The organism is Streptomyces sp. NPDC002564 (genome assembly GCF_042889645.1).
GTDB lineage: Bacteria > Actinomycetota > Actinomycetes > Streptomycetales > Streptomycetaceae > Streptomyces.
In genome coordinates this window covers 56,171-138,904 of the sequence record NZ_JBIARE010000008.1, presented here as the reverse complement: position 1 = coordinate 138,904, position 82,734 = coordinate 56,171, and the positions used below count along the sequence as shown (strand labels likewise).

Sequence of the window (82,734 nt, the reverse complement as noted above, 5' to 3'; positions counted from 1 at the left end):
GCGGGGCTGCCGACGCGGGGCTGCCGACGCGGGGCTGCCGACGCGGGGCTGCCGACGCGGGGCTGCCGACGCGGGGCTGCCGACGCGGGGCTGCCGACGCGGGGCTGCCGACGCGGGGCTGCCGATGCGGGGCTGCCGACGAAGCGTACGGGCAGCGGGGCCCGGTGGACGCAGGCCGCGTGAACACCGGGCCCCGGCCCGGCGGGCATGGCAATGCCCGCGCAGCTCCCCAGCTGCGCGGGCATTTTGCCGTCCGCCGCACCCCCGTCCCCACGGGGTTTCATGGCCGGATGTCCCCGCCCGGACCGCTCTTCCGGGCCTGGGGCGCCGCTCAGCGCCCCAGCATCACGCCCACGGACGACGCTTGTGTGACCACTGCGTCCCAGCCGCCGAAGACGACCACGAGCAGGGCTGCCAGGGGGAGGACCATGGCCGTCGCCACCAAGGGATGGCGCGTGCCGGACGGGCGGACGCCGAGCGCGGAGAACCTGCGCCCGTGCGTACGGATCATGGTCCGCGGTGCCGTGTCCGCCATGATTCCTCTCCTGACCGCTTCGATGCGAATGTGCAGCGGCGAGTGTCTGACCTCGGGGGACGAGTGCTGCACCCGCCGCTTGACCTCAAATCTAGGCGCGGCGCGCGTGCCGGGCGTCATGCCTTCGTACCGATTGCCGGGCCTCCCGGAGGATGACCGACCGGCGTGCACGTACTCCCGTGGGTGGAGACGGGGGCCTAGGACTCGGGGTCTTCCCGGAGGCGACGGGCCGCCTCGGAGCTGTCCTCCCTCGGGACGGGCTGCTCGACCAGGGCCAGGACCCGGGTCGCCATGAACCGCGCGGTGCGCACCACGGACCCGCTGCGGGTGACTTCGCTCACTTCCACCACTCCCCTGCGGACCGCTGTCTCCACCCGGCGACCAGCCCGGCTCGCCACCACTTCGTACGTCCGTGTCGTGTCTCCTGCGTCCACGACGATCTCCACGCGATCACCCTTCACGGGATCAATCCCCCTTCAGTGACGGATGGTTGGGAATCGGAGCGGGAGCAACGCCCCCTCGGCCCCCGTCCCCTGACCACTCTTCAAGTTTCCCACCCGGCACTGACAATCGATCGGCCCACGAGGGCGCGGCCTCTGCACGTGCCCGGCCGCGGAAACGTAAGCTGTGGCTCGTCAGACGGACCGGGTAGCGGGGATGGACATGGCGATGATGCGGCTCCGGCGCGAGGACCCGCGTGTCGTCGGCTCGTTCAGGCTGCACAGGCGCCTGGGCGCCGGCGGCATGGGGGTCGTCTATCTGGGGTCGGACCGGCGGGGGCAGCGCGTCGCCCTGAAGGTGATCCGGCCCGACCTGGCGGAGGATCAGGAGTTCCGCTCGCGGTTCGCCCGCGAGGTGTCGGCCGCCCGGCGCATCCGGGGCGGCTGTACCGCGCGGCTGGTCGCCGCCGACCTGGACGCGGACCGGCCGTGGTTCGCCACGCAGTACGTGCCCGGGCCCTCGCTGCACGACAAGGTCGCCGCCGAGGGGCCGCTCACCGCGGCCGAGGTGGCCGTCGTGGGATCGGCGCTGGCCGAGGGGCTCGTGGCCGTGCACGAGGCCGGTGTCGTGCACCGCGACCTCAAGCCGTCGAACATCCTGCTGTCCCCCAAGGGCCCGCGGATCATCGACTTCGGCATCGCCTGGGCGACCGGCGCCTCCACGCTGACGCATGTGGGCACCGCCGTGGGCTCGCCCGGCTTCCTCGCTCCCGAACAGGTGCGCGGTGCCGCGGTCACGCCCGCGACCGACGTCTTCGCGCTCGGCGCCACCCTCGCGTACGCGGGCATGGCGGACTCTCCCTTCGGGCACGGCAGTTCCGAGGTCATGCTCTACCGCGTGGTGCACGAGGAGGCGCAGCTGCACGGCGTGCCCGACGCGCTCGCGCCGCTCATCAGGGCCTGCCTGGCCAAGGACCCCGAGGAGCGGCCCAGCACGCTCCAACTGTCGCTGCGGCTGAAGGAGATCGCCGCCCGCGAGGCCCAGGGCCTCGGCGACGTGCGGCCGCCCGCGCCGCGCCAGGACCACGACCGGCCGACGGGCCGGCTCGCCGAGAGCTACGCCGAGGAGCGCACCCAGCGGCGGCCCGCCCCGGGCGCCACTCCCCCGCCGCGGTCGGGACCGCCGCGCACCGGCTCGTCCCGGCCCAACGCCGCGCGGTCGGGGTCGCGCCCCTCGGGGCCGCGCAACACCACGCGCTCGGGCAGCAGGCCCGCCCCGCGCAGCGGTACCGGACGGCCTGGGCCCCGCACCACGGGCACGGGCCGCCGGGGACCCGCCAATCCGCGGCTGCTGCGCCAGCGGCTCTTCGTGTTCGTGGTCGTGACGCTGCTGGTGGCGCTCGCCATCGCGGCGGCCCAGGGCTGCCAGGGTCCCGCGCGCGGGCTCGGCGGCGACGGGCGCGACCTCAAGCAGCACACGCGGCCCGTGGCCCCGGCGCCGGACGGCGCTCTCCTGGCCGGTCCCGCGCCGACGGTGCGGCGGGACGGCCAGGGCTCGTCGTCCTAGGAGCGTCGTCTGCCCGCGGGGCGGGCTCGGCGTCCGGCCGGGCCGGGGCTCAGTGCCGCGGGCGGCCCGTCGCCACGGCGTAGAACGCGACCGCGGCGGCCGCGCCCACGTTCAGCGAGTCGACGCCGTGGGCCATCGGGATGCGGACCCATTCGTCGGCGGCGACCAGCGCCTGGGTGGAGAGGCCGTCGCCCTCCGCGCCGAGCATCAGCGCGACGCGGTCCATCCGGTGCGGTGCCGCCTCGTCCAGGGACGTGGCCTTCTCGTCCGGGGTCAGCGCGAGCAGGTCGAAGCCCGCCGCGCGCACGCCCTCCAGGCCCTTGGGCCAGGACTCCAGGCGGGCGTACGGGACGGAGAAGACGGCGCCCATCGACACCTTCACCGACCGGCGGTAGAGCGGGTCCGCGCAGTCCGGGGAGAGCAGCACCGCGTCCATGCCGAGGGCGGCGGCGGAGCGGAAGATCGCGCCGATGTTGGTGTGGTCGTTCACCGCCTCCATGACGACCACCCGGCGGGTGGTCGCGAGGAGTTCGTCGGCGGTGGGCAGCGGCTTGCGCTGCATGGAGGCGAGGGCGCCGCGGTGCACGTGGTAGCCGGTGACCCGCTCGGCGAGCTCGGGACTGACCGCGTACACCGGGGCCGGGAGCTCGTCGATGACGTCGCGCATGACGTCGACCCACTTGGCCGAGAGCAGCATCGAGCGCATCTCGTACCCGGCGTCCTTGGCCCGTCTGATGACCTTCTCGCCCTCCGCGATGAACAGCCCCTCGGCCGGTTCGCGCTTGCGGCGCAGCTCGACGTCGGTCAGGCCGGTGTAGTCGCGCAGGCGCGGGTCGTCGGGGTCGTCGACGGTGATGAGATCAGCCACAGGGTGATACTGCCTTGTCCTGGGTGTGGTGCCAACGGCTCCGGACGGGTTCCGTTACCGCTGGTTACGTGCGGGGGCTTCGGGGCGGGTGGTGCGGGTGGGGCGCCGGGGGTCGGTCACGCGGAGTGCGCTCACCGACCGGCCGGTGCCCTCAGGCGGGGTTCGGGAGCCCCACGGTCACCACGTCGCCGACGACGATGACGGCGGGGGGCTTCACCTCGTGGGTGCGCACCGCCTCGCCGACCGTGCCCAGCGTCGCGTCGACGCGGCGCTGCGCGGCCGTCGTGCCCTCCTGGATGAGGGCGAGCGGGGTGTCGGCGGCCTTGCCGTGGGCCATCAGGGTCTGCGCGATCTTGCCTATCTTGTCCACGCCCATCAGGATCACGAGCGTGCCGCGCGACTTGGCCAGGGCCGCCCAGTCGACGAGGGACCGCTCGTCGTCCGGGGCCACGTGGCCGCTGACCACGGTGAACTCATGGGCGACCCCGCGGTGGGTGACCGGGATGCCGGCGGCCGAGGGCACGGAGATCGAGCTGGAGATGCCGGGGACGACCGTGCAGGCGATACCGGCCTCGGCAAGCGCCTGGGCCTCCTCCATGCCGCGCCCGAAGACGTAGGGGTCGCCGCCCTTGAGGCGGACGACGGCCTTGCCCTGTGCCGCGTGCTCGATCAGCGCGTTGTTGATCGCCTCCTGGGCCATGAAGCGGCCGTAGGGGATCTTCGCCGCGTCGATGACCTCGACGTGCGGCGGCAACTCGTCGAGGAGGTCACGGGGGCCGAGGCGGTCGGCGATGACGACGTCGGCGGCGGCGAGCAGGCGCCGGCCGCGGACGGTGATCAGGTCGGGGTCGCCGGGGCCGCCGCCGACGAGGGCGACGCCCGGGGTCCTGGTGCGCAGGTGGGGGGCGACGAGGCTGCCGTCGCGCAGGCCCTCGACGACCGCGTCGCGGATGGCGGCGGTGCGGCGGGGGTCGCGGTCCTGCACGTCGCTGGAGAGGACGGCGACGGTGACGCCCTCGGAGCGGCCGGTGGCCGGGGTCCAGGCGGTGGCGGCCTCCGCGTCGTCGGAGCGCACGCACCAGACGCGGTGCGCCTCGGCCTCCGCCGACGCCCGGGTGTTCGCGTCCGCGTCGCTGGTGGCGATCAGGGCGTACCAGGCGCCGTCCAGGTCGCCCTCCGCGTACCGGCGCCGGGTCCAGATGAGCTCGCCCGCGTCCGCCATGGCCTCGACGGACGGCGTCGCCGACGGGGATACGAGGGTGATGTCCGCGCCCGCCTTGATGAGGGCCGGCAGGCGGCGCTGGGCGACCTGGCCGCCGCCGAGGACGACGACACGGCGGCCGGTCAGGCGGAGGCCTACGGGGTAGGCGGGGTGTTCGGCCATGGCGGATGGCTCCTCGTACGGGGCGTTGCGGCTGCCGCTGCGGCGCTGGAGCGGCCCTTTTGACGTGCGGATCAAGTATGGCTGGGGCGGGGCCGGGGTTCTCCCCCGAGCCCCGCCCGTACCGCGTCCGGGGCCCGGCCCCGGGGCGGCTACTTCTCGGTGACGCCCGCCGAGTCGAACGTGGCGACCTCGTGCATGGCGCGGGCCGCGCTCTGCACGACCGGCAGCGCGAGCAGCGCGCCGGTGCCCTCGCCGAGGCGCAGGTCCAGGTCGACCAGGGGGCGCAGGCCCAGCTTGTTCAGGGCCGCCACATGGCCCGGCTCGGCGCTGCGGTGGCCCGCGATGCAGGCCGCGAGGACCTCGGGGGCGATGGCGCGGGCGACCAGGGCCGCCGCGCCCGCGCTGACGCCGTCCAGGATCACGGGGGTGCGCAGGGAGGCGCCGCCGAGCAGCAGGCCGACCAGTGCCGCGTGCTCCAGGCCGCCGATCGCCGCGAGGACGCCGATCGGGTCCGCCGGGTCGGGCCGGTGCAGGTCCAGGGCGCGCCGGACGACCTCGACCTTGCGGGTGTGCATCTCGTCGTTGATGCCCGTGCCGCGGCCGGTGACCTCGGCCGGGTCGGTGTCGGTGTAGACGGCGATCAGGGCGGCGGACGCGGTGGTGTTCGCGATGCCCATCTCGCCGGTGAGCAGCGCCTTGTTGCCCGCCGCGACCAGGTCGCGGGCCGTCTCGATGCCGACTTCGACGGCCGCCTTGACCTCTTCACGGGTCAGGGCGGGTCCGGTGGTCATGTCGGCGGTGCCGGCCCGCACCTTGCGGGGCAGCAGGCCCGGCGTGGCCGGGAGTTCGCCGGCCACGCCCACGTCGATGACGCAGACCTCGGCGCCCACCTGGTTGGCGAAGGCGTTGCAGACCGCGCCGCCGCCGAGGAAGTTGGCGACCATCTGCGCGGTCACCTCCTGGGGCCAGGCGGTGACGCCCTGGGCGTGCACGCCGTGGTCGCCCGCGAAGATCGCGACGGCCGCGGGCTCCGGGATGGGCGGCGGGCACATCCGGGACAGGCCGGAGAGCTGGGCGGAGATGATCTCCAGCATGCCGAGCGCGCCCGGCGGCTTGGTCATCCGCTTCTGGCGTTCCCACGCCTCGCCGAGCGCCTTGGCGTCCAGCGGGCGGATGTTGGAGACGGTCTCGGCGAGCAGGTCGTGCGGGTCCTCGCCGGGCAGCGCGCGACGGCCGTACGTCTCCTCGTGGACGACCCAGGACAGCGGGCGCCGCTTGGACCAGCCGGCCTGCATCAGCTCGGGCTCGTCCGGGAATTCGTCGACGTAGCCCACGCAGAGGTAGGCGACGACCTCCAGGTGCTCGGGCAGGCCGAGGGCGCGGACCATCTCGCGCTCGTCGAAGAAGCTGACCCAGCCGACGCCGAGGCCCTCGGCGCGGGCGGCGAGCCAGAGGTTCTCGACCGCGAGGGCGGAGGAGTACGGGGCCATCTGCGGCTGGGTGTGCCGGCCCAGGGTGTGGCGGCCGCCGCGGGTGGGGTCGGCGGTGACGACGATGTTCACCGGGGTGTCGAGGATCGCCTCGATCTTCAGTTCCTTGAACTGCTTCGCGCGGCCCTTGGGGAGCGACTTGGCGTACGCGTCGCGCTGCCGCAGCGCCAGTTCGTGCATGGTGCGCCGGGTCTCGGCGGACTTGATGACGACGAAGTCCCAGGGCTGCGAGTGGCCGACCGAGGGGGCGGTGTGCGCGGCCTCCAGGACGCGGAGCAGCACCTCGTGCGGGATGGCGTCGGAGCGGAAGCCGTTGCGGATGTCGCGGCGCTCGCGCATCACGCGCAGGACGGCCTCGCGCTCGGCGTCGGCGTAGCCGGGGGCGGCGGTGCCCGGGGAGACCACGGGCTCGGCCGGCTCGGCCTCCGCCGCGTCCTCGACGAGGAGCCGCGGGACCCCGGCGTCCGCCACGGCATCGGCCGCCAGGAGCTCGGGGGCCTCCCCGGCGTCCGGTGCCGTGCCCGCCTCGGGGGCGTCGGGCGCGGCGGCGGGTGCCGGGGCTTCGGGGGCTTCGGTGCCCCGGACCGTCCCGGCCTCGGGGGCGGGGAGGGGGGCGTCAGGCGCTTCGGCCATCTCGGGTGCTTCGGCCACTTCGGTCACTTCGTTCGCTTCGATCGGTTCGAACGAGATGACGTCGTCGGCCTCGTCCAACCCTTCGGCCGGGTCGGCCGTCTCGGGGGCGGCGGGGAACTCGGTCGGAGCCGCCGCCGAGGAGACAATACGGGGCACACCGGAGACGGGCGGGGCCTGGGGGGTGTCCACGGCCGCGGGCGGCGCCTCGGCCGCCGGGGCCTGCGGGGCGCCCTCGTCGGCGGCGACCGGCCCGGTCGCCCGAACTGCCGCGTCGGGCACGGCATCCGGGTCCGCGGCGGGCTCGGCGCCCTCGCGCGGGGCGGGCACCGCGGCGGCGGGCTGCGCCGGGCTCCGGGGCGTCGCCTCCGCGCGGGGCAGGTCCTCGGGGACGAGGGCGTCGGCGGGCAGGGCCTCCGGCGTCACGGCGTCCGGGGGCCGCACGGCGGCGGGCGCGGCCACGGCCGGGTCGGCGGGCGCGGCCTGCGCCTGCGCCTGCGCCGCCGGGTCGGATGCTTCGGCGCCGGGGGCGGCGGTGTCGTCCTGGCCCGCCACGTCCACCGGGGCGTCCTCGGCGGCCGGGACGTCCTCGGGCACGGTGAGCGGGTTCGGCGGCGTCGGCGCCAGGTGCGGCGTGGTCGGGACCGAGCCCTCCACCGGCACGAACTGGCCGAGCGGCGCGGGTTCCTGGGTACCGCCGAGCTCGTCGGTCCGGGGCGCGCCCGGGGCGGCGGGGTCCTGCGGGCCCTGCTGCTCGGGGTGGTGCGGGCCCGGCGCGGCGTGCCGGGCCTCGGGGGCCCGGCCGCCGTCCTGGGCGTGGTCGCCCCCGGCGTGCGGCGCGCCGACGGGCGCGGCATGCGTGCCCTGTCCGGCGTCGGCGGCGAAGCCGGGCTGTGCGATGCCCTCGGCGTGCGCGGCCTGCGGGCCGTCCCAGGGCTGGGCAGAGGCGACGGCGAACGCGGGCTGTCCGACCGCCGCGGGCACCGCGTCGGCGAACGCGGGCCGCCCGGCCATCGCGAGGTGCGGGTCGGCGGCCGGTACCTGTTGCTCCCCCGCCGCGGCCCATGCCTCCTGCGGCACGTCCTGGCCGGCGTACCGCGCCTGGGCGGGCACCTGGTCCGGCGACGGCGCGTGGGCCGGGGCGGGCGCCTCGGCGGGCAGCTCGTCGGGGGCCTGCGGTGCGGGGTGCGGGGCGTCCGCGGCGGCCCGGGAGTCGGCGGTCTCCGCGGGCTCCTGCCGCTCCGGTGCGGACTGCGGCGCCGGTGTGACGGGCGGGGCCTCCGTGAGGTCCGGGGCGGCCGCGGCCTCGGGGACGACCGTTTCTGCTGGTACGGGGTGGGCGACCTGGTCGGACTGCGCCGGGGCCTGCGGCTCCTGGGCCTGCGGGGCTCCCCAGGGGGTGCCGCCCTGCGGTGGGATCTCGCCGAGCGGCGGGGCGGGCATTCCGGCGGCGTCGCGCGGGATGTCGAGGTACTCGGGGCCGGTCGGCGGTCCCGCGTGGCGCGCCGGGGCGGCGTGCTGCGGCGGTGTCGCGCCGGCCGGGCCGCGGTCGGCGAGCGAGCGCACCGGGCTGCCCGTGCCGTCGGGCACGGCCGGCCCCGACGGGCCGCGGTGCAGCGGCCTGCGGGCGGGGCCCGGGTGGGAGGGGGCGGGCGTGCCGCCGGGCAGCCGGACGCCGTTCAGGTCGACGGAGCCGCTGTCCCGGCCGGAGGTCTCGTGCGGACCCGGCTGGTGGGCGGCCGCCGCACGGGGCTGCTGCGCGGCCGGGGCCTGCTGAGCCGCCTGGCCGTGCCCCTGGGCCTGCCCCTGGACCGGGTGGCCCTGGGCCGCCTGCGCGGCCTGCGCCTCGCTCCACGCGCCCTGGGCGCCCGGCATCAGCAGCAGATCGTCGTCGTCGAGGACGGGCGTCCCCGAGGGGTCGGCGAAGGCGTACGCACCCGGTGCGGGAACGCCCGGCTGCTGCGCCCCCATGCCCTGCACGGGCCCGGAAGGCACACCGTTGCCTGCGCCCTCCGGCAGTCCCTCACCCGGGACCTGGCCGGTGTCGGTCATGCGTAACCCCTCGCCCATCGGTTAGTGCTTCTTCGACCGCCCCTCAGCCTTCGGCCGGGGAGGCCCCATCGCCCGGAGCGGCGCACCAACCGCCCGTCATCCTCAACGAGCGTGCGCGCCCCGCGGCACGAACCGCGCGCCGGACACCAGGCATTGTCCCTGTCCGCCCGCCACCGTGGCAGCGTGATCGGCCACGGCCCGCTGTGGACTGCGCCACGTTGCGCGTCCTCCGGTCATGCCGTACCACACACACCCCCCAAACCGGGTGGGCTTTCCGGACATTGACCAACGAACTGCTGGGCACCCGGGTGCAGTACAACGATCGGCCAGCCTACCGCGCACTGTGCGCCGGGCGGGTCACGGGGAACGATCGGGCAACCGCCCGGAGAGCAGGAACACCACGGTCCGCTTCTCCTCGCGCCACGCCCGTGTGTCGAGCTCGACGGACTGCAGGAGGGCGCACTCGACGGCGTATCCGTGCTCGCTGAGATCCCGCCCGATGAGTTCGGCGGCGTCGCGTGTCGCGGCGTGCGTCACGATGCGCTCCGGACGGCGGTCGGCGACCGCAGAGACCACCGCGGCTCCCCCGCCGCCGACCCGCACGACGTCCGGTTCGGGGAGGTCCTCCAGGATGTGCGGGGCGGTGCCGTGCACGGTCTGCGCCTGGACGCCGAAGCGGCGGACGGCGGCCGTGGTGCGGCCCAGCGCGTCCGGGTCGCGGTCGACGGCGATGACGGCGGCACCGAACCGCGCGGCCTCCGCGGTGAAGGCGCCGCTGCCGCTGCCGATGTCCCAGACGAGGTCGCCCACCCGGGGTCCGATGCGGGCGAGTTGCGCGGCCCGCAGCCGGTCGCCCTCCCCCTCGCCGAGCCAGATGTCGCCGCCGTACTCCGCGGCGGGCAGCGCCCAGCCGCGGGACCCGGTGACCGGCTCGCGCCCGGCGATCCAGCCGGTGTCGCGGGAGGCAGGCACGCCGGAGCCGCCGGAGCCGCCGATGACGATGACCACGTTCGGGTCGCGCCAGGTGTGGTCGGCGGCCTTGTCGGAGGTGACGACGGAGACCTGTTCGCGGTCGGTGCCGAGCTCCTCGCAGATCACGAAGGTGCGGTGGACGCCCTCCATGAGCAGGCCGAGCTCGGCGGGCCCCGCGCCGGGCGAGGTGAGGACGGCGACCTTGGTGTGGGCACGGCAGACGTTCACCGCGCGGCGCAGCGTGCGGCGGTGGGCGACCACGACCTCCGCGTCGTCCCAGGGCATGCCCGCGCGGGCGAAGGCCTGGGCGACGGAGGACACGGCGGGCACCACTTCGACCTCCAGGCCGAATTCCGGGGCGCGCAGGGTGCGGACCACCCCGAAGAAGCCGGGGTCGCCGTCGGCGAGGACGACGGCGGTGCCGCGGTGGGCGGCGATGCGGCGGGCGGCGAGGGCCACGCTGCCGAGGCGGATCCGCTCGGCGCGGGCGGGGAGCTCGTCCAGCGCCAGGTGGTGGGCGGCGCCCGCCACGAGCGTCGCGGCGCTGAGCGCGGAGCGTGCCGCGGCCGTCAGCGGCGTACCGTCCCAGCCGATCACCGTGACCCGGTCGGCCATCGTCGTCTGTCTCCTGGGTTCTCGCGGGTCGTCAGTGCGGGGCCGTGGCTGCGGGGGATCGACCGCGCACGCGGCCAACGGCGAGCGTACCTGCTGGGAGCCGGATGCGACCGGGGCCGGGGGCCGCGTGCCCCGGCGGGCCCGGGGCGGGCCGGGCGGCGCGGGGCCGTGGGGTCAGTTCCAGTCGGAGTAGGCGGAGAACCCGCTGTCGGCGAGACTCTCGGAGACGCCTTCGAGGTCCTCGGGGAGCAGGCTCCACACGATGAGGTCGGTGCGCAGCTCGATCCAGCCGCCGAAGGGGTCGCCGCCGTTCCTCGTGCGCGCTATCCAGGCGCCGCGCAGGACGCCCTCGCTGATGCAGCCGATCTTCTGGGCGACCTGCTGGGCGGCGGTGTTGTCGGCGGCGGTGCGCAGCTCCATGCGCTCGAACTTCTGGTCGTGGAAGAGCCACTCGGCGGTGGCGAGCGCCGCCTCCGAGGCGTAGCCCTCGCCGCGGGCCCAGGGGGCGACGACGTAGTTGAGCTCGGTGGAGCGCACCCGCCAGTCGGTGCCGCGCAGTTGGACGATGCCGACGAGGCGCTGGGTGAGGAACTCGGTGACGGCGAGCACGATGCCGCGGCCCTCGGCGCGCTCGGCGGGGGCGAGGCGGGTGATCCAGTCGCGGGCGTCGGCCTCGGTGTAGGGCTGGGGCACCGAGGTCCAGGCCGTGACCAGTTCGTCGTTCATCATCTCCGCGTACGCGGGGACGTCCGCCTCTTCGAGGGGGCGAAGGACCAGCCGCTCCGTACTGATGGAGATGTCGGGAAACCCCGAAGAGCCCGATGCGCCCGAGGAGGCTGTAGTCATGCGCCGCTCCATAACCTTCATAGACCTGAAGGAGACCTGAAGGACCTTCACCTTTCGGTCCGCTGAAGTGACCAGCATGCAGCATGCACGGGCCCGGACGCACCACGGGGTCCTCTCCCGATGCGGGAGAGGACCCCGTGGACGGACCCCGTACGGGCGGTCGTTCAGCCCGTACGGACGGGCAGGACGGACCCCTTGTACTTGTCCTCGATGAACTTCTTCACCTCGGGCGAGGTCAGCAGCTTGGCCAGCTTGCGGACCTGCGGGTCGTCCTGGTCGCCCTTCTTGACGGCCAGGATGTTGTTGTAGGGGTTGCCCTTCGGGGACTCCAGGACGACGGCGTCCTTCTTGGGGCTGAGTCCGGCGTCGAGCGCGTAGTTGTTGTTGATGACCGCGCCGCCGAGGTCGTCCAGCGAGCGCGGGAGCTGCGCCGGGTCGAGCGGCTTGACCGTGAGGTGCTTCGGGTTGGACGTGATGTCCTCGGGCGTCGCGGTGCCGCCGACGCCCTTCTTGAGCCCGATCAGGCCGTGCGAGGCGAGCAGTTGGAGCGCCCGGCCCTCGTTGGTCGTGTCGTTCGGCACGCCCACGGTCGCGCCCTTGGGCAGGGCGGCGACGTCCTTGACCTTCTTGCTGTACACACCCATCGGGGGCAGGTACACCTCGGTCACCGGCACCAGGTCCGTCTTCTTGGACTTGTTGAACTCCGTGAGGAACGGGGCGTGCTGGTACAGGTTGGCGTCGAGCGAGCCCTCCTGCAGCGCGGTGTTCGGGGTGTTGTAGTCCGTGAACTCGCGGATCTCGAGGTCGAGTCCCGCCTTCTTCGCGAGATGGTCCTTGATGTACGTGAGGACTTCGCCGGCCGGGGTCGGCGTGGCGCCGACGACGAGCTTGTCGCCGTCGGCGGAGTCCGCGCCGCACGCGGTGAGGCCGAGGCTCAGAGCCAGGGCGCCCGCCGCGGCGGCGATGACGGAGCCGCGCATGCTCAGAAGGCCGCGACGACGGCGCCGTCGTACTTCTCGTCGATGAACTTCTTGACCTCGGGCGAGGTGAGGAGCTTGGCGAGCTTCTTCACGCGCGGGTCGTTCTCGTCGCCCTTCTTGACGGCGAGGAAGTTGCCGTAGGGGTTGCCCTTCGCCTTCTCGGCGACGATGGCGTCCTTGGCGGGGCTGAGGGCGGGCTTGGCCTCCAGCGCGTAGTTGCCGTTGATCACCGCGGCCTGGACGTCGCTCAGGGTGCGGGGCACCGCGGGGGCCTCGAGCTCCTTGAACTTGATGTTCTTGGGGTTCTTGGCGATGTCCTTGGGGGTGGCCGTGTAGCCGACGCCCTTCTTCAGCTCGATGAGGCCGTTCTCCTCGAGCAGCTTGAGCGCGCGTGCCTCGTTGGTGGTGTCGTTCGGGATGGCGACGGTGGCGCCGTCCTTCAGGTCGTCGAGCTTCTTGACCTGCTTGGAGTAGACGCCGAGCGGCTCCAGGTGAACGGTGGCTCCCGGGACGGGCACGATGTCCGTGCCGTTCTTCTTGTTGAAGTCGTCCAGGTACGGCTTGTGCTGGAAGTAGTTCGCGAAGACCTCACCCTGCTGAACGGCGTTGTTCGGCGTGATGTAGTCGGTGAACTCCTTCACCTCGAGGTCGAGGCCGGCCTTCTTGGCGAGGTTCTTCTGGACGTAGTCCAGGATCTCGCCCTGCGGGGTCGGGGTGGCGGCGACGACGAGCTTGCCGTCCTTGTCGCCCGCGGCGTCCTTGGAGCCGCAGGCGGAGAGCCCGAGGGTGAGGGCTCCGGCGGCGAGGACAGCGGTGGTGATCTTGGCGGTGTTACGCACGAAAAGTGCCTTTCTCCATGGGTGGTGCCGGTGGTGCAGCCCCGCGTGGGTGGCGGGGAGGTCTGCGGTGGGTCCGGGTCAGCCGGTCTTGGCGGTCGACTCGGCGGCGACGGCGGGCCGTGCGCCGCGCAGCGGCCGGAACAGCAGCAGCGGTCCGGAGGCGCCGCCGCGCTTGTGCAGCCTGCGGGCGGCGTAGTCGCCCGCGAACTGGATGATCGAGATGACCACGGCGAGGATCGCCACGGTGATCCACATCAGCTCGGTCTCGAAGCGCTGGTAGCCGTAGCGCAGGGCGAGGTCGCCCAGGCCGCCGCCACCGACCGTGCCCGCCATCGCGGAGTAGCCGATGAGCGCGACGATCGTGGTGGTGGCGCCGGAGATCAGCGAGGGCAGCGACTCCGGGACGAGGACCTTGCGCACGACGGTCCAGGTGGAGCCGCCCATCGACTGCACGGCCTCGACGAGCCCGCCGTCGACCTCACGGACCGAGGTCTCGACCAGGCGCGCGAAGAAGGGGATGGCGCCGACGGCCAGCGGCACGAGCGCGGCCTCACGGCCGATCGTGGTGCCGGTGACCCAGCGGGTGAAGCCCATCAGGGCGACCATCAGGATGATGAAGGGCATCGAGCGGGCGATGTTCACGACCTGCCCGATCACCTTGTTGAGGACGGCGTTCTGCAGCAGGCCGCCGCGCTCGGTGAGGACGAGCAGGATGCCGAGCGGCAGTCCGGCGACGACGGCTATCAGCGTCGACCAGCCCACCATGTAGAGGGTGTCCCAACACGCCTGCTCCAGCAGGGGCTGCATCTCCGACCAGGTCACTTGGCACCTTCCTTGACCAGCAGCGTCTCGTCCTTCGGGGCGGGCGCGGGGTCGTCGCCCGCGATGTCCACCTGGAGGCCCTGCTCGCGCAGGAAGCCGATCGGGACGACGTTCTCCTCGAAGCGGCCGGGCAGTTCGATGCGCATGCGGCCGACCTGCTTGCCCGCGACGGTGTCCATCGCGGCGCCGAGGATCGAGATGTCGATGTTGTACGTGCGCGACAGCTGGGAGATGACCGGCTGGGTCGCGGCCTCGCCGTGGAAGGTCACGTCGACGACGGTGCGGTTCTCGCCGGTGGCGTCGCCGCTGACCGGGAAGAGCGCGGCGGCGAGCTCGGAGCCGGGCGTCGCGAGCAGCTCGGTGACGGTGCCGGACTCGATGATCTGTCCGCGCTCCATGAGGGCCGCGGAGTCGCAGACGCTCTTGACGACGTCCATCTCGTGCGTGATGAGCAGGACGGTCAGGCCGAGCTGCCGGTTGAGGTCGCGCAGCAGCTGGAGGATGGAGCGGGTGGTCTCGGGGTCGAGGGCGCTGGTCGCCTCGTCGGAGAGGAGCACCTTGGGGTCGCCGGCCAGGGCGCGGGCGATGCCGACGCGCTGCTTCTGGCCGCCGGAGAGCTGGGCCGGGTAGGACTTCGCCTTGTCGGCGAGGCCGACCAGGTCGAGCAGTTCGAGGGCCTTGCGGGAGCGCTGCTGGCCGCTCAGGCCGAGGATCTCCAGGGGCAGCTCGACGTTGTCCTGCACGGTGCGCGAGGACAGCAGGTTGAAGTGCTGGAAGACCATGCCGATGCGGCTGCGGGCCCGGCGCAGTTCCTTGCCCGCGCGCGGGCCGCGTCCCGCCAGGGCGGTGAGGTCCTGGCCGGCGACGGTCACGGTGCCGGAGGTGGGGCGCTCCAGGAGGTTGACGCAGCGGATCAGCGAGGACTTGCCGGCGCCGGACTGGCCGATGACGCCGTACACCTCGCCCTCGCGGACGTGCAGGTCGACTCCGTCGAGAGCGGTTACTTCACGACCGCGTGAGCGGTAGACCTTGGTGAGGCCGGAAGTGGTGATCACAGGGGATTCCGTCACTGTCGAGTGCGCGGCGCGGGTGTGGCCGGGCACGGGGCATTCGTTCGGAACGCGGCACGGTTCTCGCGGTGGTGGTGCGGGGGAACCGGAGGACGTGTGCGCGGGGCAGGCTCGCTTCCTACGTCGACTTGTCGACTCCGTCGAGTACGTCGATCAGGAGCGCGGCACAGCGGCTTCGCTTCGGGGCGCGAGGCTCTTCAGTGGTGCGGGGGCCCTCAGAAGGCGCACATTCGACACATACAACGAGCACCGGGCGTCGTGATCGCCTCGGTCGCAAGGGTGCGGCTGCTCGTCGTGGTCATGGACCAAGTAAAACACGCGTGAGGTGGCCGTCCACCATCGCTGTCCGGTATACGGACAGCGGTGGGACGGGGCCGGACACGCGGGACGGGCGGCTCAGCCGGCGAGGACGATCTCCACGCCACCCGTCGTGGCCTGCGCGGACACGGCGGAGAGGTCCTTGACGACGGCGTCGGCGGAGAGCTCGTCGGCCCGGTGGGTTGTGGTCAACGCCACGGTGGTCATGCCCGCCGCCCGGCCCGACTGGAGCCCGGCCGGCGCGTCCTCGAAGACGACGCAGCGCGCGGGGTCGGCGCCGAGCTTGTCGGCGGCGAGCAGGAAGGGCTCGGGGTCGGGCTTGCCGCGCGTGATGTCGTCGGCGGCGATGACGAGGCCCGGGCGGATGCCGACCTCGGCGAGACGGGCCTCGGCGAGCACGCGGGTCGCGGAGGTCACCACGGCCCAGCGGTCCTGGGGCAGGGAGGACAGGAGCTCCAGGGTGCCGGGCAGCGCCACGACGCCGCCCGCGACGTCGGAGACCTCCAGCTCCTGGATGCGGGCCACCGCCCCGGGCACGGTCTCGGGGGGCAGCAGGTCGGCGGCGATCTCGGCGGCCGGGCGGCCGTGCAGCTCGACCCGGGCGAACTCCTCGGCGGTGATCCCGTACTCCTGCGCCCAGCGGGTCCAGCAGCGGTACACCGACTCCATCGAGGAGATGAGGGTGCCGTCGTTGTCGAACAGGAGCGCGTCAGCATGGATCTTCATGGTGACCGAGCGTACGGGTCGCAGGTCGGGGGCGCGCATCGGGCCGAGGACCGCCGCCGTCCGGGCCGCGGGTCCCGGGCGTCACGGGGCCGCAAGGGCCGCGCGCGGAGGGCCGGAGGACCCGTAATAAAGTCACGGGCATGGTTGATGCCCTGACGATCGCGGTCTCCGTGGCCGCGCTCGCCCTCGCCGCCTGGTGCGGTTTCGCCGCGTACCGCGACCAGCCGACCAAGGACTGGCACTTCATCGGGATGGGTGTGGTGACGCTGCTCGCCGCCGTCCAGCTGATCGTCGGCATCGTCCAGCTCGCGCGCGGCGAGGAGGCCGACCAGGGCACGACGATCTTCGTCTCGTACCTGCTGGGTGCCTTCGCCTGCGTGCCCGCCGCGGGCTTCATGTCCCTCGCCGAGCGCAGCCGCTGGGGTTCCCTGACGGTCGCCGCGGGCGGTGTGGTCCTCGCCGTGCTCGAAGTGCGGCTCTACGACATCTGGGGAGGCTGAGGTGACGGTGACCGGTCCCGGCAGGAACGACGAGGCGGCGCGGGACGACTCCCCCGGACGCCAGAAGCTGATCAAGGGCCCCGGCATCCTGCTGGTGTGGCTGTACGGCGTGATGGTCGTCGGCGCCGTGTCCCGCTCGGCCGTGCAGATCTCCACGGACTTCGGCAAGGCCCCGCTCGCGTACTCGCTCTCCGCGCTCGCGGGCCTCGTCTACGGCTTCATCACGTACTCGCTGGTGCGCGGCGGGAGCACGGCCCGCACGGCGGCGCTGGTGTGCTGCGCCGCCGAGCTGGTCGGCGTGCTCGGGGTGGGGACCTGGACGCTGGTGGAGCCGTCGGCCTTCCCGGACGCCACGGTCTGGTCGGACTTCGGGATGGGCTACCTCTTCATCCCGGTGATCCTGCCGGTGACCGCGATCTTCTGGCTGACCAGGGCGCGCCGGGCCGCCGGCGCCTAGGGCGTGTTTCGAAAGTGGCGTCGTCCGCCCGCAGGGCGGGCTCGGCGGCGTCTGGTGCGTGCGATCGCAAGGCGGAGGGTCGCCCCGATACTGGGTGTATCGGGGTGATCCCGACAACGCGGCGAGCGTGCGTGCCAGGCGTCGCCGAGCAGACGGGACTTTCGAAACACGCCCTAGGCGCTGGCCACGAAGGCGGCGGCGTCGGCCTCCTTGGCCAGGGTGAGCTGGGTGAGCCGTTCGTTGACGCGCCGGCTGGCGACGGCCGCGTAGCCGTGCTTGCGGTAGAGCTGGAGGTTCTGCTCGCTGCGGTGGCCCGTGAAGAGCTGGAAGCACTTCGCGCCGCCCTCCGCGCCGAGCCGCCGCTCGATCGCGTCGAGGAGCCGGCCGCCCAGGCCGTGCCGCTGCATCCGGGGGTGCACGACGAGCTTGCCGATCCGTGCCGTGCCGTCGGCGTCGACCGTGCCGCGCACGGAGGCCACCACCTCGTCGCCGAGGCGGGCCACCAGGACGGTGCCCGCGGCCAGTTCCCCCTTGAGCGAGTCGAGGGTCTGGGTCAGGGGTTCGATCGAGTAGTCGCCGTAGAGCTCGGCCTCGCTCTGGTAGCAGAGGTACTGCAGTTTCAGGATCTGTTCGGCGGCGTCCTGGTCGTCGGCCGCCGCCGCCGAGATGGTCACGCTCATGCCCATGTGTGCATGCCTCCCGCTCACCTGCTCCACCGGTTGTCTAACGCTCCCTTCCCCACGGCGTGGGAGCCGCAACCTCCGCCGCCAGCATTCTGCGCAGGCATCCCAGGCAACGGGAACGTTCCGGCCCCAGGCTGCCCTGTGACATTCCCAACTCCCCTGCGATTTCCCGGTAGGTGAGGTCCTCGGGGGACAGCAGTGCGGCCATGAGGCGGGCGCAGCGCGCGGGCAGCCTGCGCACCGCCGCGTGCAGGGCGCGGTACCGGTCGGCGGTCAGGGCGTGCTGCTCGGGGCCGCGCTCGGCGTCGTCGGCGGGTTCGGTGGCGTACGTCGCCTCCCGGCGGCCGGTGCGGCGGGTCAGGCGCGCCTCGGACCGGACGGCGCCGCGCAGCCAGCGGGCGGGGTCGGCGGGCGGCCCGTCGGACTGCAGGCGTTCCAGCAGGCGCAGCCAGACGGCCTGTTCGAGGTCGCCGGGGTCGGCGCCGGAGCCGGGCGCCTCCGCGGACGCCTCGGCGGCGAGCAGCGGGCGCAGGGCGGGGATCAGTGCGGGGAGGGTGTCGTGGGTCATGCCCGGCGGGACGCGGCCGCCCCGGCAGAAGGTTTCCGGAACGGCCGCCTGTCACCCCAACCGGGTCCGGGCGGACGGGCGTTGACGCACGTCGTCCGGCCGCCCGCGGGCGGGGCTCAGTCCTTGGCGAAGTCCGCGGCGGCGAGGAGCGCGGTGTCGCAGTTGTCGGAGAAGATCCCGTCGATGCCCGTCTCGAAGTACGCCTTGAAGGCGCCGAAGGCGTCGCCGTAGGCGTTCGGGTCGGTGCCCTTCCTGAAGTTCGTGGGCAGGAAGGTGTTCTCGTTGCGCATCGTGTACGGGTGCAGGATCAGGTCCGCCGCGTGCGCGTCCTTGACCAGCGTGGTCGGCGTGCCGAGGCTGCCGTCGGCGTTCTTCGGGACGACCAGGTCGAGGGTCGGGCCGATGCCCTGGGCGAAGCCGGAGATCCACGCCAGGCCCTGGGGCTTGATGAGGTCGGCGACGGTGCGCGGGTCGCCCGCCTCGACGAAGTCCCAGGGGCGGGAGTTCGCCGTGGACAGGAGCACGACGCGCGGCGCGGAGACCAGCTTGGCGAGCCGCTGGATGCTGCCGGGCTCGAAGGACTGCAGGAAGTTGGCCGCGTTCCTGTGGTGCCGGTCGTAGCGGCGCAGGAGCCTGGCGAGCGGCTCCTCCAGGCCGAGGCCCAGCTTGCGGAAGTAGGTGGGGTGCTTGGTCTCGATGTGCAGCCAGACCGGCTTGCCGCGCCGACGGCCCTCCTTCTGCGCCCACCGCAGCACCTCTTCGAGGGTGGGCACGTCCCAGCGGCCGTCGTAGAGGGTGTTGCGCTGGCGGGTGCCGGGGATACGCTCCTTGGCGCGCAGGGTCTTCAGCTCGGCGAGCGTGAAGTCCTCGGTGAACCAGCCGGTGAGCGAGACGCCGTCCACGGACTTGGTGGTCTTGCGGGACGCGAACTCGGGGTGCGCCGACACGTCCGTCGTCGCGGTGATGTCGTTCTCGTGACGGCAGACGAGATGGCCGTCCTTGGTGGGCACGACGTCCTGCTCGATGACGTGCGCGCCCATGTCGAGGGCCAGCTGGTACGAGCCGAGCGTGTGCTCGGGCCGATAGCCGCTGGTCCCCCGGTGCGCGACGACCGTCGGCACCGGCAGGGACCGGTAGCCGCCGTGTCCCCCGTGCCCGCCGCCGTGCCGCTCGTCGGCTCTCGCCACGCCGGGCACCCCGGCCACGGCCGTGCCGGCGCCGAGCACCGCCGCCCCCAGTACCGCGCGTCGCCCCGGGCTCGTCCGCGGCTGCTGCTGACCCGACTCCTGCGTCGCCATTGGCGCTCCTCCCGATGTACTGCTGCCTTGCACCTGACAAAGCGGGACCGATCGTAGGTGGCCGGGAGTGACGTGTGGGAGACCCTGGAGGGAACGGCGGGATGACGTGGCGCGGCGAATGGGCGCACCATGGAGGGGGCGGACCGCCCGCGCGGGCCGCCACGGACAGTGACGTGTACACGTGACAAGGACCACTGGTTCGGGCCACACCGGCCTCATGGGGATACGGTTGCCGCAAAGACGAAGGACCAGGGCAAGTCCCCGCAAAGTCAGGTCAACACTGCGTATCGAGTGCGTGAACCCGATGTGCAATCGGCACCGGCCCGCGAGTATCGTCCTCACCTGCGTTTACTCGTCGTCGACCCGTTGACACCGGAGGGCCTGTTGTCCCGTCTAGCGCTCATCAAGGCAGTGCTCGGACCGATCTTGCGCCTGATGTTCCGCCCACGGGTAGAAGGCGCCGAGAACATCCCGGGGACCGGGCCCGTCATTCTGGCCGGAAACCACCTGACGTTCATCGACTCGATGATCCTGCCGCTGGTGACCAACCGTCCGGTGTTCTTCATCGGCAAGGACGAGTACGTCACCGGCAAGGGGTTCAAGGGCCGCCTCATGGCGTGGTTCTTCACGGGCGTCGGCATGATCCCGGTGGACCGTGACGGTGGGCGCGGCGGGGTCGCGGCGCTGATGACCGGTCGGCGCATTCTCGACGACGGCAAGGTGTTCGGCATCTACCCCGAGGGCACGCGGTCGCCCGACGGGCGGCTGTACCGGGGGCGTACGGGCATCGCCCGGCTGACCCTCATGACGGGGGCGCCCGTCGTGCCCTTCGCGATGATCGGCACGGACAAGCTCCAGCCCGGCGGCAAGGGGCTGCCGCGGCCCGGCAAGGTGACGGTGCGGTTCGGCGAGGCGATGGAGTTCTCCCGTTACGACGGGATGGACCGCGACCGCTATGTGCTGCGGGCGGTGACGGACTCCGTGATGACGGAGGTCATGCTGCTGTCGGGGCAGGAGTACGTGGACATGTATGCGACGAAGGCGAAAGCGGCGTAGCCCTGCGGGGCTTGGGCGGTTCTTGGTGCGCCCGCACCGGTGCGGAGGTCTTTTCCTCGCGGCACCGGGGCGGGCGTTCGTCGTTCCGGCACCGTCGCCCACCTTTTTCGCGCAGTTCCCCGCGCCCCTGATGCCTCGGATCCGGACGTTCTTCGTCCGCGAGTCGCGCGGGGCTGAGTGCGCAGTTCCCCGCGGCCCTGATGCCTCGGATCCGGACGTTCTTCGTCCGCGGGTCGCGGGGGCTGAGTGCGCAGTTCCCCGCGGCCCTGATGCCTCGGATCCGAACGTTCCTCGTCCGCGGGTCGCGGGGGCTGAGTGCGCAGTTCCCCGCGACCCTGATGCCTCGGATCCGAACGTTCCTCGTCCGCGGGTCGCGGGGGCTGAGTGCGCAGTTCCCCGCGACCCTGATGCCTCGGGTCCGAAGATTCTTCGTCTGCGGGGTGGTGGGACGGGCCGGGTCAGTGGTGGGTGCCGTCTTCCAGTTTTTGGTTCTTCAGGAGGAACCACGCCACCGCCGCCGTGGCGAGAAGGACCACCGCTCCGACGCCCGACGCCAGTCGCAGGCCGTCCACGAACGCGTCCTGCGCCGAGGCGAGCAGGACGTCCGCCTCCTTGGCCGGGAGGGCCGACACCGACTCCACCGCGCCGCCCAGCGACTCGTGCGCGGCCGCCGCCACGTCGCCCGGCGTCCCCGGCGGAGCCGTGAAGTCGCGGTAGACGCCGGTGACGATGGAGCCGAGCAGGGCGATACCGAGGGCCGCGCCCAGCTCGTACGCCGTTTCGGACACCGCGGAGGCCGCGCCCGCCTGTTCCTTGGGAACACTGGAAAGGATGACGTCGGCGGTCACCGTGAAGGAGAAGCCCGCCCCGATGCCGACGACCAGCAGCGCCGCGCCCAGCAGCGGATACCCCGTGTTCTGGCTGAGCGCCGTGAGCGCGGCGAGCGAGAGGCCCACCGCGGCGAGGCCGCCCGCGACCACGATCCGCACCGAGAAGCGGCGTGCCACCATGCCCGCGACGAGACCCGCCGCCACCGCGCCGACCGCGGCCGGCAGTTCGGCGAGGCCCGCCTCGAACGGCCGCCTGCCCTGCACCAGTTGCAGGAACTGGGAGAGGAAGAAGACCAGGCCGGACAGGCCGAGGACGGTCAGCAGGTCGGCGAGGACCGCCCCGGAGAAGCCGCGGTTGCGGAACAGCCGCATGTCCAGGAGCGGCGCACTGAGCGTGAGCTGACGGCGGACGAACCAGGTGAGCGCGGCGACGCCCACCACGGCCGACGCGGCGACGTCCCAGCGCAGCCCGTGCGCGGCCGCCTCCTTGATCGCGTACACGACGGCGATCATGCCGATGAGGGACAGCGCGACGCTGATCAGGTCCCAGGGGCCGGGCGCCGGGTTCTTGGACTCGGGCAGGAACTTGATGCCGACGATCACGAGCACGGCCATCACCGGCAGGTTGATCAGGAAGACCGAACCCCACCAGAAGTGTTCGAGCAGGAAGCCGCCCACGACGGGCCCGACGGCCGCGCCCGCGGAGGCCATCGCGCCCCAGATGCCGACGGCGAGGCTGCGCTCGCGCGGGTCGTGGAAGATGTTCCGGATCAGCGCCAGCGTGGACGGCATCAGCGTCGCGCCCGCGACACCGAGCAGCGCGCGGGCCAGGATCATCATTTCGGGGCTGGTGGCGTAGGAGTTGAGGACCGACACCGCGCCGAACGCGACCGCGCCGGTGAGCAGCAGCTTCTTGCGGCCGATGCGGTCGCCGAGGCTGCCCATGGAGACGAGCAGACCGGCGATGACGAAGGAGTAGACGTCGCCGATCCAGAGCAGCTGGGTGCCGGACGGCTTGAGGTCCTCGCTGATGTACGGCGTAGCGAGGCCGAGCACGGTCGCGTCGACGGCGACCAGGAGCACGGCCAGCGCGAGGACGGCGAGGGCGAGCCAGCGGCCGGGGCTGCGCTCGGCCTGGGGCGCCGCCGTCCGCGGGTGGGTGCTGGTCATGAGTCCACTCTCCGCTGTGCGCCGCCGATCAGCAGCTCGGCGATCATGTACGAGAAGTCGTTGGCGGCCACCCGGCCGTCCTGGACGGCCCAGGCGCCGGAGCCGACGAGGCCGTAGAGGGCCTCGGTCAGCCAGGCGGGGGTCAGGTCGATGCGGAACTCGCCGCTCTCCTGGCCGCGCCGGAACAGCGCGGCGAGCCGGTCGTCGATGCGGTACCAGCCCATGTTCTGCGCGTCGCCCTCGAAGAGCTGGTTCTCGGTGTACAGGAAGGCGAGCAGCCCGGCGGCCGGCTCGATCTCCTTGACCAGGCGGCGCAGCGCCTCGCTCGCGCTGCCCGCGTCGAGTGCGGCCCGGTCCAGGGCGCCCTCGCACTCCTGGAGGCCGAGCTCCTCCAGGGCGCGCACGAGCGCGTCGCGGCCGGCGAAGTGGCGGTGGAGGGTCGCTCTGCTGATGCCCGCTGCGCGGGCGACCTCGTCCATCGTGGAGGTGGCTTTGCGGGTGAGCAGGGCCGCGGCGCTGCGCAGGACCTGGTCGCGATCGACTGACATGAGACAAGCCTAAGCCACGTGAGACAAAGATGTCTCACGCTTTACGGCCGATGGAGTGCTGCGGTCAGTTCCAGGGCAGCCGCGCGCGGCCCTCCCAGTACGCCGCGGGGTCCTGCGCCAGGCCCACCAGGCGCTCCACCTGCCCGGCGTCCAGGTCGACGGCGGCGGCGTGCAGGTTGGACACGAGCTGGACCGAGGTGGCGGCGCCGGAGAGGACCACGCCCGCCCACGGCTCGGCGAGCAGGACCGCGAGGGCCACCGCGTCGCAGCCGAGGCCGGTCGCCGCGGCCACCTCGCGCAGCTCGGGCGGCGCGTAGGGCCCGGCGAGCCGTCCGTTGGCCAGGCCCTCCTTGACGAGCACGGTCAGCCCCGCGTCGTGCGCCTCGGCGAGCGCGGGGCCCGCGGAGGTCTCCAGGACGTTGTACGTGGCCTGCACGGTGCGGAAGAGCGGCTCGCCGTCGACGGTCACGGCGAGGGCGGCGCGGATCGCGGCGGCCTGCTCGGGGCCGCTCACGGAGAGGCCGACCGTGACCCCCTCGGCCGCGAGCGCGGCGAGGCGGGCGTGCAGCTCCTTGTCGGTGAGCGCCGGGCTCTCGGGCGTCACCGAGTGCACCTGGTAGAGGTCGAGGCGGTCGCCGAGCAGCGCGTCGCTCTCGGCGCGCTGGCGGTCGTACGCCGCGACGCCGTGGTCCTTGACCTCGTGCGGGCCCTCGACCTCGGTCTGCCAGGCGGCCGTGTACGTGTAGCCCCACTTGCTGCCGACGACGACGTCGCGGATGTCGGGCCTGGCGTGCAGCCAGTCGGCGAGGAACTCCTCGGCCCTGCCGTAGGAGCGCGCCACGTCGAGATACCGGACGCCCGACGCGTAGGCCGCGTCCAGAAGTTCGAAGGTGCGCTCGCGCAACGCCTCGACGCTGCGGGAGGCCGGCAGGTCGCCGTCCCGGCCCAGCGTGATGTAGCCGGGCCTGCCGACGGCGGCGAGACCGAGCCCCAGGTGCGCGGTCGGGGTGGTGGCTGCGGCCAGCCGGGCGAAGGGCATCGCGGGCTCCTCGTCGTAGGGGATCTCCCCGTCAACGTAACCCGCGACGCCCTTTTCTCACCTGCGCGCGTCCGCCCACTCCCGCTGGACCGACAGGTCGGCCCGGACCTCGGCGAGCTGGACGGCCACGGCCGAGGGCGCGGTGCCGCCGCGGCCGTCGCGGGAGGCGAGGGCGCCGGGGACGTTCAGGACGGTGCGCACCTCGGGCGTGAGGTGCTCGGAGATCTTCGCGAACTGCTCGTCGGTGAGGTCGTCGAGCTCCTTGCCCTCGGCCTCGGCGACCTTCACGCACTCGCCCGCGACCTCGTGCGCGACCCGGAACGGCACGCCCTGCTTGACCAGCCACTCGGCGATGTCCGTGGCGAGCGAGAAGCCGGCCGGGGCGAGCTCCGCCATGCGCTCGCGGTGGACGGTGAGCGTCGCCATCATGCCGGTGAAGGCGGGCAGCAGGAGCTCCAGCTGGTCGCAGGAGTCGAAGACCGGCTCCTTGTCCTCCTGGAGGTCGCGATTGTACGCGAGCGGCAGCGCCTTGAGCGTCGCCATCAGGCCGGTCAGATTGCCGATGAGACGCCCCGACTTGCCGCGCGCCAGCTCGGCGATGTCGGGGTTCTTCTTCTGCGGCATGATCGAGGAGCCGGTGGAGAAGGCGTCGTGGAGGGTGACGAAGGAGAACTCCTTCGTGTTCCAGATGATGATCTCCTCGGCGATCCGGGAGAGGTTCACGCCGATCATCGCGGTGATGAAGGTGAACTCGGCGACGAAGTCGCGGGAGGCCGTGCCGTCGATGGAGTTGCCCACGCTGCCGTGCTCGAAGCCGAGGTCCCGCGCGACCGCCTCGGGGTCGAGGCCGAGGGAGGAACCGGCCAGCGCGCCGGAGCCGTACGGCGAGACGGCCGTGCGGGTGTCCCACTGCCGCAGCCGCTCGGCGTCCCGGGAGAGCGACTGGACGTGCGCGAGGACGTGGTGCGCGAAGAGCACCGGCTGGGCGTGCTGCAGGTGCGTGCGGCCCGGCATGGCGACGTCGGGGTGCGCCTCGGCGAGGCCCACCAGCGCGCCCTGGAGCTCGGCGAGCAGGCCGCCGATGATCCGGGCGTGGTCGCGCAGGTACATCCGGAAGAGGGTCGCCACCTGGTCGTTGCGGGACCGGCCGGCGCGCAGCTTGCCGCCGAGGTCGGGGCCGACCCGCTCCAGCAGGCCCCGCTCCAGGGCGGTGTGCACGTCCTCGTCGGCGACGGTGCCGACGAACGAGCCGTCCGCCACGTCGGCCTCCAGGCGGTCGAGCCCGGCGAGCATGCCGGTCAGCTCGTCCGCGGTGAGCAGGCCCGCGGTGTGCAGCACGCGGGCGTGGGCGCGGGAGCCCGCGATGTCGTACGGCGCGAGGCGCCAGTCGAAGTGGACCGAGGCCGACAGCTTCGCCAGGGCCTCTGCGGGCCCGTCGGCGAACCGTCCGCCCCAGAGCCGGACGTCACCGCCGTTGTTGCTGCTCACTGCACGTGCTCCTCAAGGCTGTTGCGGGAAATGCGGGGGCGTGGGGGCCGCGGGTCAGGCCCGCGCCGCACGCCGTGCGGCCATCTTCGACGAAAGACCGAAGATCTCGATGAAGCCCTGCGCCGCGGACTGGTCGAACGTGTCGCCCGAGTCGTAGGTGGCGAGGTGGAAATCGTAGAGGGACTGGCCGGACCGGCGGCCGGTCACGACGGCACGGCCGCCGTGCAGGGTCATCCGGATGTCGCCGGTGACATACCGGCTTGCCTCCTCGACGAAGCCGTCCAGGGCCCGCTTGAGCGGGGAGAACCACAGTCCGTCGTAGACCAGTTCACCCCAGCGCTGCTCGACCTGGCGCTTGTAGCGGGCCAGTTCGCGCTCGACCGTGACGTTCTCCAGCTCCTGGTGCGCGGTGATCAGGGCCAGGGCGCCCGGCGCCTCGTACACCTCGCGGGACTTGATGCCGACGAGGCGGTCCTCGACCAGGTCGATGCGGCCGACGCCCTGGGCGCCCGCGCGGGCGCCCAGCCGCTGGATCGCCTGGAGGACGGTGACCGGCTCGCCGTCGAGGGCGACCGGCACGCCCCGCTCGAAGGAGATGACGACCTCGTCGGCCTCGCGCGGCTCGGCGGGGTTCGCGGTGTACTCGTAGATGTCCTCGATCGGCGCGTTCCAGATGTCTTCCAGGAAGCCCGTCTCGACGGCCCGTCCGAAGACGTTCTGGTCGATGGAGTACGGGGACTTCTTGCTGGTGGCGATCGGGAGCCGCTGCCGCTCGCAGAAGGCGATCGCCTTGTCCCGGGTCATCGCGTAGTCGCGGACGGGGGCGATGCAGGTCAGTTCGGGGGCGAGCGCGACGATGCCGGCCTCGAAGCGCACCTGGTCGTTGCCCTTGCCGGTGCAGCCGTGGGCGACCGTGCCCGCGCCGTGCTTGCGGGCCGCGGCCACCAGGTGCTTGACGATGAGGGGCCGGGAGAGGGCCGAGACCAGCGGATAGCGGTCCATGTAGAGGGCGTTGGCCTTGATCGCCGGGAGGCAGTACTCCTCGGCGAACTCGTCCCTCGCGTCGGCGACCTCGGCCTCCACGGCGCCGCAGGCGAGCGCGCGCTTGCGGATGACCTCCAGGTCCTCGCCGCCCTGGCCGACGTCCACGGCGACGGCGACGACCTCGGCACCCGTCCGCTCCGCGACCCACCCGATGGCGACGGAGGTGTCCAGACCGCCCGAGTAGGCGAGTACGACGCGTTCGGTCACGGTGTCCTCCTTCGGTGTGCGCTGTTCCGTGTCATGCATGAGTATGCACTCCACCGTATGTTTCGTCAATCATCGAGGTCGTTAGGCGAGGTAGTTAGATGAAGTAGTTAGGCGAAGTAGTTAGACAAAGAAAGGACCTGGGCGAATAATCCCTGGCCATGGGAAAGACCTATGCACGCATCGACGGCAGACTCCGCACGTTCATCGAGGAACAGCCGATGTTCTTCACCGCCACGTCACCCCTCGCCGGTGACGGCACGATCAACCTCTCCCCCAAGGGCCTCAAGGGCTCGTTCGCGGTCGTCGACGCACTGACCGTCGCCTACCTCGACTTCGCGGGCAGCAACGCCGAGACCATCGCGCACCTGCGGGAGAACGGCCGCATCACCCTCATGTGGTGCGCCTTCCAGGGGCCGCCCAACATCGTGCGCGTGCACGGCCGCGGCGAGCCCGTCTTCCGTGACGACCCGCGCTTCGCCGAGCTGCTCGCCCACTTCCCCGGCATCGACCCGACCCCGCACGGCCTGCGCGCCATCATCGTGGTCTCGGCCGACCTCGTCCGCGACACCTGCGGGTACGCGGTCCCCTTCCTGACCTACGACGAGGACCGCGACCTGCACGCCAAGCGGTTCGCCCGCGAGGACGACGCCTCGCTCAGCGCGTACTTCACCAAGAAGGACCACATCGCGCACAGCATCGACGGGCTTCCCGGGCTCCCCCTGCCGCTGCCGCCCAGCACCGTCTGACACCGCCCGACACCGTCCGGAACGAGCTTCGTGTAGCGACCACATACCGAGACGGGGTTGCACGCGCACAGGGCCGGGGCGTTGCATCGCGCCGTGCGATCCGAACAGACGATCACCCCCGCGACCGGCGGCGAGGACCCGGCCGATGCCCCTGGCTCCGCCGACCGGGCCGCCCGCCGCGCCGTCACCGTCTTCCCCGTCCTCGTGCTCGCGGCGGGCGCCCTCGGGCTGCTCCTGCCGGACGCCTTCGCGGGCTGGGGCACGAACGTCCCGTACCTGCTGGGCGTGGTGATGTTCTGCATGGGCCTGACCATGACGCCGCTGGACTTCCAGGGCGTGGTCAAGCGGCCGTGGGCCGTCGCGCTCGGCCTGGTCGCGCACTACGTGATCATGCCGGGCCTCGGTTGGGTCATCGCCCACGCGCTCGGCCTGTCACCGCAGCTGGCGGCCGGCGTCATCCTGGTGGGCTGCGCGCCCAGCGGCACGGCGTCCAACGTCGTCACCTACCTGGCGCGCGGCGACGTGGCGCTGTCCGTGTCGGTCGCCACCGTGTCGACCGTCCTCGCGCCGCTGGTGACACCGCCGCTGACGCTGCTGCTCGCGGGCGAGTACCTGCCCGTCGACGCGGGCTCGATGGTCACCGACATCCTCAAGACCGTGCTGCTTCCGGTGCTCGCGGGCCTGGTGGTCCGGCTGCTCCTCGGCCGGTACGTCGACCGGGTGCTCGGCGCGCTGCCGTGGCTGTCGGCACTGACGATCGCCGCGATCGTGGCGATCGTCGTCGCGGGCAGCGCCACGGCGATCAAGTCGGCCGCGGCGCTGGTGTTCCTCGCGGTGTTCCTGCACAACGGCCTCGGCCTCGCGCTCGGTTACGGCGCGGGCAAGCTGGCCCGCCTCGGCAGGCCCGCCTCCCGGGCGATGGCCTTCGAGGTCGGCATGCAGAACTCGGGCCTGGCAGCATCCCTGGCGACGGCCCACTTCAGCCCCCTGGCGGCCCTGCCGTCGGCGGTCTTCTCCGTATGGCACAACGTGTCGGGCGCGTTGGTCGCCGCCTGGATGGCCCGCCGCACCCGAGATCCGGACCCGTCCAGCACGTGAGAACAAGCCCGGCACGGACCTGATCTCAAGCCCGTCCGACGCTCGATGACGAGCCCGGCACGGACCTGATCTCAAGCCCGTCCGGCGCTCGATGACGAGCCCGGCACGGACCTGATTTCAAGCCCGTCCGGCGCTTGAGGACGAACTCGGCGAAGCCGGTGAAGAACCCCGCACGCCCCTGCTTCAAGCCCGTCCGGCGCTTGAGGACAAGCCCGGCGCAGCCGGCGACGCGCTCCGCCCAAGGCCCAGGGGCCAGACTCAGTGGTCGTTGGAAGCCAACCGCAACAAGTGATCCGCCAACGCCTGACCCCCCGCCGGCTCCCTGCTGATCAGCATCAACGTGTCGTCGCCCGCGATCGTGCCGAGGATGTCGTGCAGTTCGGCCTGGTCGATCGCCGACGCGAGGAACTGGGCCGCGCCCGGCGGCGTACGCAGCACGACGAGGTTCGCCGAGGCCTCCGCGGAGATCAGCAGCTCCGCGGAGAGCCGCCGCATCCGCTCCTCCTTGGCGGACTCCCCCAGCGGCGCGCGCGGGGTGCGGAATCCGCCCTCGCTCGGCACCGCGTAGATGAGGTCGCCCTCGGCGTTGCGGATCTTCACCGCGTTCAGCTCGTCCAGGTCCCGGGAGAGCGTCGCCTGAGTGACGGTCAGACCGTCGTCGGCGAGCAGCTTCGCCAACTGGCTCTGGGAGCGGACCGGCTGCCGGTTGAGGATGTCCACGATCCGGCGGTGGCGTGCGGTACGGGTCTGCGGCACGGCGGGACCCGCGTGGTCGACGTGCTCATTGCCTTGCGCCTGGCTCATCGTCGTCTCATTCTCCGGATCGTCCGTCCCCGTGGGCCTCGAGGGCCTTGTCCAGGATCGCGGGCAGGGCCCCGAGGAACGCGTCCACCTCGTCGTCGCGCACGTTCAGCGGCGGCATCAGCCGTACGACATCGGGGGCGGGCGCGTTCACGAGGAAGCCGGCGTCCTGAGCCGCCTGCTGCACGCGCGGCGCGAGCGGCTCGGTGAGCACGATACCCAGCAGCAGGCCCGAGCCCCGGACATGGGCCACGAGCGGGTGTCCCGGTGACTCGATTCCGTCGCGGAGCCGCTCGCCCGCCCGCTTGGTGTTCTCCAGGAGCCCCTCGGCCTCGATGGTCTCGACGACGGCGAGACCCGCGGCGCAGGCGACGGGGTTGCCGCCGAACGTGGTGCCGTGGTGGCCGGGCCGGAACAGCTCGGCCGCGGCGCCGAACGCGACGGTCGCGCCCAGCGGGAGCCCGCCGCCCAGGCCCTTCGCGAGCGTGACGACGTCCGGGGCGACCCCTTCGTGCGCGAGGTACTCGAACCAGTGCCCGGTGCGACCGATTCCGGTCTGCACTTCGTCCAGGACGAGCAGCGTGCCGGTGGCCGCGGTGATCTCGCGGGCCGCCTTGAGGTACCCGGCGGGCGGCACGACGACGCCGTTCTCGCCCTGGATCGGCTCGACGACGACCAGCGCGGTGTCCGTGGTGACGGCCGCGCGCAGCGCCTCGGCGTCGCCGTAGGGGACGTGCGTGACGTCGCCGGGCAGCGGCAGGAACGGCTCCTGCTTGCCGGGCTGGCCGGTGAGCGCGAGCGCGCCCATGGTGCGGCCGTGGAAGCCGCCCACGGTGGCGACCATGTGCGGGCGCCCGGTCAGCCGGCCGAGCTTGAACGCGCCTTCGTTGGCCTCGGCGCCGGAGTTGCAGAAGAACACCCGGCCCTCGCGCCCGAAGAGCTGGAGCAGCTTCTCGGCGAGCGCGACGGGCGGTTCGGCGACGAAGAGGTTCGAGACGTGGCCGAGGGCGCCGATCTGACCGCTGACGGCCTCGACGACCGCCGGGTGGGCGTGGCCGAGCGCGTTGACCGCGATGCCGCCGACGAAGTCGAGGTACTCCTTGCCGTCGGCGTCCCACAGCTTGCTGCCCGCACCGCGCACCAGGGGCAGCCGGGGTGTGCCGTAGTTGTCCATCAGCGCGCCCTGCCAGCGCGCGGTCAGCTCCTGGTTGCTCATGACTCCCCCTCCGTGCCGGTGGTGCTGTCGTCGTGGTCGGGCACGACCATGGTGCCGATGCCCTCGTCGGTGAAGATCTCCAGCAGGATGGAGTGCTGGACGCGGCCGTCGATCACGCGGGCCGTCTCGACGCCGTTGCGCACGGCGTGCAGGCAGCCCTCCATCTTGGGCACCATGCCGCTGGCCAGCTCGGGCAGGAGCTTCTCCAGCTCCGTGGCGGTGAGCTTGCTGATCACCTCGTCGGAGTGCGGCCAGTCCTCGTAGAGGCCCTCGACGTCGGTGAGGACCATCAGCGTCTCGGCACCAAGCGCCGCAGCGAGTGCCGAAGCCGCCGTATCAGCATTGACGTTGTAGACATGGCCGTCGTCCTGGGAGCGGGCGATCGAGGAGACGACCGGGATGCGGCCGTCGGCGAGCAGCGCCTCGATGGCGCCGGTGTCGATCTGGGTGATCTGGCCGACCCGGCCGATGTCGACCAGCTCGCCCTCGATGCGGGGCAGGTGTTTGGTGGCGGTGATGGTGTGCGCGTCCTCGCCGGTGAGGCCGACGGCGAGCGGGCCGTGCTCGTTCAGCAGGCCGACGAGCTCGCGCTGGACCTGTCCGGCGAGCACCATCCGTACGACGTCCATGGCGTCCTCGGTGGTGACCCTGAGGCCCGCCTTGAACTCGCTGACGATGCCGTGCCGGTCGAGGGCCTTGCTGATCTGCGGGCCGCCGCCGTGCACGACGACGGGCCGCAGGCCCGCGTGGTGCAGGAAGACGACGTCCTGGGCGAAGGCGGCCTTGAGCTCCTCGTCGACCATGGCGTTGCCGCCGAACTTGATGACGACGGTCTTGCCGCGGTGCCGGGTCAGCCAGGGCAGCGCCTCGATGAGGGTCTGGGCCTTGGGCAGCGCGGTGTGCTTGCGCGCGGTGGGCTGGTTGCCCGCGTCCTTGGGCGTGTCGGTGCTCATGAGGAGTACGCGCTGTTCTCGTGGACGTAGTCGGCGGTGAGGTCGTTGGTCCAGATGGTCGCGGTCTCGCTGCCGGCCGCCAGGTCGGCGGTGATGACGATCTCCCGGTAGCGCATGTCGACGAGCTCGCGGTCCTCGCCCACGGAGCCGTTCTTGCAGACCCAGACGCCGTTGATGGCGACGTTGAGCTGATCGGGGTCGAAGGCGGCGGAGGTGGTGCCGATGGCGGAGAGCACCCGGCCCCAGTTGGGGTCCTCGCCGTGCAGGGCGCACTTGAGGAGGTTGTTGCGGGCGATGGAGCGGCCCACCTCGACGGCGTCGGCCTCGCTGGCGGCGTTGACGACGTCGACCTTGATGTCCTTGCTCGCGCCCTCGGCGTCGCCGATGAGCTGACGTCCGAGGTCGGCGCAGACCGTGCGGACGGCCTCGGCGAACTCGTCGTGACCGGGGGTGACGCCGGCGGCGCCGGAGGCGAGCAGCAGCACGGTGTCGTTGGTCGACATGCAGCCGTCGGAGTCGACCCGGTCGAAGGTGAGCCGGGTGGCGTCGCGCAGCGCGCGGTCCAGGGCGTCGGCCGGCAGATCGGCGTCGGTGGTGAGCACGACGAGCATCGTGGCGAGGCCGGGGGCGAGCATGCCCGCGCCCTTGGCCATGCCGCCGACGGTCCAGCCGTCCTGGGTGACCACGGACGTCTTGTGCACGCTGTCGGTGGTCTTGATGGCGATGGCGGCCTTCTCGCCGCCGTGCGCGGAGAGTTCGCCCGCGGCCTTGTCGATGCCGGGCAGCAGCTTGTCCATGGGGAGCGTGACGCCGATGAGTCCGGTCGACGCGACGGCGACCTCGCCGGCGTTGACGGAGAGCGTCCCGGCGACCTTCTCGGCGGTGGCGTGCGTGTCCTGGAAGCCCTGGGGTCCCGTACAGGCGTTGGCGCCGCCGGAGTTGAGGACGACGGCGGAGACGGTGCCGCCCTTGAGGACCTGCTCCGACCACAGGACGGGGGCGGCCTTGACGCGGTTGGAGGTGAAGACGCCCGCGGCGGCCGAGCGGGGCCCGGTGTTGACCACGAGGGCCAGGTCCGGGTTGCCGTTCTCCTTGATCCCGGCGGCGATGCCCGCGGCCGTGAATCCCTTAGCTGCCGTCACACTCACGGCGCGACTCCGATCGTAGTGAGCCCGGTGGCCTCGTCGAGGCCGAGGGCGATGTTCATGCTCTGCAGGGCGCCGCCCGCGGTGCCCTTGGTGAGGTTGTCGATGGCGCTGATCACGATGACGCGTCCGGCCGCCGCGTCGTACGCGACCTGGATCTGCACGGCGTTCGAGCCGTACACGGAGGCGGTGGCGGGCCACTGCCCCTCGGGGAGCAGGCGTACGAACGGCTCGTCGGCGAAGGCCTTCGCGTAGGCGGCCCGCACGGATTCGGCGGTGACGCCGTCCTTGGCCCTGGCGCTGCAGGTGGCGAGGATGCCGCGGGGCATCGGGGCCAGGGTGGGCGTGAAGGAGACGCCGACGCGGGTGCCCGCCGCCGCGGAGAGGTTCTGGATCATCTCGGGCGTGTGCCGGTGGCCGCCGCCGACCCCGTACGGGGACATGCTGCCCATGACCTCCGAGCCGAGGAGGTGCGGCTTGGCGGCCTTGCCCGCGCCGGAGGTGCCGGAGGCCGCGACGATCACCGCTTCGGCCTCGACGAGGTCCGCCGCGTACGCCGGGAAGAGCGCGAGCGAGACGGCGGTGGGGTAGCAGCCGGGCACCGCGATGCGCTTGGCCCCTTCGAGGGCGGCGCGGGCGCCGGGCAGTTCGGGCAGGCCGTAGGGCCAGGTGCCGGCGTGCGGGCTGCCGTAGAACGCCTCCCAGTCGGCCGGGTCCTTCAGCCGGAAGTCGGCGCCCATGTCCACGACGAGCACGTCGGGCCCGAGCTGCTCGGCGACGGCGGCGGACTGCCCGTGGGGCAGCGCGAGGAAGACGACGTCGTGCCCGGCGAGCACCTCGGCGGTGGTCGGCTCCAGGACCCGGTCGGCGAGCGGGGCCAGATGCGGCTGCAGCGCGCCCAGGCGCTGGCCCGCGTTCGAGTTCCCGGTGAGGGCGCCGATCTCCACCTCGGGGTGGGCGAGCAGCAGACGCAGCAGTTCGCCGCCCGCGTACCCACTCGCCCCTGCCACTGCTGCGCGTACCCTCATGGAACCCTCCTCTTGGATGGCATGACTATACGTAACGCTGCAGTTTTATGCAACGCCCGGAGGGAGGGCATGCGGGAGGCGTGGGTCTCCATGATGCGGCCGAGCGCTTCAGTGGGCGGGTGAGCGCCGTAGTGGGCGGGTGAGCGCCATTGCGGGCGGGTTCGCGCCGCCTTCGCCTAGCCAGGGACGACGTTCAGGCTGCCTGCCTCGGCGGCGATGGCTCCTTCGCCGGCCGTCAGCGTGTCCTGGACATACGGCAGGTCAGCTCCTCCGCACTGGTTGAGGGGACTGCCCAGGGGCAGCCCCAGCAGGTTGCTGTCACCGGCGCCGGTGCCCGAAGTGGTGACGCCGTCCGCCCGTGTGCCGTGGTGGTTGGCGCAGCTCGTCCCGAAGGCGGGTGAGAGGAAGTCGCCGATCCCGCCCGCGGCGGCCGGGGACGCGGCCAGGAGGCCACCGGCCGCGGCGGCCGACGTCACGGTGAATGCGGTCACTGCCAGGCGAGAAATCATGACCGGCAAACGAATCAGGCATCCGGCGGACACGACCGGTGCCGCCGCGCGGCCGGTCCATCGGTTGCCGCTGAGGAGCGCCACCGGGCGGTCCCGCCCGGCCGCGCTCGTCGGCTGAGCCCCGCCGGTGGGTGGGGCGGATAATCCGTGCGGGGGGCGGGCGGGCGCGGGCAGACTCGGGTCATGGCGGACGTACGGGCGTTTCAGGAAGCGGTGGACCGGTGGGCGGCCGGGGGGTCGGGCGCGGCGGCGGAGGAGCTCGCGCGGCGGCTGGGGCTGCACACGGCGGTGCTGCTCGAAGGGCCGAGCGACCTCGCGGCCGTCGAGGCGCTGGCCGTACGGCGCGGCAGGGACCTGGCGGCCGAGGGGGTGTCCGTCGTCCCGATGGGCGGCGCGATGAGCGTCGGCCGTTACGCGGAGCTGCTCGGTCCCGCCGGCCTGGGGCTGCGCCTGACCGGCCTCTGCGACGAGCGCGAGCGGCCCTTCTACGAACGCGGCCTGGAGCGTGCGGGGGCGTCGCGGCACGACTTCTTCGTGTGCGCGGCGGATCTGGAGGACGAGCTCATCCGCGCGCTGGGCACGGCGCGGGTCGAGGAGGTGGTCCGGGCCGAGGGCGACCTGCGCGCCTGGCAGACGCTGCTGCGCCAGCCCGCGCACCAGGGGCGGCCCCGCGACCAATCGCTGCGGCGCTTCTTCGGCACCAAGAAGGGGCGCAAGATCCGGTACGGCGGGCTGCTGGTGGAGGCGCTCGACGAGGAGCGCGTCCCGGCGCCGCTCGACGACCTCTTCGCGAGCGTCGGGTACCGCGGGGCCAAGCGCTGACCGCGCCACGGACCCGGCACGACCTGCCCCGGACAGCGGAAAGGCAAGGAGTCGCGTCCTCCCTGCCCCTCTCAACGTACAGCGCGTGGGGGGCCTTGCGGCAAGGCCCCCCACGCGCCGCAGAATGCGTCGCCGTGGAGACGGAAACAGACGTGGAAACAAACGTGGAAGCAAACGTGGAAACAGACGTGGAAACAGACGTGGATACCGAAGTGGACACGGAAACAGGGGGCCCGGGGACGGGCGGGACCGACGCCGACGTGATCGTGGTCGGCGGCGGCCCGACCGGTCTGATGCTGGCCGGTGAGCTGCGGCTGCAGGGCGTACGCACCCTCGTGCTGGAGCGGGACGCCGTGCCGCCCGAGGTAATGCGCTCGCTCGGCCTGCACGCGCGCAGCATCGAGGTGATGGCCCAGCGCGGGCTGCTCGAGCGGTTCCTCGCGCACGGCAGCCGGCACCCGCTCGGCGGCTTCTTCGCCGGGATCACCAGGCCCGCGCCCGAAGGGCTCGACACCGCGCACGGCTATGTCCTCGGCATCCCGCAGCCCGTCACCGAGCGGCTGCTGGCCGAGCACGCCACCGGGCTCGGCGCCGGGCTCCGGCGCGGCCACGAGCTGGCCGGGCTGGCCCAGGACGGCGAGGGGGTGACCGCCGAACTGTCCGACGGCACGCGGCTGCGCTCGCGTTTCCTCGTCGGCTGCGACGGCGGCCGCAGCACCGTGCGCGGGCTGGCCGGCATCGGATTCCCCGGCGAACCCTCCCGGGTCGAGACGCTGCTCGGCGAGATGGAGCTGACCGCGTCGCCGGAGACGGTCGCCGCGGTGACGGCCCGCGTCCGCACGACCGAGCGGCGGTTCGGCGTCGGGCCGCTGGGCGGCGGGGCGTTCCGCGTCGTCGTGCCCGCGGCGGGGGTCGCCGAGGACCGCACGGTCCCGCCGGACTTCGAGGAGTTCAAGCAGCGGCTGCGGGCCGTGGCCGGCACCGACTTCGGTGCGCACGCGCCGCGCCGGCTCACCCGCTTCGGCGACGCCACCCGGCTGGCCGAGCGCTACCGGGAGGGCCGCGTCCTGCTGGCCGGTGACGCGGCGCACGTCCACCCGCCGACCGGCGGACAGGGCCTGAACCTCGGCATCCAGGACGCGTTCAACCTCGGCTGGAAACTCGCCGCCGAGATCAACGGCTGGGCGCCCGCGGGCCTCTTGGACAGCTACGAGAGCGAGCGGCGCCCGGTGGCCGCCGACGTCCTGGACAACACCCGCGCCCAGATGGAACTGCTGTCGACCGGGCCGGGCCCGGCGGCGGTGCGCCGGCTCCTCGCGGAGCTGATGGACTTCGACGCGGTGAACCGGCACCTGATCGAGAAGGTCGTCGCGATCGGGATCCGGTACGACGTGGGCGGGGGGAGCCACGCACTGCTCGGCCGGCGACTGCGGGACGTGGCGCTGGGCCGGGGCAGCCTCTACGGACGCACGCACGCGGGACGCGGACTCCTGCTCGACCGGACGGGCCTCCTCTCCGTGACCGGCTGGGCGGACCGCGTCGACCATCTCGTCGACCCCGCCGCGGAACTGGACGCTCCCGCCGCGCTGTTGCGCCCGGACGGCCACGTGGTGTGGGCCGGCGACGACCGGACGGAGCTGTGCGCTGCACTGGCCCGGTGGTTCGGCTCGGCGAGCGCGTGAACGGCCCGTGCGGGGGACGGTGACGGAGCCGCCCGAGTCGCGGACGCCCGCGCCCCGCGTCACCCCGCTTCGAGGTCCGCCAGCATCCTGGCCTGGTGGCGGTGCCCGACCGTCTCGTAGCCGATCACCGTGACGAAGGGCGCCAGCATCACCACGAGCAGGCACACCGCGACCGGGACGCCCGCGAGGGCCAGGAGCACCGCCACGGCGAGGACCGCCAGCGTGAGCGAGATCAGCAGCAGGTGGAAGCGGTCCGCGGCGGACAGCAGCAGGGTGTGCAGGAGGTAGACCATCAGCAGGTAGAGGCCGACCGGCAGGGCCAGGGCCAGCACCACGGCGACCTCGCCGATCTTCGCGTGGTGCTCCAGCTGCAGGCCCGCCACGTGCAGCCCGGCGCCGGCCCCGGCGATGCCGATGAAGAGCAGGATGTGCCCGTAGCCGAAGAGGTAGCCGCGGCGACGGCGGTGCACCAGGATGTCGCCGAACGGCGTGGCGAAGTAGACCCACCACATGCCGAAGGTCAGGCCGACCCCGGCCACGACGACGGCGACGGCGTTCGCCGTCCAGGCCGTCCCGTCCGCGCCGCCGAGCAGCTCGCCGGAGGAGGCGACGGTGCCGACCACGCCCTCGCCGAGCGTGATGATCGCGAAGAGGCCGTAGCGCTCCGCGACGTGGTGCGGGTGCCACGGCGTGCCGCCCGCGTCGCCCTGGGTCAGGACCGGCAGCACCAGTTCGAGCGCGGCGAGGACGACGAAGGCGGCGAGCAGGGCGGCGACCGGCAGCCGCACGAACGCGACCACGATCCAGCCGGCCTGGGCGATGACCGTCCAGCGGATGTTGGCCATCCCCACGCGGTGGAAGGACGGGGACTCCCGGGCCGCGCGCCACCACTGCAGCACCATCGCGATCCGCATCACGACGTACCCGATCACCATGGCGCGCAGTTCGAGGTGGCCGTCCCCGTCAAGGGAGTCGAGGGCGCCGAGGGAGTGGAACATCGCGGGCAGGCCGAGCGCGAAGATGACGACGCCGATCATCTGGACCATGGTCAGCGCCCGGTAGAGCCAGTCGTCGGTGCCGAAGGCGGAGGCGAACCAGCTGAAGCTGATCCAGGCGACACTGATCGCGAACATCGCGAGGACGAACGCGGCGACGGCCCGCGCCGTGTGCCCCTCGGCGACCATCTCGGCGAACTGGGCGGCCGCGGTGCCCACCGCCACCACGAAGGTCAGGTCGAACAGGAGCTCCAGCGGCGTGGAGACGCGGCCGCGCTCCGCCGGGTCCCGGCCGGTCATCGGCGTCAGCCGGTGCGCCAGGCCGCGCCCCTCGGCCGCGCCCCCGCGTGCGGAGTCGCTCATGCACAGCATGATGGCCGAGGACACCGCCGCCCGCAGGTCGGCACGGCCCCCGTGACCAGGCGCTCTCCCCCGCGGCGCGACGCCCTGGCGGGCCGTGCGGCGGGTCGCGGGGCCCCGGCCCCCGCCCCGGAACACGGCATACCATGCGCCCATATGACGACCTCAGGCGACACCAGCATCCGCCCGTACCGCATCGACATACCGCAGGAGGACCTCGACGACCTCCACGCGCGGCTCGACGGCACCCGGTGGCCCGACGAGCTGCCCGGGGTCGGCTGGGCGTACGGCGTGCCCCGTGACTACCTCCGGGAGCTCGCCGACCACTGGCGGCACACCTACGACTGGCGGGCGGCGGAGGCCGCGCTGAACGAGTGGCCGCAGTTCACCACCACGATCGACGGGGCGAACGTGCACTTCGCGCACCTGCGCTCGCCCGAACCGGACGCCACGCCCCTGCTGATGACCCACGGCTGGCCCGGCTCGATCGTCGAGTTCGCCGACGTCGTCGGCCCGCTCACCGACCCGCGCGCCCACGGCGGCGACCCGGCCGACGCCTTCCACCTGGTCCTGGTGAGCATCCCCGGTTTCGGGCTCTCGGGTCCGACGACGGAGACCGGCTGGGAGTTCCGCCGGGTGGCCGCGGCGTCCGCGGAGCTGATGGCGCGGCTCGGCTACGAGCGGTACGGGGTGCAGGGCGGCGACTGGGGCGCGGGCATCTCCCGCGAACACGGCCGGGTGCGCCCGGAGCACGTCATCGGCGTCCACCTGAACCTGCTGCCGAACGCGGCGCCGACGCGGGAGCCGGACGAGGCGGAGCTGGCCGCGCTCGGCCCGGACGAGCGCGCGCGGACCCTCGCCTCCTGGGACCGCATGCGCGCCTGGCTCAAGGACCGCCAGGGGTACGCCGACCTCCAGTCGACCCGGCCGCAGACCCTCGCGTACGCCCTGACCGACTCGCCGGTGGGCCAACTCGCCTGGATCGCCGAGAAGTTCAAGGAGTGGACGGACTCGGAGGACCGCCCCGAGGACGCCGTCGACCGCGACCAGCTGCTCACGAACGTCATGCTGTACTGGCTGACCGGCACGGCCGGTTCGTCCGCCCGCATCTACTACGAGCGCGCGCACGCCGACTACTGGGGCGAGCCGCCCGAGCCCTCCGCCACGCCGACCGCGCTCGCCGACTTCCCCCGGGACAACTTCATCCCGCTGCGCCACATCGCGGACCGCACCAACAACATCGTGCAGTGGACGACGTACGACCGGGGCGGCCACTTCGCGGCGATGGAACAGCCCGAGCTGCTCGTCGCGGACATCCGCACGTTCTTCCGCACGCTGCGAGAGGACGCGGGCCGATGAGCGGCGCACCGCATCCCGCCGTGGCGCCCCGGCGCGGGCTCGTCCGGTCCTGCGCCGCCCTGGCCGCCGTCGCCGCCCTGGGCCTCGGCCCGGCCGCCTGCGGCACCGGGGGCGGGGACGGGGGCCGGAGCGGCGGCGGGCGGTCGGACGGGGACGCCTCGCTCACCGCCGAGCAGCGGCGCCGGGCGGACCAGCTGGTCAGCGTCTTCGAGAACGGCACGACCAGGATCCAGTACGCGTACGCGGAGAACCTGCACGACGGCCGGGGCGTCACCGCGGGCCGGGCGGGCTTCACCACCGACGACGGCGACGCGCTGGAGGTCGTCCGCGCGTACACCGAGCAGGTGCCGGGCAATCCGCTCGCCCGCTTCCTTCCCGCGCTGGAGCGGCACGCGGACGGGGGCGGGAACGGCAACGGGAACGGAGACGCCGCCGAGGGCGAGGAGGAGGAGGAGGAGGCCGGCGGGTCCGGGGATCCGGGAGATTCCGCCGCCGTGCCCGACGACGCCTACATCGCCGCCTGGAAGCGCGCCGCCGCCGATCCCGCGTTCCGCGAGGTGCAGGACGCGCAGGTCGACGCGCGCTACTTCGACCCCGCGCTGCGGGCCGCGCGCAAGGCCGGGCTCAGCAGTCCGCTGGCCCTGGCCGAGCTGTACGACGCCTCGATTCAGCACGGCAACGGCACCGACGGCGATTCCCTGCCCGCTCTCGTGAAGCGGACCACGGCCAGGGTCGGCACGCCCGCCGAGGCCGGCGAGAAGAAGTGGCTCGACGCGTTCTTCGACGTACGCGTCCACGATCTGCGACATCCCGTGAACACCGGCACCGCCAAGGAGTGGCGGGCCTCCGTCGACCGTGTCGAGGCGGTGCGCCGGATCGCCGCGAGCGGCAACGACGACCTCGGCGGGCCGTTCACCGTGACGGCGTTCGGCAGTGCGCACACCATCAAGTGACACGCGCCCCCGGGTGAGGCGCGCCCCGGGAGCGGCCCGGAGCGGCGTCAGTCGCGGGAGTCCTCCGCGCGGGCGGCACGCTTCTCCGCCTGCTCGGCCTGCTTCTCCTTGATGCGGACGGTCTCCTTGCGGACCTCGGCCTGGGTGGCCCGCTCCTGGCGCAGCCAGCCGGGCTGCTCCTCCTTCAGCGCGTCGATCTGCTCCGTGGTGAGCGCCTCGGTCACGCCGCCGCGGGCGAGGCCCGCGATGGAGACGCCGAGCTTGGCCGCGACGACGGGGCGGGGGTGCGGGCCGGTGCGCCGCAGCTCCTGGAGCCACTCGGGCGGGTCGGCCTGCAGCGCGTTGAGCTCGCTGCGCGAGACGACGCCCTCCTGGAACTCGGCGGGCGTGGCCTCGAGGTACACACCCAGCTTCTTCGCCGCGGTCGCGGGCTTCATGGTCTGGGTGGTCTGGTGCGACGTCATGGGTCAAGGGTATCGAGCGTGTGCGCTACTCCCGACCACGGCGGGTAGCCTGGCGAGGTGACAGGCTCGGAAGTATCCCCTTCGTTCCGGCTCGCCTACGTCCCGGGGGTGACGCCCGCCAAATGGGTGCGTATCTGGAACGAGCGGCTGCCCGACGTCCCGCTGACCCTCCTCCCGGTCGCCGCCGCCGAGGCGCCCGGTCTGCTGCGCGCGGGCGGCGCCGACGCGGGGTTCGTGCGGCTGCCCATCGACCGCACCGACCTCAGCGCGATCCCCCTCTACACGGAGACGACCGTCGTCGTGGTCCCCAGGGACCACGTCGTGGCGGCCGTGGACGAGGTGTCGACGGAGGACCTGGCCGACGAGGTCGTGTTCCATCCGCTGGACGAGACCCTGGTGTGGGAGGAGCGTCCCGGCAAGCCCGCCTACGAGCGTCCCGCCACGACCGAGGACGCCGTCGAGCTGGTGGCGGCCGGGGTCGGCGTGCTCGTCGTGCCGCAGTCGCTCGCCCGCCTGCACCACCGCAAGGACCTCACCTACCGCCCGGTGACGGGCGCGCCCGAGTCGCGCGTCGCGCTGTCCTGGCCGGAGGCCGAGACCACGGACCTGGTGGACGACTTCATCGGGATCGTCCGCGGCCGGACGGTCAACAGCTCACGGGGCCGGGCCCAGACCCCCGCGAAGGAACAGGCCAGGGCCGAGGAACAGGCCAAGGCGAAGGCGCAGCGCAAGCCCGGCGGCGGCAGGGGCGGGGGCGCGTCCACCGGGAAGTCGGCCGCGAAGCCGTCCGGCAAGGGCAGGGCGGGTGGCGGCGGCACCGCACGCGCCAAGCCCACCAAGCGCGGCAAGCCGAAGCGCCGCTCCTAGCGGCACGTCCACGCACCGGCCCTCACAGCACGTCCACGCACCGGTGCCGGCCGCACAGCCACGCACCGGTGCCGGCCGCTCGGCCCACGCGCGGCGGGCTCACCCGTCCGGTGCGTGTGGCACCACCAGGCCCGACTCGTAGGCCGCGACCACGGCCTGGGTGCGGTCCCGGAGGCCCAGTTTGGCCAGGACGCGGCTGACGTGGGTCTTCACCGTCTCCTCGCCGACGTGCAGGCGCGCGGCGATCTCCGGGTTGGACAGGCCCTCGGCGATCAGCCGGAGCACCTCGGTCTCGCGGGGCGTCAGCAGGTCCAGGCGGGGCCCTTTCCTGGCCCGGCCCGGCTTGAGCCGCGCGAACTCGGCGATCAGGCGGCGGGTGACCGTCGGCGCGAGCAGGCCCTCCCCCGCGGCGACCACCCGCACCGCCTCGAAGAGGCGCTCCGCGGTGACGTCCTTGAGCAGGAAGCCGGCCGCTCCGGCGCCCAGCGCGTCGTACACGTGCTCGTCGAGGTCGAAGGTGGTCAGGATGAGGACGCGCGTACCGGTCCCCGCGAGCCTGCCGGTCGCCTCGATGCCGTCCATCACCGGCATGCGCACGTCCATGAGGACCACGTCGGGCCGCAGCGCACGGCAGAGGCGGACCGCGGCGGCGCCGTCCGCCGCGGTCCCGGCGACCGTGAAGTCGGGCTGCGTCGCCAGCAGCCCGGCGTATCCGGCCCGCACGACCTCGTGGTCGTCGGCGATGACCAGGCGCAGGGGCGGGGCGGCGGTCATGCGGCCTGCTCCCGGGGCGCGGTCGGGAAGGTCGCCTCGATCAGGAAGCCGCCGTCGCGGGCCGGTCCCGCGCGCAGCGCTCCGCCCGCCGTCGCGGCGCGCTCCCGCATGCCGAGCAGGCCGTGCCCGGCGCCGTGCGCCGCGGGGTGCGGGCCGGGCCCGTTGTCGCGCACGCGCAGCCGCAACTCAGCGTTCCCGTAGCGCAGTTCGACGTCGATGGCCGCACCGGGCGCGTGCCGCCGGGCGTTGGTGAGGGCTTCCTGGACGATGCGGTACGCGGTGAGTCCGACGCCCGGGTCCAGGGGCCGCATCGGCCCCTCGACGATGAGGCGCAGCGCACCGCCGGACGCATCCCGCGCCTCGTCGACGAGGTCGCCGAGCTGTTCGATGCCCGGCTGCGGGCGGCGTTCGGGCGTGGCCGCGGGCCCCGCGTCCTCGCGGAGCACGCCGAGCAGGCGGCGCATCTCGGTGAGCGCGGTGCGGGCGGTGTCGCCGATGGCAAGGAAGCGCTCGGCGCCCGCCGCGGGCAGTCCGGGGGTGGTGAGCCGGGCGGTCTCCGCCTGGACGGCGATGAGCGAGATGTGGTGGGCGACCACGTCGTGCAACTCGCGGGCGATGCGGGCCCGTTCACCACGCGCCGCGTGGGCGAGCAGGGTGTCGGCGACGGCCCGCTCGGTGGCCCGGTGCGCGAGCGCGGTGTCGCGGGCCCGGCGGGCCAGCCCGCTGCCGGCCGCCGCCGCGGCGCCCGCGGCGAGCACGGCGGCGAGGATCCGCGTCCCCGCGCCGCCCGGCGCGGCGATCGCGTACCCCACGAAGGGCAGCGGGAGCAGCGCGGCGAGGGCCCTGGGGGCCCGGCGGCCCGCCCGGTGCAGGGCGAGGAGGAGCGCGGCGGCACCGGCGGCCGTGAGGACGTGGAACGGGGTGAGCGCGAGCAGCGCCGCCGTGCCCGTGGTCAGCGCGGCCGCCGCCACCGTCCGGTGTCCGTCGGCCGGGCGCGGCGGGGCGGCGAGCACCGCGACCGGGGCCGTCGCCCCGAGGGCGAGGGACAGGGCGAGCGGGAGCGGCACGCGGCCGTCCGCGCGCAGCAGGACCTCGCCCGCGGCGGCGAGCGCGAGGAGCGCTGCGGCGACGACCGGGGCCTCGGGAATCTCCCCGACCGGTCTTCGCCGTACGGCGGTTGAGGCCTTCACGGAGTCATTGTCACCGGACCGGGCCCCCGCGGAGTCCCTCGCGTGAGGGATAGGGGGACACTCCGGCGCGTGACGCCCCGGGCGGCCGTCGTCCCTAGCCTCACTCCGTACGGAGATGCCACGGGGAGGGAGCCGGGAGCGTGGAAGCGACCATCGAGGTACGGGAGTTGCGCAAGAGGTTCGGGGCCGTTACGGCGGTGGACGGGCTGTCGTTCCGCGTGGAGCCGGGGCAGGTGACGGGGTTCGTCGGCCCCAACGGCGCGGGGAAGTCGACGACGCTGCGGATCCTGCTCGGCCTGGACCGTGCGGACGGGGGTGCCGCGCTGATCGGGGGGTGCCCCTACGCGGAGCTGCGCACCCCGCTCCTGGCGGTCGGGGCGCTGCTCGACGCGGCGGCCGTGCACCCCGGCAGGCGCGGGCGCGACCATCTGCTGTGGATGGCGCACTCGCACCGGATCCCGGTGCGCCGGGTGGACGAGGTGCTGGACCTGGTGGGTCTCGGTGCGGCGGCGCGGCGCCGGGCCGGCGGCTACTCGCTGGGCATGCGGCAGCGGCTCGGCATCGCGGCCGCGCTGCTCGGCGATCCGCCGGTGCTGCTGTTCGACGAGCCGGTCAACGGGCTCGACCCGGAGGGGGTCCGGTGGATCCGCGGCACCCTGAAGGCGCTCGCGGACGAGGGGCGGGCCGTCCTGGTCTCCAGTCACCTGATGAGCGAGCTGGAGGACACCGCCGACCACTTGGTGGTGATCGGGCGGGGCCGGGTCGTCGCCGACACGAGCGTGCGGGAGCTGCTGGCCGCCGCGTCCGGCGACCGCGTCGAGGTGCGCACCGGCGAGCGCGCCCGGGCGATGACGGTCCTCACGGCGGCGGGCGCGAGCGTCGCCGCCACCGGGCGGGACACGCTGACCGTCGCGCGGCTCGACGCGGAACGGGTGGCGGGCCTGCTCGGCGGGGCGGGCGTGGCCTTCTCGGGGGTCGCCGCGCACCGGGCCACGCTGGAGGAGGCGTACATGGAACTCACCAGGGGTACCGCACGGTTCGCGGCCGACGCGGCGCCCGGCGGCGCACGGGACGGGGAGGGCGGCCCGCGATGACCGCTCCGCTCCCGCGCGGGACGGGTGCCGCGCCACGCGCCCGGGACGGCTTCGCCCGGCTCGTGCACGCCGAATGGACCAAGCTGCGCACGGTGCGCCGCTGGCTGCTCACCCTGGTGGGGGCGGTGCTGGTGACGGTGCTCGTCTCCCTCTTCTCGGCGCTCGGTTCGTCGTCCGAGACGGCCAGGGGCGGCGGCCCGCCCGGCCCCACCGGGGCCGACGGCAGGCCGGTCCTGGACGGCTTCTCCTTCGCGTACCGGACACTGACCGGCGACGGCACGGTCACCGCCCGGGTGTCCGTGCCCGAGGGGGACGGCCGCGGCACGCCCGACTGGGCCAAGGCCGGGCTGCTGGTCAAGGAGAGCACCCGGCCGGGCGCCGACTACGCGGCCCTCATGGTCACCGCGCGCCACGGGGTGCGGCTGCAGAGCGCCTTCACCCGGGACGTGGCGGGCTCCGCCGTGCCGCCGGGCGGCCTGCGCTGGCTGCGGCTGACCCGGGACGGCGCCCGCGTCACCGGGTACGAGTCCGCCGACGGCCGTGCCTGGCACGAGGTCGGCACGGTCGACCTGGACGGCCCGGACAGCAAGGGCCCCGCGCCGCACGCCGTGCCCGCCGGGTTCTTCGTGACCTCGCCCGACATCCAGTCCCGCGAGCGGGAGTTCGGCAGCGCCTCCGTCGACCAGCGGCCCACGGTGTCGACCGCGCGCTTCGACCGAGTGCGGCTGGACGGCCGGGCGCGGCCCGAGCGGTGGCGGCACGTCGGCGTCGGCGGGGACCCGCGGCGCGATGCCGGCGAACTGCGGCCCTCGGGGAGCGGCTTCACGCTCAGCGGCTCCGGCGACATCGCCCCCACGACGCCGCCCAACGACCTGGCCGTGATGGCGCTGGACGGCGTCCAGCTGGGTCTGGTGCTCGTCGCGGCGGTCGGCGTCCTGTTCGTCACCGCCGAGTACCGGCGCGGCATGATCCGCACCACCCTGGCGCTCAGCCCCCGGCGCGGCCGGGTGCTGCTCGCCAAGGCCGTGGTGATCGGCGCGGTGTCGTTCGCGGCGGGGCTCGTCGCGACGTTCACGGCGTACCTGGTCAGCGCGGACCCGCTGCGCGGCGACGACGATCCGCCGCTGTTCGGCGACATCTCCCTGGCCGACGGGCCGATGCTGCGCGCGCTCGTCGGCAGTGCCGCCGTGCTCGCGCTGATCGCGGTGCTCGCCCTGGGGCTCGGCGCGCTGCTGCGCGGCACGGCGGCGGCGATCGCCGTCGTGGTGGTGGTGTTCGTGCTGCCCCTGATCCTGCTCGGGACGCTGCCGCTGGACCTGGCGCACCTGCTGCAACGGTTCACGCCGGTGGCCGGGTTCGCGGTGCAGGGCACCCTGCCGCGCCACGACCAGGTGGCGACCGTCTGCCTGCCGGAGGAGGGCTGCTACCCGCAGGGCCCCTGGACGGGCCTGCTGACGCTCGCCGGGTACGCCGCCGTGGTGCTCGGCGCCGCGCTGTGGCGGCTGCGGAGGCGGGACGCATGACCCCGCCCGACGCGGGCGCGGTCCCGTGGTCCGCGGTCCTGCGCGCCGAGTGGACCAAACTCCGTACGCTGCACGGCACTTGGTGGCTGCTGCTCGGCGTGGTCGTGCTGACCGTCGGCGCGGGTGCGCTCACCACGGGTGCCCTGTCCGCCGGGGACTGCCCGGTGCCCGCCGACTGCCACGAGGACACCGTGCGGCTCAGCCTCACCGGGGTGTGGGTGGGGCAGGGCGCCGTCGTCGTCCTCGCGGTGCTCGCGATGAGCGGTGAGTACGGCACGGGCACCATCCGCACGACGCTGGCGGCGGAGCCGCGCCGGGTGCGGGTGCTTGCCGCCAAGGCGGTGGTGGTGGCCGGCCCGACGACGGCGGCGGGTGCACTCGCCGTCCTCGGATCGCTGCTGGTGGGACGGGAGTTGCTGGCGGCGGACGGGTTCGCGGTGCCGGGTCTTACCGAGGGTCCGACGCTGCGGGCCGGTCTCGGCTCGGTCCTGTATCTGGCGCTGGCCGCCCTGGTCGGCCTCGGCACGGCCGCCGCGCTGCGCGACACGGCGGGAGCGACCACCGCCGCGCTGGCCCTCTTCTACGCCCTGCCGGTGCTCGCCGGGCTGCTCGCCGACCCCGGCCTGCGGGAGCGGGCCGAGGAGCTGACGCCGTCGACGGCCGGTCTCGCCGTCCAGGCGACCGTCGGCCTGGACCGGCTGCCGATCGGGCCGTGGGCGGGCATCGGGGTGCTCGGCGGCTACGCGGCGGCGGCGCTGCTCGCGGGGGGCCTGGTGCTGCGGGCGCGGGACGCGTGAGGGACGGCGGAAGGGGCCTCCCGCCGACGTGGCGGGAGGCCCCTTCCGGTGTGGTCCGGTCCGGTGTGGTCCGGTCCGGCGGGTGCCGGTGCGGATCAGCCCAGGATCGACAGGGCCTGGTTGAGCGTCGCGGACGGACGCATGACCGCGGAGGCCTTGGCCACGTCCGGCTGGAAGTAGCCGCCGATGTCGGCCGGGGAGCCCTGCACCGCGACGAGCTCGTCGACGATGGTCTGCTCCTGCTCGGCCAGCGTCTTGGCCAGGGCCGCGAACGCCTCGGCGAGCTGGGCGTCGTCGGTCTGCTTGGCCAGCTCCTGCGCCCAGTACAGGGCGAGGTAGAAGTGGCTGCCGCGGTTGTCGATGCCACCGAGCTTGCGGCTCGGCGACTTGTTCTCGTTCAGGAACGTGCCGGTGGCGCGGTCCAGGGTGTCGGCGAGCACCTGGGCGCGCGCGTTGCCCGTCTTGGTGGCGAGGTGCTCGAAGCTGACCGCGAGGGCGAGGAACTCGCCCAGGCTGTCCCAGCGCAGGTAGTTCTCCTTGACCAGCTGCTGGACGTGCTTGGGGGCGGAGCCGCCCGCGCCCGTCTCGAAGAGGCCGCCGCCGTTCATCAGCGGGACGACCGACAGCATCTTGGCGCTGGTGCCCAGCTCCAGGATCGGGAACAGGTCGGTGAGGTAGTCGCGCAGGACGTTGCCGGTCACCGAGATGGTGTCCTCGCCGCGGCGGATGCGCTCCAGGGAGAACGCGGTGGCGTCGACCGGCGACATGATGCGGATGTCCAGGCCGTCGGTGTCGTGGTCGGCGAGGTAGCGCTCGACCTTGCCGATCAGCACGGCGTCGTGGGCGCGGGTGTCGTCGAGCCAGAAGACGGCCGGGTTGCCGGTGGCGCGGGCGCGCGTCACGGCGAGCTTGACCCAGTCCTGGATCGGCAGGTCCTTGGTCTGGCACATGCGGAAGATGTCACCGGCGGCGACGGTCTGCTCCAGGACCGCGTCGCCCGCGGCGTCGACCACGCGGACGGTGCCGGTGGTGGGGACCTCGAAGGTCTTGTCGTGGCTGCCGTACTCCTCGGCCTTCTGCGCCATCAGACCGACGTTCGGGACCGAGCCCATCGTCGACGGGTCGTACGCGCCGTGGGCCCGGCAGTCGTCGATGACGACCTGGTAGATGCCCGCGTAGCTGCTGTCCGGCAGGACCGCGAGGGTGTCGTGCTCGTCGCCGTCCGGGCCCCACATGTGGCCGGAGGTGCGGATCATGGCCGGCATGGAGGCGTCGACGATGACGTCGCTCGGGACGTGCAGGTTGGTGATGCCCTTGTCGGAGTCGACCATGGCGAGCTCGGGGCCCTCGGCCAGCTCGGCCTCGAAGGACGCCTTGATCTTCTCGCCGTCGGCGAGCGACTCCAGGCCCTTGAAGATGCCGCCCAGACCGTCGTTCGGGGTCAGGCCGGCACCGGCGAGGACGTCGCCGTACGCGGCGAAGGTCTTCGGGAAGAAGGCGCGGACCACGTGACCGAAGATGATCGGGTCGGAGACCTTCATCATCGTGGCCTTGAGGTGCACGGAGAAGAGCACGCCCTCGGCCTTGGCGCGGGCGACCTGCTCCTTGAGGAACTCGCGCAGCACGGCGACGCGCAGCACGGAGGCGTCGACGACCTCGCCCTCGAGGACCGGTACGGACTCGCGCAGGACGGTGGTGGAGCCGTCGTCGCCGACGAGCTCGATGCGCAGCGAGCCGGCCTCGGAGATCACCGCGGACTTCTCGGTGGAGCGGAAGTCGTTCTCGCCCATGGTGGCGACGTTCGTCTTCGAGTCGGCCGTCCAGGCGCCCATGCGGTGCGGGTGGGCCTTGGCGTAGTTCTTGACCGACGCGGGGGCGCGGCGGTCGGAGTTGCCCTCGCGCAGGACCGGGTTGACGGCGCTGCCCTTGACCTTGTCGTAACGGGCGCGGACGTCGCGCTCCTCGTCGGTCTTGGGGTCGTCCGGGTAGTCGGGGAGCGCGTAGCCCTGGCCCTGCAGCTCGGCGACCGCGGCCTTGAGCTGCGGGATGGACGCCGAGATGTTCGGCAGCTTGATGATGTTCGCCCCGGGCGTCTTCGCCAGCTCGCCGAGCTCGGCGAGGGCGTCGGAGATGCGCTGGCTCTCCTGAAGACGCTCGGGGAAGCTCGCGATGATGCGCCCCGCGAGCGAGATGTCGCGGGTCTCCACGCCGACACCGGCCGTCGAGGCGTAGGCCTGGACCACCGGCAAGAACGAATGGGTCGCCAGGGCCGGGGCCTCGTCAGTGTGGGTGTAGATGATGGTCGAGTCAGTCACCGGGTGCTCCGCTCCGCGTCTGCAACATTGCTCGACATCAAGATATCTCGTACCTCCCCCCTTACGGACAGGGCCCTGGGGGTCCCGTTCTTCGTAGACACTGTCTACGCGATGTAGTAGACAGTGTCTATGAGCGAACTGGACGCCGGGCTGCGGGCCCGGCTGGTGGACGTGGGCGTCGAGCTGGTGACGGCCGAGGGCGTGCAGGCGCTGACCCTGCGGGAGATCGCCCGCAGGGCGGGGGTCTCGCACGGGGCGCCCCGGCGCCACTTCCCCACCCACGGGGAGCTGCTCTCGGCCATCGCGCGGCGGGGCTTCGCCGAGCTGGCCGCGGTGGCGGGCGAGGCGGTCGGCGGGGCGGTCGGCGAGGGCACGGACCGGGACGGGCGGGACGGTGCAGAGGACGCGGACCGGGAGGGGCGGGAAGGCGCACAGGACGCGGACCGGGACGGGCGCGAACGCGGGCCGGACGCGCGGGCGCGGCTCAAGGCGCTGAGCCGTGCCTATCTCGGCTTCGCCGCGGCCCACCGCGGGATGTTCGAGCTGATGTTCCGGCACGACCTGCTGGAGAGCAACCGGCTCGGCCTGCGCGACACCAGCCTGCCCCTCTTCGACGTCCTGGTCGGACTCGTCGCCGAGGCCCGCCCGGCGTCCGGCACAGCGCCCCGCATCGTCGCGGGCGCCCTGTGGGCGAACCTGCACGGGATCGCCCAGCTGTGGGGCTGGGGCAGCCTGCGCCTGGCCACCGGCGCCGAGGACGTCGAGGCGCTGCTCGACGCGGCGCTCACCGCGCACCTCGGTCCGGCGGACGCGTGAGGGCCGCGCCGCCGGGGGCGGCCGGAGCACCGGAAGCGGCCGGAACGCCGGGAGCGGCCGGGCCACGGACCGCGCCCGGGACACCCGCGGACGCGGTCCAGCGGCGCCTCACCCTGGCCTGCAGCGTCGTCGGTGCCATGGTCGTCGCGCTGGACGGCACCGTGTTGACCGTCGTCCAGCCCGCCCTGCAGCGCGACCTGGACGCCTCGTTCACACAGGTGCAGTGGACGAGCACCGGCTATCTGATCGCCGTGGCGAGCCTGCTCGTCTTCGCCGGACGGCTCGGCGACCGGTACGGCCACCGCCGGGTCTTCGCCCTCGGGACGTTCGGGTTCGCCGCCGCGTCGGCGGGGATCGGATGCGCGTCGGGGATCGGCGCGGTCGTCGCGCTGCGCGTCGCCCAGGGGGTCTTCGGGGCGCTGCTGCAGCCCGCGACGCTCGGCATGCTGCGGGCTGTGTACCCGGCGGACCGGCTGGGGCGGCCGATCGCACTGCGTACGAGCGCCATCGGCCTGGCCGCCGCGGCGGGCCCGGTCCTCGGCGGGGCGCTCGCCACGCACCTGGGCTGGCGCTCGGTGTTCTTCCTCAGCGTGCTGCCCGCGCTCGCGATCGGCGTGCTGGCGCTGGCGGTCCGGGTGCCGGCGGCGGGGCCGCCCGGCGCCGCCCGCGGGCTCGACCTGCCCGGCGCCGGGCTGCTCGCGGTGGCGCTCGCCTGCCTCGTGCACACGCTGGTCGCCGTGCCGGACCGGGGCTGGAACGCCGTGACCGTCGCAGGGGCGTCGGCGGCGCTGGTGGCGGGCGCCGCGTTCGTGCGGCACGAGCGGCGGGCGGCGAGTCCGCTGGTGCCGCCCCGGCTGCTGGCCTCGCCCGCGGTGGGGCCCGCGCTGGGCATCCTGGTCGCGGCGTCCGCGGCGATGTTCGGTGCCCTCTTCGTCGCGACGTACTTCCTCCAGGACGTGCTGGCGCTCGACCCGCTGGACGGCGCGCTGCGGGCGCTGCCGCTGGCGGCCGCGATGGTGGTGGGCGCGCCGCTGTCGGCGGTGCTGCTGCGCCGTCAGGGCCCGCGGCGCACGATCACGACGGCGATGGCGGTGCTCGCGCTCGGGGTGCTGGCCCTGTCCCGCCTCGGCCCGGGCTCCGGTCCCGCGGCGACCGGCGGCGCGTTCCTGCTCGTCGGCGCCGGGTTCGGCACGGTGATGGTGGCCGCGACGGCCGTCGTCGTCCGTCATGCGCCGGTGGCCGACGCGGGGGTGGCGGGCGGGCTGCAGCAGACCGCGATGAACGTCGGTCCGACGGTGGGCATCGCCGCGGCGACCACCCTGATGACGGCCTTCACGCCCGGCCCGCACCCGCCGCGGCACGGAGGGCCGCACGCCGCGTTCCTCTCCGCGATGGCGCCGACGCTGACGGTCCTCGCGGTGGTCGCGGCCGTGGGCGCCGTGGCGGCGACCCGGCTCCCGCGCCGCGCGCCGACGCCCCCGCCCGCAGTCCCGGCCCCCCGCGGCTGAGCGGCGGGCACCGTCCGCGGCCCGCCTCAGCCCCGACGCGCGCGCCCGCCCGGCGCACCGGCGCCGAGCGCCGCGTCGACCATCCGCAGCACCGCCCGCGCCTGCGCCTCGTGCGTCCCGGCGTCGTCCAGGCGCAGGGTGAAGACCGCGCCGGTGACGGACGTCGCGCCGTCGGGGGTCACCCCGCCCCCGCTCACGCAGCCGAGACTGGTGCCCCCGTGGAACCAGACGCCGTCCGGCCGCCCGGCGACGGGGCGCCAGGCGATGCCCAGGCCGTAGCGGACCCCGGCGGCCGGGATCCAGTCCGTCACGGGGACGGTCCGCCGCATCGCCGCGAGCTGCGCGGGGCGCAGCAGGCGCCCGCCGAGCAGGGCACGCAGGAAGACGCCGTGGTCACGCGTCGTCGAGACCAGTGCGCCGTCCGCGCCGCCGCCGAAGCCCAGAGTGGTCTCGGTGGGGCGGGTCTCGCCGGGGAAGCAGGTGTATCCGGTGGCGGTCGGCGAGGGTACGTATGCGGACGTGCCCGGCGTGAAGGTGTGCCGCAGGCCGAGCGGTTCGATGATCCGCTCGTGCACCTCCTGGGCCCAGGGGTGCCCGGTGACCGCCTCCACGACCATCCCGGCCAGGACGTAGTTGGTGTTGGAGTACCCCCAGCGCCGCTCCCCCGCCGGGTCGTGGGCGTCGGGCAGCCACTGCGGCGCCGTGCCGAGGGCCGCGGTGAGCTGTTCGTCCGGTGTCTGCGCGCGGAAGCGGTTGCGGCGGTAGCCCTCGGGGGTGAAGTCGTCGACCTGCGTGGCGATGTAGTCGTGCAGACCGCTGGTCTGGCGCAGCAGGTTGGTCACGGTGATGCGGCGGCCGTCGTTGCCGTGACCGCGCACCGCGCCCGGCAGCCACCGCTCGACGGTGTCGGTCAGCTTCAGCCGTCCCTCGCCGACGAGTTGGAGGACGACGGTCGCGATGAACGTCTTGGTGTCGCTGCCGATGCGGTAGTACGCGTCCCACGGCACGGGCTCCCGGCCCGCGAGGTCGGCGACGCCCGCGCGGGCGGTGCTGCGGCCGTGCGCGCCGCTCACCTCGGCGACCACGCCGCTCGCCCCCGTGGCGACGATCGCCTCGACGTCGCGCTGGAGGGCGCGGCCCCGCGCGGAGCGTGCCGGGGCGGCCGGGGCGGGGGTCTGGGCCGCGCCGGTGAGCACGGCCGCCGCGGTGGCCGTCAGGCCGGCCCGTCTGCTGAACCCGTTCATCGGACCTCCTCCGGCTCAGGGGTACGCCCGGCACGGGGCGGGGCGCCAGTGCCGTCGGCCCGACTCGGTCCCGCCTGCGGCGTGGTGGGCGCCCCGGGACGGTCGGCTGCGGACGCGCCGCCCGCGAAGGGCCCGGCCAGGCCCGGACTCACGGCGACTGCGGAGGTGACACGCATCGTGCTCCTTGCTCCGAAAGGCCCGGCCCGCGGCCGGGGAAGTCGATCACCACGCTAGGAACCGGCGCGCCCGCGGACCATCGGGCCACCGGGCCGATCCACCCTGGGGACAACCCCCGTACCGCCGCCGTACCGCCCCCGCTTCACCCCCGTACCGCCCCCGTCGACGAGCGCAGCCCGGCGGCCGTGGACCACTGGCAGGCCCGGCCCGCGACGAGCGTCCACGACCTCGCTAGCCTGCGGGTATGTCCTCGCCCGACGCGTACGCACTGCACACCGGGAACCCCGGGAACGCTGACAACCCTCAAAGCGCCCGGAACGCCGACCCCGCCACGCCCGCGGCCCCCGGGTCCGGGGCGCCCTCCCCGGACCACCTGCCCGTGCCGCGGGTCCTGGCCCACCTCGCGGGCGCCTGGCACGTCGAGCGGACCGTCCGTGACCTCGCGGACGGCTCCGAGGGGCGCTTCGCCGGTACGACGCTCTTCACGCCGCTGCCCGCACCGGACCTCGGCGGTCTGCTCCACCAGGAGTCCGGCACCTTCACCTGGCACGGCGCCGCGAGGGCCGCCGAGCGCACGCTGCGCTTTTTGCCGGGCGGGCCCGGCGCGGACGACGCCACCGCCCGCGTGGAGTTCGCCGACGGCCGCTTCTTCCACGACCTCGACCTGCGCACGGGCCACTGGACGACGGACCACCTCTGCGTGCGCGACCTCTACCGCGGCGAGTTCGAGGTGTTCGACGCGGACCACTGGCGCACCCGGTGGCGGGTCGGCGGGCCCGCCAAGGACCTGCTGCTCGTCACGGAGTACCGGCGGGATCGAGCGGCAGGCTCCGGCGAGCGCCGTACCGGCTGAGGGTCACGGGCGCGCAGGTCGAGGTCACGCCCGAGGCATGCGGCGGCTCACGTGCGCCCCGTGCCGGGCCGTCCCGCTCACTGGCGGCCGCGGGCCATCCACTTCGCCGGGTCCTGGAGCGCCGCGAAGTCGAGCTTCTCGTAGACGCCGTGCGCGTCGCCGGTCGCCAGGAGCGTCCTGCGCACGCCGAAGGCGTCCAGGTGCGCGCAGACCGTGCCGACGAGCGCGGTGCCGAGTCCCTTGCCCCGCGCCTCGCGCGCCACGTACACGTCACAGAGCCAGGCGAAGGTCGCCCGGTCGGTCACCACGCGCGCGTAGGCGACCTGGTCGCCCGACGTCCGGTCGTACACACCGAAGTTGAGCGATCCGGCGATCGCCGCGTCCTGCTTCTCGCGGGTGCGGCCGAGCGCCCAGTACGCGTCGGTGGAGAGCCAGTGGTGGACGCGGGCGGCGTCGATGCGCGCCGGGTCGGCGGAGATCTCGTAGCCGTCCGGGACCTCGGTGTCGGCGGTGCTTTCGGTGAGCTGCGGGGCGCTTTCGTTCATGGCGGCGACCCTCCCAGACGCCGGGGCGCCGGGGCGAGCCGTTTTCACGGGGTGGGACGGGCGCGCCGGCGCGTCACAGCACCTCGTCGCAGGCCGCGCGCAGCCTGCGGACGCCCTCGGTGATCTCCCCCGTCCCGGCGACCGCGGCGAAGCTCAGGCGGACGTGGCCCGCGGGCGGTTCGGCCGCGAAGTACGCGCGGCCGGGCGCGACGGCGACCCCGGCGCGCAGCGCGGCCGAGGCGAACGCGGACTCGTCCGCGCCGTCCGGCAGCCGCAGCCACAGGTTGTAGCCGCCCGCCGGGACGTGCGGCACCGCGAGCTCGGGCAGGCGCAGCCGCAGGGCGGCCGTCATGGTGTCCCTGCGCTCCTTCAGCGCGCCCGCCACCCCCCGCAGATGGCGCGGCCAGGCCGGGGACCCGACCAGTTCGAGCGCCGCTTCCTGCAGCGGCCGGGGCACGAAGAAGTGGTCGACGACCAGGATGGCGCGCAGCCGCTCCAGGACCGGGCCGCGGGCGGCGAGCGCGCTGACCCGGAAGCTCGGCGAGGTGGCCTTGGTGAGCGAGCAGACGTGGACGACGACGCCGTCGTGGTCGTCGGCGGAGAGCGGGCGGGGCAGCGGGCCCGCGTCCTCGTGGACCAGGCGGCGCACGAAGTCGTCCTCGACGACGAACGCCCCCGCCTCCCGGGCGATCCGCAGGACCTCCGGGCGCCGCTCGGCGGACAGCACGGCGCCGGTCGGGTTCTGGAAGAGCGGCTGGCAGACGAAGACCCGGGCGCCCGTCGCCCGGAAGGCCGCCGCGAGGAGCTGGGGGCGGACCCCGTCGGTGTCGACCGGCACGGGCACCGGCCGCAGCCCCGCCGCACGGGCGATGGCCAGCATCCCGGGGTAGGTCGGGGACTCGACGAGGATCGGCGCGCCGGGCGGGGCGAGCGCCCGCAGCGCCGTCGTCAGGGCGCTCTGGCCGCCCGCCGTGATGAGCACCTCGGCGGCCGTGATCGCGCCGCCGATCCCCCGGGCGAACCACTCGCGCAGTTCGGGCAGGCCGTCGAGCGGCGGCCGCCCCCACGCCCCGGGCCGCCGTCCCGCCCGCGCCAGGGCGGACGCCATCGCCCGCTCGGGCTGCAGCGCCGGGTCCAGATAGCCGCCGTTGAACTCGATGACGCCGGGCGGCGGCGCGGCGAGCGTGGCGAGGACGCCGGAGGCGTCGACCGAGCGGGGCACCACGTCCGCGGTGGCGTCGGCGCTCAGCGACACCTCCTGCCAGGAGGTGTCCCCGGCGGGCACCGCGGGCGCCGTCGCGTCGGCGCGGAAGACCCCGGCGCCGGGCCGGGTGACGACGAGCCCCTCGGCGGCCAACTGGCCCAGGGCCCGCGACACCGTCACCGGGCTCACCCTGAACCGCTCGACCAAAGCCCGACTCGACGGCAGCTTTCCACCCGGGGAGTAGCGATCGAGCTCGTCGCGCAGGCTTTTCGCCAGGTCGTTCACACTGCTACTGTCATGCATGACAGCACAGGATAGCGCTACTCTCCCCAGCCGGATAGCGGTCACCACCGCCGCGGCGACACCGCCCCCCGGCCCCGGCGCGCGCGAGGAGCACGGCACCGCGCCCGCCCGGTTCGGCTCCCGCCGGGCCGGCACCGCCCTGGCCGCCCTCGGCGTCGTCGCCTTCTCCCTCACCTTCCCCGCCACGGCGTGGGGCCTCGAAGGCATCGGCCCCTGGAGCTTCGTGACCCTGCGCGGGATCCTGGCCGCGCTCGTCGCGGGCGGCTGCCTGCTCGCCCTGCGCGTCGCGGTCCCGCACCGCCGGCACTGGGCGGGGCTCGTGGTGGTCGGCGCCGGGGTCGTCCTCGGCTTCCCGCTGCTCACCACCCTCGCCCTGCGGACCTCCACCACCGCACACGCCGCGGTGGTCGTGGGCCTGCTCCCCCTGACGACCGCCGTCTTCTCGGCGCTGCGCACCGGGGCCCGCCCCTCGCGCACCTTCTGGGGCGCGGCGCTCACCGGGGCCGCGGCGGTGATCGCGTTCACCGTGCAGCAGAGCGGCGGCGCCCTGACCACCGCCGACCTCTACCTCTTCGGCGCGCTGCTGATCTGCGCGGCCGGCTACACCGAGGGCGGCCGGCTGGCCCGTGAGATGCCCGGCTGGCAGGTCATCGGCTGGGCGCTGATCCTGTGCCTGCCGCTCAACATCGTCGGCGCGCTCATGGCCCTGCCCCACGAGTCCTTCACGCTCACCGGGCACAGCACGGCGGGCCTGCTGTACTCCGCGATCGGCTCGCAGTTCCTCGGCCTGGTCGTCTGGTACCGGGGCATGGCCGCGATCGGCGTCCCCAAGGCCAGCCAGCTCCAGCTCGCCCAGCCGCTGCTGACCCTGGTCTGGTCGGTCTTCCTGCTCGGCGAGCACCTCACCGTCGCGGCCCCGCTCACGGCCGCCGCCGTCCTGGTCTGCATCGCGGTCACCCAACGCTCCCGCGGCTGACCGCTGCCCGCCGGGCAGGCCTCAACTCCCGCCACCCGTCGTACACTTGCGCCCACAGATCGCGACCGCGGAGCGGGACGAGGGGGCAGTCCAGATGCGGGCAACCGTAGGCGACGAGCTGGTGGTGCACGGCCGGATCGTCGGGCAGCACGACCGGATCGCGCAGATCGTCGAGGTGCTGGGCGCGAACGGCGGACCGCCGTACCGCGTCCGCTTCGAGGACGGCCACGAGACGCTGATGTCGCCGGGCCCCGACACCGTCGTACGGCACCAGGACCCGGCCTAGGGCGTGTTGCGCACGTCCCGTCAGCGCGGTGGCTTCGCCGGCTCCTGGTAGTGGTCGGCGACCACCCGGGCCATCGCGCCGATCTTGTCGACGCCGACCTCCTTGGCCGAGAAGTAGACGTGCCCGCGCACCTCGCGGAAGCCCTCGGCGTACGTGAGGTGGCGGGACAGCTCCGCCGGGTCCTGCCAGGCGGCGGGCTGCGCCGGATCGCCCGCCTTGTACAGGGCCTCACCGATGTAGAGGCGCACGCCCGTGCCGCGCACCACGTCGTCCCACCACGGGATCAGCTTGGCGTAGTCCGCGGCGGGGAAGCCGATGTTCCAGTACACCTGCGGGACGATGTAGTCGATCCAGCCCTTCTTCACCCAGCCCCGCGTGTCCGCGTACAGGTCGTCGTAGGTCTGTACGCCGGCGCGGGTGTCCGAACCGGTCGGGTCGGTGGCGATGTTGCGCCAGACCGCGAAGGGGCTGATGCCGAACTGGGTGCGCGGGCGCGCCTTCTTCACCCGGCGGGCCATCTCCCGCACCAGCCGGTCGATGTTGTCCCGCCGCCAGGAGGCCCGGTCGGGGAAGTCCCCGCCGTACTGCGCGTAGGCGGCGTCGTCGTCGAAGACCTGGCCCGCGACGGGATACGGGTAGAAGTAGTCGTCCCAGTGCACCGCGTCGATCGGGTAGCGGCGCACCGCGTCCAGCATCGCGTCCTGCACGAAGCGCCGCACCGCGGGCAGCCCGGGGTTGTAGTAGAGCTTCCCGCCGTACGGCACGACCCAGTCGGGGTGCACGCGCGCGGGGTGCGTGGCGACCAGGCGGGACGGGTCGGTGTGGTTCGCGATCCGGAAGGGGTTGAACCACGCGTGCAGCTCCAGGCCCCTGCGGTGCGCCTCGTGCACGGCGGTGCCGAGCGGGTCCCAGCCCGGGTCCTTGCCCTGGACGCCGGTGAGGAACTCCGACCAGGGCTCGTACGGCGAGGGCCAGAGCGCGTCGGCGGTCGGTCTGACCTGGAAGACGACCGCGTTGAGCCGGCGCCCGGCGGCCGAGTCGAGGAACGCGAGGAGCTCGCTGCGCTGCTGCGCGGCCGGGAGCCCCGGCCGGGACGGCCAGTCCCGGTTGGCCACGCTCGCCAGCCACATGCCGCGCAGCTCGCGGCCCTTCTTCGGGCGCCGGCCGGGAGCGGCTCCCGCGTCCCCGGCGGTCGCCAGGCCCGCGACGGTCGCCGCGGCCACCACCGAGAAACCCCGACGTGACATACGCCTCATCTGCATGCCCCCTGAGCTCGCTGTGCACCGGCACCCCTTGCCGGTTGCGGACAGCATGCCCGACCCGGCCCGTCATGGACCCCTCATTGCGGAGTAACGTTCACGGCCGAGGCAGGCACCGGGACCATACGGGGGACCTGCCGGCCCCGTTGATCAGCGAAAGGCACGAGGTGACCGACTCCATGACCGATATCGCACGCGTCGGAGTGGTGGGCTGTGGCCAGATGGGCGCCGGAATCGCAGAGGTCTGCGCCCGCTCCGGACTGGACGTGAAGGTCGCGGAGACGACCGGCGAGGCGCTGGAGATCGGCCGCACACGGCTGTACAACTCGCTCTCCAAGGCCGCCGAGCGCGGCAAGATCTCCGAGGAGGAGCGCGACGCGACGCTGGCCCGGCTCAGCTTCACCACCGATCTCGGCGAGTTCTCCGACCGTGACCTGGTCATCGAGGCCGTGGTGGAGAACGAGCAGGTCAAGACCGAGATCTTCCAGGTGCTCGACCAGGTGGTGACCCGGCAGGACGCGATCCTCGCCTCGAACACCTCCTCCATCCCGCTGGTGAAGCTGGCCGTCGCGACCTCGCGTCCCGACCAGGTCATCGGCATCCACTTCTTCAACCCGGCGCCGGTGCAGCAGCTCGTCGAGCTGATCCCCGCGCTGACCACGTCCGAGGGCACCATCAGCCGCGCCCAGGCCGTCGTCGAGAAGATCCTCGGCAAGCACGCGATCCGCGCCCAGGACCGCTCGGGCTTCGTCGTCAACGCCCTGCTGATCCCGTACCTGCTCTCCGCCATCCGGATGTTCGAGTCGGGCATCGCGAGCCGCGAGGACATCGACAACGGCATGGAGATGGGCTGCGCCCACCCGATGGGGCCGCTCAAGCTCTCCGACCTGATCGGCCTGGACACGGTCGCCTCGGTCGCCGACTCCATGTACGCGGAGTACAAGGAGCCGCTGTACGCCGCTCCCCCGCTGCTGCAGCGGATGGTGGACGCCGGCCGCCTCGGCCGGAAGTCGGGCTCGGGCTTCTACACCTACGCCTGAGACCCTCCGCCCGAGCACGTCCGCCCCGGCGGCCGCGGGCATTCACTCCCCGTACGAACACGCTCCGTACCGACGGGCCCGGCACTCCTGCGAGTGCCGGGCCCGCGGCGTTCACACACCGTGTGCGCGGGAGGCTCGCATATGCCCATCGCACACTCTCCCGCCCTGCCCGTCACGCGAGTTCACTTTCTGTGCGGATGAAAGGGGGGACGCGCCATTACAGAGAGGAGCGGACTCGTGACCATCGACGGCGAGATAGCCGTGGTCCCGGAAGAGCAAGCGGAGTTACGACGCAGCCTGGATGTGGGCTTCGCCCGCATCGACGGACGGCTGGCGTTGCTCACTCAGCACGACGAACAGACCGCCAAGAATGTGGAGGCCATGGAGACCCGGCTCGCCGCACTAGAGAACACCCGCTGGCCACTGCCCACGATCGCCGCGCTCGCGGCGGTCGCGGCCATCGCCGTGGCGGTCTGGCAGGCCATCGGCCATTAGCTAACGCGCGTCCTGGCCGAGGCGCAGATGGTGGAGGAGGAGGAGCGCCGCCGCCATGTTGGCGGCGGGCACCTCCCCGCGGGCCACCATGTCGGGGACCAGTTTGAGCGGGACCCACTCACGGCGGTCCGACTCGAAGTCGTCCTCGGGGTGCCCGATGTACGTCCCTTCGTCGGACCAGTAGATGTGGTGCCGCGCGTCGGTGAGCCCGTTGGACGGCTCGACGCTCATCAGGTGCCGCAGCGGGCCCGGCCGCCAGCCGGTCTCCTCCTCCATCTCGCGTGCCGCCGCGTACGCGATGTCCTCGCCGTCCTCGACGACGCCTGCCGCGAGTTCCCAGCCCCAGCTGTCGGTGATGAAGCGGTGCCGCCACAGCAGGAGCACTTCGTTGGCCTCGTTGACGACGGTGGCCACGGCGACGGGCCGCAGCCGGATGAGGAAGTGGTCCAGATGCCGGCCGTCGGGCAGTTCGACATCTGCGAGGTTGACGCTGAACCATCGGTTTCCATACACAGTTTGTTCGCTCTGTTTCGTCCACTGCACGGTTCTGCCACCTTCCGACGAGTAGATGGCAATATCGCAGCAGGGCGAACGTCGGAGCAGCGTGTGCGCGGCTCAGGACGGAGTGTGCACGGAATCGGCGCGAGGGCGCCGCGAGCGCGTCACAGGGGGACGCGCAGCGCCCCGTCGATCAGCTCGGCCGCCTCGGCCGTGCCCGCGCAGTCGCTGCGGACCAGATGCTCGCGCACCGCGCGCAGCCGGTCGCGCAGCCGCTGGGACTCCATCCCCCGCGCCTGTTCTGCCATTTCCACCGCCGTGGCCACCGCCTCGTCGGTGTTGCCCTGGCGAATCTCGATCTGGCTGAGCATCGCGAGCCGGTGCACCCGGCCCCGGTCGTGCGCCGGAGTGTCCACGGCCGCCGCGGCGTGCTCGCGGGCGCTGGCCAGATCGCCGAGGCTGAGCAGCGCCTCCGCCACTTGCACGTTGACGAGGCCGGGCTGGACATAGCCGGTCTCGTCCGGCTCGCGGCCGCGCAGGATACGGTCGGCCGCGGCCTCCGCACGCCGGATGCAGGACAGCGCGCTCCTCCCGTCGCCCAGGTGCGCGTACGCCTTGGCCTGCATCGCGTACAGATCGGAGGCGAGCGCCGGGGTGAGGTCGCGCCCCGCGGCCCGCAGCGCCGCCTCGGCGAACGCCACGGCCTGGCGGTACTCGCGCATGAACAGCGACTGGTTGACGAGCAGCGCGATGACGTAGCCGCCGAGCCCCCGGTCGCCGCTGGCCTTGGCCAGCCGCAGCGCCTGGTGGAAGTAGCGCTGGGCCAGACCGTGCGCGTCGGAGTCGTAGGCGCAGATCCCGGCTATCGCCACCAACCCGCCCGTGGAGCGGTGCAGTTGGCGGCCCATCTCGTCGGTGTAGCTGCCCCGCAGCAGGGGCGCGGCCTCGGCGTTGAGGAACCCGACGATGCGGGTGCGGGTCGCGATGCCGCCGGTCTTGCGGTACATCTGCTCGTAGTGGGCGCGGGCCGCGCGCATCATCTCGATGTCCGCCGTGCTGACGGGGTGTCGGCCGCCCCGGGACACGTCGACGTCCTCCGGCGGGTTCTCCCACTCCCAGACGGGCATCACGGCCGGTGTGCCGGTGACCGCGGGCGCGCCGAGCAGGTGCGGGCGCTGCTGTTCGTCCGAGCGCCACAGGGCGGTGGCCCGCTCCACGAAGCCGGAGAGCGTGGTGGCCGCCGAGCCGACCCGGGCGGCGGGCACCCCGGGCAGGCCGAGCCCGATGTCGTCGAGGGTGACCGACCGCTTCAGCCGGGCGGCGAGCACCTCGCAGATCAGGTCGGGCACCTGGCCGCGCGGCCGCTGGCCCTTCAACCAGCGGGAGACGGCGGTGTGTTCGTAGCGCAGCGCGAGACCTCGGGACCGACCGGCCTGGTTCACATGTGCGGCAAGTCCCGCGTGCGAGATGCCGGCTTCGTCGAGAATCGCGTCGAGCAGGGTGTTGGGCTGCATGGATGCCCTCCGGTGGCTCGGTGCTGTTCAGCGTAATGGAGCCCGCTTCACACGGGGTGTGAACGGAGTGTCCGAATCCGGGGGGTGTGCGCTCTGCCGCATGGGGTGTGGGATCGCTTGACTGAGGTGCCTCATCAGTGAAGGAGGCCGGCCGGGCCGCCGGCTCCCCCTCTTACCGTACGGCGGCCCTCATCGGCGCCGTCCGTCCCGCCGTCTGCCCGACAACTCCATGGCGGGGCGGGCGGCGCGTGCCGCCGCGGCCCCTCGGCCGCCGGCCCTCCTGCCTCAACTCCCGGTACGGGCACACCGTCCCGGCCCGGCCTGCTGACAGGGCACCCTCGCCCGGTCGTTGCGCAGCACGAGCAGCGCCGCGTCGTCGGAGGGCAACCGGCCCGCGTGCCGCACCAGTCGGGCGTAGACCGCCCGGATCAGGGCCTGCGGCGACACCGTGTGGTCGGCCCGGGCGGCCTCGGTGAGCTCCGCCCGCAGCGGGAAGAAGGCGCCCGCGGCATCCCGCGCGTCCTCCATCCCGTCCGTGTGCAGCACCAGCGACTCGCCGGGCAGCAGCCGCCCGCAGCGCAGTACGGACAGGTCCGCGGGGAGCGGGAAGGGTCCGAGCGGCGGCAGCGGCTCACGGTCCGTCAGGGGCCGGGCGGGCCCGCTGAGCAGGTGCGGCCAGGGGTGCCCGCAGTTGAGCGCGGAGATGTCGCCCCGCGGACCGATCTCCAGGAGCAGGACGGTCACGAACTCCTCGGCCAGCGGGACCTCCGGGGCCGTGCCGCCGCCCGCCGGGTGCTCGGCGCGCGCCTTCTCCCGCAGGTGCCGCCCCAGCGCCCGCTCCAACCGCCGCAGCACCAGGGGGAGTTCGGGCTCGTCGTGGGCGGCCTCGCGGAAGCTGCCGAGGACGGCGGCGACGGTCCCGATGGCGGCGAGCCCGTGCCCGCGCACGTCCCCCATGACCACGCGCACGCCGTGCTCGGTGGCCATCACCTCGTACAGGTCCCCGCCCACGGAGGCGCCGCGCGAGGCGGAGAGCCGTCCGGCGGCGAGCGCGAGCCCCTCGACGCGGGGCGGCAGCGGCCGCAGGAGGACGTTCTGCGCGGCGCCCGCGACCTCGCGCGCCTGCCGCAACTCCCGCAGCAGCGCCCGGCGGACGTGCAGGATGAGCCCGGTGCCGACCGCGAAGAAGACGGCACTGCTGACGATCCGCGCCCCCAGGCCGTCCTGCTGCGCCAGCGGGCAGGCGAGCTTGTACGTGATCGCGACGGCGCCCCACATCGTGGGCAGGCCCAGCGTGGACGGGCCCCGGCCGCGGGGGCACCGCCCGCGGCGCAGCACCCGGGGAAGTATGCGGGTGATCCGCCGGGACCGGCCGCCGCGGCGCCTGGCTCCGGGTGCCGACCGGCGGGGCGTCCCCGCCTTGATACCGATCATGCCGTCGGTCCCCCTAGGCCCTGTGCAACGTGCAGCGAGCGCCGGCCCCTTACGGCCGGATCGATTCTGTCGACCGCATGGACCGATCGGGCCATGCCGCCGCCCCTTGTCACTCAAACGAGTGAGGGGCTTATCCGGTGGTCCGGATAAGCCCCTCTTTGCGCCCCCTGTGCGCCTGGTGGCGGCTACGGGCGGTGACTACGCTCCGCGCAGCACCGCGCCGGTCCGCTCGGCCGCCAGGGCGACGGCCGCGTCACGGGCCGCGGAGGCCTCGTCGACGGTCAGCGTGCGGTCGCTCGCGCGAAAACGCAGCGCGTACGCCAGGGACTTCTTGCCCGCGCCGACCTGCTCGCCCTCGAAGACGTCGAACAGCCGGATGGACTCGAGCAGGTCGCCCGCGCCACCGCGCAGGTAGTACTCGACGACGGCGGCCGGGACCTCGGCGTCGACCACGAGGGCGACGTCCTGGGTGGCCACCGGGAAGGTCGAGATGCGCGGCGCCTGGACGCCGCCCTCGCGCGCCGACTCCAGCAGGTCCAGGTCCAGCTCCATCGCACAGGTGCGGGCGGGCACGCCGAACGCCTTGACGACGCGCGGGTGCAGCTCACCGGCGTGGCCGACGGTGACGATCCCGCCGTCGCGGACCACCTTCAGCTCGGCGCAGCGGCCGGGGTGCCACGGGCCGTACTGCCCCTGGTCGGTGATCAGCTCGACACCGGCCTCGCGGGCGATGCTCCGCGCGGACTCGACGGCGTCGGCCCAGTCGGCCGGACGGCCCTTGCCCCACCAGCCGGCCTGCTCGCGGGCGCCCGCGAGGACGACGGCGGCGTGCCGGGGCTGGACGGGCAGCGCCGCGGTGAGGGAGGCGATCTCCTCGTCGGAGGGGCGCCGGTCGACGGGCAGCCGCCCGGCGACCGTGAGCTCCTCGCGGGGGTGGAAGACCAGGCCGGTCTCGAAGAGCGCCAGGTCGTGCGAGCCGCGGCCGTCGTTGCGGCGCAGGGCGGCGAGCAGCCCCGGCAGCAGCGTGGTGCGCAGCGCGGGCTCCTCGTCGGACAGCGGGTTGACGAGCTTGACCACCCGGCGGTCGGGGTCGTCCGCGGCCAGGCCGAGCTGGTCGAAGACGGTCTCGCCGACGAAGGGGTAGCTGGGTGCCTCGACGTACCCGGCGCCGGCCAGCGCGCGGCCGACGCGGCGGTGCAGCCGCTGCCGGTCGGTCAGGCCGCGGCCCGCGGGGGGCTTGGGCAGCGTCGAGGGCAGGTTCTCGTACCCCTCCAGGCGGATGACCTCTTCGGCGAGGTCGTTCGGCTCGGCGAGGTCGGGGCGCCACGACGGGACGGTGACGGTCAGGTCGTCCTGGCCGTAGACGTCGCAGCCGACCTGCTGGAGGCGGCGCACGACGGTCTCGCGGCCGTAGGCCACGCCGGCGACCTTGTCCGGGTGGTCCGCGGGCATCGTGATCGTGCGCGGCGCGGTCGGCGCGATGACCTCGGTGACCCCGGCCTCGGCGCTGCCGCCCGCCAGGAGCACGAGCAGGTCGACGGTGCGCTGCGCGGCGGCCGACGCGGCCTGCGGGTCGACACCGCGCTCGAAGCGCCGGGACGCCTCGGAGCCCAGCTTGTGGCGGCGCGCGGTGCGGGCGATCGAGAGCGCGTCGAAGTGCGCGGCCTCGACGACCACCTCGGTGGTGCCGCGGACCACGCCGGTCTCCGGGTCGGTCACGGAGTCGGCGATCTCGGTGTTCGCGCCGCCCATGACGCCCGCGAGGCCGATGGGGCCGCGGTCGTCGGTGATGACCAGGTCCTCTGCGTCCAGCACGCGCTGGGCGCCGTCGAGGGTGGTGAGCTTCTCGCCCTGCTCGGCCCGGCGCACGCCGATCGTGCCCTGGACGCGGGAACGGTCGTACGCGTGCAGGGGCTGGCCGAGCTCCATCATCACGTAGTTGGTGATGTCGACGGCGAGCGAGATCGGGCGCATGCCGACCTTCTGCAGGCGGCGGCGCAGCCAGATCGGGGAGCGGGCCTCGGGCTGCAGGCCGGTGACGGTGCGCGCGGTGAAGCGGTCGCAGCCGAGCGGGTCGGCGACCTTGACCGGGTAGCCGAAGGAGTTCGGCGCGGGCACGTCCAGGAGCGCCGGGTCGCGCAGCGGCAGGCCGTAGGCGGTGGCGGTCTCGCGGGCGACGCCGCGCATCGAGAGCGCGTAGCCGCGGTCGGGCGTGACGGCGATGTCCAGGACCTCGTCGACGAGCTCCAGGAGCTCGATGGCGTCGGTGCCCGCCTCGTGCTCGGGGGGCAGGACGATGATGCCGCCGGAACCGTCGTCGCCCATGCCGAGCTCGTCGCCGGAGCAGATCATGCCGTGCGAGGTCCTGCCGTACGTCTTGCGGGCGGCGATGGCGAAGTCGCCGGGCAGGACCGCGCCGGGCAGGACCACGACGACCTTGTCGCCGACCCGGAAGTTCCGGGCGCCGCAGACGATCTCCTGCGGCTCGCCGGTGCCGTTGGCGGTGCCGACGTCGACGGTGCAGAAGCGGATGGGCTTCTTGAAGCCCTCCAGCTCCTCGATGGTGAGGACCTTGCCCACGACGAGCGGGCCCCTGAGGCCGGCGCCGAGCTGCTCGACGGTCTCGACCTCCAGGCCGACGTCGATCAGCTTGGCCTGCACGTCACGGCCGGTCTCGGTGGCGGGGAGGTCGACGTACTCCCGCAGCCAGGAAAGCGGGACCCGCATCAGATCTCCATCCCGAACGGCCGGGTGAACCGGATGTCACCCTCGACCATGTCTCGCATGTCTTCGACGTTGTGGCGGAACATCAGCATCCGTTCGATGCCGAACCCGAAGGCGAATCCGCTGTACTTCTGGGGGTCGACGCCGCAGGCCGTGAGGACCTTCGGGTTGACCATGCCGCAGCCGCCGAGCTCGATCCAGCCCTCGCTGCCGCAGGTGCGGCAGGGGCGGTCGGGGTTGCCGACGGACTCGCCGCGGCACACGTAGCAGACCATGTCCATCTCGGCGGACGGCTCGGTGAACGGGAAGTAGTGCGGCCGCAGGCGGGTCTTCATGTCCGGGCCGAAGAGCGACTGGACCATGTGGTCCAGGGTGCCCTTGAGGTCGGCCATGGTGAGGCCCTCGTCGACGGCGAGCAGTTCGATCTGGTGGAAGACCGGGGTGTGCGTCGCGTCGAGCTCGTCCGTGCGGTAGACGCGGCCGGGGCAGACGACGTAGACCGGCGGCTCGCGGCGTTCGAGGAGCGCGCGGGCCTGCACCGGGGAGGTGTGGGTGCGCAGCACGACCCCGGACTCGCTCCCGGCGTCGGTGCCGTCCGGGCCCTGGACGAAGAAGGTGTCCTGCATCTGGCGGGCCGGGTGGTCGGGCGTGAAGTTGAGCGCGTCGAAGTTGAACCACTCGGCCTCGACCTCGGGGCCCTCGGCGACCTCGTAGCCCATCGAGACGAAGACGTCGGCGACGCGCTCCATCATCGTGGTCAGCGGGTGGCGGGCACCGGCGGGCGTGCGGTCGTACGGCAGCGTGACGTCCACCGCCTCCTCGACCAGGACGCGGGCGTCGCGCTCGGCCTCGAGCTCGCTCTGGCGGGCGGCCAGCGCCTTGCTCACGGCGCCGCGCGCCATGCCGACGCGCTTGCCCGCCTCGGCCTTGGCCTGCGGGGGCAGCGCGCCGATCTCGCGGTTGGCCAGGGCCAGCGGCGAGGTGCCGCCGGTGTGCGCGACCTTGGCCTCCTGGAGCGTGTCGAGGGAGTCCGCGGCCGCGAAGGCGGCGAGCGCCTCGTCCCGCATGCGCTCGATCTCTTCAGGTTTCAGTGCCTCGACCTCAACAGGGTCGTACGACTTGTTCGGTGCCGACATCTCTTCCCGTGCTTCCGGTTGGCTGGCGGATGGGTCCCCGTCAACGACTCGGAGACAAGCTGTCCCAGGTGTGGGGACACAAAGTGCCAACGACCGAGTCTAACGGGGCTGCGGTGGACGAATGAGCCCGCGGGCCGCTCGGGGCGTGATCACTGGAGATACGCCGGAGCCCCCACGGGCAACGTAAATCGGAACTGGGCGCCGCCGCCGGGTGCGCGGCCGACGGTGATCGTCCCGCCGTGCGCCTCCACGATGCCTTTCACGATGTACAGCCCCAGTCCCGTCCCGCCGCGCTTGCTGCCCCGCCAGAAGCGGGTGAAGACGCGGCCCATCGATTCCTCCGGAATGCCGCTGCCCTCGTCGCTCACGGTCACGGCGGTCTCGGCGCCGCCCCGCTCGCGCGGCGACGCGGAGGGCGCCACCTCGATGGTGACGGTTCCCTCGCCGTGCCGCACCGCATTTTCCAGCAGGTTGCTGAGCACCTGGTCGATCTTGTCGGGGTCCGCCCAGCAGTCCGGCAGCGGCTGCTGGACCCGGGCGAGGAAGCGGTCGGCGTCCTGGCCCGCGGCGACGTGCGCCTGGATGTGCCGGCCGACGGCGGCGCCGATGTCGACGGGCTGGCGGCGCAGCTCCAGGCGGCCCGAGTCGATGCGGGAGATGTCCAGGAGCTCGGCGATCAGCCGGGTGACGCGGTTGGCGTCGGCGTCGACGGTCTCCAGCATGAGTTTCTTCTGGTCGTCGGTGAACCGCTCCCATTTGGCGAGCAGGGTCGCCGTGAAGCCCTTGACGGAGGTGAGCGGCGAGCGGAGCTCGTGGGCGACCGTGGCGATCAGCTCGGCGTGGCTGCGCTCGGTGCGGCGGCGGGCCTCGGTGTCGCGCAGGGAGACGACGACGCGGCGCACGGGCCCGGTGCGGGTGGTGCGCACGTAGCGGGCGGAGACGAGGACCTCGCGGCCGCCGGGGAGCAGCAGATTGCGCTCGGGCTGGGCGACGCGGATGGCGAGGCCGCCATAGGGGTCGGTCAGCTGCCACCAGCGGCGGCCTTCGAGGTCCTCTAAGGGGAGCGCGTGCTCCAGGGGGGTGCCGAGCGCGTCGGCCGCGGCGACCGCGGTGATCCGCACCGCCGCCGCGTTGAAGCAGATGACGTGGCCCGTCTCGTCCGCGACGACGAGGCCGTCGGGCAGCTCGTCGGGGTCGAGTCCGAGGCCGCCGAGGTCACCGGGACCGCCGTGGTCCGCGCGAGCACGGACGGCGTCCTGCACTCCCGGTGCTCTGCTCGTGCCGACGCTCATTCCCCGTACCCCACCTCTCGGACTGTCGGTGGAGGGTTCCTCCCTGCTCGGGGGGTCCCCCCGGCGCGGGCGGAGCCGAGAACGCGGGGGAGAAGCCGAGAAACTGGAGGGAGGGCCCTCCGAGGGCGTCACACTACTAGCTCGATGTGACGGAGCGGACCCCCTCAGCGAGTACTGGAGGCGCGCTGTGCACGCGCGGACGCATAGAGGCACACGGCCGCGGCCGTCGCGAGGTTGAGGCTCTCGGCCCTGCCGTGGATCGGAACGCGCACCACGGCGTCGGCGAGTGCGCGGGTCTCCTCCGGCAGCCCCCAGGCCTCGTTGCCGAAGATCCAGGCGGTGGGGGTGCCCATGGTGCCCTGGTCGAGCTCCGTGTCGAGGTCGTCCGCACCGGACCCGTCGGCGGCGAGGATGCGTACGCCCGCCGCCTTGAGCCCGGCGACGGCCTCCTCGACGGGGACGCCGACGGCGACCGGCAGATGGAAGTGCGAACCGACCGACGCGCGCACCGACTTGGGGTTGTAGAGGTCCACGGAGCCGTCGGTGAGGATCACCGCGTCGGCGCCCGCGGCGTCCGCGCAGCGCAGCACGGTCCCGGCGTTCCCGGGGTCGCGGACGTTGGCGAGGACGGCGACGAGCCGCGGCCGGGCGGCGAGGATCTGCTCGAAGGGGGTGTCCAGGAAGCGGCAGACGCCGACGAGCCCCTGCGGGGTGACGGTCGTGGAGATGTCGGCGATGACGTCCTCGTCGGCGAGGTGCACACGGGCCCCGGCCTCGCGCGCCTCCCCCACGATGTCGGCGTACCGCTCGGCGGCGTCGACGGTGGCGAACAGCTCGACGAGCGTCTTCCCGTGCCCGGCGGCCTCCCGCACGGCCTGCGGACCTTCGGCGAGAAACAGCCGCTCCTTGCCCCGGAAGTTCCGCTTGGCCAACCGCCGCGCGGCGCTCACGCGGGGCGACTTGGAAGAGATCAACTCAGGGGCGGCAACCATGAATACTCACCTCGGGTGCAGCGCCCCGGAAAGGGGCGCGGGGAACTGCGCGACCAGCCACAAAAGACCCGCGGACGGCAGAAAACAGAAGAGGGCAGACGAGTGCCCGAACAGAATCGGACCCGCAAGCCAGACGGCCTACGGGTCCGAACATCACGCTCAGCTCAGCGAAGCGTCACGCGGCCTTGGGCGCGTTGACGTCCGACGGCAGCGCCTTCTGCGCGACCTCGACGAGCGCGGCGAACGCGTTCTCGTCGTTGACGGCCAGCTCCGCGAGGATCTTGCGGTCCACCTCGATGTTGGCGGCCTTCAGACCCTGGATGAAGCGGTTGTAGGTGATGCCGTTGGCGCGGGCAGCGGCGTTGATGCGCTGGATCCACAGCTGACGGAAGTCGCCCTTGCGCTTCTTGCGGTCGTTGTAGTTGTAGACCAGGGAGTGGGTGACCTGCTCCTTGGCCTTGCGGTACAGGCGCGACCGCTGACCGCGGTAGCCGCTGGCCTGCTCGAGGATCGCCCGACGCTTCTTGTGGGCGTTGACTGCCCGCTTGACGCGTGCCACTTGTTAACTCCTTGTAGCGGGGCCGTGGTTGGACTCACACGACCCGGTATCGATTGGGTCCCGGTCAGAGTTCAGGCGCGGTGTGCGCCCGGACTCACTTGCCGAGAAGCTTCTTGATCTTCTTGGCGTCGCCCGGGGCCATCTCGGCGTTGCCGGTGAGGCGACGCGTCAGACGGGACGACTTGTGCTCGAGCAGGTGGCGCTTGCCGGCGCGCTCACGGAGCACCTTGCCGGAGCCGGTGACCTTGAAGCGCTTGCTGGCACCGCTGTGCGACTTGTTCTTCGGCATAGCGCCGTTCTCTCCTCGTCAGTGGCACTCCGATGCCCGGTCGTGAAACCGGGCATCCGGGAGCACCATATGTGTCAGTTGGCATCCCCTGGACTTGCGTCCGGGGATCAGGCCTCGGCGGGAGCTTCGGCCGGGGCCTCGGCGGGAGCCTCGGAGAGCTCCTCCCCCTCGGCGGAGTTCTGCGAGCGGCCCGGGTTGGCCTTCGCGTCCGCCTTGCGGGCCGCCTGGGCCTCACGGGCCTCGGCCATCGCCTCGGTCTTCTTCTTGTGCGGACCGAGAACCATGATCATGTTTCGGCCGTCCTGCTTCGGGTTCGACTCGATGAACCCGAGGTCCTCGACGTCCGAAGCGAGACGCTGCAGCAGTCGGAAGCCCAGCTCGGGGCGGGACTGCTCGCGACCGCGGAACATGATCGTGATCTTGACCTTGTCGCCCTGCTTGAGGAACCGGACGACATGACCCTTCTTGGTGTCATAGTCGTGCGGGTCGATCTTCGGCCGGAGCTTCATCTCCTTGATGACCGTGTGCGCCTGGTTCTTGCGCGCCTCACGGGCCTTCATGGCCGACTCGTACTTGAACTTCCCGTAGTCCATGAGCTTGCACACGGGCGGACGGGCGTTCGCCGCGACCTCGACCAGGTCAAGGTCGTACTCCTGCGCAAGCTCCAGGGCCTTGGCAAGCGGAACAATCCCGACCTGCTCGCCGCTGGGACCGACAAGTCGCACCTCGGGAACGCGAATCCGGTCGTTGATGCGGGGCTCGGCGCTGATGGATCCTCCTCGGTAGCACCACGCGACCGTCTGGCGGACAGCCGCGTTACGTCTGTTATCTGGACCAACCGCGCCGGCGCACAAAAAATGCCCCGACCGATCACAGGAAGGGGCTCCACGTACTACCGGAGCACCTCCGCGGTGATCGCGGGGCGCACATCGGGCGACCCGAAGCCTCGGGGACTTCGGCCGCCTGACCGGTGACCCGCCGCTCCGGGGAGCAGCCAGGTGGGAGATCGGAGCCTCCACTTGTGGGCCGGATCCTTGCGCTGACACGCGGGTCTCCAGCCGGTCGTTACACAAGGTTAGCAGCTCCGCGGGGGTGGGGCGAACCACTGTGCGCGGCCGCTCCCGCGGACCGGACGGCTCGGGGCTCGGCATATCGTGTGGGACATGAGCGACGCGACCCCCACCCCCGAGTCCCCCGCCGGTGACTCCCCCGACTTCGACACCCTGACCCGTGACATCGCGGACGTCCCCGCGGTCGAGGTGATCACCACGGTGGCGGTCCACCTGATGAGCGCCGCGGCCGTGAACCTGGGTCTCGCCGACGGCGGCGAGGGCCACAAGGACCTGGACGAGGCCCGCAAGCTGATCCACTCCCTCGCCGGCCTGCTCGACGCCAGCGCCACGGAGGTCAGCTCCTTCCACGCGGCGCCGCTGCGGGACGGCCTGAAGTCGCTGCAGCTGGCGTTCCGCGAGGCGTCGGTGGTGCCGGACGAGCCCGGTCAGGGCCCCGGCGAGAAGTACACGGGCCCGGTCTTCGGCTGAGCCCGCCGCTGCACACCGTTCACGTACGTACGTAGAGGGGCTCGCCCGGCGGCGTCGCCCCGGCCGGCAGGAGTGCCAGGTCGAGGCCGCGCACCAGGCGGGCCCTCAGTGTTTCGTCGGCGGCGATCCGCCGGGCCACGCGCTGGGCGGCCTCGGCCTGATCCGCGGCGGGGTCGAGGACGAGGGCGAGGGTGCCGTCCGCGCTGCCGGGGCCGAGGTGGGCGCGGAGCACGCCGGGCTCGGCGGCGACGGCGGCACGGACCGCGTCGGTGACGGCGGGGTCGGCGAGCGGGTCGGCGCTGGCCCGGCCCTCGGCGAGGGCGAGCAGCGCGGAGCGGCCCAGCTCGTAGGGGACGGGGCCCGCGAGGTCGAGGACGATGGTGTCGGCCTGCTCGTGGGCGGCGGCCTGCAGCGCCTGGTGCAGCGGGACGGCGACGGGCCGGGCGGCCGGGTCCCACAGGGCGAGCGCCTCGATGGACGTGAAGGCGGGCAGCGCCGTGCGGTCGCCGGCCTTCAGGGTGGGCACCGCCATGTCGCTGGTCTTCTCGCGGCGCAGGCCGTTCTCGTCCTCCTCGACCTCGCCGAGCACGGCGACGACGGGGACCAGGAGCCGGGCTCCGGTCAGTGCCGCGAGGACCGGGCCGTGGGCCGCGCGGTCCTGCGACCAGGCGGCGAGTGCCGCGGCGAGCCGCGGGTCCGCCGTGCCGTCGTCGTCGGAGAAGCCGGGGTCGGGAATGTTCTTGTTCGCCATGTTCGCCACGGTGTCGACCCTACAGAGTGGGTGCGGCGCACCGGTCGGTCGCCCGGGGTCCCCGGGGCCGGCCCGGGGCCGGCCGCCTCAGCCGCGCCGGGGCGTCCTCGCCCTGGTCCGCCACAGGTGGACCGCCGCCACGAGCAGGGTGAGGCCCAGGCCGCCGGCGACCGGGCCGACCCAGCCCGCGGGGCCGTCGTCGGCGGTGGCCTCGTCGGGGCCGGGGCCGAAGTACTCGGTGCCGTACCCGGCGGTGCGCGGCTGGTCGGCCTTGAGCCTGCCGCCGCGGTCCAGGGCGGCGGCGGGGTCGATCAGGCCGAAGCCGCGGGCGTCGTCGCGGCCGCCCGGCGGGGCGTCCCGGGCGGTGTCCTCGAGGAGCTGCTTGATCTGCGCGGGGGCGAGGCCGGGGTGGGCGGCGCGGATCAGGGCGACGGCGCCCGAGACGAAGGCGGAGGCGGCGCTGGTGCCCCAGCCCTCGTAGTACTTGCCGTCGGGGTCGGCGATCACGATGTCGTCGCCGGGGGCGGCGACGGTGGCGTACCAGCGGCGAGTGGAGAAGGAGGCGCGGCTGCCGTTCTCGTCGACGGCCGTCGCGGCGATCACTCCGGGGTAGGCCGCCGGGTAGGACACGTGGTCGCCGCGCTCGCCGCCGTTGCCCGCGGAGGCGACGACGGCGACGCCCTTCTTCAGGGCGTACTGCACGGCGGCGTCCTCGGCCGGTTCGGGGTGGGCGGACGCCGAGTCGTCGCCCAGGGAGAGGTTGATGACGTCGGCGCCGTGGTCGGCGGCCCAGCGGATGCCTTCGGCGAGGGCGTTGCCGCGGGTGTCGCGGGCCTTCTTGCGGGCCGGGTCGCCGTCTTCGAGGATCACCCTGACCGGCAGGATCTTCGCCTCGGGGGCGATGCCGAGGACGCCGTCGCCGCGGCCCTGGCCGTGTCCGTGGCCCGCGATGATGCCGGCCATGGCGGTGCCGTGCCGGGCCCAGGGGCGGTCGCCGCGCCGGGCGCCGAAGCCGACCATGTCCTTGCCGTCCAGGACGTTGCCCGCGAGGTCGGGGTGCCGGTCGTCGATGCCGGTGTCCAGGACGGCGACGGTGATGCCGCGGCCCTTGGTGGCCTGCCAGGCCTGGCCGGTGTGCAGGGCGTCGAGGGCCCACTGCTGGGCCCGGATGCCGTCGTCCGCGTGCGCGGCGGTGGGGACGAGGGCGAGCGCGGTGGCGGCCACGGCGGCGACCAGCGCTCCACGGGCCTTCGCGGCGGCCCCCGTACGGCCGCTCACGACGACTTCCCGGCGGCCGCGATGATCTTGCGCAGGCCGCGCTCGATCCGGTCGGCGATGCCCTTCGCCTCGTGGCCGAGGCCGGACTGGGCGGCCGGGGACGCGGTGTCGCTGCCCATCGCCTCGGTGGCGGGCTCGGGTTCGGTGACGGTGCGGCCGTCGGCGAACCCGGAGACGGCATAGGCGACGACGGGCGCGTCCGGCAGGACGGACACGGTCCAGGACGCCCGCTGCGCGTCCCCGAAGCCCGCGGCGGCGGTGCCCTTGCGCGCGTAGGGGCGGGGCATGAGGTCGGTGCGCCGGTCCAGCCCCTCCTCCGTGAAACGGTTGCGCAGGGCCTGCATGCCGTCGGCGTCCGCCTTGGTGAACAGGAGGCCCACGGTGGTGACATGGCTGCGGGTGGCGTCCGCGTACGTGGCGCGCAGCAGGCGCAGACAGCCGGCGGGGGCGAGGGCCTTGCGCAGCAGCGGGTCGAAGGCGGACCGGCAGCCGCTGTCCGGGGCCACGGCTATCCGGGTCCAGGAGCGGTCGGCGCCGCCGGGGCCCGCGCCCTCGCCCTTGAGCACGGGCGGGAAGAGCCGGTCCACGGGCACGCTGTGCCAGAGCCCGCCGGTGACGGTGTACGCGCCGGGCCGCGCGCCCCCCGCCGCGGACTCGTCGGTCAGCCAACTCCCGGTCACGGCCCCGCCGATGAGGCCGAGCCCGATCACGGCGCAGGCCGCGGCGGCGACGGCGCGGGGGCGCGCCCAGCCGCCGACGGGACGCAGCCGGGTGGTGGTGTCGTCGTACATCGCGGGCCGCGCGAACGACACGAAGGGCCGCCCCGCGCCGGGTCCCGGCGTCAGGTCGACGGCCCCGACCTGCCGCCGGGCGGCCGTGGTCCGGGGGGCCGTGGCGGCGTCCGCGACGGACGCCGAACCGCTCCGGCCCGACGGCGACCTGTCGCCGTCCGCCACGGGCGCGCCGGTGGGCGGCCCGGTGGGACGCGGGGGCGCGAGGGGACGCGGAGGCGCGACGTCGAGCGGACCGGAGGCGTCGAGGGACGGGGAACCCGGGGCCGTGCTGTCCGGTGCGGCCTGATGCCGGGGCGTCCGCCCGGACGCGGTGGGGGCGTCCGCGACCGGCGAACCCGGGGACGCGGGGCCGGATGTGAAGGGGTGTCGGGGCGCCGACCCGGATGCGGTGGGGGCGTCCGCGACCGGAGGACCCGGGGCCGTGGTGCCCGGTGCGTCCGGATGTCGGGGCGTCCGCACGGACGCGTTGGGGGCGTCCGCGACCGGCGAACCCGGGGCCGTGGTGCCGGATGTGGTGGGGTGTGGGGGCAACGGCTCGGGGGTGTCCTGGGTGGTGGGGAGCACGGTGTCCGGGGACGTGGTGCCGGGTGGGGTGCGGGGGCGGGCCGCGCCCGTGGGCGGGGCGTCGGGCAGGCGGGCCGAGGCGGGCGGCGGCGGGGGCGGTGCCGTCGCGCCGGACGCCTCGCGTTCCGCCCGGGCCTGCTCGAAGGGGGCCAACAGATCCTGTATCCGGGCCGCCTGGCCGGGGTCCGCGGCGTCGGCGTCGGACGCGGGGCGCGGGGTGCCGAGCACCCAGTCCTGGCCGGGGTCCGCGGCGTCGGCGTCGGGCGCGGGGCGCGGGGTGCCGAGTGCCCAGTCCTTGCCGGGGTCCGCGGCGACGGCGTCGGACGCGGGGCGCGGGGTGCCGAGCACCCAGTCCTGGCCGGGGTCCGCGGCGACGGCGTCGGACGCGGGGCGCGGGGCGCCGAGCACCCAGTCCTTGCCGGGATCCGCGGCGACGGCGTCGGACGCGGGGCGCGGGGTGCCGAGCACCCAGTCCTGGCCGACCGGCGGCCGGGCGTCGGGGAAGCGGGCGGAGGGCACGGGCGGCGGTTCGGCCGCCTCGTCGGCGTGGTCCGCGGGCGACGCGGGGTCCGCCGGGGCCGGTTGGCCCCCGGGGGCGGAGGCGGCGGCGTCGGCCGTGCGGTCCACGGCGGACGGCGGTGTCGTGGGTCGGGGCGGCGTGCCGGGGCGCGGCGGGATCGGGCTGCGAGGCGCCTCCGTGCTCATGCTCCCCCGTTTCCTCGCGCTCGGCCGGCCGGAGCGCTCGGTCGGCGAGGCTCCGTGCGCGCCGCTCTGCCAGGCTCCGTGCGCGTCACTCTACGGGCAGACCCTCGGCGTACGGGAACTCAGTCCGGGCCCCCGGGCGATCTGCCCGGATCATCCCCCTACCCTCTGGTAATCGTGTCTGGCAGGCTTCGGCCATGACTGCCCGCGCCGCAGACCGGGCCCGTTACGACCGGGCCACCGCACACCTCGACGCCCCCGTCGCGATCGTCGACCTGGACGCCTTCGACGCCAACGCGGACGACCTCGTCCGGCGGGCCGCCGGCAAGCCGATCCGGGTCGCGAGCAAGTCGGTGCGCTGCCGCGCCCTGCTCGAACGGGTGCTGGCCCGCGACGGCTTCGCCGGGATCATGTCGTTCACGCTCGCCGAGTCGCTGTGGCTGGCCCGGTCCGGCTTCGACGACGTGCTGCTCGCCTACCCCTCGGCGGACCGCGCCGCCTTCGCCGAGCTGGCCGCCGACCCGAAGCTCGCCGCCGCGGTGACCGTGATGGTCGACGATCCGGCCCAGCTGCGGCTCATCGACGAGGCCAGGGACGGCGGCACCGAGGAGGTGCGGGTCTGCCTGGAGCTGGACACCGCCTACAAGGTGCTCGGCGGGCGCGTGCGCGTCGGCGCGCTGCGGTCACCGCTGCACTCCCCCGAGCAGGTCGCCGCGCTGGCCCGCGCCGTCGCCCGGCGGCCGGGCTTCCGGCTCGTGGGCGTCATGGCGTACGAGGGACATGTCGCGGGCGTGGGCGACGCGGTCGAGGGGCATGCGGCGCGCTCGCGGGCGATCCGGATGATGCAGTCGGCGGCCCGCAAGGAGCTGGCCGCGCGCCGGGGCCGGACCATCGCCGCGGTGCGGGCGGTCGCGCCGGACCTGGAGTTCGTCAACGGCGGTGGCACCGGCAGCGTGCAGCACACCGCGGCCGAGCGCGCGGTGACCGAGATCGCGGCGGGGTCGGGGCTCTTCGTGCCGCGGCTCTTCGACAACTACACGTCGTTCAGCGGGCGTCCGGCCGCGCTGTTCGCGCAGCCGGTGGTGCGGCGGCCCGCGCCGGGCACGGTGACGGTGCTCGGCGGCGGCTACCCGGCCTCCGGTGTCGCGGGCGCCGACCGCTCCCCGGAGCCGTACCTCCCCGAGGGGCTGCGCTACGACGCGCAGGAGGGCGCGGGCGAGGTGCAGACACCGCTGCACGGGCCGCCCGCGGACGATCTGCGGATCGGCGACAAGGTGTGGTTCCGGCACGCGAAGGCCGGGGAGCTGTGCGAGCGGTTCGCGACGCTGCACCTGGTCGAGGGCGACCGGGTGACGGCGGACGTCCCCACGTACCGGGGCGAGGGCCACACGTTCCTGTGACACGCCCTAGGGGGTCGCGCCGACGCCGTTGCCCACGCCGCCGCCCGTCGCGCTGTCGTCGACCGAGCGGATTCCGTCGGTGATCTCGTCCATGACGGAGACGGGCGGCGCGCCGTCGCCCGCGCCGACGGCGAAACGCACGATGATCATCGACTCGGACCCGACGCTGGAGGCGAACGCGAGGGACTGCACGTAGCCGCCCGCGCCCTTCCCGGTGTGGACGCGCCAGCGCACGTAGTACCCGGTGCGGCCCGCGACCGCCACCTGGCCTTCCTTGAGCTTCTCGTGGCGGGTGATGCCGCCGTAGGGCTGCTTGTCGAGCTTGTCCCGGTCGTAGGCGGCGTCCGCCGCGTCCTTGATGTCGCCGAGCGCGAGGGCCTTGGGGTCCGTCTCGTCGGTGCCGGTGGCCGTGGCGGAGGTGACGGTGCCCTCGCGGCAGAGGCCGGAGTCGCCGGGGCAGTCGACGATGTCGGGGGTCTGGAGGGTCGCGCCGCCGCCGAAGGAGTCGTCGTCCTTCTCCCAGCCGTCGGGGACCGGCAGCGTGATGCCGTTGAGGTCGTCGACGAGGGTGTCCGGGTCGGTGTCGGCGGTCGGAGACTTTGACGCGGACGCGGACGCGGTCGCGGTGGGCGTCGGGCTCGCCGGGGCGAGCGTGCCCGGCGCCGGCGCGCCGCCCTTCGGGTCGCCGTCGTCCCCGGTGAGGGTGACGGCGCCCGCGACGATCGCCCCGACTAGGACGATCCCGGCGGCGGCCAGCGCGACGGCCTTGCCGCGGCCGCCGCCCGGGGACACCGGTGCCAGCACGGCCGTGGTGCCACCGGCCGGTCCGAAGCCCTGCCCGCCCTGGGGGACTTGGGTGTGCTCGGGGGTCCGCCGGTGCTCGGTCCAGGCGGCCCCGTCCCACCAGCGCTCGACGGTCGGCGCCGACGGGTCGGGGTACCAGCCGGGCGGGGGCGACATGCTCATCCCGGCACTCTAGGTCGTGCCGCGCGGGTCAGTACACCGAGTCCCGCTGGTCGGGGACGACGGAGCCGTCCGCGCGCCGGACGGGACCCTTGCTCCCGTCGTGCTCGTTGTACGCGCTCGTCGCGCACGGGTAGCGGTCGGCCTTCTGCTTCAGCGGCTCGATGAACATGGGGTTCACGACCCAGCGGCCGTCGGCGTCGTCGTAGGCGCGGCACATGAACTCGCTCTTGTTGCGGTTCAGGACGAGATGCGCGCCGGTCGCGTCGGCGACGAACGTCACGTCCGTGTCGGCGTCGCCGCCGCCGAGCGCGATGCGGTGGCGCCGGTCCTGCTTGTCCCAGGCCTTCTTGCCGTGCACGCCGTAGATCTCCTGGTTGATCCAGCAGCGCTTGCCGTCGATGTACGGGATGGCCTCGCCCTTGTTGACGGGGACACCGCCGCAGCCCTGGTTCCAGGTGGTGATGCGGCCCTTGCGGTCGAGGACCGAGCGGATGGCGATGGTGTGCTTGCGGTCGATGCCGACCCCGCCCTTGCCGCCGGACCAGACCTCGGTGACCGGTTCGGAGCCCGCCGAGACGATGTAGACGTCGAAGCCGGCCTTCTTCAGCGTGCGAACCAGGTCGCGCTGCTGGTCGTAGTAGCGGACGTAGCCGGGGATCTCGTGGGTGCCGACGGTCTGGGTGGATCCGACGGGGGCGGCGAGCGCCTCCTTGCGGGCCTTGGCCGCGTACGACCGCAGCTCGGGCACGGTGTGTCCGGCGAAGAGCTGCGGCACCCAGGCGTACTGCGGGACGGTGTGCCGATGGTCCCACGTCCCGGCGAAGGCGGCGGCGCCGCTCATCGTCTTCCCGTCCTCGCGGACCTCGAAGATCTCGTCGGCGCAGGCCTTGTTCGCCGAGGTGTTCAGCGGTGCGCCGACGGGCACGTCGGCGCCGCAGGCCCGGGTGAGCGCGCGGTCGGCTGCGTCGGTCAGCCACCTGCTGGTGGACTTCCAGGTCTTGGGCCGCAGGATCTTGTCGTGCCGCAGGGACCAGGCGATGGTCGCGTCGGTCACGTCGTTCTTCGTGATCGTGTTGTCCCAGTCGAAGGCGGCGACCGGCCGCTTCGTGCCGTGTCCGAGGTGCGGGTTCGAGCAGCTGCCGCGCTCGTCGATCATCCGCTGCAGCGTGGCACGGTTGTCGCCGTACCAGGTGAGCTTCTTCGACAGCTGGGGACAAGACCCGCCGGGCTTCGGGGAGTTCGCGGTCGTGGCGGCGGCCGCGGGGAGTGCTGCCGGCACGGCCGCCAAGGCGGCGGCCGCGGCCAGGGTCAGCGCCAGAACGTTTCGGTTACGCATGTGAGTGGACCGTACATCAGTCCTGCGGGGCCGGCGATGCCGTCGACGCGCCGAACACCGTGTCCTTCTGATCGGGGATCACCGAACCGTCCGAACGGCGCACCGGACCCTGTCCGCCGTCCCGTTCGGTGTAGCCCGTGCTGGCGCACGGGTAGGGGGCGGCCTGCCTGCCCTTGGGCTCGATGAACATCGGGTTGACCAGCCAGCGGCCGTCGCCGTTCTCGTAGGCGCGGCACATCAGCTCGCTCTTGTTGCGGTTCAGGGCGAGCCGCAGGCCGGTGGCGTCGCGCAGGAAGGAGACGTCCGTGTCGGAGTCGCCCGCGGCGAACACCTGCCGCCGGGCGGCGGGTTGGACCTTCTCGGCGGCGGCGCCGCGCACGCCGAAGATCTCCTGGTTGATCCAGCAGCGCTTGCCGTCGATGTACGTGATCATCGAGTCGTCGCCGTCCTCGACCGTGCCGCAGCCCTGGAGGTGGGCGGTCAGGCGGCCGTGGTCGCTGACGTTGCGGATGCCGAGGGTGTGCCGGGCGTCGATGCCGACGGACCGGGACCAGACCTCGGCGACGGGCTCGGGCGAGGCGGAGACGATGTAGACGTCGAAGCCGGCCTTCTTGAGGGTGCGGATCAGGTCGCGCTGCTGGTCGTAGTAGCGGACCCAGCCGGTGACCTTGCCGGTGCCGACGCGCTGCTCGGTGCCGACGGGCGCGGCGAGGTTCTGCGTGCGGGCGGCGGCCGCGAACCGTTCGACCTGGCGGGTGGTCCAGCCGCGGGTGAGCTGGGCGAGCCAGGCGTACTGCGGCTCCATGCGGCGGTGGTCGAAGCCGTCGAAGGCCGTCCTGCCCGCGGTCGTGGTGCCCTCCGCGTAGACGGAGAGGATCTCGTCGGCGCAGGCGGTGTTCCGGTGGGTGGGCAGGGTGGTCCCGGTGGCCGGGCACGCCGCGGTCAGGGCGCGCGCCGCCGGGGCGGTGAGGTAGCGGCTTGTGGTGCGCCAGTCGCCGTGCCGGGGCGTGCGTATCTTGCCGTGGCGCAGCAGCCAGAACATGGTGGCGTCGCCGATGTCGTTCTTGATGACGGTGTTGTCCCAGTCGAAGGTGGCGACCGGCTTGGCACCGCCCTTGTCGTGCCGGGGGCCGCAGTGGCCGTAGGTGTCGATCATGCGCTGGAGCCGCGCCCGGTTCGTCCCGTACCAGCCCTTCGACACGGTGAGGTCGGGGCAGGCCGCGGGCCGGGGGCGGCGCTCTGGCTGGGTGGCCTCCGCGGTGGCCTGGACGGTGACGACACCGGCTCCGGCGACGGCGAGTACGGCTGCGGCCGCGACGGCGCGGCGCTTGAAGTTCACGAACACACTCCAGTTCTTACGCAGGTCAGCCGGGCGTCGTGCGACGCCCGGCTGACGGGTGGGTGGCTGCTGGGTGAACTGCGCGGTGGGGTCGCCGGTCCCTTGGAGCGGGGTCCCCTGGAGCGGGGCCCCCTAGAGCGGGGTGACGTACGCCCCGGTGAGGCCGCCGTCGACGAGGAAGTCGGTGGCGTTGACGAACGAGGAGTCGTCGCTGGCGAGGAAGGCCACCGCGGCGGCCATCTCCTCGGCCTCCGCGAAGCGGCCCACGGGGATGTGCACGAGGCGGCGCGCGGCCCGCTCGGGGTCCTTGGCGAACAGCTCCCGCAGCAGCGGGGTGTTGACCGGGCCGGGGCAGAGGGCGTTGACGCGGATGCCCTCGCGGGCGAACTGCACGCCCAGCTCGCGGGACATGGCGAGGACGCCGCCCTTGGACGCGGTGTACGAGATCTGCGAGGTGGCCGCGCCCATCCGGGCGACGAACGACGCGGTGTTGATGATCGAGCCCCGCCCCTGGCGCCGCATGTAGGGGATCGCCGCCTTGCAGCACAGGTACACGGAGGTGAGGTTGACGTCCTGGACGCGCTTCCAGGCCTCCAGGCCGGTGTCCAGGATCGAGTCGTCGTCGGGCGGCGAGATGCCCGCGTTGTTGAAGGCGATGTCGACGGAGCCGTAGGTGTCGAAGGCGGTCCTGAAGAGCGCCTCGACCTGGTCGGCGTCGGTGACGTCGACCTTCACGAAGAGCCCGTCCACCTCGTCGGCGACGGCCTTGCCCGCGGTCTCGTCGATGTCGCCGCAGACGACGTGGGCGCCCTCGGAGGCCAGCCTGCGCGCGGTGGCGAGGCCGATGCCGCTGCCCGCCCCGGTGATGACGGCGGTGCGGCCCACCAGGCGGCGGCAGATGGTCTGGTCGGTCATGGTCTCAGGCCTCCGTGCTGTCGGTGCGTTCCGTGCTGATGAAGACGTTCTTGGTCTCGGTGAAGGCGGTCAGGGCGTCCGGGCCGAGCTCCCGGCCCAGGCCGGACTGCTTGTAGCCGCCGAAGGGGGTCCAGTAGCGCACGCTGGAGTGCGAGTTGACGGACAGGTTCCCGGCGCGCACGGCCCCGGAGACCCGCAGCGCCCGGCCCACGTCCCGGGTCCAGATCGAGCCGGACAGGCCGTACTCGGTGGCGTTGGCGAGCCGGATCGC

Annotated in this window: 76 protein-coding genes (1 of these 76 running past the window's edge); 23 read left to right on the top strand and 53 right to left on the bottom strand. The window is 73.6% G+C overall.

What is annotated here, in order from left to right:
- Positions 1–331: 331 nt before the first annotated feature.
- Positions 332–535 (bottom strand): hypothetical protein, encoded by a 204-nt coding sequence (locus ACFYXE_RS27205; RefSeq protein WP_361180468.1) that lies wholly within the window; start codon positions 533–535, stop codon positions 332–334.
- 197 nt (positions 536–732) lie between these two features.
- The gene (locus tag ACFYXE_RS27200; RefSeq protein WP_361180467.1) at positions 733–996 is read right to left on the bottom strand and encodes a hypothetical protein; all 264 of its coding nucleotides are present in this window, start codon (positions 994–996) and stop codon (positions 733–735) included.
- A 196-nt stretch (positions 997–1,192) separates the two neighbouring features.
- On the opposite strand from ACFYXE_RS27200, the gene ACFYXE_RS27195 reads away from it, so the two are divergent.
- The gene (locus tag ACFYXE_RS27195; RefSeq protein ID WP_389316463.1) at positions 1,193–2,542 is read left to right on the top strand and encodes a protein kinase; all 1,350 of its coding nucleotides are present in this window, start codon (positions 1,193–1,195) and stop codon (positions 2,540–2,542) included.
- Between the two features lie 49 nt (positions 2,543–2,591).
- On the opposite strand, the gene ACFYXE_RS27190 is transcribed toward ACFYXE_RS27195, so the two are convergent.
- The 10 genes from ACFYXE_RS27190 to ACFYXE_RS27145 form a co-directional block, all read right to left on the bottom strand.
- Positions 2,592–3,410, bottom strand: a complete 819-nt coding sequence (locus ACFYXE_RS27190; protein WP_361180466.1) for an RNA methyltransferase — start codon at positions 3,408–3,410, stop codon at positions 2,592–2,594.
- 151 nt (positions 3,411–3,561) lie between these two features.
- Positions 3,562–4,794: a uroporphyrinogen-III C-methyltransferase gene (gene cobA / locus ACFYXE_RS27185; RefSeq protein ID WP_389316460.1), complete on the bottom strand. Its 1,233-nt coding sequence runs from the start codon at positions 4,792–4,794 to the stop codon at positions 3,562–3,564.
- 149 nt (positions 4,795–4,943) lie between these two features.
- Positions 4,944–8,966, bottom strand: a complete 4,023-nt coding sequence (gene cobT / locus ACFYXE_RS27180; protein ID WP_389316458.1) for a nicotinate-nucleotide--dimethylbenzimidazole phosphoribosyltransferase — start codon at positions 8,964–8,966, stop codon at positions 4,944–4,946.
- A gap of 357 nt (positions 8,967–9,323) precedes the next feature.
- Complete coding sequence (gene cbiE, locus ACFYXE_RS27175; protein ID WP_389316456.1) at positions 9,324–10,553, bottom strand: precorrin-6y C5,15-methyltransferase (decarboxylating) subunit CbiE; 1,230 nt, start codon at positions 10,551–10,553, stop codon at positions 9,324–9,326.
- 174 nt (positions 10,554–10,727) lie between these two features.
- Positions 10,728–11,411 carry a GNAT family N-acetyltransferase gene (locus ACFYXE_RS27170; RefSeq protein ID WP_389316840.1) on the bottom strand — a complete coding sequence of 228 codons (684 nt, stop codon included), beginning with the start codon at positions 11,409–11,411 and terminating at the stop codon, positions 10,728–10,730.
- Positions 11,412–11,563: 152 nt separating this feature from the next.
- On the bottom strand, positions 11,564–12,379 hold the full coding sequence (locus tag ACFYXE_RS27165) for a MetQ/NlpA family ABC transporter substrate-binding protein (RefSeq protein WP_389316454.1): 816 nt from the start codon (positions 12,377–12,379) through the stop codon (positions 11,564–11,566).
- Positions 12,380–12,381: 2 nt separating this feature from the next.
- Positions 12,382–13,218 (bottom strand): MetQ/NlpA family ABC transporter substrate-binding protein, encoded by an 837-nt coding sequence (locus ACFYXE_RS27160; protein WP_389316452.1) that lies wholly within the window; start codon positions 13,216–13,218, stop codon positions 12,382–12,384.
- 78 nt (positions 13,219–13,296) lie between these two features.
- A complete protein-coding gene (locus tag ACFYXE_RS27155; protein ID WP_389316450.1) occupies positions 13,297–14,040 on the bottom strand; it encodes a methionine ABC transporter permease in 744 nt (247 codons plus the stop codon).
- Positions 14,037–15,095, bottom strand: a complete 1,059-nt coding sequence (locus tag ACFYXE_RS27150) for a methionine ABC transporter ATP-binding protein (protein ID WP_389316447.1) — start codon at positions 15,093–15,095, stop codon at positions 14,037–14,039. The genes ACFYXE_RS27155 and ACFYXE_RS27150 overlap by 4 nt, the downstream gene beginning before the upstream one ends.
- A gap of 411 nt (positions 15,096–15,506) precedes the next feature.
- Positions 15,507–16,154: an HAD family hydrolase gene (locus tag ACFYXE_RS27145; RefSeq protein WP_361180919.1), complete on the bottom strand. Its 648-nt coding sequence runs from the start codon at positions 16,152–16,154 to the stop codon at positions 15,507–15,509.
- 140 nt (positions 16,155–16,294) lie between these two features.
- Here ACFYXE_RS27145 and ACFYXE_RS27140 point away from each other — a divergent pair, with 140 nt between their 5' ends.
- Together ACFYXE_RS27140 and ACFYXE_RS27135 are read left to right on the top strand one after the other, a co-directional pair.
- Positions 16,295–16,654, top strand: a complete 360-nt coding sequence (locus ACFYXE_RS27140; RefSeq protein ID WP_361180920.1) for a hypothetical protein — start codon at positions 16,295–16,297, stop codon at positions 16,652–16,654.
- 7 nt (positions 16,655–16,661) lie between these two features.
- Entirely contained in the window at positions 16,662–17,111 is a 450-nt protein-coding gene (locus ACFYXE_RS27135; protein WP_389316836.1) for a hypothetical protein, read from the top strand.
- A gap of 173 nt (positions 17,112–17,284) precedes the next feature.
- On the opposite strand, the gene ACFYXE_RS27130 is transcribed toward ACFYXE_RS27135, so the two are convergent.
- The 3 genes from ACFYXE_RS27130 to ACFYXE_RS27120 form a co-directional block, all read right to left on the bottom strand.
- On the bottom strand, positions 17,285–17,797 hold the full coding sequence (locus tag ACFYXE_RS27130; protein ID WP_389316444.1) for a GNAT family N-acetyltransferase: 513 nt from the start codon (positions 17,795–17,797) through the stop codon (positions 17,285–17,287).
- Between the two features lie 37 nt (positions 17,798–17,834).
- Positions 17,835–18,362, bottom strand: a complete 528-nt coding sequence (locus ACFYXE_RS27125) for a sigma-70 family RNA polymerase sigma factor (RefSeq protein WP_361176342.1) — start codon at positions 18,360–18,362, stop codon at positions 17,835–17,837.
- Between the two features lie 116 nt (positions 18,363–18,478).
- Complete coding sequence (locus ACFYXE_RS27120; protein ID WP_361176340.1) at positions 18,479–19,660, bottom strand: glycerophosphodiester phosphodiesterase; 1,182 nt, start codon at positions 19,658–19,660, stop codon at positions 18,479–18,481.
- Positions 19,661–20,026: 366 nt separating this feature from the next.
- Between ACFYXE_RS27120 and ACFYXE_RS27115 the strand changes: the two genes are divergently transcribed.
- On the top strand, positions 20,027–20,716 hold the full coding sequence (locus ACFYXE_RS27115; RefSeq protein ID WP_389316833.1) for a lysophospholipid acyltransferase family protein: 690 nt from the start codon (positions 20,027–20,029) through the stop codon (positions 20,714–20,716).
- A gap of 458 nt (positions 20,717–21,174) precedes the next feature.
- On the opposite strand, the gene ACFYXE_RS27110 is transcribed toward ACFYXE_RS27115, so the two are convergent.
- From ACFYXE_RS27110 to ACFYXE_RS27090, 5 genes are all read right to left on the bottom strand, one after another.
- A complete protein-coding gene (locus ACFYXE_RS27110) occupies positions 21,175–22,716 on the bottom strand; it encodes an MFS transporter (RefSeq protein ID WP_389316441.1) in 1,542 nt (513 codons plus the stop codon).
- Positions 22,713–23,264, bottom strand: a complete 552-nt coding sequence (locus ACFYXE_RS27105; protein ID WP_389316439.1) for a TetR/AcrR family transcriptional regulator — start codon at positions 23,262–23,264, stop codon at positions 22,713–22,715. The genes ACFYXE_RS27110 and ACFYXE_RS27105 overlap by 4 nt, the downstream gene beginning before the upstream one ends.
- 64 nt (positions 23,265–23,328) lie before the next feature.
- Entirely contained in the window at positions 23,329–24,303 is a 975-nt protein-coding gene (locus tag ACFYXE_RS27100; RefSeq protein ID WP_389316437.1) for an aldo/keto reductase, read from the bottom strand.
- Positions 24,304–24,360: 57 nt separating this feature from the next.
- Positions 24,361–25,791 (bottom strand): argininosuccinate lyase, encoded by a 1,431-nt coding sequence (argH, locus tag ACFYXE_RS27095; protein WP_361176330.1) that lies wholly within the window; start codon positions 25,789–25,791, stop codon positions 24,361–24,363.
- A 54-nt stretch (positions 25,792–25,845) separates the two neighbouring features.
- On the bottom strand, positions 25,846–27,042 hold the full coding sequence (locus ACFYXE_RS27090) for an argininosuccinate synthase (RefSeq protein WP_389316830.1): 1,197 nt from the start codon (positions 27,040–27,042) through the stop codon (positions 25,846–25,848).
- A 158-nt stretch (positions 27,043–27,200) separates the two neighbouring features.
- Here ACFYXE_RS27090 and ACFYXE_RS27085 point away from each other — a divergent pair, with 158 nt between their 5' ends.
- Positions 27,201–27,788: a pyridoxamine 5'-phosphate oxidase family protein gene (locus tag ACFYXE_RS27085; protein ID WP_389316435.1), complete on the top strand. Its 588-nt coding sequence runs from the start codon at positions 27,201–27,203 to the stop codon at positions 27,786–27,788.
- Positions 27,789–27,881: 93 nt separating this feature from the next.
- Entirely contained in the window at positions 27,882–28,886 is a 1,005-nt protein-coding gene (locus ACFYXE_RS27080; RefSeq protein WP_389316433.1) for a bile acid:sodium symporter family protein, read from the top strand.
- 258 nt (positions 28,887–29,144) lie between these two features.
- On the opposite strand, the gene ACFYXE_RS27075 is transcribed toward ACFYXE_RS27080, so the two are convergent.
- From ACFYXE_RS27075 to ACFYXE_RS27050, 6 genes are all read right to left on the bottom strand, one after another.
- Positions 29,145–29,690, bottom strand: coding sequence for an arginine repressor (locus ACFYXE_RS27075; protein WP_361176324.1), 546 nt, complete (start codon positions 29,688–29,690; stop codon positions 29,145–29,147).
- A 7-nt stretch (positions 29,691–29,697) separates the two neighbouring features.
- Positions 29,698–30,903, bottom strand: coding sequence for an acetylornithine transaminase (locus ACFYXE_RS27070; protein ID WP_389316430.1), 1,206 nt, complete (start codon positions 30,901–30,903; stop codon positions 29,698–29,700).
- Positions 30,900–31,856, bottom strand: coding sequence for an acetylglutamate kinase (gene argB, locus ACFYXE_RS27065; protein ID WP_361176320.1), 957 nt, complete (start codon positions 31,854–31,856; stop codon positions 30,900–30,902). Before argB ends, ACFYXE_RS27070 begins: the two co-directional genes overlap by 4 nt.
- Complete coding sequence (argJ, locus tag ACFYXE_RS27060; protein ID WP_389316427.1) at positions 31,853–33,004, bottom strand: bifunctional glutamate N-acetyltransferase/amino-acid acetyltransferase ArgJ; 1,152 nt, start codon at positions 33,002–33,004, stop codon at positions 31,853–31,855. The genes argB and argJ overlap by 4 nt, the downstream gene beginning before the upstream one ends.
- Positions 33,001–34,029, bottom strand: a complete 1,029-nt coding sequence (gene argC / locus ACFYXE_RS27055; RefSeq protein WP_361176316.1) for an N-acetyl-gamma-glutamyl-phosphate reductase — start codon at positions 34,027–34,029, stop codon at positions 33,001–33,003. Before argC ends, argJ begins: the two co-directional genes overlap by 4 nt.
- Before the next feature lie 176 nt (positions 34,030–34,205).
- Positions 34,206–34,520: a hypothetical protein gene (locus ACFYXE_RS27050; RefSeq protein ID WP_389316425.1), complete on the bottom strand. Its 315-nt coding sequence runs from the start codon at positions 34,518–34,520 to the stop codon at positions 34,206–34,208.
- Between the two features lie 201 nt (positions 34,521–34,721).
- Between ACFYXE_RS27050 and ACFYXE_RS27045 the strand changes: the two genes are divergently transcribed.
- Both ACFYXE_RS27045 and rox read left to right on the top strand, forming a co-directional pair.
- Complete coding sequence (locus tag ACFYXE_RS27045) at positions 34,722–35,360, top strand: TOPRIM nucleotidyl transferase/hydrolase domain-containing protein (RefSeq protein ID WP_389316423.1); 639 nt, start codon at positions 34,722–34,724, stop codon at positions 35,358–35,360.
- 200 nt (positions 35,361–35,560) lie between these two features.
- Positions 35,561–37,042, top strand: coding sequence for a rifampin monooxygenase (rox, locus tag ACFYXE_RS27040; protein WP_389316421.1), 1,482 nt, complete (start codon positions 35,561–35,563; stop codon positions 37,040–37,042).
- Between the two features lie 59 nt (positions 37,043–37,101).
- Here the strand turns inward: rox and ACFYXE_RS27035 are convergent, their stop codons facing one another.
- A complete protein-coding gene (locus ACFYXE_RS27035; protein ID WP_389316827.1) occupies positions 37,102–38,337 on the bottom strand; it encodes a low temperature requirement protein A in 1,236 nt (411 codons plus the stop codon).
- 216 nt (positions 38,338–38,553) lie between these two features.
- Between ACFYXE_RS27035 and ACFYXE_RS27030 the strand changes: the two genes are divergently transcribed.
- Together ACFYXE_RS27030 and ACFYXE_RS27025 are read left to right on the top strand one after the other, a co-directional pair.
- Entirely contained in the window at positions 38,554–39,756 is a 1,203-nt protein-coding gene (locus tag ACFYXE_RS27030; RefSeq protein ID WP_361176308.1) for an epoxide hydrolase family protein, read from the top strand.
- Positions 39,753–40,709: a chitosanase gene (locus ACFYXE_RS27025; RefSeq protein WP_389316419.1), complete on the top strand. Its 957-nt coding sequence runs from the start codon at positions 39,753–39,755 to the stop codon at positions 40,707–40,709. Before ACFYXE_RS27030 ends, ACFYXE_RS27025 begins: the two co-directional genes overlap by 4 nt.
- A gap of 47 nt (positions 40,710–40,756) precedes the next feature.
- Here the strand turns inward: ACFYXE_RS27025 and ACFYXE_RS27020 are convergent, their stop codons facing one another.
- A complete protein-coding gene (locus ACFYXE_RS27020; RefSeq protein WP_389316417.1) occupies positions 40,757–41,173 on the bottom strand; it encodes a DUF5997 family protein in 417 nt (138 codons plus the stop codon).
- A gap of 57 nt (positions 41,174–41,230) precedes the next feature.
- On the opposite strand from ACFYXE_RS27020, the gene ACFYXE_RS27015 reads away from it, so the two are divergent.
- Entirely contained in the window at positions 41,231–42,040 is an 810-nt protein-coding gene (locus tag ACFYXE_RS27015) for a LysR substrate-binding domain-containing protein (protein WP_389316415.1), read from the top strand.
- 99 nt (positions 42,041–42,139) lie between these two features.
- On the opposite strand, the gene ACFYXE_RS27010 is transcribed toward ACFYXE_RS27015, so the two are convergent.
- On the bottom strand, positions 42,140–42,814 hold the full coding sequence (locus ACFYXE_RS27010) for a response regulator (RefSeq protein ID WP_389316413.1): 675 nt from the start codon (positions 42,812–42,814) through the stop codon (positions 42,140–42,142).
- A complete protein-coding gene (locus ACFYXE_RS27005) occupies positions 42,811–44,004 on the bottom strand; it encodes a sensor histidine kinase (RefSeq protein ID WP_389316411.1) in 1,194 nt (397 codons plus the stop codon). The genes ACFYXE_RS27010 and ACFYXE_RS27005 overlap by 4 nt, the downstream gene beginning before the upstream one ends.
- 140 nt (positions 44,005–44,144) lie before the next feature.
- Here ACFYXE_RS27005 and ACFYXE_RS27000 point away from each other — a divergent pair, with 140 nt between their 5' ends.
- Genes ACFYXE_RS27000 through ACFYXE_RS26990 form a run of 3 tightly spaced genes read left to right on the top strand, consistent with a single transcriptional unit; the run spans position 44,145 to position 47,418 of the window.
- Positions 44,145–45,098, top strand: coding sequence for an ABC transporter ATP-binding protein (locus ACFYXE_RS27000; RefSeq protein WP_389316409.1), 954 nt, complete (start codon positions 44,145–44,147; stop codon positions 45,096–45,098).
- The gene (locus tag ACFYXE_RS26995; RefSeq protein WP_389316407.1) at positions 45,095–46,621 is read left to right on the top strand and encodes an ABC transporter permease subunit; all 1,527 of its coding nucleotides are present in this window, start codon (positions 45,095–45,097) and stop codon (positions 46,619–46,621) included. Before ACFYXE_RS27000 ends, ACFYXE_RS26995 begins: the two co-directional genes overlap by 4 nt.
- Positions 46,618–47,418 carry an ABC transporter permease gene (locus ACFYXE_RS26990; RefSeq protein WP_389316405.1) on the top strand — a complete coding sequence of 267 codons (801 nt, stop codon included), beginning with the start codon at positions 46,618–46,620 and terminating at the stop codon, positions 47,416–47,418. The genes ACFYXE_RS26995 and ACFYXE_RS26990 overlap by 4 nt, the downstream gene beginning before the upstream one ends.
- Positions 47,419–47,513: 95 nt before the next feature.
- On the opposite strand, the gene ACFYXE_RS26985 is transcribed toward ACFYXE_RS26990, so the two are convergent.
- Entirely contained in the window at positions 47,514–49,733 is a 2,220-nt protein-coding gene (locus ACFYXE_RS26985; RefSeq protein ID WP_389316403.1) for an NADP-dependent isocitrate dehydrogenase, read from the bottom strand.
- 129 nt (positions 49,734–49,862) lie between these two features.
- On the opposite strand from ACFYXE_RS26985, the gene ACFYXE_RS26980 reads away from it, so the two are divergent.
- Positions 49,863–50,549 (top strand): TetR/AcrR family transcriptional regulator, encoded by a 687-nt coding sequence (locus ACFYXE_RS26980; protein ID WP_389316401.1) that lies wholly within the window; start codon positions 49,863–49,865, stop codon positions 50,547–50,549.
- Positions 50,550–50,686: 137 nt separating this feature from the next.
- Positions 50,687–52,057, top strand: coding sequence for an MFS transporter (locus ACFYXE_RS26975; protein ID WP_389316399.1), 1,371 nt, complete (start codon positions 50,687–50,689; stop codon positions 52,055–52,057).
- Positions 52,058–52,083: 26 nt separating this feature from the next.
- Here the strand turns inward: ACFYXE_RS26975 and ACFYXE_RS26970 are convergent, their stop codons facing one another.
- Positions 52,084–53,301: a serine hydrolase domain-containing protein gene (locus ACFYXE_RS26970; protein ID WP_389316397.1), complete on the bottom strand. Its 1,218-nt coding sequence runs from the start codon at positions 53,299–53,301 to the stop codon at positions 52,084–52,086.
- Positions 53,302–53,851: 550 nt separating this feature from the next.
- Between ACFYXE_RS26970 and ACFYXE_RS26965 the strand changes: the two genes are divergently transcribed.
- Positions 53,852–54,331 (top strand): DUF6314 family protein, encoded by a 480-nt coding sequence (locus tag ACFYXE_RS26965; RefSeq protein ID WP_389316823.1) that lies wholly within the window; start codon positions 53,852–53,854, stop codon positions 54,329–54,331.
- Positions 54,332–54,408: 77 nt separating this feature from the next.
- On the opposite strand, the gene ACFYXE_RS26960 is transcribed toward ACFYXE_RS26965, so the two are convergent.
- Positions 54,409–54,876 carry a GNAT family N-acetyltransferase gene (locus tag ACFYXE_RS26960; protein WP_389316395.1) on the bottom strand — a complete coding sequence of 156 codons (468 nt, stop codon included), beginning with the start codon at positions 54,874–54,876 and terminating at the stop codon, positions 54,409–54,411.
- Positions 54,877–54,949: 73 nt separating this feature from the next.
- Positions 54,950–56,383 carry a PLP-dependent aminotransferase family protein gene (locus ACFYXE_RS26955; RefSeq protein ID WP_389316393.1) on the bottom strand — a complete coding sequence of 478 codons (1,434 nt, stop codon included), beginning with the start codon at positions 56,381–56,383 and terminating at the stop codon, positions 54,950–54,952.
- On the opposite strand from ACFYXE_RS26955, the gene ACFYXE_RS26950 reads away from it, so the two are divergent.
- Both ACFYXE_RS26950 and ACFYXE_RS26945 read left to right on the top strand, forming a co-directional pair.
- A complete protein-coding gene (locus tag ACFYXE_RS26950) occupies positions 56,382–57,359 on the top strand; it encodes a DMT family transporter (RefSeq protein WP_389316391.1) in 978 nt (325 codons plus the stop codon). The two genes, ACFYXE_RS26955 and ACFYXE_RS26950, sit on opposite strands and share 2 nt — an antisense overlap.
- Before the next feature lie 94 nt (positions 57,360–57,453).
- The gene (locus ACFYXE_RS26945) at positions 57,454–57,645 is read left to right on the top strand and encodes a DUF1918 domain-containing protein (RefSeq protein ID WP_361180792.1); all 192 of its coding nucleotides are present in this window, start codon (positions 57,454–57,456) and stop codon (positions 57,643–57,645) included.
- Positions 57,646–57,665: 20 nt separating this feature from the next.
- Here ACFYXE_RS26945 and ACFYXE_RS26940 read toward each other — a convergent pair whose 3' ends face one another.
- On the bottom strand, positions 57,666–58,901 hold the full coding sequence (locus ACFYXE_RS26940; RefSeq protein WP_361180791.1) for a family 10 glycosylhydrolase: 1,236 nt from the start codon (positions 58,899–58,901) through the stop codon (positions 57,666–57,668).
- A gap of 182 nt (positions 58,902–59,083) precedes the next feature.
- Here ACFYXE_RS26940 and ACFYXE_RS26935 point away from each other — a divergent pair, with 182 nt between their 5' ends.
- Positions 59,084–59,944 (top strand): 3-hydroxybutyryl-CoA dehydrogenase, encoded by an 861-nt coding sequence (locus ACFYXE_RS26935; protein ID WP_361180790.1) that lies wholly within the window; start codon positions 59,084–59,086, stop codon positions 59,942–59,944.
- 237 nt (positions 59,945–60,181) lie between these two features.
- Positions 60,182–60,439, top strand: a complete 258-nt coding sequence (locus ACFYXE_RS26930) for a hypothetical protein (RefSeq protein WP_361180789.1) — start codon at positions 60,182–60,184, stop codon at positions 60,437–60,439.
- On the opposite strand, the gene ACFYXE_RS26925 is transcribed toward ACFYXE_RS26930, so the two are convergent.
- The 10 genes from ACFYXE_RS26925 to infC all read right to left on the bottom strand — a co-directional run bounded on the left by ACFYXE_RS26925 (position 60,440) and on the right by infC (position 71,647).
- A complete protein-coding gene (locus tag ACFYXE_RS26925; RefSeq protein ID WP_361180788.1) occupies positions 60,440–60,982 on the bottom strand; it encodes an NUDIX hydrolase in 543 nt (180 codons plus the stop codon).
- Between the two features lie 119 nt (positions 60,983–61,101).
- The gene (locus tag ACFYXE_RS26920; RefSeq protein WP_389316387.1) at positions 61,102–62,451 is read right to left on the bottom strand and encodes a transcriptional regulator; all 1,350 of its coding nucleotides are present in this window, start codon (positions 62,449–62,451) and stop codon (positions 61,102–61,104) included.
- A 285-nt stretch (positions 62,452–62,736) separates the two neighbouring features.
- Positions 62,737–63,729: a PP2C family protein-serine/threonine phosphatase gene (locus tag ACFYXE_RS26915; protein ID WP_389316820.1), complete on the bottom strand. Its 993-nt coding sequence runs from the start codon at positions 63,727–63,729 to the stop codon at positions 62,737–62,739.
- A 354-nt stretch (positions 63,730–64,083) separates the two neighbouring features.
- Positions 64,084–66,612, bottom strand: a complete 2,529-nt coding sequence (pheT, locus tag ACFYXE_RS26910) for a phenylalanine--tRNA ligase subunit beta (RefSeq protein ID WP_389316385.1) — start codon at positions 66,610–66,612, stop codon at positions 64,084–64,086.
- Positions 66,612–67,745, bottom strand: a complete 1,134-nt coding sequence (gene pheS / locus ACFYXE_RS26905) for a phenylalanine--tRNA ligase subunit alpha (RefSeq protein WP_389316383.1) — start codon at positions 67,743–67,745, stop codon at positions 66,612–66,614. Before pheS ends, pheT begins: the two co-directional genes overlap by 1 nt.
- Before the next feature lie 149 nt (positions 67,746–67,894).
- Entirely contained in the window at positions 67,895–69,037 is a 1,143-nt protein-coding gene (locus ACFYXE_RS26900) for an ATP-binding protein (protein ID WP_361181048.1), read from the bottom strand.
- Between the two features lie 164 nt (positions 69,038–69,201).
- Positions 69,202–70,029 (bottom strand): TrmH family RNA methyltransferase, encoded by an 828-nt coding sequence (locus ACFYXE_RS26895; protein ID WP_389316380.1) that lies wholly within the window; start codon positions 70,027–70,029, stop codon positions 69,202–69,204.
- Between the two features lie 175 nt (positions 70,030–70,204).
- Positions 70,205–70,588, bottom strand: coding sequence for a 50S ribosomal protein L20 (gene rplT, locus ACFYXE_RS26890; RefSeq protein ID WP_150165812.1), 384 nt, complete (start codon positions 70,586–70,588; stop codon positions 70,205–70,207).
- A 94-nt stretch (positions 70,589–70,682) separates the two neighbouring features.
- Positions 70,683–70,877, bottom strand: coding sequence for a 50S ribosomal protein L35 (rpmI, locus tag ACFYXE_RS26885; RefSeq protein WP_007829094.1), 195 nt, complete (start codon positions 70,875–70,877; stop codon positions 70,683–70,685).
- 107 nt (positions 70,878–70,984) lie between these two features.
- Positions 70,985–71,647: a translation initiation factor IF-3 gene (infC, locus tag ACFYXE_RS26880; RefSeq protein ID WP_389316817.1), complete on the bottom strand. Its 663-nt coding sequence runs from the start codon at positions 71,645–71,647 to the stop codon at positions 70,985–70,987.
- A gap of 393 nt (positions 71,648–72,040) precedes the next feature.
- Between infC and ACFYXE_RS26875 the strand changes: the two genes are divergently transcribed.
- On the top strand, positions 72,041–72,418 hold the full coding sequence (locus tag ACFYXE_RS26875) for a DUF1844 domain-containing protein (RefSeq protein WP_361181046.1): 378 nt from the start codon (positions 72,041–72,043) through the stop codon (positions 72,416–72,418).
- Positions 72,419–72,437: 19 nt separating this feature from the next.
- Here the strand turns inward: ACFYXE_RS26875 and ACFYXE_RS26870 are convergent, their stop codons facing one another.
- The 3 genes from ACFYXE_RS26870 to ACFYXE_RS26860 all read right to left on the bottom strand — a co-directional run bounded on the left by ACFYXE_RS26870 (position 72,438) and on the right by ACFYXE_RS26860 (position 76,510).
- Positions 72,438–73,169, bottom strand: coding sequence for an SseB family protein (locus tag ACFYXE_RS26870; protein ID WP_389316377.1), 732 nt, complete (start codon positions 73,167–73,169; stop codon positions 72,438–72,440).
- A gap of 87 nt (positions 73,170–73,256) precedes the next feature.
- The gene (mycP, locus tag ACFYXE_RS26865) at positions 73,257–74,447 is read right to left on the bottom strand and encodes a type VII secretion-associated serine protease mycosin (protein WP_389316375.1); all 1,191 of its coding nucleotides are present in this window, start codon (positions 74,445–74,447) and stop codon (positions 73,257–73,259) included.
- On the bottom strand, positions 74,444–76,510 hold the full coding sequence (locus ACFYXE_RS26860; protein ID WP_389316373.1) for a hypothetical protein: 2,067 nt from the start codon (positions 76,508–76,510) through the stop codon (positions 74,444–74,446). The genes mycP and ACFYXE_RS26860 overlap by 4 nt, the downstream gene beginning before the upstream one ends.
- Before the next feature lie 194 nt (positions 76,511–76,704).
- Here ACFYXE_RS26860 and ACFYXE_RS26855 point away from each other — a divergent pair, with 194 nt between their 5' ends.
- Positions 76,705–77,907 carry an amino acid deaminase/aldolase gene (locus tag ACFYXE_RS26855; RefSeq protein WP_361181369.1) on the top strand — a complete coding sequence of 401 codons (1,203 nt, stop codon included), beginning with the start codon at positions 76,705–76,707 and terminating at the stop codon, positions 77,905–77,907.
- A 6-nt stretch (positions 77,908–77,913) separates the two neighbouring features.
- Here ACFYXE_RS26855 and ACFYXE_RS26850 read toward each other — a convergent pair whose 3' ends face one another.
- From ACFYXE_RS26850 to ACFYXE_RS26830, 5 genes are all read right to left on the bottom strand, one after another.
- Positions 77,914–78,873, bottom strand: a complete 960-nt coding sequence (locus tag ACFYXE_RS26850; RefSeq protein WP_389316371.1) for a DUF2510 domain-containing protein — start codon at positions 78,871–78,873, stop codon at positions 77,914–77,916.
- 28 nt (positions 78,874–78,901) lie between these two features.
- A complete protein-coding gene (locus tag ACFYXE_RS26845) occupies positions 78,902–80,209 on the bottom strand; it encodes a haloacid dehalogenase-like hydrolase (RefSeq protein WP_389316369.1) in 1,308 nt (435 codons plus the stop codon).
- Between the two features lie 16 nt (positions 80,210–80,225).
- Complete coding sequence (locus ACFYXE_RS26840; RefSeq protein WP_389316367.1) at positions 80,226–81,548, bottom strand: HAD family hydrolase; 1,323 nt, start codon at positions 81,546–81,548, stop codon at positions 80,226–80,228.
- A gap of 132 nt (positions 81,549–81,680) precedes the next feature.
- Entirely contained in the window at positions 81,681–82,463 is a 783-nt protein-coding gene (locus tag ACFYXE_RS26835) for a 3-oxoacyl-ACP reductase (RefSeq protein ID WP_361175889.1), read from the bottom strand.
- Between the two features lie 4 nt (positions 82,464–82,467).
- A protein-coding gene (locus tag ACFYXE_RS26830) for an aldehyde dehydrogenase family protein (protein ID WP_389316365.1) crosses the window boundary here: on the bottom strand, positions 82,468–82,734 show its 3' end. 1,110 nt of this gene lie beyond the right edge of the window; only the last 267 of its 1,377 coding nucleotides appear in the window; its start codon lies off the right edge, out of view; it ends in the stop codon at positions 82,468–82,470.

Coding starts and splice junctions, on each gene's coding strand:
- ACFYXE_RS27205 (WP_361180468.1), bottom strand. CDS start 535: ATGGCGGACACGGCACCGCGGACCATGATCCGTACGCACGGGCGCAGG.
- ACFYXE_RS27195 (WP_389316463.1), top strand. CDS start 1,193: ATGGACATGGCGATGATGCGGCTCCGGCGCGAGGACCCGCGTGTCGTC.
- cobA (WP_389316460.1), bottom strand. CDS start 4,794: ATGGCCGAACACCCCGCCTACCCCGTAGGCCTCCGCCTGACCGGCCGC.
- cobT (WP_389316458.1), bottom strand. CDS start 8,966: ATGACCGACACCGGCCAGGTCCCGGGTGAGGGACTGCCGGAGGGCGCA.
- cbiE (WP_389316456.1), bottom strand. CDS start 10,553: ATGGCCGACCGGGTCACGGTGATCGGCTGGGACGGTACGCCGCTGACG.
- ACFYXE_RS27170 (WP_389316840.1), bottom strand. CDS start 11,411: ATGGAGCGGCGCATGACTACAGCCTCCTCGGGCGCATCGGGCTCTTCG.
- ACFYXE_RS27165 (WP_389316454.1), bottom strand. CDS start 12,379: ATGCGCGGCTCCGTCATCGCCGCCGCGGCGGGCGCCCTGGCTCTGAGC.
- ACFYXE_RS27145 (WP_361180919.1), bottom strand. CDS start 16,154: ATGAAGATCCATGCTGACGCGCTCCTGTTCGACAACGACGGCACCCTC.
- ACFYXE_RS27140 (WP_361180920.1), top strand. CDS start 16,295: ATGGTTGATGCCCTGACGATCGCGGTCTCCGTGGCCGCGCTCGCCCTC.
- ACFYXE_RS27130 (WP_389316444.1), bottom strand. CDS start 17,797: ATGGGCATGAGCGTGACCATCTCGGCGGCGGCGGCCGACGACCAGGAC.
- ACFYXE_RS27125 (WP_361176342.1), bottom strand. CDS start 18,362: ATGACCCACGACACCCTCCCCGCACTGATCCCCGCCCTGCGCCCGCTG.
- ACFYXE_RS27120 (WP_361176340.1), bottom strand. CDS start 19,660: ATGGCGACGCAGGAGTCGGGTCAGCAGCAGCCGCGGACGAGCCCGGGG.
- ACFYXE_RS27110 (WP_389316441.1), bottom strand. CDS start 22,716: ATGACCAGCACCCACCCGCGGACGGCGGCGCCCCAGGCCGAGCGCAGC.
- ACFYXE_RS27105 (WP_389316439.1), bottom strand. CDS start 23,264: ATGTCAGTCGATCGCGACCAGGTCCTGCGCAGCGCCGCGGCCCTGCTC.
- ACFYXE_RS27100 (WP_389316437.1), bottom strand. CDS start 24,303: ATGCCCTTCGCCCGGCTGGCCGCAGCCACCACCCCGACCGCGCACCTG.
- ACFYXE_RS27085 (WP_389316435.1), top strand. CDS start 27,201: ATGGGAAAGACCTATGCACGCATCGACGGCAGACTCCGCACGTTCATC.
- ACFYXE_RS27075 (WP_361176324.1), bottom strand. CDS start 29,690: ATGAGCCAGGCGCAAGGCAATGAGCACGTCGACCACGCGGGTCCCGCC.
- ACFYXE_RS27070 (WP_389316430.1), bottom strand. CDS start 30,903: ATGAGCAACCAGGAGCTGACCGCGCGCTGGCAGGGCGCGCTGATGGAC.
- argB (WP_361176320.1), bottom strand. CDS start 31,856: ATGAGCACCGACACGCCCAAGGACGCGGGCAACCAGCCCACCGCGCGC.
- argC (WP_361176316.1), bottom strand. CDS start 34,029: ATGAGGGTACGCGCAGCAGTGGCAGGGGCGAGTGGGTACGCGGGCGGC.
- ACFYXE_RS27045 (WP_389316423.1), top strand. CDS start 34,722: ATGGCGGACGTACGGGCGTTTCAGGAAGCGGTGGACCGGTGGGCGGCC.
- ACFYXE_RS27035 (WP_389316827.1), bottom strand. CDS start 38,337: ATGACCGGCCGGGACCCGGCGGAGCGCGGCCGCGTCTCCACGCCGCTG.
- ACFYXE_RS27030 (WP_361176308.1), top strand. CDS start 38,554: ATGACGACCTCAGGCGACACCAGCATCCGCCCGTACCGCATCGACATA.
- ACFYXE_RS27025 (WP_389316419.1), top strand. CDS start 39,753: ATGAGCGGCGCACCGCATCCCGCCGTGGCGCCCCGGCGCGGGCTCGTC.
- ACFYXE_RS27020 (WP_389316417.1), bottom strand. CDS start 41,173: ATGACGTCGCACCAGACCACCCAGACCATGAAGCCCGCGACCGCGGCG.
- ACFYXE_RS27010 (WP_389316413.1), bottom strand. CDS start 42,814: ATGACCGCCGCCCCGCCCCTGCGCCTGGTCATCGCCGACGACCACGAG.
- ACFYXE_RS26995 (WP_389316407.1), top strand. CDS start 45,095: ATGACCGCTCCGCTCCCGCGCGGGACGGGTGCCGCGCCACGCGCCCGG.
- ACFYXE_RS26990 (WP_389316405.1), top strand. CDS start 46,618: ATGACCCCGCCCGACGCGGGCGCGGTCCCGTGGTCCGCGGTCCTGCGC.
- ACFYXE_RS26980 (WP_389316401.1), top strand. CDS start 49,863: ATGAGCGAACTGGACGCCGGGCTGCGGGCCCGGCTGGTGGACGTGGGC.
- ACFYXE_RS26975 (WP_389316399.1), top strand. CDS start 50,687: ATGGTCGTCGCGCTGGACGGCACCGTGTTGACCGTCGTCCAGCCCGCC.
- ACFYXE_RS26970 (WP_389316397.1), bottom strand. CDS start 53,301: ATGAACGGGTTCAGCAGACGGGCCGGCCTGACGGCCACCGCGGCGGCC.
- ACFYXE_RS26960 (WP_389316395.1), bottom strand. CDS start 54,876: ATGAACGAAAGCGCCCCGCAGCTCACCGAAAGCACCGCCGACACCGAG.
- ACFYXE_RS26950 (WP_389316391.1), top strand. CDS start 56,382: ATGACAGCACAGGATAGCGCTACTCTCCCCAGCCGGATAGCGGTCACC.
- ACFYXE_RS26955 (WP_389316393.1), bottom strand. CDS start 56,383: ATGCATGACAGTAGCAGTGTGAACGACCTGGCGAAAAGCCTGCGCGAC.
- ACFYXE_RS26945 (WP_361180792.1), top strand. CDS start 57,454: ATGCGGGCAACCGTAGGCGACGAGCTGGTGGTGCACGGCCGGATCGTC.
- ACFYXE_RS26940 (WP_361180791.1), bottom strand. CDS start 58,901: ATGAGGCGTATGTCACGTCGGGGTTTCTCGGTGGTGGCCGCGGCGACC.
- ACFYXE_RS26935 (WP_361180790.1), top strand. CDS start 59,084: ATGACCGATATCGCACGCGTCGGAGTGGTGGGCTGTGGCCAGATGGGC.
- ACFYXE_RS26920 (WP_389316387.1), bottom strand. CDS start 62,451: ATGCAGCCCAACACCCTGCTCGACGCGATTCTCGACGAAGCCGGCATC.
- ACFYXE_RS26915 (WP_389316820.1), bottom strand. CDS start 63,729: ATGTGGGGCGCCGTCGCGATCACGTACAAGCTCGCCTGCCCGCTGGCG.
- pheT (WP_389316385.1), bottom strand. CDS start 66,612: ATGCGGGTCCCGCTTTCCTGGCTGCGGGAGTACGTCGACCTCCCCGCC.
- pheS (WP_389316383.1), bottom strand. CDS start 67,745: ATGTCGGCACCGAACAAGTCGTACGACCCTGTTGAGGTCGAGGCACTG.
- ACFYXE_RS26900 (WP_361181048.1), bottom strand. CDS start 69,037: ATGAGCGTCGGCACGAGCAGAGCACCGGGAGTGCAGGACGCCGTCCGT.
- ACFYXE_RS26895 (WP_389316380.1), bottom strand. CDS start 70,029: ATGGTTGCCGCCCCTGAGTTGATCTCTTCCAAGTCGCCCCGCGTGAGC.
- rpmI (WP_007829094.1), bottom strand. CDS start 70,877: ATGCCGAAGAACAAGTCGCACAGCGGTGCCAGCAAGCGCTTCAAGGTC.
- ACFYXE_RS26875 (WP_361181046.1), top strand. CDS start 72,041: ATGAGCGACGCGACCCCCACCCCCGAGTCCCCCGCCGGTGACTCCCCC.
- ACFYXE_RS26870 (WP_389316377.1), bottom strand. CDS start 73,169: ATGGCGAACAAGAACATTCCCGACCCCGGCTTCTCCGACGACGACGGC.
- ACFYXE_RS26860 (WP_389316373.1), bottom strand. CDS start 76,510: ATGAGCACGGAGGCGCCTCGCAGCCCGATCCCGCCGCGCCCCGGCACG.
- ACFYXE_RS26855 (WP_361181369.1), top strand. CDS start 76,705: ATGACTGCCCGCGCCGCAGACCGGGCCCGTTACGACCGGGCCACCGCA.
- ACFYXE_RS26850 (WP_389316371.1), bottom strand. CDS start 78,873: ATGAGCATGTCGCCCCCGCCCGGCTGGTACCCCGACCCGTCGGCGCCG.
- ACFYXE_RS26845 (WP_389316369.1), bottom strand. CDS start 80,209: ATGCGTAACCGAAACGTTCTGGCGCTGACCCTGGCCGCGGCCGCCGCC.
- ACFYXE_RS26835 (WP_361175889.1), bottom strand. CDS start 82,463: ATGACCGACCAGACCATCTGCCGCCGCCTGGTGGGCCGCACCGCCGTC.